101 protein-coding genes, 1 tRNA gene and 2 pseudogenes (1 of these 104 running past the window's edge) are annotated in these 113,468 nt (G+C 63.0%); 54 read left to right on the top strand and 50 right to left on the bottom strand.

Translation table 11 applies throughout. From position 1 onward, the window contains the following. The 7 genes from NKI85_RS14435 to bglA form a co-directional block, all read left to right on the top strand. On the top strand, nt 1-531 hold the end of the coding sequence (locus NKI85_RS14435; protein ID WP_352776848.1) for a glycogen/starch/alpha-glucan phosphorylase. Its footprint begins 1,938 nt before the window's first position; 531 of the gene's 2,469 nt are visible here — the last part of the coding sequence; its start codon lies off the left edge, out of view; its stop codon occupies nt 529-531. Between the two features lie 146 nt (nt 532-677). Continuing rightward, nucleotides 678-2,894, top strand: coding sequence for a 1,4-alpha-glucan branching protein GlgB (gene glgB, locus NKI85_RS14430; protein WP_352776847.1), 2,217 nt, complete (start codon nt 678-680; stop codon nt 2,892-2,894). A gap of 36 nt (nt 2,895-2,930) precedes the next feature. After that, nucleotides 2,931-4,196, top strand: coding sequence for a glucose-1-phosphate adenylyltransferase (glgC, locus tag NKI85_RS14425; RefSeq protein ID WP_352525595.1), 1,266 nt, complete (start codon nt 2,931-2,933; stop codon nt 4,194-4,196). A gap of 3 nt (nt 4,197-4,199) precedes the next feature. Next, nucleotides 4,200-5,645, top strand: coding sequence for a glycogen synthase GlgA (glgA, locus tag NKI85_RS14420; RefSeq protein WP_352776846.1), 1,446 nt, complete (start codon nt 4,200-4,202; stop codon nt 5,643-5,645). 3 nt (nt 5,646-5,648) lie between these two features. Next, nucleotides 5,649-7,277, top strand: a complete 1,629-nt coding sequence (locus tag NKI85_RS14415) for an alpha-D-glucose phosphate-specific phosphoglucomutase (RefSeq protein WP_352776845.1) — start codon at nt 5,649-5,651, stop codon at nt 7,275-7,277. A 234-nt stretch (nt 7,278-7,511) separates the two neighbouring features. After that, nucleotides 7,512-9,518 (top strand): glycogen debranching protein GlgX, encoded by a 2,007-nt coding sequence (gene glgX, locus NKI85_RS14410; RefSeq protein ID WP_352776844.1) that lies wholly within the window; start codon nt 7,512-7,514, stop codon nt 9,516-9,518. Further along, nucleotides 9,508-11,136, top strand: a complete 1,629-nt coding sequence (bglA, locus tag NKI85_RS14405; RefSeq protein WP_352776843.1) for a beta-galactosidase BglA — start codon at nt 9,508-9,510, stop codon at nt 11,134-11,136. Before glgX ends, bglA begins: the two co-directional genes overlap by 11 nt. A gap of 12 nt (nt 11,137-11,148) precedes the next feature. Here bglA and NKI85_RS14400 read toward each other — a convergent pair whose 3' ends face one another. Then, nucleotides 11,149-12,933 carry a pilus assembly protein TadG-related protein gene (locus NKI85_RS14400; protein ID WP_352776842.1) on the bottom strand — a complete coding sequence of 595 codons (1,785 nt, stop codon included), beginning with the start codon at nt 12,931-12,933 and terminating at the stop codon, nt 11,149-11,151. 1 nt (nt 12,934) lies between these two features. After that, nucleotides 12,935-13,414 (bottom strand): TadE/TadG family type IV pilus assembly protein, encoded by a 480-nt coding sequence (locus tag NKI85_RS14395; protein ID WP_352776841.1) that lies wholly within the window; start codon nt 13,412-13,414, stop codon nt 12,935-12,937. Nucleotides 13,415-13,798: 384 nt separating this feature from the next. Here NKI85_RS14395 and NKI85_RS14390 point away from each other — a divergent pair, with 384 nt between their 5' ends. The 4 genes from NKI85_RS14390 (at nt 13,799) to NKI85_RS14375 (ending at nt 19,212) form a co-directional block, all read left to right on the top strand. After that, complete coding sequence (locus tag NKI85_RS14390; protein WP_352525603.1) at nt 13,799-15,391, top strand: peptide ABC transporter substrate-binding protein; 1,593 nt, start codon at nt 13,799-13,801, stop codon at nt 15,389-15,391. A 165-nt stretch (nt 15,392-15,556) separates the two neighbouring features. Next, nucleotides 15,557-16,480 carry an ABC transporter permease subunit gene (locus NKI85_RS14385; RefSeq protein WP_352525605.1) on the top strand — a complete coding sequence of 308 codons (924 nt, stop codon included), beginning with the start codon at nt 15,557-15,559 and terminating at the stop codon, nt 16,478-16,480. Then, nucleotides 16,473-17,591: an ABC transporter permease gene (locus NKI85_RS14380; RefSeq protein WP_352525606.1), complete on the top strand. Its 1,119-nt coding sequence runs from the start codon at nt 16,473-16,475 to the stop codon at nt 17,589-17,591. The genes NKI85_RS14385 and NKI85_RS14380 overlap by 8 nt, the downstream gene beginning before the upstream one ends. A gap of 1 nt (nt 17,592) precedes the next feature. Next, on the top strand, nt 17,593-19,212 hold the full coding sequence (locus NKI85_RS14375; RefSeq protein WP_352525607.1) for an ABC transporter ATP-binding protein: 1,620 nt from the start codon (nt 17,593-17,595) through the stop codon (nt 19,210-19,212). Between the two features lie 314 nt (nt 19,213-19,526). Here the strand turns inward: NKI85_RS14375 and NKI85_RS14370 are convergent, their stop codons facing one another. From NKI85_RS14370 to NKI85_RS14360, 3 genes are all read right to left on the bottom strand, one after another. Continuing rightward, nucleotides 19,527-20,513 (bottom strand): site-specific integrase, encoded by a 987-nt coding sequence (locus tag NKI85_RS14370; RefSeq protein ID WP_352525608.1) that lies wholly within the window; start codon nt 20,511-20,513, stop codon nt 19,527-19,529. A 198-nt stretch (nt 20,514-20,711) separates the two neighbouring features. Then, nucleotides 20,712-20,873, bottom strand: coding sequence for a hypothetical protein (locus NKI85_RS14365; RefSeq protein WP_352525609.1), 162 nt, complete (start codon nt 20,871-20,873; stop codon nt 20,712-20,714). A 164-nt stretch (nt 20,874-21,037) separates the two neighbouring features. Then, nucleotides 21,038-21,114 (bottom strand) — tRNA-Pro (locus NKI85_RS14360). A gap of 207 nt (nt 21,115-21,321) precedes the next feature. On the opposite strand from NKI85_RS14360, the gene NKI85_RS14355 reads away from it, so the two are divergent. Beyond that, on the top strand, nt 21,322-22,836 hold the full coding sequence (locus tag NKI85_RS14355) for a phosphomannomutase/phosphoglucomutase (RefSeq protein ID WP_502900667.1): 1,515 nt from the start codon (nt 21,322-21,324) through the stop codon (nt 22,834-22,836). 17 nt (nt 22,837-22,853) lie between these two features. Continuing rightward, nucleotides 22,854-25,124: an AGE family epimerase/isomerase gene (locus NKI85_RS14350; protein WP_352525612.1), complete on the top strand. Its 2,271-nt coding sequence runs from the start codon at nt 22,854-22,856 to the stop codon at nt 25,122-25,124. Here NKI85_RS14350 and betB read toward each other — a convergent pair. From betB to NKI85_RS14320, 6 genes are read right to left on the bottom strand one after another with little or no spacing between them, the layout of a single operon-like run. After that, nucleotides 25,088-26,551, bottom strand: a complete 1,464-nt coding sequence (gene betB, locus NKI85_RS14345; protein WP_352525613.1) for a betaine-aldehyde dehydrogenase — start codon at nt 26,549-26,551, stop codon at nt 25,088-25,090. The genes NKI85_RS14350 and betB overlap by 37 nt on opposite strands. A gap of 59 nt (nt 26,552-26,610) precedes the next feature. Then, complete coding sequence (betA, locus tag NKI85_RS14340) at nt 26,611-28,263, bottom strand: choline dehydrogenase (protein ID WP_352525614.1); 1,653 nt, start codon at nt 28,261-28,263, stop codon at nt 26,611-26,613. After that, nucleotides 28,256-29,257 (bottom strand): threonine/serine dehydratase family protein, encoded by a 1,002-nt coding sequence (locus tag NKI85_RS14335; protein ID WP_502896002.1) that lies wholly within the window; start codon nt 29,255-29,257, stop codon nt 28,256-28,258. Before NKI85_RS14335 ends, betA begins: the two co-directional genes overlap by 8 nt. Then, nucleotides 29,257-30,786 carry a choline-sulfatase gene (gene betC / locus NKI85_RS14330; RefSeq protein ID WP_352525616.1) on the bottom strand — a complete coding sequence of 510 codons (1,530 nt, stop codon included), beginning with the start codon at nt 30,784-30,786 and terminating at the stop codon, nt 29,257-29,259. Before betC ends, NKI85_RS14335 begins: the two co-directional genes overlap by 1 nt. Continuing rightward, nucleotides 30,783-31,373 carry a choline-binding transcriptional repressor BetI gene (gene betI, locus NKI85_RS14325; protein WP_352525617.1) on the bottom strand — a complete coding sequence of 197 codons (591 nt, stop codon included), beginning with the start codon at nt 31,371-31,373 and terminating at the stop codon, nt 30,783-30,785. The genes betC and betI overlap by 4 nt, the downstream gene beginning before the upstream one ends. 44 nt (nt 31,374-31,417) lie before the next feature. Continuing rightward, nucleotides 31,418-31,597, bottom strand: coding sequence for a hypothetical protein (locus NKI85_RS14320; protein ID WP_352525618.1), 180 nt, complete (start codon nt 31,595-31,597; stop codon nt 31,418-31,420). Between NKI85_RS14320 and NKI85_RS14315 the strand changes: the two genes are divergently transcribed. Together NKI85_RS14315 and NKI85_RS14310 are read left to right on the top strand one after the other, a co-directional pair. Beyond that, nucleotides 31,596-32,762, top strand: a complete 1,167-nt coding sequence (locus NKI85_RS14315; protein ID WP_352525619.1) for an acetyl-CoA acetyltransferase — start codon at nt 31,596-31,598, stop codon at nt 32,760-32,762. The genes NKI85_RS14320 and NKI85_RS14315 overlap by 2 nt on opposite strands. Nucleotides 32,763-32,790: 28 nt before the next feature. Continuing rightward, nucleotides 32,791-33,795, top strand: a complete 1,005-nt coding sequence (locus tag NKI85_RS14310; protein WP_352525620.1) for an asparaginase — start codon at nt 32,791-32,793, stop codon at nt 33,793-33,795. Here the strand turns inward: NKI85_RS14310 and NKI85_RS14305 are convergent. After that, nucleotides 33,788-35,164, bottom strand: a complete 1,377-nt coding sequence (locus NKI85_RS14305) for a TIGR03808 family TAT-translocated repetitive protein (protein WP_352525621.1) — start codon at nt 35,162-35,164, stop codon at nt 33,788-33,790. The two genes, NKI85_RS14310 and NKI85_RS14305, sit on opposite strands and share 8 nt — an antisense overlap. 152 nt (nt 35,165-35,316) lie before the next feature. Continuing rightward, the gene (locus NKI85_RS14300; protein ID WP_352525622.1) at nt 35,317-35,907 is read right to left on the bottom strand and encodes a TetR/AcrR family transcriptional regulator; all 591 of its coding nucleotides are present in this window, start codon (nt 35,905-35,907) and stop codon (nt 35,317-35,319) included. 156 nt (nt 35,908-36,063) lie between these two features. On the opposite strand from NKI85_RS14300, the gene NKI85_RS14295 reads away from it, so the two are divergent. Together NKI85_RS14295 and NKI85_RS14290 are read left to right on the top strand one after the other, a co-directional pair. Then, nucleotides 36,064-36,942, top strand: a complete 879-nt coding sequence (locus NKI85_RS14295; RefSeq protein ID WP_352525624.1) for a class I SAM-dependent methyltransferase — start codon at nt 36,064-36,066, stop codon at nt 36,940-36,942. A 144-nt stretch (nt 36,943-37,086) separates the two neighbouring features. Beyond that, entirely contained in the window at nt 37,087-37,560 is a 474-nt protein-coding gene (locus NKI85_RS14290; protein WP_352525626.1) for a GreA/GreB family elongation factor, read from the top strand. Here NKI85_RS14290 and NKI85_RS14285 read toward each other — a convergent pair. The 4 genes from NKI85_RS14285 to NKI85_RS14270 all read right to left on the bottom strand — a co-directional run bounded on the left by NKI85_RS14285 (nt 37,557) and on the right by NKI85_RS14270 (nt 41,799). After that, a complete protein-coding gene (locus tag NKI85_RS14285; protein ID WP_352525627.1) occupies nt 37,557-37,946 on the bottom strand; it encodes a type II toxin-antitoxin system death-on-curing family toxin in 390 nt (129 codons plus the stop codon). The genes NKI85_RS14290 and NKI85_RS14285 overlap by 4 nt on opposite strands. Continuing rightward, the gene (locus tag NKI85_RS14280; protein WP_352525628.1) at nt 37,943-38,164 is read right to left on the bottom strand and encodes an AbrB/MazE/SpoVT family DNA-binding domain-containing protein; all 222 of its coding nucleotides are present in this window, start codon (nt 38,162-38,164) and stop codon (nt 37,943-37,945) included. Before NKI85_RS14280 ends, NKI85_RS14285 begins: the two co-directional genes overlap by 4 nt. Nucleotides 38,165-38,236: 72 nt before the next feature. Further along, nucleotides 38,237-40,360, bottom strand: a complete 2,124-nt coding sequence (gene scpA / locus NKI85_RS14275; RefSeq protein WP_352776840.1) for a methylmalonyl-CoA mutase — start codon at nt 40,358-40,360, stop codon at nt 38,237-38,239. Then, on the bottom strand, nt 40,357-41,799 hold the full coding sequence (locus NKI85_RS14270) for a methylmalonyl-CoA mutase subunit beta (RefSeq protein ID WP_352776839.1): 1,443 nt from the start codon (nt 41,797-41,799) through the stop codon (nt 40,357-40,359). Before NKI85_RS14270 ends, scpA begins: the two co-directional genes overlap by 4 nt. A 275-nt stretch (nt 41,800-42,074) precedes the next feature. Here NKI85_RS14270 and NKI85_RS14265 point away from each other — a divergent pair, with 275 nt between their 5' ends. Then, nucleotides 42,075-43,607 carry a helicase HerA-like C-terminal domain-containing protein gene (locus NKI85_RS14265; protein WP_352776838.1) on the top strand — a complete coding sequence of 511 codons (1,533 nt, stop codon included), beginning with the start codon at nt 42,075-42,077 and terminating at the stop codon, nt 43,605-43,607. A gap of 299 nt (nt 43,608-43,906) precedes the next feature. On the opposite strand, the gene NKI85_RS14260 is transcribed toward NKI85_RS14265, so the two are convergent. The 5 genes from NKI85_RS14260 to NKI85_RS14240 form a co-directional block, all read right to left on the bottom strand. Next, a complete protein-coding gene (locus NKI85_RS14260; RefSeq protein WP_352776837.1) occupies nt 43,907-45,034 on the bottom strand; it encodes a substrate-binding protein in 1,128 nt (375 codons plus the stop codon). Between the two features lie 68 nt (nt 45,035-45,102). Beyond that, nucleotides 45,103-45,375: a hypothetical protein gene (locus NKI85_RS14255; RefSeq protein ID WP_120018142.1), complete on the bottom strand. Its 273-nt coding sequence runs from the start codon at nt 45,373-45,375 to the stop codon at nt 45,103-45,105. A 91-nt stretch (nt 45,376-45,466) separates the two neighbouring features. Continuing rightward, on the bottom strand, nt 45,467-47,044 hold the full coding sequence (locus NKI85_RS14250; RefSeq protein ID WP_352525634.1) for an HD domain-containing phosphohydrolase: 1,578 nt from the start codon (nt 47,042-47,044) through the stop codon (nt 45,467-45,469). A gap of 259 nt (nt 47,045-47,303) precedes the next feature. Next, complete coding sequence (locus tag NKI85_RS14245) at nt 47,304-48,128, bottom strand: L,D-transpeptidase (protein WP_352525636.1); 825 nt, start codon at nt 48,126-48,128, stop codon at nt 47,304-47,306. Between the two features lie 173 nt (nt 48,129-48,301). After that, the gene (locus tag NKI85_RS14240; RefSeq protein ID WP_352776836.1) at nt 48,302-48,964 is read right to left on the bottom strand and encodes a haloacid dehalogenase type II; all 663 of its coding nucleotides are present in this window, start codon (nt 48,962-48,964) and stop codon (nt 48,302-48,304) included. Between the two features lie 150 nt (nt 48,965-49,114). On the opposite strand from NKI85_RS14240, the gene NKI85_RS14235 reads away from it, so the two are divergent. The 4 genes from NKI85_RS14235 (at nt 49,115) to NKI85_RS14220 (ending at nt 52,272) form a co-directional block, all read left to right on the top strand. Then, nucleotides 49,115-49,993 carry a branched-chain amino acid aminotransferase gene (locus NKI85_RS14235; RefSeq protein ID WP_352525639.1) on the top strand — a complete coding sequence of 293 codons (879 nt, stop codon included), beginning with the start codon at nt 49,115-49,117 and terminating at the stop codon, nt 49,991-49,993. Nucleotides 49,994-50,101: 108 nt separating this feature from the next. Then, the gene (locus NKI85_RS14230; protein ID WP_352525640.1) at nt 50,102-50,698 is read left to right on the top strand and encodes a superoxide dismutase; all 597 of its coding nucleotides are present in this window, start codon (nt 50,102-50,104) and stop codon (nt 50,696-50,698) included. Between the two features lie 170 nt (nt 50,699-50,868). Continuing rightward, nucleotides 50,869-51,312: a c-type cytochrome gene (locus NKI85_RS14225; RefSeq protein ID WP_352525642.1), complete on the top strand. Its 444-nt coding sequence runs from the start codon at nt 50,869-50,871 to the stop codon at nt 51,310-51,312. 9 nt (nt 51,313-51,321) lie between these two features. Then, nucleotides 51,322-52,272, top strand: coding sequence for a cytochrome c (locus NKI85_RS14220; RefSeq protein ID WP_352776835.1), 951 nt, complete (start codon nt 51,322-51,324; stop codon nt 52,270-52,272). 11 nt (nt 52,273-52,283) lie between these two features. On the opposite strand, the gene NKI85_RS14215 is transcribed toward NKI85_RS14220, so the two are convergent. From NKI85_RS14215 to NKI85_RS14205, 3 genes are all read right to left on the bottom strand, one after another. Further along, nucleotides 52,284-52,667, bottom strand: a complete 384-nt coding sequence (locus NKI85_RS14215; RefSeq protein ID WP_352525645.1) for an SET domain-containing protein — start codon at nt 52,665-52,667, stop codon at nt 52,284-52,286. Between the two features lie 146 nt (nt 52,668-52,813). After that, nucleotides 52,814-53,440, bottom strand: coding sequence for a LysE family translocator (locus NKI85_RS14210; RefSeq protein ID WP_352525646.1), 627 nt, complete (start codon nt 53,438-53,440; stop codon nt 52,814-52,816). 80 nt (nt 53,441-53,520) lie between these two features. Beyond that, nucleotides 53,521-55,632, bottom strand: coding sequence for a S9 family peptidase (locus tag NKI85_RS14205; RefSeq protein WP_352525648.1), 2,112 nt, complete (start codon nt 55,630-55,632; stop codon nt 53,521-53,523). Between the two features lie 159 nt (nt 55,633-55,791). On the opposite strand from NKI85_RS14205, the gene NKI85_RS14200 reads away from it, so the two are divergent. Then, nucleotides 55,792-56,121, top strand: coding sequence for an SH3 domain-containing protein (locus tag NKI85_RS14200; RefSeq protein WP_352776903.1), 330 nt, complete (start codon nt 55,792-55,794; stop codon nt 56,119-56,121). A 415-nt stretch (nt 56,122-56,536) separates the two neighbouring features. After that, complete coding sequence (locus NKI85_RS14195; RefSeq protein WP_352525650.1) at nt 56,537-56,962, top strand: Ros/MucR family transcriptional regulator; 426 nt, start codon at nt 56,537-56,539, stop codon at nt 56,960-56,962. A 136-nt stretch (nt 56,963-57,098) separates the two neighbouring features. On the opposite strand, the gene NKI85_RS14190 is transcribed toward NKI85_RS14195, so the two are convergent. Together NKI85_RS14190 and NKI85_RS14185 are read right to left on the bottom strand one after the other, a co-directional pair. Continuing rightward, nucleotides 57,099-57,527 carry a SufE family protein gene (locus NKI85_RS14190; protein ID WP_352776902.1) on the bottom strand — a complete coding sequence of 143 codons (429 nt, stop codon included), beginning with the start codon at nt 57,525-57,527 and terminating at the stop codon, nt 57,099-57,101. Nucleotides 57,528-57,640: 113 nt separating this feature from the next. Beyond that, nucleotides 57,641-58,009 carry a DUF5330 domain-containing protein gene (locus NKI85_RS14185; protein WP_352525690.1) on the bottom strand — a complete coding sequence of 123 codons (369 nt, stop codon included), beginning with the start codon at nt 58,007-58,009 and terminating at the stop codon, nt 57,641-57,643. Between the two features lie 519 nt (nt 58,010-58,528). Here NKI85_RS14185 and NKI85_RS14180 point away from each other — a divergent pair. The 3 genes from NKI85_RS14180 (at nt 58,529) to NKI85_RS14170 (ending at nt 61,464) form a co-directional block, all read left to right on the top strand. Beyond that, complete coding sequence (locus tag NKI85_RS14180) at nt 58,529-60,274, top strand: ATP-binding protein (RefSeq protein ID WP_352525691.1); 1,746 nt, start codon at nt 58,529-58,531, stop codon at nt 60,272-60,274. After that, nucleotides 60,249-61,022, top strand: coding sequence for a peptidoglycan-binding domain-containing protein (locus NKI85_RS14175; RefSeq protein ID WP_352525651.1), 774 nt, complete (start codon nt 60,249-60,251; stop codon nt 61,020-61,022). Before NKI85_RS14180 ends, NKI85_RS14175 begins: the two co-directional genes overlap by 26 nt. A gap of 94 nt (nt 61,023-61,116) precedes the next feature. Then, on the top strand, nt 61,117-61,464 hold the full coding sequence (locus NKI85_RS14170) for a DUF1491 family protein (protein WP_352525652.1): 348 nt from the start codon (nt 61,117-61,119) through the stop codon (nt 61,462-61,464). A 10-nt stretch (nt 61,465-61,474) separates the two neighbouring features. Here NKI85_RS14170 and NKI85_RS14165 read toward each other — a convergent pair whose 3' ends face one another. Further along, nucleotides 61,475-62,485, bottom strand: a complete 1,011-nt coding sequence (locus NKI85_RS14165; protein ID WP_352525654.1) for a DUF2336 domain-containing protein — start codon at nt 62,483-62,485, stop codon at nt 61,475-61,477. Between the two features lie 187 nt (nt 62,486-62,672). Here NKI85_RS14165 and NKI85_RS14160 point away from each other — a divergent pair, with 187 nt between their 5' ends. Further along, on the top strand, nt 62,673-62,864 hold the full coding sequence (locus NKI85_RS14160) for a hypothetical protein (RefSeq protein WP_352525655.1): 192 nt from the start codon (nt 62,673-62,675) through the stop codon (nt 62,862-62,864). 119 nt (nt 62,865-62,983) lie between these two features. On the opposite strand, the gene NKI85_RS14155 is transcribed toward NKI85_RS14160, so the two are convergent. The 5 genes from NKI85_RS14155 to NKI85_RS14135 form a co-directional block, all read right to left on the bottom strand. Next, nucleotides 62,984-63,445 carry a RidA family protein gene (locus tag NKI85_RS14155; protein ID WP_352525657.1) on the bottom strand — a complete coding sequence of 154 codons (462 nt, stop codon included), beginning with the start codon at nt 63,443-63,445 and terminating at the stop codon, nt 62,984-62,986. A gap of 17 nt (nt 63,446-63,462) precedes the next feature. After that, nucleotides 63,463-64,011, bottom strand: a complete 549-nt coding sequence (locus tag NKI85_RS14150; protein WP_352776834.1) for a DUF1254 domain-containing protein — start codon at nt 64,009-64,011, stop codon at nt 63,463-63,465. Continuing rightward, nucleotides 64,004-64,588, bottom strand: a complete 585-nt coding sequence (locus NKI85_RS14145) for a DUF1214 domain-containing protein (RefSeq protein WP_352525660.1) — start codon at nt 64,586-64,588, stop codon at nt 64,004-64,006. The genes NKI85_RS14150 and NKI85_RS14145 overlap by 8 nt, the downstream gene beginning before the upstream one ends. Nucleotides 64,589-64,683: 95 nt before the next feature. Further along, nucleotides 64,684-66,840, bottom strand: coding sequence for a transglycosylase domain-containing protein (locus tag NKI85_RS14140; protein WP_352525661.1), 2,157 nt, complete (start codon nt 66,838-66,840; stop codon nt 64,684-64,686). A 152-nt stretch (nt 66,841-66,992) separates the two neighbouring features. Next, nucleotides 66,993-67,631, bottom strand: a complete 639-nt coding sequence (locus tag NKI85_RS14135; protein WP_352525663.1) for a TetR/AcrR family transcriptional regulator — start codon at nt 67,629-67,631, stop codon at nt 66,993-66,995. A 122-nt stretch (nt 67,632-67,753) separates the two neighbouring features. Here NKI85_RS14135 and NKI85_RS14130 point away from each other — a divergent pair, with 122 nt between their 5' ends. From NKI85_RS14130 to NKI85_RS14115, 4 genes and pseudogenes are all read left to right on the top strand, one after another. Continuing rightward, nucleotides 67,754-70,168 (top strand): GcvT family protein, encoded by a 2,415-nt coding sequence (locus NKI85_RS14130; RefSeq protein ID WP_352525692.1) that lies wholly within the window; start codon nt 67,754-67,756, stop codon nt 70,166-70,168. Between the two features lie 12 nt (nt 70,169-70,180). Further along, nucleotides 70,181-71,734, top strand: coding sequence for a trimethylamine methyltransferase family protein (locus NKI85_RS14125; protein WP_352525664.1), 1,554 nt, complete (start codon nt 70,181-70,183; stop codon nt 71,732-71,734). Nucleotides 71,735-71,912: 178 nt separating this feature from the next. Beyond that, nucleotides 71,913-72,208 (top strand): annotated as a pseudogene (locus NKI85_RS14120) (type II toxin-antitoxin system HigB family toxin). After that, nucleotides 72,208-72,629 (top strand): annotated as a pseudogene (locus NKI85_RS14115) (helix-turn-helix domain-containing protein). Before NKI85_RS14120 ends, NKI85_RS14115 begins: the two co-directional pseudogenes overlap by 1 nt. A gap of 108 nt (nt 72,630-72,737) precedes the next feature. On the opposite strand, the gene NKI85_RS14110 reads toward NKI85_RS14115, so the two are convergent. Beyond that, nucleotides 72,738-73,370 carry an NAD(P)-dependent oxidoreductase gene (locus NKI85_RS14110; RefSeq protein WP_352525665.1) on the bottom strand — a complete coding sequence of 211 codons (633 nt, stop codon included), beginning with the start codon at nt 73,368-73,370 and terminating at the stop codon, nt 72,738-72,740. Between the two features lie 21 nt (nt 73,371-73,391). Beyond that, entirely contained in the window at nt 73,392-74,285 is an 894-nt protein-coding gene (locus NKI85_RS14105; protein WP_352525666.1) for a class I SAM-dependent methyltransferase, read from the bottom strand. Nucleotides 74,286-74,414: 129 nt separating this feature from the next. On the opposite strand from NKI85_RS14105, the gene NKI85_RS14100 reads away from it, so the two are divergent. Further along, on the top strand, nt 74,415-75,311 hold the full coding sequence (locus NKI85_RS14100) for a LysR family transcriptional regulator (protein ID WP_352525668.1): 897 nt from the start codon (nt 74,415-74,417) through the stop codon (nt 75,309-75,311). Nucleotides 75,312-75,338: 27 nt separating this feature from the next. Here NKI85_RS14100 and NKI85_RS14095 read toward each other — a convergent pair whose 3' ends face one another. The 3 genes from NKI85_RS14095 to NKI85_RS14085 all read right to left on the bottom strand — a co-directional run bounded on the left by NKI85_RS14095 (nt 75,339) and on the right by NKI85_RS14085 (nt 77,643). Next, nucleotides 75,339-75,500 (bottom strand): hypothetical protein, encoded by a 162-nt coding sequence (locus NKI85_RS14095; protein WP_352525670.1) that lies wholly within the window; start codon nt 75,498-75,500, stop codon nt 75,339-75,341. Nucleotides 75,501-75,582: 82 nt separating this feature from the next. Further along, nucleotides 75,583-77,202: a chaperonin GroEL gene (gene groL / locus NKI85_RS14090; RefSeq protein ID WP_352776833.1), complete on the bottom strand. Its 1,620-nt coding sequence runs from the start codon at nt 77,200-77,202 to the stop codon at nt 75,583-75,585. A gap of 102 nt (nt 77,203-77,304) precedes the next feature. Then, entirely contained in the window at nt 77,305-77,643 is a 339-nt protein-coding gene (locus NKI85_RS14085) for a co-chaperone GroES (protein ID WP_352588754.1), read from the bottom strand. 242 nt (nt 77,644-77,885) lie between these two features. Here NKI85_RS14085 and NKI85_RS14080 point away from each other — a divergent pair, with 242 nt between their 5' ends. Both NKI85_RS14080 and NKI85_RS14075 read left to right on the top strand, forming a co-directional pair. Next, nucleotides 77,886-78,158, top strand: coding sequence for a hypothetical protein (locus NKI85_RS14080; RefSeq protein WP_352776832.1), 273 nt, complete (start codon nt 77,886-77,888; stop codon nt 78,156-78,158). After that, nucleotides 78,155-78,421 (top strand): DUF1488 family protein, encoded by a 267-nt coding sequence (locus tag NKI85_RS14075; RefSeq protein WP_352776831.1) that lies wholly within the window; start codon nt 78,155-78,157, stop codon nt 78,419-78,421. The genes NKI85_RS14080 and NKI85_RS14075 overlap by 4 nt, the downstream gene beginning before the upstream one ends. Before the next feature lie 30 nt (nt 78,422-78,451). Here the strand turns inward: NKI85_RS14075 and NKI85_RS14070 are convergent, their stop codons facing one another. Together NKI85_RS14070 and NKI85_RS14065 are read right to left on the bottom strand one after the other, a co-directional pair. Next, nucleotides 78,452-78,643, bottom strand: coding sequence for a hypothetical protein (locus tag NKI85_RS14070; RefSeq protein WP_352530525.1), 192 nt, complete (start codon nt 78,641-78,643; stop codon nt 78,452-78,454). A gap of 44 nt (nt 78,644-78,687) precedes the next feature. Then, on the bottom strand, nt 78,688-78,903 hold the full coding sequence (locus NKI85_RS14065; RefSeq protein ID WP_352776830.1) for a hypothetical protein: 216 nt from the start codon (nt 78,901-78,903) through the stop codon (nt 78,688-78,690). 275 nt (nt 78,904-79,178) lie between these two features. On the opposite strand from NKI85_RS14065, the gene NKI85_RS14060 reads away from it, so the two are divergent. The 14 genes from NKI85_RS14060 (at nt 79,179) to NKI85_RS13995 (ending at nt 94,855) form a co-directional block, all read left to right on the top strand. Further along, entirely contained in the window at nt 79,179-79,589 is a 411-nt protein-coding gene (locus NKI85_RS14060) for a DUF3168 domain-containing protein (protein WP_352530523.1), read from the top strand. Between the two features lie 392 nt (nt 79,590-79,981). Beyond that, the gene (locus NKI85_RS14055) at nt 79,982-80,281 is read left to right on the top strand and encodes a hypothetical protein (protein WP_352530521.1); all 300 of its coding nucleotides are present in this window, start codon (nt 79,982-79,984) and stop codon (nt 80,279-80,281) included. Between the two features lie 65 nt (nt 80,282-80,346). Further along, nucleotides 80,347-81,012 (top strand): response regulator transcription factor, encoded by a 666-nt coding sequence (locus NKI85_RS14050; RefSeq protein WP_352530519.1) that lies wholly within the window; start codon nt 80,347-80,349, stop codon nt 81,010-81,012. After that, the gene (locus NKI85_RS14045; protein ID WP_352530517.1) at nt 80,996-82,435 is read left to right on the top strand and encodes an ATP-binding protein; all 1,440 of its coding nucleotides are present in this window, start codon (nt 80,996-80,998) and stop codon (nt 82,433-82,435) included. The genes NKI85_RS14050 and NKI85_RS14045 overlap by 17 nt, the downstream gene beginning before the upstream one ends. A gap of 109 nt (nt 82,436-82,544) precedes the next feature. Next, nucleotides 82,545-82,979, top strand: a complete 435-nt coding sequence (locus NKI85_RS14040; RefSeq protein ID WP_352776829.1) for an RT0821/Lpp0805 family surface protein — start codon at nt 82,545-82,547, stop codon at nt 82,977-82,979. Nucleotides 82,980-83,096: 117 nt separating this feature from the next. Further along, nucleotides 83,097-84,227: a c-type cytochrome biogenesis protein CcmI gene (ccmI, locus tag NKI85_RS14035; protein WP_352530513.1), complete on the top strand. Its 1,131-nt coding sequence runs from the start codon at nt 83,097-83,099 to the stop codon at nt 84,225-84,227. 3 nt (nt 84,228-84,230) lie between these two features. Next, entirely contained in the window at nt 84,231-84,674 is a 444-nt protein-coding gene (ccmE, locus tag NKI85_RS14030; protein WP_352530511.1) for a cytochrome c maturation protein CcmE, read from the top strand. A gap of 14 nt (nt 84,675-84,688) precedes the next feature. Beyond that, complete coding sequence (locus NKI85_RS14025) at nt 84,689-86,677, top strand: heme lyase CcmF/NrfE family subunit (protein ID WP_352530509.1); 1,989 nt, start codon at nt 84,689-84,691, stop codon at nt 86,675-86,677. Then, complete coding sequence (locus NKI85_RS14020) at nt 86,674-87,141, top strand: cytochrome c-type biogenesis protein (protein ID WP_352530507.1); 468 nt, start codon at nt 86,674-86,676, stop codon at nt 87,139-87,141. Before NKI85_RS14025 ends, NKI85_RS14020 begins: the two co-directional genes overlap by 4 nt. Before the next feature lie 116 nt (nt 87,142-87,257). After that, nucleotides 87,258-88,817, top strand: coding sequence for a Do family serine endopeptidase (locus NKI85_RS14015; protein WP_352530505.1), 1,560 nt, complete (start codon nt 87,258-87,260; stop codon nt 88,815-88,817). A gap of 378 nt (nt 88,818-89,195) precedes the next feature. Further along, entirely contained in the window at nt 89,196-89,870 is a 675-nt protein-coding gene (locus NKI85_RS14010) for a response regulator transcription factor (protein ID WP_254819962.1), read from the top strand. A 6-nt stretch (nt 89,871-89,876) separates the two neighbouring features. Then, the gene (locus NKI85_RS14005; RefSeq protein WP_352530503.1) at nt 89,877-91,346 is read left to right on the top strand and encodes a sensor histidine kinase; all 1,470 of its coding nucleotides are present in this window, start codon (nt 89,877-89,879) and stop codon (nt 91,344-91,346) included. Further along, nucleotides 91,346-94,312, top strand: coding sequence for a bifunctional [glutamine synthetase] adenylyltransferase/[glutamine synthetase]-adenylyl-L-tyrosine phosphorylase (locus NKI85_RS14000; protein WP_352530501.1), 2,967 nt, complete (start codon nt 91,346-91,348; stop codon nt 94,310-94,312). The genes NKI85_RS14005 and NKI85_RS14000 overlap by 1 nt, the downstream gene beginning before the upstream one ends. 63 nt (nt 94,313-94,375) lie before the next feature. Beyond that, complete coding sequence (locus NKI85_RS13995; protein ID WP_352530499.1) at nt 94,376-94,855, top strand: EF-hand domain-containing protein; 480 nt, start codon at nt 94,376-94,378, stop codon at nt 94,853-94,855. 50 nt (nt 94,856-94,905) lie between these two features. Here the strand turns inward: NKI85_RS13995 and NKI85_RS13990 are convergent, their stop codons facing one another. Further along, on the bottom strand, nt 94,906-97,230 hold the full coding sequence (locus NKI85_RS13990; RefSeq protein WP_352530497.1) for a PAS domain-containing sensor histidine kinase: 2,325 nt from the start codon (nt 97,228-97,230) through the stop codon (nt 94,906-94,908). Between the two features lie 181 nt (nt 97,231-97,411). Then, a complete protein-coding gene (gene pepN / locus NKI85_RS13985; protein ID WP_352530495.1) occupies nt 97,412-100,057 on the bottom strand; it encodes an aminopeptidase N in 2,646 nt (881 codons plus the stop codon). A gap of 154 nt (nt 100,058-100,211) precedes the next feature. Here pepN and NKI85_RS13980 point away from each other — a divergent pair, with 154 nt between their 5' ends. Together NKI85_RS13980 and NKI85_RS13975 are read left to right on the top strand one after the other, a co-directional pair. Next, complete coding sequence (locus NKI85_RS13980; RefSeq protein ID WP_352530493.1) at nt 100,212-102,518, top strand: xanthine dehydrogenase family protein molybdopterin-binding subunit; 2,307 nt, start codon at nt 100,212-100,214, stop codon at nt 102,516-102,518. Then, complete coding sequence (locus tag NKI85_RS13975) at nt 102,515-103,492, top strand: DMT family transporter (RefSeq protein ID WP_502896001.1); 978 nt, start codon at nt 102,515-102,517, stop codon at nt 103,490-103,492. Before NKI85_RS13980 ends, NKI85_RS13975 begins: the two co-directional genes overlap by 4 nt. On the opposite strand, the gene NKI85_RS13970 is transcribed toward NKI85_RS13975, so the two are convergent. The 3 genes from NKI85_RS13970 to NKI85_RS13960 all read right to left on the bottom strand — a co-directional run bounded on the left by NKI85_RS13970 (nt 103,493) and on the right by NKI85_RS13960 (nt 105,979). Further along, entirely contained in the window at nt 103,493-104,311 is an 819-nt protein-coding gene (locus NKI85_RS13970) for a helix-turn-helix domain-containing protein (protein WP_352530491.1), read from the bottom strand. It lies immediately after the preceding gene. A 104-nt stretch (nt 104,312-104,415) separates the two neighbouring features. Then, nucleotides 104,416-105,297: a uracil-DNA glycosylase gene (locus NKI85_RS13965; protein WP_352530489.1), complete on the bottom strand. Its 882-nt coding sequence runs from the start codon at nt 105,295-105,297 to the stop codon at nt 104,416-104,418. A gap of 37 nt (nt 105,298-105,334) precedes the next feature. After that, a complete protein-coding gene (locus NKI85_RS13960) occupies nt 105,335-105,979 on the bottom strand; it encodes a hypothetical protein (RefSeq protein WP_352530487.1) in 645 nt (214 codons plus the stop codon). A 238-nt stretch (nt 105,980-106,217) separates the two neighbouring features. Between NKI85_RS13960 and NKI85_RS13955 the strand changes: the two genes are divergently transcribed. After that, on the top strand, nt 106,218-107,897 hold the full coding sequence (locus tag NKI85_RS13955; protein WP_352530485.1) for an electron transfer flavoprotein-ubiquinone oxidoreductase: 1,680 nt from the start codon (nt 106,218-106,220) through the stop codon (nt 107,895-107,897). Between the two features lie 109 nt (nt 107,898-108,006). Beyond that, the gene (locus NKI85_RS13950) at nt 108,007-108,603 is read left to right on the top strand and encodes a DUF922 domain-containing protein (RefSeq protein WP_352530483.1); all 597 of its coding nucleotides are present in this window, start codon (nt 108,007-108,009) and stop codon (nt 108,601-108,603) included. Between the two features lie 30 nt (nt 108,604-108,633). Here the strand turns inward: NKI85_RS13950 and NKI85_RS13945 are convergent, their stop codons facing one another. The 5 genes from NKI85_RS13945 to NKI85_RS13925 all read right to left on the bottom strand — a co-directional run bounded on the left by NKI85_RS13945 (nt 108,634) and on the right by NKI85_RS13925 (nt 112,272). Beyond that, the gene (locus NKI85_RS13945; protein WP_352530481.1) at nt 108,634-109,671 is read right to left on the bottom strand and encodes an endonuclease/exonuclease/phosphatase family protein; all 1,038 of its coding nucleotides are present in this window, start codon (nt 109,669-109,671) and stop codon (nt 108,634-108,636) included. Nucleotides 109,672-109,749: 78 nt separating this feature from the next. Continuing rightward, the gene (locus NKI85_RS13940) at nt 109,750-111,252 is read right to left on the bottom strand and encodes an AMP nucleosidase (RefSeq protein ID WP_352530479.1); all 1,503 of its coding nucleotides are present in this window, start codon (nt 111,250-111,252) and stop codon (nt 109,750-109,752) included. Between the two features lie 84 nt (nt 111,253-111,336). Beyond that, nucleotides 111,337-111,531, bottom strand: coding sequence for a hypothetical protein (locus NKI85_RS13935; protein WP_352530477.1), 195 nt, complete (start codon nt 111,529-111,531; stop codon nt 111,337-111,339). A gap of 31 nt (nt 111,532-111,562) precedes the next feature. Continuing rightward, a complete protein-coding gene (locus NKI85_RS13930; RefSeq protein WP_352530475.1) occupies nt 111,563-111,715 on the bottom strand; it encodes a hypothetical protein in 153 nt (50 codons plus the stop codon). A 212-nt stretch (nt 111,716-111,927) separates the two neighbouring features. Next, the gene (locus NKI85_RS13925; RefSeq protein ID WP_352530473.1) at nt 111,928-112,272 is read right to left on the bottom strand and encodes a DUF2147 domain-containing protein; all 345 of its coding nucleotides are present in this window, start codon (nt 112,270-112,272) and stop codon (nt 111,928-111,930) included. Nucleotides 112,273-112,731: 459 nt separating this feature from the next. On the opposite strand from NKI85_RS13925, the gene NKI85_RS13920 reads away from it, so the two are divergent. Beyond that, entirely contained in the window at nt 112,732-112,998 is a 267-nt protein-coding gene (locus tag NKI85_RS13920) for an SEL1-like repeat protein (RefSeq protein WP_202355137.1), read from the top strand. Nucleotides 112,999-113,468: the final 470 nt, after the last annotated feature.

The following is a 113,468-nucleotide window of genomic DNA, read 5'->3' as shown; positions in this document are numbered from 1 at the left end:
GAGATCATGATGCCGGCCGCCGATCTTTCGGAGCAGATATCGACCGCCGGCATGGAAGCGTCCGGCACCGGCAACATGAAGTTCGCGCTGAACGGCGCGCTGACCATCGGCACGCTCGACGGCGCCAATGTCGAGATCAAGGAATGCGTCGGCGACGACAACATCTTCATCTTCGGCCTGACTACCGATGAGGTCGCCGAGCGGCGCAACAATGGCTACGATCCGCGCGCCGTGATCGAGGGATCGCCTGAATTGGCGCAGGCGCTTGCCGCGGTTTCGTCCGGGGTCTTCTCGCCTGACGATCCGGACCGTTATCGGGACCTGATCAACGGCCTCTACCAGAGCGACTGGTTCATGGTCGCTGCGGATTTCGATGCCTACGCCGCCACCCAGCGCGATGTCGATGCCGTCTGGCGCAACAGCCCGGACTGGTACGCCAGAGCCATCCGCAATGTCGCCCGCGTCGGCTGGTTCTCGTCCGATCGAACGATCCGCCAATATGCGAAAGACATCTGGCACGTGCCCGCCTGATATGATTGCATGAGGCCACGAACAATGTAGCCCTAGTGGAGTGAATTTGACCTTCGCATCCGATGGAGGGTCATGCGGCATGCGAATGTCGAATTAAAAACTCCACTAGAAACATACACTTGGTGCCCGGGGAGGGTCACTGCCTGATGAGCAAGCCGCGCGCGACCGTTGCGACAAGCGGGCCGGATGGACTGGCGCCAGCCGGCGATGTCGCGGCGATTGTCGCCGGCACGCATGGCGACCCGTTTGCCGTGCTCGGGGTGCATGAGGCGGAGAAGGGCTTTGTCGCCCGCTGCTTCGTCCCTCATGCAGAGTCCGTCACCGCCTATACGCTGACCGGCAAGAAGGCTGGCGAGCTGTCGAGGCGCGACGATCGCGGTTTCTTCGAAGGCAGACTGTCGCTGCGCAAACGCCAGCCGCTGCGCTATCACGCCAGGAATGCCGGCGCTGACTGGTGGCTGACCGATCCCTATTCTTTCGGTCCCGTACTCGGCCCGCTGGACGACTATTACATCGCCGAAGGGTCGCATCTCAGGCTGTTCGACAAGCTCGGCGCCCATCTCATCGATCATGAGGGTGCGTCCGGCGTGCATTTCGCCGTGTGGGCGCCCAATGCAAGGCGCGTCTCGGTGGTCGGCGACTTCAACGAGTGGGACGGCCGCCGGCACACCATGCGCGACCGTCGCGATACCGGCATTTGGGAGCTGTTCATTCCCGACATCGGCGCTGGCCGCCCTTATAAATACGAGATCATCGGGCCGGATGGCGTGAGATTGCCGCTCAAGGCCGATCCGTTCGCCTTCAAGTCCGAACTGCGCCCGGCCACCGCTTCAGTGACGGCGCTGCCGCCGGCGCATGAATGGGGTGACGAGGCGCACCGGAACTACTGGCGCAATGCCGACCTTAGGCGCGAAGCCGTATCGATCTACGAGGTCCACGCCGGCTCATGGCGGCTTCACGACGATGGCAGCTTCCTGTCATGGGACGAACTCGCTGACCGGCTGATCCCCTATGTCGTCGAGACGGGTTTTACCCACATCGAATTCATGCCGATCTCCGAACACCCTTATGACCCGTCCTGGGGCTACCAAACGACGGGTCTTTATGCGCCGAGCGCCCGCTTTGGCGATCCGGACGGTTTTGCCCGCTTCGTCGACGGCGCCCATCGTGCCGGCATCGGCGTTATCCTCGACTGGGTGCCTGCGCATTTCCCGGTTGACGAACACGGGCTGGCAAAGTTCGACGGCACCGCGCTCTATGAGCATGCCGATCCGCGCAAAGGCTTCCATCCCGACTGGAACACCGCGATCTACAATTTCGGCCGTCGCGAAGTGGTTTCGTTCCTTGTCAACAATGCGCTGTTCTGGGCCGAAAAATACCACATCGATGGTCTGCGCGTCGACGCGGTCGCCTCGATGCTTTATCTCGATTATTCGCGCAAGGCGGGCGAATGGATACCCAACGAGAAGGGCGGGCGCGAGAATCTCGAGGCGGTCAGTTTCCTCCAGCGTATGAACAAGGAGGTCTACGGCCACCATCCCGGCGTGATGACGATCGCCGAGGAATCGACCTCGTGGCCGAAAGTCTCGCAGCCGGTGCATGAAGGCGGACTGGGCTTCGGCTTCAAGTGGAACATGGGCTTCATGCACGACACTTTGGAGTATTTCTCCAAGGAGCCGATCTTCCGCAAGCATCACCACAACGACATCACCTTCGGCCTGGTCTACGCCTTCAGCGAGAATTTCGTGCTGCCGCTGTCCCATGACGAGGTCGTGCACGGCAAGGGCACGCTGCTTAACAAGATGGCCGGCGACGACTGGCAGAAATTCGCGACGCTGCGCGCCTATTACGCCTTCATGTGGGGCTATCCCGGCAAGAAGCTGTTGTTCATGGGCCAGGAGTTCGCGCAGCGCCGCGAGTGGAGCGAGGCGCGCGCGCTCGACTGGAACCTGCTCGATTTCCGGCTCCACCGTGGCGTCTGGCAGACGGTGCGCGACCTCAACTATCTCTACCGCTCGCGCCCGGCGCTGCATGCCCGCGACTGCGAGCCGGAGGGCTTTTCCTGGCTGATCGTCGATGACAGCGCGAATTCGGTGTTTGCCTGGCTGCGCAGCGCGCCGGGCGGCAATCCGGTCGCCGTCATTTCCAACTTCACGCCGGTGCCGCGCGACAATTACCGCGTGCCGTTGCCGCAGCCCGGAAAATGGCGCGAGATCATCAACACCGATGCCACGGACTATGGCGGTTCCGGCAAGGGCAACAGCGGCGCCGTCGAGGCCCAGGCGGAAGCGGGAGGAGGCATTTCGGCGACGATGCTTTTGCCGCCGCTGTCGACGATCATGCTCGAATTCGTCCCGGACTGAGCTATGTCCTTGAACGAATAATGTGGGAGGATAAGAATGGCTGAAATAAAACGAACCCAGCCGCTGGCACGCGACGCCATGGCTTATGTGCTGGCCGGCGGCCGCGGCAGCCGGCTCAAGGAACTGACCGACCGCCGCGCCAAGCCGGCGGTCTATTTCGGCGGCAAGACGCGCATCATCGATTTCGCGCTGTCCAACGCGCTCAATTCCGGTATCCGCCGCCTCGGCGTCGCCACCCAGTACAAGGCGCATTCGCTGATCCGCCATTTGCAGCGCGGCTGGAACTTCCTGCGGCCCGAGCGCAACGAGAGCTTCGACATCCTGCCGGCCAGCCAACGCGTCTCGGAAACGCAATGGTATGAGGGCACCGCCGATGCCGTCTACCAGAACATCGACATCATCGAGGCCTACGGGCCGGAATACATGGTCATCCTTGCCGGCGACCACATCTACAAGATGGACTACGAGCTGATGCTTCGCCAGCATGTCGAGGCTGGCGCCGATGTCACCGTCGGCTGCCTCGAAGTGCCGCGCATGGAAGCCACCGGCTTCGGCGTCATGCATGTCGACACCAAGGACACCATCATCTCCTTCATCGAAAAGCCCGCCGATCCGCCCGGCATTCCCGACAAACCGGATTTTGCGCTGGCCTCGATGGGCATCTATGTGTTCAAGACCAAGTTCCTGATGGAGCAATTGCGTCGCGATGCGGCGGAGCCCGGCTCGAGCCGCGACTTCGGCAAGGATATCATCCCCTACATCGTCGAGCACGGAAAGGCGATCGCCCATCGTTTCGCCAAATCCTGCGTGCGCTCGACCGCCGAGAACGAGGCCTATTGGCGCGACGTCGGCACGGTCGACGCCTATTGGGAAGCCAATATCGACCTGACCGACATCACGCCGGAACTCGACCTCTACGACCGCGACTGGCCGATCTGGACGTATGCCGAATTGAAGCCGCCGGCAAAGTTCGTCCATGACGAGGATGGCCGCCGCGGGTCGGCCGTCTCGTCCCTCGTCTCGGGCGATTGCATCGTCTCGGGCGCTTCGCTGAAGCGAAGCCTGATCTTCACCGGCGCGCGCATCAATTCCTATTCGACGCTGGAGGAGGTCGTCATGCTGCCCGACGTTCATGTCGGCCGCAACGCCAGGCTGAAGCGCGTGGTCATCGATCACGGCGTCAGGATTCCGGAGGGGCTGGTGGTCGGCGAGGATCCCGTCCTCGACGCCAAGCGTTTCCGCGTTTCGGAAAAAGGCATCTGCCTGGTCACGCAGGACATGGTCAACAGGCTGGGATCGTAGTGCATGCAGGTTCTGTCGGTGACGCCCGAGATCTTTCCGCTGGTCAAGACCGGCGGGCTCGCCGACGTAACCGGCGCCTTGCCCGTGGCACTGGCCGGCAACGGCGTCGCCATGCGCACGCTCGTCCCCGGCTATCCCCAGGTGATGGACGCCTTCAGGAAAAAGAAGGCGGTTCAACAATATCCGCTGCTGCACGGCGGCAAGGCTTCGGTGCATGCCGTCCAGATCGCCGGGCTCGACCTGTTCGTGCTCGACGCGCCGCATCTTTTCGACCGTCCCGGCGGCCCATACGGCAATGCGACCGGCGCCGACTGGCCGGACAATTGGCGGCGGTTCGCGGCGTTGAGCCGGGTCGGCGGCGACATCGCCGGCGGCGCTATCTCGGGCTACCTGCCCGATATCGTCCATGCCCATGACTGGCAGTCGGCGATGACGCTCGCCTACATGCGCTACGGCAAGGCGATCGGCACGCCGTCGATGATCACCGTGCACAACCTCGCCTTCCAGGGCCAGTTCGGCGCCGGCATCTTTGGCGAGCTTGGCCTGCCGGCGGCGGCGATGGCGCTCGACGGCGTCGAATATTATGGCGGCGTCGGCTTCCTCAAGGCCGGCCTGCAGGCCGCCTGGGCGATCACCACGGTCAGCCCGACCTATGCGCAGGAAATCCGCTTGCCCGAATTCGGCATGGGCCTCGACGGGCTGATCAACATGCGCTCCGTCGATCTCCATGGCATCGTCAACGGCATCGATACCGAGATCTGGAACCCGGAAACTGACAAGCATCTGGTTTCCAACTACACAGCAAAGACGCTCAAGGCGCGGATGCCCAACAAGGCCGCGGTCGAGGATCGCTTCAACCTCGATCGCGACGACAGCCCGATCGTTTGCGTCGTCAGCCGGCTGACCTGGCAAAAGGGCATGGACATATTGGCGGCGGCCGTCGACGGTATCGTCGCGGCAGGTGCGCGGCTGGCAATCCTCGGGTCCGGCGATGCCGGTCTCGAAGGCGCATTGCTTGCAGCCGCAGCCCGCCATCGCGGCCGCATCGGCGTCGTCGTCGGCTATGACGAGGGGCTCTCACACACCATGCAGGGCGGCTGCGACGCCATTATCATCCCGTCGCGCTTCGAACCCTGCGGGCTGACGCAGCTTTACGGGCTGCGCTATGGCTGCGTGCCGGTCGTCGCGCGCACCGGCGGCCTTGCCGACACGGTCATCGATGCCAACGAAGCCGCCATCTCGGCCGGCGTGGCGACCGGCTTCCAGTTTGCGCCGGCCAAGGCCGGCGCCCTGCTGCATGCCATCCGCCGCCTTGTCGAGGCGCATGCCAACCCCACGGTCTGGACGTCGATGCAGCGGCAAGGCATGAAGGCCGATGTGTCGTGGGACAAAAGCGCCGAAAAATATGTCGAACTTTATCGCTTGCTGCTTTCGAAAAGGGCTGCCTGACGCATGATCCGCACTGTCGCTACCAAACCCTATACCGACCAGAAGCCCGGCACCTCCGGGTTGCGCAAGAAAGTCCCGGTGTTCCAGCAGGAGCACTATGCCGAGAACTTCATCCAGTCGATCTTCGACGCGCTGGAAGGGTTCGAGGGCAAAACCCTGGTGATCGGCGGCGACGGCCGCTTCTATAACCGCGAGGTCATCCAGAAGGCCATCGCCATGGCCGCGGCAAACGGCTTCGGCAAGGTGATGGTCGGGCAGGGCGGTATATTGTCGACGCCTGCCGCTTCGCACGTCATCCGCAAATACAAGACCTTCGGCGGCATCATCCTGTCGGCCAGCCACAATCCGGGCGGCCCGCATGAGGATTTCGGCATCAAATACAATGCCGGCAATGGCGGCCCGGCGCCGGAAAAGCTGACCGACACGATCTTCGAAAAAACCAAGGTGATTTCCAGCTTCAAGATCGCCGATATAAACACGGTCGATATCGATACGATCGGCACGGTGAAGGCGGGTGACATGACCGTCGAGATCATCGATCCGGTCGCCGACTATGCCGAACTGATGGAAAGCCTGTTCGATTTCGACGCCTTGCGGCTTCTGTTCAAATCAGGCTTCCGCATGCGCTTCGATGCCATGCATGCGGTGACCGGTCCCTATGCCAAGGAGATCCTCGAAAACCGGCTCGGTGCGCCCAACGGCACCGCCCGTAATTTCATCCCGCTGCCGGATTTCGGCGGCCACCATCCCGATCCCAATCTGGTCCACGCAAAACACCTCTATGACGAGATGATGGGACCGGACGCGCCCGATTTCGGCGCCGCCTCCGACGGCGACGGCGACCGCAACCTGATCATCGGCAAGGGCATTTTCATCACCCCATCGGATTCAGTGGCCATGCTCGCCGCCAATGCCCATCTGGCGCCGGGCTACAAGGCGGGGCTGAAAGGCATCGCCCGCTCGATGCCGACCAGCGGTGCCGCCGACCGGGTCGCCGAAAAACTCGGCATCGGCATCTATGAAACGCCGACCGGCTGGAAGTTCTTCGGCAATTTGCTCGATGCCGGCATGGCGACGATCTGCGGCGAGGAAAGTGCAGGCACCGGCTCCAACCATGTCCGCGAAAAGGACGGCCTGTGGGCCTTGCTTTTGTGGCTCAACATCCTTGCCGTGCGCGGCGAAAGCGCTAAGCAGATCGTCACCCAGCATTGGGCGGCCTACGGCCGCAATTACTATTCAAGACACGACTACGAGGAAGTCGAGACCGATCGCGCCAATGCGCTGGTCGACGAACTGGGCGCCAAGCTGGGCTCGCTGCCTGGCACCAGCGTGCGCGGCATGACGATCGCCAGCGCCGACGATTTCGCTTATCACGATCCGGTCGACGGCTCGGTCAGCAAGAACCAGGGCATCAGAGTATTGTTCGAAGGCGGCTCGCGCGTCGTCTTCCGCCTGTCCGGCACCGGCACCTCGGGCGCGACGCTGCGCCTTTATGTCGAGCGCTACGAGCCGGACAAGAGCCGTCACGATCTCGACACCCAGGAGGCGCTTGCCGATCTGATTGCGGCGGCGGACGACATTGCCGGGATTCGCAGCCATACCGGCCGCGCCAAGCCGAGCGTGATTACGTGAGCCTATCCGCGTTGCCGATCGGAGGGCTGGTTTCCTGGCGCAGAAGCTTGACAGGTCGGATGTGCTTGCGCTGACGGATCGCACGCCTTGGAAATCGGCCAAAACGCCCATCGCTTCGTCATCCTGGGGTCTGCGCGACGGAGCTTCGCTCCTGCTTCGCCCAGGGATGACGAAGTTGGGAAGGCCTCGGCCAATCCCGAACCTTTGCGATGCTCCACAACAAGGTTGGCGCGCGTGAGCCAGCTCGGCGCAACCATCACCAAAGAAGGCATTCGCTTCGCCGCATGGTCCTCGTCGGCTCGGCGCATCTGGGTCTCGATTTTCGACGAGCGAGGCAACCGCGAGATCGACCGGCTTGAGCTCCAGCCCGAAGGCGAGGGCGTGCATACGCTCTTTGTTGCCGGTCTCGCCGCCGGCACCCGATACGGGTTCCGTGCCGACGGCGACTACGCGCCGGAACAGGGTTTCTGGTTCGATCCCGACAAGCTGCTGGCCGATCCCTATGCCGTCGAGATCGACAGCCCCTACAGATATGACAGCCGGCTGGCCGCGCGCCGGAGCGAGGGGGCCGACACCGCGCCGCTGATGCCGAAGGCGATTGCCGGCGCCTTGCCGGAACCCTTGGCCGCCTTGCCGCCTCTGTTTCGGCCCGGCGGCCTCATCTACGAGGTGCCGGTGCGCGCCTTCACAAAACTGCATCCGGACATTCCCGAGAAGCAACGCGGCACCATTGCAGCCCTCGCTCATCCCCTTGTTATCGAGCATCTGCAAAAACTCGGTGTCGCAGCCGTCGAGTTGATGCCGGTGACTGCATCGATCGACGAACGGCATTTGCCGCCGCTCGGGCTGCGCAATGCCTGGGGTTATAATCCCGTGACCTTCATGGCGCTCGATCCACGACTGGCGCCCGGCGGTCTGGCCGAGTTGCGCGGAACGGTCGTCGCGCTGCGCGACGCCGGCATCGGCACCATCCTCGACCTGGTGTTCAACCACACTGGCGAAAGCGACCGGTTTGGGCCGACGCTGTCGCTGCGCGGGCTCGACAACCGCGCCTACTACCGGCACGCGCTGGACGGCACGCTGGTCAATGAAACCGGAACCGGCAATACGGTCGCCTGCAGCCATCCGGTCGTCCGGGAAATGGTCCTCGACACGCTTCGCCATTTTGTCCAGCACGCCGGCGTCGACGGATTCCGCTTTGATCTGGCGACGATCCTTGGCCGTGTCGACGGCGTTTTTGACCCCGATGCGCCGCTGCTGAACGCCATTCGGAACGACCCTGTTCATGGCGACCGGGTGCTGATCGCCGAGCCTTGGGACATCGGACCGGATGGCTATCAGCTTGGCAATTTTCCATGGCCCTTCCTCGAATGGAACGATAAATACCGTGACGATATCCGCCGCTTCTGGCGCGGCGACAGCGGCATGATCGGTGCGCTGGCGACCCGGCTGGCGGGGTCGTCCGAGGTCTTTGCCAGGGCAGGCCAGGCGACCAGCCGCAGCGTCAACTTCATCGCCGCGCATGACGGCATGACGCTGGCCGATATAGTTGCCTATGAGCACAAGCACAACGCGGCCAATGGCGAACAGAACCGCGATGGCCACGACAACAACCTGTCCTGGAACAATGGCGTCGAGGGCGAGACCAACGACCGGGAGATCGATACGGCCCGTTTCGATGACCGGTGCGCGGTGCTGGCGACGCTTTTTGCCTCGCGCGGCACGATCATGCTGACGGCGGGCGACGAATTCGGCCGCACCCAGCGCGGCAACAACAACGCCTACGCGCAGGACAATGACATCACCTGGCTCGACTGGGCCGGGCGCGATCAGGCGCTCGAGCAGTACACGGTTCTGCTTGCCGCTATGCGTCGTGCCGCGCCGGCGCTTTTGGACACAAGCTTCCTGACCGGAGAGCCGCCTGCGGGCTCGGAAATGCCAGACGTCGCCTGGCTGGCGGAAACCGGCGTGCCGCTCGACGAGGCAGCCTGGCATGACGCTAGGCGGCATCGGCTGGTCATGGTTCTCGGTGGCGATGAGGACAGTCGCCTTGCGGTGATCATCAATGGCGACCGCCGGGCCTGCATGTTCACGCTGCCGGAACGGGCGGGTTTTCATTGGCGCCCAGCCATCGAAACGGATAGTGGCGATATCTCACGGCCGGTGTCGGGGCGAACGGTCATATTCATGATCGAACGCAGCGCCGCGCAGGCGGGCGCAGGGGAGAGCCATGATGGCTGACAATGCCGAATGGTGGCGCGGCTGCGTCATCTACCAGATCTATCCGCGCTCCTTCCAGGACACGACAGGCCACGGCAGCGGCGATCTCAGCGGCATCACCTCGAGGCTGGCCCATGTCGCATCGCTCGGTGTCGACGCAGTTTGGCTGTCGCCTTTCTTCAAGTCGCCCATGGCCGACATGGGCTACGACGTTTCGGATTACTGCGCCGTCGATCCGATGTTCGGCGCATCAGAGGATTTCGACGCGCTGGTTGCCGAGGCGCACCGGCTCGGCCTGAAGGTGATCATCGACCAGGTCTTGTCGCATTCGTCGGATCGGCACGAATGGTTCGTCGAGAGCCGCGCCAGCCGCGACAACCCCAAGGCCGACTGGTACGTCTGGGCCGATGCGAAGCCCGACGGTAGCGCGCCCAACAACTGGCTGTCGCTTTTCGGCGGTCCTGCCTGGGAATGGGATGCGAGCCGCAGGCAGTATTACATGCACAATTTCCTTGCCTCGCAGCCGGACCTGAATTTCCACAATCCGGAGGTGCAGGACGCCTTGCTGGAAACGGTACGGTTCTGGCTCGAACGCGGCGTCGACGGGTTTCGGCTGGATACGGTCAACTACTATGTCCATGACCGCTGGCTGCGCAGCAACCCGCCTTTGGCGGAAAGCGTCGCCGGCACCAATACGGCAACCAGCACCTATCTCTATCAGGAGCATCTGTTCGACAAGAGCCAGCCGGAAAACCTGGCTTTCCTCAGGCGATTCCGGGCGTTGCTTGACGAATATGAAGGCCGCGCCGCCGTCGGCGAGATTGGTGACGAAAGCCGTTCGTTACAGACGCTCGCTGCCTACACCGGCGGTGGCGACAAGCTCCAAATGTCCTACACGTTCGACCTGCTTGGCCCGCAATTCTCCGCGGCGCATGTGCGCGGCTGTGTCGAGGCCTTCGAGAGTACGGTGTTCGACGGCTGGGTTTGCTGGGCGTTCTCCAACCACGATGTCGTGCGCCATGTGAGCCGCTGGACAAGGCCGGGCAGCGATCCGGACAGGGTGGCGAAATTCTCGATTGTGCTGCTTTCTTGCCTGCGCGGATCGATCTGCCTCTACCAGGGCGAGGAACTCGGGCTGGACGAGGTCGAACTGGCGTTTGAGGATTTGCGGGATCCTTTCGGCATCCGCTTCTGGCCGGGGATCAAGGGGCGGGATGGATGCCGCACGCCGATGGTCTGGGAGGCTGGCGCCGACAATGCCGGCTTTTCAACCGGCAAGCCGTGGCTCCCAATCGCGGCAAGCCATCGCGCCCGCGCGGTCGACGTCCAGGCCGGCGTGCAAACCTCCGTCCTGGCGAGCTACCGGGCGATGCTGGCCTTGCGCAAGCAGCATCCGGCGCTGGTTCGAGGCTCGATCCGGTTTTTCGATGCCGAGGGCGACGTCCTTGCCTTCATTCGAGAAGGCGGTGACGAAAAGCTGCTCTGCGTCTTCAATTTTGCCGACGAGCCGGCCAGCTGGCCATTGCCGCAGGATCTGGATGCGATAGAGCCGATAGATCTTGGCGGTACTGCCGGCGTCTTGCAGGAAAGAACTCTGTCGCTGCCGCCGCTCGGCTGCTTCCTCGGTCGGATCGGCTGACCTCTATTGATCTTATTGAACGAGTGCGGAGCGCCCGCAAGTCGCACCGACAACCCGCACATCGGCCTCGCCGACATGCACGCCAAGCGCCGCAAGCACGTTATAGACCAGTGCGTCGACTGGCGCCGTCACGCCGTTCAGAAGCGTTACCACCGCCGGCTTAACTGTTCCGAGCAGCGCGGTCACGTCCAGCCCGAGGCCCAGCGCATTGACCGAGAGCGACAACCCGCTGACCAGTGACGTGGTAAGCGATTGCGTCAGGTTCTTTGTGGCAACAGTTTTTATCGTCTTGTTGGCGATATCGGTGCTGTCGAAGGTCAATGTGGTCGGGTCGTTGTTGGTAATAGCAAGTGATGAAGAACCCTTCACATCGAGCAGATTGAGGGTGAGCAGCAGAAGCTTCACGCTTACCTGTGCAATCGTGGCATCGGAGAACGATTGCGGGTTGCTGAAATCGGCGAAGGCGGATGAGCTGTTGTCGGCGTCGCTGGCGGCAAGGTGCAGCGAGGCCACGCCGGGCTGCGCGGCAATGGAAACCTTCAGGCTTTCTGGCCGGCCCGTCGGGCAGCTGATGTCGGTCAGCTTGGCTTCCGCATAGGCCACTTCGGCATGCAGCGGCAGGTTGACCGACAGCAGACTGACGCCGCCGCCGAGATTGGAACTGCCGATACCGACGGTGGCGACCAGCTTGATTCGTGTCTGGGCGGTGCGCACCACGGTGCCCTTTTCACCGACCGCCAGCCAGGGCGAGTATTGCATGGGTTCGCCGATGGCGATGGCAAGCGTGGTGGAGGTAAGCCCCGGAATGGTGGCACCGAGATTGACCTGGACCTGGTTTGAGCCATTGGCCAGCGCAGCGGCGGCGCCGAGCATGCCCATCGCGCTTGCGTCGACGGAAAAGCCGGCCGGCTTTTGCCCAAGCCCGAGGCTGCCAATCGAACCAAGATCGACAAGATGATTGAGCGGTATCTTGACCGTGTTGGTGGCCCTCGACGCGATCGTCTGCAGCACAAGTTTGCTCGAACTGCCTGACCCAGAAGCGTTGGCCATCGCGGTCGCGATCTGGCCTGCCGTTGCTTTCGAGGCTAGCACGTCGGAATAGGTGACGCCGGTCAGTTGCAACTGCACCGCAAGGGCATCGATGAACGAAAGCACGTTGACGTCGGCCGAAATCAGCGCGTTGTAATCCATAACGGAGAGCGAGATGTTGCCGCCTAGCAGCCCACTGAGAAGCGCGTTGAGAATGCCGCCATTGACGCTGAGAAGCCTGGACCCAACCGAGAACATGGCTTGCGGGGTGATACTGGCGGTGGCTTCGGTGCCGACGACCGGTGTGGGGATGAGCGAGCTGGCGAAGTACCGGGCGGGGATTTTGCGCAGAGTGACGCGAACGGCGTTGTAAGGCGTTTTGCCGGCTTCGAAGCGCTTATCGACGCCAACCGAGGACGCCGCTGAATATCGGCCGCCGGTGACCGATATGACGGTTTTTCCAAGCGTAGGAACGATTGTCTGATCCGGCTTTTGAACAATGATGCCGGGCATCCGGTTGTCACTGAGCGTGGTTACCGCCGCGGCTTCCATATTGTTGATGTTCGACGCCGCGGTGATCGCCGCCAGATCGGTCATCGCCTGGGCTTCCCTGCGCTCCGTGTAGATCGAACCTTCGTCGACAGCGAAGGCCGCCAGCCCCAGCGCGAACGGTGCTATCAGCGCCGTCATGACGGCAAAGTTCGCCTTCACGTCGCCAAGCATCGAGCGCCCGATCCGGCCGATGCTGCTCAGCAAGAAGTGCGACATTTCAAATGCCTCCAATCCTGATGGTCGACCTGCGTGAGATCGTGGTTTGCGGCATGGCAAGGCTTGGCAACAGGCTCCAGATCGGCAGGTTGCTGGCATCGTACTGGATCGACACGACGAACTGATTTCCATCGGCCGTGCTGTCCGTGGCCTGATAGGTCAGCTTGCCGGCATCGACGAAGGGGTATCCACTGGCGTTGTTTTTGACGAAACCCGCCACCAGCGCTTGGCGCTCGGTCTGGTTCAATCCGGCAATTGCAGTGCGGGCGGCATCGGCGGCGATTTGCTGCAAGGAGTTGCTTGCACCAAAATAGATACCATATGCAACCATTCCGAGTACCAGCAGGATGAAGATCGGCGAAAGCAGGGCGAATTCGACCGCGGAAGTTCCGGATTCGTCTCTGATTTCGCGTAGATTTGCCCTTATTTGAGGTGCTATCTTACGCTTCAACGCGACAGTTTTACTGTCTATCTTGTTCATTGCCCTTGCCCACTGGAACATAAGGTCGACGTGCAGAACCCATCGAAATTTGTAACCCTTGGTTGCCTAAGAACGGATTAAGACATTCCGGCAAACTGAAGTGATCGGCCAGATTATTTTCCCCGAGGTGAGCGGTTCCGGTGAGGAAACCCAGCCAAGCTCATGGTTTCGATTAATGATTGGCCGGTTGCAAAGCGACTGTCCCGGCGCCTTACTTTGGGTTACCCCGAGAGTCTGTTGAAATAAAAAATCTCCACGTTACTGTTTGGCCACCAGCTACCGGAAAGGGAACCGGCTGCGCGCTCGAAAGGAACCAACCAATCGGTTTCGGGGCGTCAACACTTAGAGACGTGGCTGAAGGGCGACGTCATTAGGGAGAACTCCATGCTGAAACATATGCTGAAGGCGACGGTATTCGCCACGACCATGGTCTTGGCCGCCGGTGCGTTCTACACGCCGGCTTTCGCCGAAGTCGTCTATAACAGAGGCACCGCCGCCGAATCGGAGTCGGTCGACCCGCACAAGACCTCGACGGTCTATGAAGCCAACGTCTTGCGTGACCTGTTCCAGGGGCTGACCATGCAAGATCAGAAGGCCAACCTCATTCCGGGCGCAGCCGAGAGCTGGACGGTATCGGACGACGGCACCGTCTACACCTTCAAGCTGCGCAAGGATGGGCTCTGGTCGGACGGCAGCCCGGTGACCGCCAATGACTTCGTCTATGCTTTCCAGCGGCTTGAAGACCCAGCCACCGGCGCCGAATACGCTTCGATGCTCTATCCGGTGAAGAATGCCGAAGAGGTCAACACCAAGAAGGCCAAGCCGGAGGAGATGGGCGTCAAGGCGATCGACGCAAATACGCTGGAAGTGACGCTGAAGGCGCCGACGCCGTATTTCCTGGAGATGCTGACCCACCAGGCGACCTATCCGGTCAACAAGGCTTCCATCGAAAAGCTCGGCGCCGACTGGATCAAGCCTGGCAATTTGGTTTCCAACGGCGCTTACACGCTGGCCGAGTGGGTTCCCAACGATCACATGAAATTGGTCAAGAATTCAAAATTCTGGGACGCTGCAAACGTCAAGATCGATGTCGTCAACTACATCCCGACCGAAGATCGCTCGTCGGCGATGAAGCGCTTCGAGGCCGGTGAACTCGACAGCTATGACGATCTCCCGACTGAACAGCTCGCCGACCTCAAGACCAAATTTGGCGATCAGATCCACGTCGGGCCATACCTCGGCACCTACTACTATGCGATCAAGACCGACAAGGCGCCGTGGGATAATGTCGAGCTACGCACCGCCATCTCGATGGCGATAGATCGCGATTTCATCGCCGAAAAGGTCTGGCAGAATTCGATGCTGCCCGGCTATTCGATGGTGCCTCCGGGGATCGAGGGCTACACGCCGGCAATGGCTAAATACGCCGACATGTCGCAGATCGACCGCGAGGACGCTGCCAAGAAGATCCTCGAGAAACTCGGCTATACGCCTGAGCATCCGCTGAAAATGCAGATCCGCTACAACACTTCGGAGAACCACAAGAACACAGCGGTCGCCATTCAGGAACAGCTGAAGCCGCTTGGCGTCGAGATCACACTCCTCAATACCGACACCAAGACCCACTACTCCTTCCTCGAGCAGAAGGGCGACTATGACGTGGCGCGCGCTGCCTGGATCGCCGACTACAAGGATCCCGAAACCTTCCTCGGCATCTCCCGCAAGGCCAGCGGCAACAACTATTCGGTCTACAACAGCCCGCAATACGAAGCGGCGATGGACAAGGCGGCCGCCGCCGGCGGCAAGCCGGAAGAGCGGATGAAGGAACTCGCTGAAGCCGAGCGCATCCTCATCGACGAGGTCGGCAATATTCCGATCCTCTACTATAGCTATCACGACATTGTTTCGTCGAAGCTTCACGGCTTCGTCGACAATGTGATGGACGTGCATCCGTCCCGCTTCATCTCCAAGGATTGATCCTTGGCCAAACCGCCGCCTCGTTCGGGGCAGCGGTTCTGGTTGCCGGCGTATGACCACGAAAGTCAGAATCGAGTTTCGCTGGCGATCATGCGCAAATCAAAGTGCTGTGGCGTCTTTGCCTGTCCAAAAGGACGCGCGGCACGATAGGCAAGCGGGGCACCGATGCTGCGTTACGTATTCCGGCGGCTTCTGACCGCCATTCCGACGCTGTTCGTCATCGTGACCATGGCGTTCTTCCTGATACGCGTCGCGCCGGGCGGCCCGTTCAACCAGGAGCGGGGCCTGAGCCCCGAGATCAGGGCCAATCTCGAAGCTCAGTTCGGCCTCAACGATCCGCTCTGGTTGCAGTACGTCCACTATCTCGGCAATCTTCTGCGCGGCAATTTCGGCCCCAGCTACAACATGCCGGATTTCACCGTCGGCGAGTTGTTCAAGGAGGGCCTGCCGATCTCAATCCAGCTCGGCGCTTCGGCGCTCATTCTGGCGCTGCTCCTCGGCAGCGTGCTCGGCACTGTTGCCGCGCTCAACCAGAACAAGCTTGCCGACTATTCGGTGATCGCGCTGGCGACCGCCGGCAGCACCATTCCGACCTTCGTCATCGCCCCGGTAATCCAGCTTGTATTCGGATTGACCTGGAAGCTCCTGCCGATCGGTGGCTGGGGCGATGGAGCCCTTATCAACAAGATCGGCCCGGTACTGACGCTCGCTCTGCCGCAGATCGCCATCGTTGCCCGCCTGATGCGCGGCTCGATGATCGAATCGCTGCAATCGCATCACATCCGCACCGCGCGCGCTCTCGGCCTGTCCGGCTGGTCAGTCGTCGTCAAGCATGCGCTGCGCGGCGCCATCCTCCCGATCGTCTCCTTCACCGGTCCGGCAGCTGCAGCCCTTCTCACAGGCTCGATCATCGTCGAGACCATCTTCTCTATCCCGGGCATCGGCCGCCATTTTGTCGTTGCCGCGCTCAACCGCGACTACACACTGGTGATGGGGACGGTGGTGGTCATCGCGCTCTTCACCATTGTCTTCAACCTGATCGTCGACGTCCTCTATGGGGTCGTCGATCCGAGGGTGCGCTATGACTGATATCGCAGTTGCCGCACCGGTCGTCGGCCGATCTCTGTGGGGTGACGCCTGGGCGCGCCTCAAGGCCAATCGCGCGGCCATGTTCAGTCTCTATTATCTTGCTTTCATTGCCCTCATCAGCGTGTTCGGTCCCTGGTTCGTGCCGCATCAATACACAACCATCTATGCCGACTATGTCCGCACGCCGCCGAGCTTCTCCGCCTATCCGAAGATCGACATGATCGAAGGCGCTCTCGATGAGGCGATCAGGCGCATGCGCGTCGACATCAAGGATTGGCGGCAGGAAGGCGATCGTATCTTCGTCACCGTCAGGTCGTCCAAGCCGATCGACGACCGCAACATCCGCTACCTTGATCGTTCCGATACCTTCGACGGCACAAAGATCGAGAGCAAATCGCCGGATGGTCTCGAAATGGTGATGAGTGCATCGATCAAGCAGCAATATTTCCTGTTTGGCACCGACAACACCGGCCGAGATCTGTTGTCGCGAACGCTGATGGCCGGGCGCATATCGCTGGCCATCGGCCTGCTTGCCGGCGTTGTGGCCGTGGTCATCGGCGTGCTCTACGGCGCCACTGCCGGCCTTGCCGGCGGCAGGGTCGACGAGGTGATGATGCGTATCGTCGACGTGCTCTATTCTTTGCCGTTCATCTTCTTCGTCATCATGCTGGTGGTGTTTTTCGGCAGGAACTTCGTGCTGATGTTCCTGGCCGTCGGCGCGGTGCTGTGGCTCGACATGGCGCGCATCGTGCGCGGACAGGCGCTGTCGATCCGCAGGCAGGAATATGTCCAGGCGGCGGAGGCGATGGGCGTCGGCCAGCGCGGCATTCTGCTGCGCCACGTCATCCCCAATTTGCTCGGGCCGGTGGTGATCTACATGACGCTGCTGGTGCCGCAAGTCATCATCCTAGAGAGTTTTTTGTCGTTCCTCGGGCTTGGCGTCCAGGAGCCGATGACCAGCTGGGGCGTGCTGATCTCGGTCGGCGCCCAGAACATCGGCTCGGCCAACTGGTTGCTTTTGTTTCCGGCCTTCTTTCTCGTCTCGACGTTGTTCGCGTTGAATTTCGTCGGCGACGGGCTGCGCGACGCGCTCGACCCCAGGGATCGTTGAGATGGCTGCTTCCGAAACGATCCTCAGCGTCAAGGACCTTCGCGTCCGCTTCCGCACCCTCGACGGCGCGGTGGAGGCGGTGAAGGGCATCAACATCCACGTCAAATCAGGCGAGAGCGTTGCCGTCGTCGGCGAATCCGGCTCAGGCAAGAGCCAGACCATGATGGCGGCGATGAGCCTGCTGGCCTCGAACGGCGAGGCCACCGGGACCGTCGACTACCGCGGCCGCAACCTTTTGACGCTGAGCAAGCCCGAGCTCAACAAGATCCGCGGCCGCAAGATCAGCATGATCTTCCAGGAGCCAATGACTTCGCTCGACCCGCTCTATTCGATAGGCAACCAGCTGATCGAGCCGATCCGCAAGCATCGTGGACTTGGCGCCACCGAGGCACGCGAAGAGGCACTCAAACTTTTGCGGCTGGTCCATATTCCCGATCCGGAGCGGCGGATGAAATCCTACCCGCACGAGATGTCGGGCGGTCAGCGCCAGCGCGTCATGATCGCCATGGCGCTGGCCAACGACCCCGACATATTGATTGCCGACGAGCCGACGACGGCGCTCGACGTGACCATCCAGGCGCAGATCCTCATGCTGCTCGCCGAATTGCAACGCAAGCTCGGCATGGCGATCGTCTTCATCACCCACGATCTCGGCATTGTCAGGCGCTTTGCTGACCGGGTCTATGTGATGCGTTACGGCGAGGTGGTCGAGGAGGGCGAGGCGGAAGCGATCTTCGCCAACCCGCAGCACGCCTACACCAAGATGCTGCTCGCCGCCGAGCCGACCGGCACCAAGGCGCCGCCGCCTCCGAATGCCCCCATCCTGCTCGAAGGCAGGAACGTCGAAGTGACCTTCAAGATCGGCGGCGGCTTTCTTGGCGGAGAACCGCTGATATTGCGCGCCGTCGATCGCGTTTCGATCCGGCTGAAGCGCAACCAGACCATCGGCATCGTCGGCGAATCCGGTTCGGGAAAGTCGACGCTCGGCCGCGCCTTGCTGCGGCTCCTGCCCAGCGACGGCATCATCCGGCTTGGCGACCGCGACATCTCCCACGCCGACCGCCAGGCGATGCGGCCGCTGCGGCGCGAATTGCAGCTGGTCTTCCAGGACCCGTTCGGCTCGCTGTCGCCGCGCATGACCGTCGGCCAGATCATCACCGAAGGGCTACTGGTCCACGAGCCCAATTTGTCGGGCAGGCAGCGTGATCTCCGCGCGGTAGAGGCCTTGCTCGAAGTCGGGCTCGACCCCAACACGCGCAACCGCTATCCGCACGAATTCTCCGGTGGTCAGCGGCAGCGCATCGCCATTGCGCGTGCCATGATCCTGAAGCCGAAAGTGGTGGTGCTGGACGAGCCGACCTCGGCGCTGGACCGCTCCGTGCAGAAGCAGATCGTCGAATTGCTGCGCAAGCTGCAGGCCGACCACGAGCTGTCCTATCTGTTCATCAGCCATGACCTCGCCGTCGTGCGCGCCATGGCCGACTACATCATTGTCATGAAGCAGGGCAAGATCGTTGAAGAGGGGCCGGCCGAGGCGATCTTCAGCAATCCGCAAGCCACCTACACCCAGACGCTGATGGCCGCGGCTATCGACGTGACGCGGTTTCGCCTGAGCGCATAGCGCGATTGGTCAGAACTACAGCGGATGGGGGTTGTTTCGGGAACAAAAACAGCTAAGCCGCTGTTTTTTCTGGTCGGAGTGGCAGGATTTCAGCCTGCGTTCCCAGCGGCCAAACGAGTGTTGCTCACCGGCCGTTCAATAGTATCAGTCACTTACACGCGTCGTCTCACCCTTTTTTCCGGTTCACACTGAGCGAAAAACAGTGTTTTCGGGCGCTTTCTGGGCGAAAGGTTCGGCGCTACGCTTTGGAAATCGGGATGGCGACCATAGGTCTTTTCCAACTGCTTGACGGTCGTGCCAACATTGTCGGCGACCTACCAGATGTCGACGCCGCGCTGCATCAGCCAGGCGATGTAGGTGTAGCGAAGTACATCCGGGACGACATCGTCGCCCAGCCCGGCTGCCACGCGGCAGGTGCGGAACGCCTTCTCAATTCGCTTGATAGGTTCGCCGAGGCTGCCATGGACGACCGGCCCGTGATCCCGATCAATATGCTTCCATCGGCGCATATGGGCAATCAGCCGTGGCGGCAGCTGCTCCAGCAGCCGCCGTTTCTTGCTCTCTCTTGCGCGATGGAATTTGCGATGGAGCACGCCGCGCTGAAGGTCTGGCCAGCTTCCGCTGATCTCGGCATTCCAATTGAGCTGCAGGATCGAACGATGCCGGCCGCCGGTATAGAGGCCGATGATGACAAAGCGGCAGAGATGAGCGTACTGCCCATGCTTCCGGCGCAGCCGCAAGGCCGCGCGCAGCAGTCCCGCCGCTTCCTGGCGCGTCAGCCAGCGTTCGCGCTCTGCTGGTTTGTCTGGCAAGGTGACGGACGGCTTCGGATCGAGACCGTATTCCCTGGCATAGAAGTTGATCGCCGAGCGGAGATCCTCAAGATCGCGACGTGGGCCTGACGTAAAGTCCTTGTCCTGCCACGGCGGCAGTCTCGCACTGCGGGTCGCCATTGCGGCGGCGTTGAGTTTGACGACGCGCTCGCGCTCTACCCGGTTGCGCTCGCGCGAACGGTGCTCGACATAAGCGCGGCAGCGGTCGCTATTGATGCTGGCGACCGGTTCGGTGCCGAAGAATTCGTTCAGAAAACGGATCCTGGCGAGAAATTCCTTGCGACCGGCAATCTTGGCCTGGCGCGCATCGACATAGGCGGCGAGGATGTCACAGACTGTCAGGCTACGGGCGTCGGTCCGGCAGACCGGCGGCTGGTATTTGCCGGCGATGGCAGGCCCGAGTGGGGTGCGCAGCATACCTGCACCGCTGGACACCGCTCCCTTGCTGGCGTGATGACGGGTCGTCACGATGGCCCCTTTTTCTCGCTGTGAACTGGTTCGTCTTGCGGCCGGGGATGAATAAAAGAGGCAGGAACACCGGTTTTGCAACAAGCAAACTGGGCGATGGTGCGGCGACGTGCAGAGACTTGCGAGATGCGGTGCAGGAGTCGCACCGGCTTGGCTATCCCTCCGGCAAAGAGTTTGGCGAGTTCGGGGAGGGGTGACTCACTGCCGCACCGATATGATGGCCACGGGCCATCCCATGTTGCGCTTGCAGCTGAGGTGTTGATCCCCATGCCGGCCTTCGCGGGGCGATTTGGCATTCCGAAGCGGATTGAGGATTCCGATGCCTTGGAAATCCCTCCCGTTGTCGGTGACGACGAGCATCCGCTCGCCTCGGCAATGGCCGCGATCCGAGCCACTGCGGGCAACCCCTTGGCCTCTCCTCGGCCAAACCTTCCTTCTGGTCGAATGCAAGGCGGCGACTTGCAAAGAGAGCCTGTAGGCTCTCCGGGCCGTGAACCATGTCTCCGGGTCGGACATGTTTTTTCTGGTCGGAGTGGCAGGATTTGAACCTGCGACCCCATCGTCCCGAACGATGTGCGCTACCAGGCTGCGCTACACTCCGTGACCAGACCGCGGGCTTATAGCCGCCGCGTTTGGTTCCTGCAAGCGCCAATGGCAGCGCTTCCGTCGCATTTCTTTCGCTTTCGCCGCAACGTCATACAGGTTTCAGTTTCCTGTCGCACAAACACAGCTTAAAGGCTTCCTGGCAGGTAACCGTCCACTTGCCTCGAAACATTGATTCAGCCGCTTGGAGTTCGCAGTCTTGTCGATGAAGATCGTTAGCCATGCCAGACCAAACACATTCGAGTTCGAAACCTCGGCGTTGATCAAGCCGTCCGGGTTTCGCGAATATGATGCACGCTGGTGGTTCGGCCATCCGGGCTCGAACGAGCCGCCGGAACTCAATCTGATCGGCGTCCAGGCGCTCGGCATGGGGCTCGGCACGCTGATCCGGCGCCTGGGTGCCGGACCCGACATCGTCACCGGCCATGATTTCCGCGCCTATTCGCTTGCCATCAAGCTGGCGCTGGTTTCCGGGCTGATGGCCGCCGGCGCGCGGGTCAAGGATGTCGGGCTGGCCTTGTCGCCGATGGCCTATTTCGCCCAGTTCGCGCTCGACACGCCGTCCGTCGCCATGGTCACCGCCTCGCATAACGAGAATGGCTGGACCGGCGTCAAGATGGGCGCGGCGCGTCCGCTGACCTTCGGTCCCGAGGAGATGAGCGCGCTGAAGGCGATCGTGCTGTCAGGCGATTTCGACCTTGTCGGTGGCGGCTCCTACGCCTTTGTTCCCGATTTCCGCAAAACCTACCTTGACGATCTGACCAACGGAAAACGCATATCGAGAAAGCTCAAGGTGGTGGCTGCCTGCGGCAACGGAACCGCCGGCGCTTTCGCCCCCGAAGCGCTGGCGCGGATCGGCTGCGAGGTGATCCCGCTCGACGTCGAGCTCGATCATACGTTTCCCAATTACAATCCCAACCCCGAAGACATGCAGATGCTGCACGCCATTCGCGACAAGGTGCTGGAAACGGGCGCCGATGTCGGGCTCGGTTTCGACGGCGATGGCGACCGTTGCGGCGTGGTCGACAATGAAGGCAACGAGATCTTCGCCGACAAGGTCGGCGTCATGCTCGCGCGCGACATCTCGCACCTCTATCCCGGCTCGACTTTCGTCGTCGACGTCAAGTCGACCGGATTGTTCATGACCGATAAGGTGCTGCGGGAAAATGGCGCGGTCACCGACTATTGGAAGACCGGACACTCCTATATCAAGCGGCGCGTCGCCGAACTCGGCGCCGCCGCCGGTTTTGAGAAATCGGGCCACTTCTTTTTCAATCCTCCGATCGGCCGCGGCTATGACGATGGCCTGGTCACGGCCATCGCCATTTGCCAGATGCTGGACCGCAGCCCGCAAAGCAGCATGGCCGACCTCTACCGCGATCTGCCGCTGACCTTCGGCACGCCGACCATGTCGCCACATTGCGCCGACGAGCTCAAATACGGTGTCGTCGAGCGGGTCGCTGGCGATTTTCGCGAGATGAAGGACGAGGGCGCGGTCTTCGCCGGCCAAAAGATCGCCGAGCTGATCACCGTCAACGGCGTCAGGGTCGTGGCGGAGGATGGTACCTGGGGGCTGGTGCGGGCATCATCGAACAAGCCGGAGCTTGTGGTGGTGGTGGAGAGCCCGGTATCGTCCGAGCGGCGCCGGCAGATGTTCGAAGCCGTCGATGCGGTGCTGCGCCGCAGCCCCGAAGTCGGCGCCTACAATCAGACCTTTTGAATGCGGGGCTTGTTTTCATGACCGAACGGATCGTCAGTTTTGTGATGAGCGGCGGCGTCGGCTCGCGACTATGGCCGCTGTCGCGCGAGGACAATCCCAAGCAGTTCCATGATTTCTCGGGCGATGGTTCGATGCTGGCCAAGACGCTGCGCCGGCTGACCGCGCGGCCGGAAGGCGAAACGCCGGTTTTTCTGATTGCCTCGGAAAGGCACGCCGACCGCGTTCATGCCGATATTGCCGGCCACGAGCTTTCCGGCGGCGGCCCGTTGTTCGAGCCGACCGGACGCAACACTGCCGCGGCCGTTGCCTTGGCAAGCCTGCGCACGCTGTCGGAATTCGGCGACAGCCTGGTGCTGGTGGTGCCGTCCGACCATGAGATTGCGACCGCGCAGCAATTCTGGCGGAGCGTCGAGGCCGGCACTGCGGCGGCGCGCGAGGGCAGGCTGGTGGTGTTCGGCATCAAGCCCGCGCAACCCGAGACCGGCTATGGCTACATCGAGGTGGCCGGCGAGCGGGATGGCATCTACGACGTCTCGCGTTTCGTCGAAAAACCCGATCTCGCGACCGCGCAGAGCTATCTCGAGGCCGGCAATTTCTACTGGAACACCGGCATTTTCCTGTTTCGCGCCAGCGCCATGCGCGATGCATTCATGGCTTTCCAGCCCGATATCTGGAGCGCCACCGAGGCTGCCTACCAGGCGGCGACATCAGATCTTTCCGGCCTCTATATGCCTCTGGAGCTCTATGCCGCCATCCCGTCGACATCGATCGACTACGCGATCATGGAGCGCGCCAGCGGCATTGCCATGGTGCCGGCCGGCTTTCGCTGGAACGATCTCGGTTCCTGGCAGTCGCTGCTCGACGTCGGGCCCTCCGACACGCAGGGCAACGTCATCGTCGGCGACGTCGTCGCCATCGACTGCGAGAACTCCTATATCCGCAGCGACGGCCGCCTGCTGTCGGCCATCGGGATGAAGGACGTCGCCATCGTGTCGACCGCCGACGCCACTTTCGTGGCTCCGGTCAGCCACAGCCAGAACGTCAAGAAGATCGTCGAACAGCTCGAAAAGAGCGGCCGCCTGGAAACCAGGTTCACGCCCGCCGACGATCGCGTCATCGAAAGCGGCGCCTGGCAGCGCCGCGTGCACCACTGGCTGTTCGAGGAGACGGTGCCGCTGTGGTCGACTGTCGGCGTTGACGAACGCCATGGCGGGTTCCACGAAGCGCTCGGCTTCGACGCCACCCCGCTGATGAAACCCAAGCGCATGCGCACGCAGGCCAGGCAGATCTACGCCTTCGCCGTCGCCAAGGCGCGTGGCTGGAACGGCCCGGCCGATCGGTTGATCAGCCACGGCATCGAATTCATGGCGAGGAACGGCCGCACCGACAATGGCGGCTGGGTGCGCACGCTCAACATCGACGGCACCGTCGCCGACGCTGCGGAGGATGCCTACGACCATTCCTGCGTGCTTCTGGCGCTGGCGCATGCCCATATGTGCGGCAATCCGGACGCATTGCGGCTTGGCGAGGAAACCTTTGCGTTCCTCGACGCGCATCTCGAGGACCAACGCCTGACCGGTTTTCTCGAGACCTCGAGCGGCGAGGGCGAGCGCCGCTCCAACCCGCACATGCATCTGCTCGAGGCGTTCCTGGCCTGGCATCAGGCGACGGGCGAGCGCGCCCATCTCCGCCGCGCCGCGCGCATCGTCGATCTGTTCCGCAGCCATTTCTTCGATCCTGAGAGCTGGACGCTTGGCGAGTATTTCGACCATGAATGGCGGCCGGCTCCCGGCGAGAAAGGCACCTGGACGGAACCAGGCCATCATTTCGAATGGGCCTCGCTGCTGGTCGACTTCGCCGGCCGCAGCGGCCAGAGCGGCTTGACCGGCCTCGCCAGGAAACTCTACGCGTCGGCGATCGCCAATGGCCTCAACCGCGCCACCGGCCTCGCCTACGGCGCCGTCTCGCGGCAAGGCCTGCCGCTCGACCGCGTCTCGCGCAGCTGGCCGCAGGCCGAAGCCATCAAGGCGGCAATCGCGCTGGACGGTTCGGGCGGTCCCGACCTGAAGCCGGAGATCGAGGCTCGGGTCGGCCGGTTGTTCCGCTGGCACATCAATCCGGCACCGCTCGGCCTGTGGATCGACCGCATCGACGAGCGTGGCCGTTCGCTGGCAAACGAGGTGCCGGCCAGCATCTTCTACCATCTGGTCTGCGCGCTGACGCAATATCTGGACGGCACGGCCCGCAAGGATCAGTACGGGCTGGCGACGTCCCCGGTCTCGACATAGACCGACTTCAGCTGTGAATAGAGTGCCAGTGCCGCCAGCGAATTCTCGCGGCCGATGCCGGACTGCTTGAAGCCGCCAAAGGGGATCTCGACCGGCGTCAGATTGTAGGCATTGATCCAGCAGGTGCCGGCCTGCAGCTCGGCGATGACGCGGTGGGCGCGCTGCAGGTCGCGCGTGAACACGCCGGCAGCGAGGCCGAATTCGGTGTCGTTGGCGCGCTCGACCACCTCGTCCTCGCCGTCGAATTTCAGCACGCTCATCACCGGCCCGAAAATCTCCTCGCGGGCGATGCGCATCGTGTCGGTGACACCTGTGAACACAGTCGGCTCGACGAAGAAACCGCCCTGGAAGCCCTGCAGCGAAGGCACGTTGCCGCCGCAGGCGAGCACGGCACCATCCTGCCTGCCGGCCTCGATGTAGGAGACGACCTTGTCGTGCTGCGCCTTCGAGACCAGCGGCCCCATCTGCGTTTCCTGGTCGAGCGGATCGCCGATACGGATCTTCTTGGTCCGCTCGGTCAGCCTTTCGACGAAACGGTCATGGATGCTGCTCTGCACGAAGACCCGCGTGCCGTTGGAGCAGATCTGGCCGGTCGAATAGAAATTGCCGAGCATGGCGCCGCCGATGGCATTTTCGAGATCGGCATCGTCGAAGACGATCAGCGGCGACTTGCCGCCAAGCTCCATCGTCGCGTTCTTCATCTTCGAGCCGGCGAGCGACAGCACCTTGCGGCCGGTCGGCACCGAGCCAGTCACCGAGACCTTGGCGACGACATCGTGGCCGACAAGGCCGGCGCCGACATCGCCAAAACCTTGCACGACGTTGAACAGCCCATCGGGCAGGCCGGCCTCGGTGTAGATTTCAGCGAGCGCCAGTGCTGAAAGTGGCGTGTTCTCCGACGGCTTGAACACCATGGCATTGCCCATCGCGAGGGCCGGTGCGGATTTCCAGCCGGCGATCTGGATCGGGTAGTTCCAGGCGCCGATGCCGACGCAGACGCCGAGCGCCTCGCGCCTGGTATAGGCAAAGGGACCGCCGAGATCGACGGCCTCGCCATTAAAGGCGGCGACCGCACCGCCGAAATATTCGAGGCAATCGGCGGCCGACGGGGCGTCTGCGACCAGTGTTTCCTGGATCGGCTTACCGGTGTCGAGGGTCTCGATGCGCGCCAAATCGGCATTGCGGGCGCGCAAAATGTCGGCGGCGCGGCGCAGGATACGGCCGCGTTCGACCGGCTTCAGCCGCGCCCAGGCGGGTTGTGCCGCACGCGCGGCCTCGATAGCGAGCTCCAGCACGTTCGGTGTCGCCGAGCGCAGCATGGCGATGGTCTCGCCGGTCGCCGGATAGATGACCGGCAGCGGCGCGCCGCGCTCGTCCTCGATATAGCGGCCGTTGACATAGTGCGATGCCGTTGGCTGGGCGCGCATGGCTGTTCTCCAAATCGTCTATCGCGGCATGCGGGAATATGCGTCCGCCGGATCATGGCCTATCTGTCCGACGCCTGCCAGCGCGGATTGATCCATGGTTCCTGGTTGGAGGGCGCCAGCGGCGAGCGTCCGAGAATGTGGTCGGCGGCCTTCTCGCCGGTCATGATCGACGGCGCGTTGAGATTGCCATTGGTGACGCGCGGGAAGATCGAGGAATCGGCGACCCGCAGCCCGTCGACGCCGATGACGCGGCATTCCGGGTCGACGACGCTCATCGCATCGTCGGCACGGCCCATCTTGCAGGTGCCGCAAGGGTGATACGCGCTTTCGGCGTGGTCGCGGATGAAGGCGTCGAGCTCGTCATCCGATTGCAAATGTGAACCCGGCGACAGCTCCTTGCCGCGGTAAGGATCGAAGGCCGCTTGCCCGAAGATCTCACGGGTCAGCCGGATGCAGTGGCGGAACTCCGTCCAGTCGTCCGGATGCGACATGTAGTTGAAGCGGATCACCGGCTTCGATTTGGGATCGGGCGAGCGCAGCGTGACCGAACCGCGCGACTTCGACCGCATCGGCCCGACATGCGCCTGGAAGCCATGCGCCTTCGCCGCCGCCTTGCCATCATAGCGGACCGCCGCCGGGATGAAGTGATACTGGATGTCGGGATAGTCGACGCCGGCGCGCGAGCGCACGAAGGCGGCCGCCTCGAAATGATTGGTAGCGCCGAGGCCGGACTTGAAGAACAGCCACTGCGCCCCGATCAATGCCTTCGAGAACGGGTTCAGCACCGAGTTCAGGGTGATCGGCTTTGTCGATTCCTGCTGAATGTAGAGCTCCATATGGTCCTGCAAATTGCGGCCGACGCCGGGCCGGTCGGCGATCACCGGAATGCCGTTCTCTCTGAGGTGCTGGCCGGGGCCGATGCCGGACAGCATCAGGATTTTGGGCGAATTGATCGAGGACGCGGCAACGATCACCTCACGCCGGGCTCTGACCACCTGAACCTGTTTGCGCGTTTCGATCTCGACGCCGATTGCGCGTTGATTCTCGATGATCACCCGTCGGGCGAAGCCCTTGACCAGGCTGACATTTTTCCGCCTGAGTGCCGGCCTGAGATAGGCGCTCGCCGCCGACCAGCGACGCCCGCCGCGAATGGTCTGCTCCATCGGCCCAAAGCCTTCCTGCTTCGCGCCGTTGTAATCATCGGTCAGCTCGAAACCGGCCTGACGGCCTGCCTCGACAAAGACGCCGTAGAGCGGATTGGTCCGCGAGCCGCGCTGTACGGTCAGCGGGCCGCCGTGGCCGCGCCAGCCATTCTCGCCGCCATTGCTGTCCTCCATGCGCTTGAAATAGGGGAGCACGTCGGCAAAGCCCCAGCCGGCCGCGCCCTGTTCGGCCCAATGGTCAAAATCGCGGGCGTGGCCGCGCACATAGACCATGCCGTTGATTGAGGATGAGCCGCCGATGACCTTGCCGCGCGGCGTCGCCAGCACGCGGCCGCCGAGATGCGGCTCCGGTTCGCTGGCAAAGCCCCAGTCGTAGAGGCTCATATTGAGCGGTATCGATAGCGCCGATGGCATCTGGATCAGCGGCCCGATATCGCTGCCGCCATATTCGATGACGATCACCGAATGCTTGCCGTCCTCCGACAGCCGGTAGGCCATGGCCGAACCGGCCGAGCCGGAGCCGATGATGACGAAATCCGCTTCAAACATGGGTCATGTGCGCCATGAAATCGGCGAGCGAGACGTTGCCGCCAGTTGCGATCACGAGAACGGTCTTGCCGATTACGTCGACCTTGCCGCTGAGCAACGCCGCCAGCGAGGCAGCGCCGGATGGCTCAAGCACCAGCTTCATCCGCTCGAAGGCGATGCGCATCGCCCGCCGCACCGACACATCGTCGACAGTTATGCCGCGAACGCCGGCGGCCTTCACCGCTGCGAACGGCGCGTCGCCGGGCCGCCGCGACATCAGCCCGTCGCAGATCGATTTCGGCCCGGCCGGCATCGTCTCGATGGCGCCATGCGCCAGCGACGCGCCCATGCCGTTGAAACCTTCCGGCTCGACGCCGATGATCTCGGTCGCCGGCGATAGATAGTGGAAGGCCAGCGAAACCCCACCGATCAGCCCGCCGCCGCCGACCGAGCAGAACAACAGATCGGACTCCGCTCCCATTGCGGCGAGCTGGTCGAGCGCTTCCAGTCCGGCGCCGGCCTGGCCGGCGACGATCTCCGGATCGTCGAACGGGTGCAGCAGCGCCAGGTTCTCGCTCTCGGCGATCTCGCGCGCCTTGGCAGCGGCGACCTCCTCACGCGCGCGCTCGCCATGGTCGGTCAGCACGACGCGCGCGCCATAGCCTGATGTGGCGTCGCGCTTGGCGGCAGGTACGTCGATCGGCATGACGATGGTGACGGGAATGCCGAGCGCTTGGCCGGCGGCCGCCAGCCCTTGCGCGAAATTGCCGGAGGAATAGGCGACGACGCCCTTTTTGGCTTCATCGGGCGACAGTCGCTTCAGCCGCCAATAGGCGCCGCGCACCTTGAACGAGCCGGCCCATTGCAGCGATTCCGGCTTGACGAAGACCCGGGCAGCGCCGGTCTCGCCGGCGAGTGCCGCCGATTCCAGCAGCGGCGTGATCTGCGTCGCCTTGGAGGTGACGGCATAGGCCTGCCTGAGATGGTCGAGCGACGGGACGAGACTGTCGGCCATCATTCGCCTCGCGGAAAGCGCTTCTGCTCTTCGAGCAGGTCGAGGTTCATGTGGTTGCGCATGTAGCGTTCCGACGCCTTCTGCAGCGGCTGGAATTCCCAGGGATAATGGGTGCCGTTGCGCAGCGCCGGGTAGACCACCCAGCGGCGGGCTTGGCTTGCACGCACCGCGGCATCGAACGCCGCCATGTCCCAGCGCGCCCGCACCTTGTCGGTGAAAGCGCTCACCAAAGCCGCATTGGCCGGATCGACGGCGAGATTGGTCAATTCCCGCGGATCCGATTCCAGATCAAACAGTTGCGGCGGATCGATCTCGCAATGGATGAATTTGTAGCGACCCTCGCGCATCGCCGCCATCGGCGCGTTGGAGCCTTCGGCGGCATATTCCATCAGCACCGGCGCGGAGCGTTTCTTTCCGTTCAGCAGCGGCAGCAACGACTGGCCGTCGGTCCACGGCGCAATCGCACTGATGTCGATGCCGGCGAGGCCGCAAAGCGTCGGCGTCACGTCGAGGTTGGAGACCGGCGTGTCGATCAGGCCGGCGGCGATGCCGTTGCCGGCGATCATCAGCGGCACCCGCGCCGAACCTTCGAAGAAGCACATCTTGAACCACAGACCGCGCTCGCCGAGCATGTCGCCGTGATCCGAGCAGAACAGGATGATCGTATCGTCGAGCATGTGCGTGTGGTCGAGCACCGACAGCAATTCGCCGAGCTTGTCGTCGAGATAGGAGATGTTGGCGAAGTAGCCGCGCCGCGCGCGGCGGACCTGCTCCGCCGTGATCTCAAAGCTGTCATAGTCGCTGGCGCGGTAGAGCCGCTGCGAATGCGGATCCTGCCTGTCGTAGGGAATAAAGCCGATCTCGGGCTCGAGCGCCGGGCAATCCTCGTAGAGATCCCAGTAGCGCCGCCGCGCGACGTACGGGTCGTGCGGGTGGGTGAAGGAAACCGTCAGGCACCAGGGCCGGCGCGCCACATCGTCGGAGACGCGGGCGAAATCGTAGAGCTTTTGCACCGCGTGGAAGGCGACCTCGTCGTCATATTCCAGCTGGTTGGTGATCTCGGCGACGCCGGCGCCGCTCACTGAACCCAGATTGTGATACCACCAGTCGATTCGCTCGCCGGGCTTGCGATAGTCCGGCGTCCAGCCGAAATCGGCCGGATAGATGTCGGTGGTCAGCCGTTCCTCGAAGCCGTGCAACTGGTCCGGACCGACGAAATGCATCTTGCCGGAGAGGCAGGTGTGATAACCGGCGGCGCGCAGATGATGCGCAAAGGTCGGGATCGAGGACGCGAATTCGGCGGCGTTGTCATAGACCCCGGTGCGTGACGGCAATTGGCCGCTCATGAATGCGGCCCGGCCCGGCGCGCAGAGCGGCGATGCGGTGTAATTGTTGCAAAAACGCGCCGAACGCGCGGCGAGCGCCTTCAGATGCGGTGCGTGCAGGAAGTCCGCCGGCCCGTCTGGAAACAGCGTTCCGTTGAGCTGATCGACCATGACGATCAGGATGTTGGGTCGCTTGGATGTCACTGCTGCTGCCGTCCGCTGAGTTTAGTTTCGAGATAGTCCTCGACCAGTGCGATCGCGGTCGCGGCATCGGGAACGCCGTCCTTCAGCGCGCGCCTGATAAAGAGCCCGTCGATCAGCGCCGCCGTCGCTTCGGCAACCCGGTCGGCCTCGCTTCTCGGCAGGATGCCGCTCAGCCCACTGAGCAGATTGGAATGCAGCCGCCGCGCATAGACCTTGAGCAGCCGGCGAAGTGCTGCCGACTTCTGCGCCTCGACATAGAAGGCGAGCCAGGCGGCGATCGTTTCCGGCCGGAACTGGATATCAGAGAAATTGACCGCGACCACTGCCGAGACGCGCTGGCGCGCCGTGCCGGCCGCGCGAAGCGCGCGGCGCGTATCGGCGGTGAGCTCGCTCAGGATGTGCCGCATCGTCGCCAATAGCAATTCGTCCTTGGCGCCGAAATAATGGTGGGCAAGCGCCGAGGACACGCCGGCGCGCCCGGCGATTTCCGACATCGTCACATCAAGCGAACCACGCTCGCCGATCGCCGAGATCGTTGCGTCAATGAGCGCCCTGCGGCGCAACGGCTCCATTCCGAGTTTCGGCATACTTGCTCCGGCCTGTTGTGACGAGATTATTTTTTATTGACGCATCAATCAACAAAAAATTCAGCCTGATTTGCTGGCAAAAGCCAGACATTATGACCAGATATCAAGATCAAGCGATTGTGCGGTTCTGGCCCCTTCACGAAGTCGGAGGAACGGTTCATGGTTGAACAATGCCGAGCCGCTGCGACATCGCGTAGCCGGGCCTGCAGGATGGAGATCGCCATGACAGCATGCATCGTCGGTTGGGCGCATTCGCGCTTCGGCAAACTCGAAGGCGAGACGCTGGAGGGCCTGATCACCAAGGTGGCAGTCGAGGCGCTTGATCATGCCGGCATCGGTCCAGATGAGGTCGACGAGATCGTGCTCGGCCACTTCAACGCTGGGTTTTCCGCCCAGGATTTCACCGCGAGCCTGGTTCTCCAGGCCGACGACCGGCTGCGCTTCAAACCGGCGACCCGCGTCGAGAACGCCTGCGCCACCGGCTCGGCGGCAGTCAGGCAAGGCATCCGCGCCATCGACGCCAATGCCGCCCGTATCGTGCTGGTGGTCGGCGCCGAGCAGATGACGACGACGCCTGGTCCGGAGATCGGCAAGAACCTGCTCAAGGCCTCGTATCTGCCGGAGGACGGCGAAACGCCGGCAGGCTTCGCCGGCGTCTTCGGCAAGATCGCCCAAGCCTATTTCCAGCGCTACGGCGACCAGTCGGACGCGCTGGCGATGATCGCCGCCAAGAACCACAAGAACGGCGTCGACAACCCCTATGCGCAAATGCGCAAGGATTTCGGCTACGAGTTCTGCCGCCAGGAAAGCGAAAAAAACCCCTTCGTCGCCGGCCCGCTGAAGCGCACCGACTGCTCGCTGGTGTCGGACGGCGCCGCCGCCCTTGTCCTCGCCGACACGGCGACGGCGCTGAAAATGCGCCGCGCCGTCGCGTTCCGCGCCAACGAGCATGTGCAGGATTTCCTGCCGATGTCGAAGCGCGACATCCTCGCCTTCGAAGGCTGCGAGCAGGCCTGGAACCAGGCGCTGAAGAAAGCGGGCGTGACGCTCGGCGACCTGTCCTTCGTCGAGACGCACGACTGTTTCACCATCGCCGAACTGATCGAGTATGAGGCGATGGGCCTGGCCAAGCCGGGCGAGGGCGCCAAGCTGGCCTTGGATGGCGAGACGGCGAAGGACGGAAGGCTGCCGGTCAATCCGTCCGGCGGGCTGAAGGCCAAGGGCCATCCGATCGGCGCCACCGGCGTATCGATGCATGTGCTGAGCGCCATGCAACTTGTCGGCGAGGCCGGCGGCATCCAGGTGCCGGGAGCAAAGCTCGGCGGCGTCTTCAACATGGGCGGCGCGGCGGTCGCCAACTACGTTTCCATTCTCGACCGGATCAGATAAAAGCGGCCCCGCATTTCACGGGGAATTCATGACAAATCCGGTTCTGGTCGAAGTTTTGCGCGGCGCGATCATCGAGAGCGCCCATCGTGGCGCTGTTGCCGTCTTCGACGCCGACGGCAAGCCCGTCTGGGAGATCGGCGACACGGCACACCCGGTGTTCCCGCGTTCGGCGGTCAAGGCGATTCAGGCGTTGCCGCTGGTCGAGAGCGGTGCCGCCGATTCCTACGGCTTCGGCGACCGGGAACTGGCGCTGGCCTGCGCCTCGCATTCCGGCGAGCCGGCGCATGTCGAGCTGGCGCGCGCCATGTTGGCGAAAGCCGGCCTCGACGACACCGCGCTCGAATGCGGCGCGCATTGGCCGTCGAACCACGGGGCGACGCTGGCGCTCGCGCGCGCCGGCCGTGCGCCGAACGCCTTGCACAATAATTGTTCCGGCAAGCACTCGGGCTTTCTCTGCACCTGCGTTCACAGCGGCATCGCTCATCGCGGCTACGTTAAGGCGGGCCATGCCTCGCAGGAGATGGTGCGCGACGCGATGCAGGCAGTGACCGGCGCCGCCCATGACGCCGATCACCGTGGCACCGACGGCTGCTCGATCCCGACCTATGCCGTGCCTCTCCGCAGTTTCGCGCTTGGCTTTGCCCGCATGGCGACGGGCGCCGGCTTCGAGCCGGTGCGCGCCCGGGCGGCCAAGCGGCTGCTTTCCGCCTGCATGGCCGAGCCGTTTTTCGTCGCCGGTACGGGCAGGGCGGATGTCGCGCTGATGGCGGCCGCCTCCGGCCGGATTTTCGCCAAGGGAGGGGCCGAGGGCGTCCATTGTGCCGCCCTTCCGGAGCTTGGCCTTGGCATCGCGCTGAAATGCGATGATGGCGCTGGCCGTGCCGCCGAAGTGGTGGTCGCGGCCGTGCTGGCAAAGCTTTTGCACGCGGACCAGGCGCTGGCGGCAAAGCTGATCGAACAAGCAAATCCGCCCATCGAAAGCCGGATCGGCGCCAAAGTAGGCGCGCTCCGGCCCACCGCCGCACTCAACTGACGTGGTTGCGCTCGACGGTCAGATGCGCATAGCCGGCATTGCCTGAGGCGGCGAGGTCGCCGGTCACCGGCTCGGCCCAGCGCTGGCCGATGATCGCGCCCTTATGGACCCCGTCGATGACATTGTCCGAAATGATTGCCGTCCCGGCACCTTCGACCACGGTGACGACGATGCCGGTTCCGGCTTTGCGGATGATATTTCCCGTCGCGATCACGTTGCGCATGAATGGTCCCCAGCCGATCTGCATGCCGTAGAGCGGCGCATTCTCGACGACATTGGCGGAAACGGTGGTGTCCGCCTCGACGCTGATGCCGACGCCGAAACCGGGCGCGTCGGCAGGGTAGGGACCGCTGGTCGCCAGGTTGCGGACGATGTTGCCGGAGCACACGCCCATGCGGCCGCCTTCGTTGAAATTGACGATCGAAATACCATTGGCGGCGCCATCGACGATGTTGTTGCTGATGACGGCGCCTTCAAACGAGAATTCGGAATACACGGCCGTCTCGCCCGAACGCGAGCAGGTGTTGCCGGTGATCTGCAAATTGCTGGAACTGTTGGCGCGGATCGCCGAGAACGCGCAATCCGAGACAATATTACCGGAGATGATGACATTGCCGGCGCGGAACGCATTGATGCCGTTGCCGTTCTGGCCGGTTCCGCCACTGCGCGCCTGGATGCGCTCGATCCGGTTGCCGCTGACGATGGTGCCGTCTTCGTCCGCCTGCCAGCGGTGCACGAGAATGCCACCATTGGCGCAGTCGGAGACGCTATTGCCTGATATTTCCAGGCCATTGGCCTCGACCGAATAGATGCCGGCGTCGGCTGCGCGGGAAATCTCCGAGCGCTCGATGCGGCCCGAGGCGTGCTCGAGCGCCAGGCCGTTCTTGCCGCTGCCGGTAAGCTGGCAATTGTCGACGACCAGATGGGCGATGCGGCGCAGATCGAGCAGGCCTTGCGTGTAGTCGCCCATCCAGCGGTTGCTGCCGTCGAACACCAGCCCGCTGAGTTCGATGTGCTCCGCCTGTTCCGCCATGATGAGATGGCCATTGCCGCCGTAGACGATCCGCGATGCGCCCGGCACGCCGGACAGGCGCACGCGGCCGGGCAGCGACAGGTTGGAAACGATATAGGTCCCCGGCGGCAGGAACACCGGCATGTCGCGGTCGTGCGCATCGCGCAGCAGCTTGGCGAAAGTCTTGCTCTGGTCGTCAAGCGCGCCGGGCCGGACGCCGAGCTCGGTTGCGTTGATCGCCCCGCGCATCGCGGCTTTCTCGATGCCGGGCAGGTTTTTCGCCGCTGCTTTCCCGAGCGAAAGCCCCATGACCGCAAAGCCGGCGGTCTGCGCAAGCAGCGTTCTTCTGTTCAACATCGGCACAGATCCATTGCGTTCAACGGTCACGCGGCAGGATTCGTGCCAGACTAGCCCGGTCGAACTCGTGGTGAAAATCTGAAGCTTGCTCGCCAAGACGGAATATCGCTTGCGCCCTTCTGTGGGCGATCAAACGAAGCCCCTTTTGGCCTCTATTCGATCCTCGTCGGTTCAGCGAACACCGCATTTATCCCGTTGAAGGCAAGTTGCCGGAATGTCTGGTCGATCTCCGTGGGGGACAGCTTCGTATCCCTCTCAAGCCACCAGTGCATCACTTCAAAGAACGCGCCAACGATGAAGCGTGTGGCGATCTCAAGTCTGGCTCCGCCGTCATCACCTTGGATATTCGCCAATTCGTGGCGAACCTGCTTGCTTATCCAGCCACGGATCTCTTCTGGCATTTCGCGCTTTTTCCCGCCCATCAGCGCACGGTGCATCTCCCGCGTGGCATGAGCATGCTCGAACACCGGACCGCTGAAGGAAAAACCCTTGGCATTTCTCTGCGAATGGCGTTCGGCACCGCGTGCCTGCAAGCCCTTCATATGCTCGTCGATCGTTGCTTTCCTCAAGCAGTCCTTGTCGGGATAGTGCGTATAGAAAGTCGAGCGGCCGACATCGGCGTCCCTGCAGATGTCCTCGACCGTGATCGCCGTATACCCCTTCTCGGCGGTCAGTCTGAAAAGCGCCTGCTGCAGTCGGCTGCGGGTCCTGGCGATCCGACGGTCGATCGATCCGGCTGGCATCGGCAACATCCTTTTTCCGGTCATAGGACACCAAACCGTCCAGTATTGGGCGGACCGGTGCGATCTGGCCAGTGAAACCGATACTGGACACACTGTCCAGTATCATATGCTGTTGCGAAAGTCCCAGCGCGGGGCCGGCTGGCAGGAGATAAAGCAATGCACCAACGGCTTTTTGGAACAATAGTTGGCGGGCATGCGCTAGTCGCGCTCGTCAAAGTGGCCGTGGTGCTTGCGGCATTTTTCTCGTTGGGACAGGCAAATGCGGTCTTTTCCTTGGGAATTCCCGTCCTTCTGCTTCATGCTGGTGTACTCGTCGTGATCGCAAGCCTATTGATTTGGCAAAGCGCTCACGGGCGGCTGTCCGCCAAGGTCCGCAGACCGGCCGCCGCAGACGAGAAGGCGCCGCATGTCGGCATCACGCTTCATTCCGCCGCCCTATACGACACGCTCGCGTGGCTTCTGACTTTCGGCCGCGAACGTACTTTTCGCGAAAGGATACTAAGCTTTGCCAAGCTGAAACCGGGAGAAGTGGTCCTGGATGTCGGGTGCGGCACCGGCACCACCGCGCTCCTCGCCAGACAGAAGGTGGGGCCGGAGGGGCGTGTGAACGGCGTCGACGCCTCCGTCGAAATGGTTGCGCGCGCAGCGGCAAAGGCCCGGCGAGCCGGGTTACAAGTCGGGTTCTCGACCGCCACCGCTCAGGAACTGCCTTTCAAGGATGGGGAATTCGATGTCGTCCTCAGCACGCTGATGTTCCACCATCTTCCAAAGAAAGGCCGCGAGGAATTCGGCAGAGAAGCCTTCCGCGTCCTGAAGCCGGGCGGTCGTGTGCTTATCGTCGATTTTGCAAAACCGCCACGCCAGAGGAGCACCTTTCGGCTCCACCGGCATGGTTACGTCGATTTGGACAAAGTTGCAGCGGATCTCGGCCGGCACGGCTTCAATACCGTTGAGCGAGGCGACGTCGGAACCAAGGGGCTCCGTTATCTAATAGCGCAACCGGACCTTAGCCTTGCGGCCCTCGGCGCGCGATAGGTATGTCAAGTTGGGGCATTCGCATGGTCCGCTTTCCACCCCCAAGCAACTGTCTAATCTCGGGTGTTGAGCTCAGATCTTCACCACTAGGCTCTTCTTCAGCAATGGCTTGTGGAGTTGCCATTCCGAGCCTAAGTTCATCGGATGAGCAGGGCTTTCACCCGCGAGGAAGACAGCGAAAACGCCATCGCCGGCATCGGCGAGCGGCCGATCAGTCAGCACCGCAATCTTGTGACGGAACGCGGCCTGACGCTGATCGACGCCGAACTGGCTGCCCTGCGCGATGAACTGGGCAGAGCGGAGAAGAGGGCCGACCGCGAGCGCATCGCGCTCATCTCGCGCGACCTGCGCTATTGGACCGCGCGACGCGAAAGCGCCGAGCTTTCCGTGCCGGAGCCGGGTAGCGACCTTATTCGCTTCGGCATGGGCGTCACGCTGGAAAGCGATGACGGCAAAAAGGTACATTGGAAGATCGTCGGCGAGGATGAGGCCGATCCGGCCAAGGGCACAATTTCCCATGTTTCGCCGATGGCCTTGGCCTTGTACGGCAAGAGGGTCGGCGAAATTGCCGTGGTCAACGGCAAGGAGTGGGAAATCGTCAAGCTGACTGCCAGTTAGGCCTCGATCTTGACGACATGGTCGCGGAAGAACGCCGCGGCACCAGCCTCGTCGATCTCGCCGGCGGCAACGCCCATGACGAATTCGTAGATCGTGCCGTTGTCAGCCGTCAGGGCATTACCGTTAACGATCAGAAATGCGCCAGCCGCGACAATGGCGGTGCGCTTGTTGCCGTCGACAAAGGCGTGGTTCCGGGCGATGCCGAAGACGTAGGCAGCAGCGAGATCTTCAATCGACGGATCTCCGTAGTTGGCCTTGTTCTCGGCGCGGGCGAGCGCCGATTCGAGGGCATTTTCATCCCTCAAGCCTTGTGCTCCGCCGTGTCGGCGCAACTGCTCGGCGTGCATCGCTTCGACTGCACGCCGCGTCAGAAACTCACAGCTCATTCGGCGAGCTTCTGAAGCGCGATCTTGTATTTGTCCATGACCTCGCGGGCAGCTTTCATTTGCCGCTCGAAGCTATCGTCCACCGGCTTCAGCGCAAGACCGTCACCTGTTTCAATGATTTGAAGCTGGTCGCCGGCCTTCAGGTTCAGACGATCGAGAAGCTCCCTCGGCAGGATGACGCCTTCGGAATTGCCGATCTTGCGAATGGTCGTGTTCATGGTGAGACATCCTGTTGCAACGCTAATTATAACTCAGCGCGACGGCCGTTGCAACAGACATTATAACCCGCGTCAGCCGGCCTGCAGCAGCCGGTCCATCAGCCGGTCCGCCGCTTCCGGGATGACCGTGCCGGGCGGGAAGATTTCGGTGGCGCCTGCCTGCCGGACTGCATCATAATCCTGTGGTGGGATGACGCCGCCGGCGACGATCAGCATATCGTCGCGGCCGAGCTTCTTCAGCGCATGCTTGAGTTCGGGAATGAGCGTCAAATGGCCGGCCGCCAGCGACGAGGCGCCGACGATGTGCACGTCATGCTCGACCGCGAGCTTGGCGATCTCGTCCGGCGTCTGGAACATCGGCCCGACGGTAACGTCGAAGCCGAGGTCGGCAAAGGCGGTGGCGATCACTTTCTGGCCGCGATCATGGCCGTCCTGGCCCATCTTGGCGACCAGAATGCGCGGCTTGCCGCCGGACTTTTCCTCGAACGCTACGATCTTGTCCTGCAGCCGGTCGACCACCGGATTGTCACCGAGTGCCTTGCGATAGACGCCGGAGATCGTCTGCACCGAGGCGACATGGCGGCCGAAGACCTTTTCCAGCGCCAGCGAAATCTCGCCGACCGTGGCATTGGCGCGTGCGGCCCGGATTGCGAATTCCAGCAGGTTTTTGTTACTCCCAGCAGCACGGGTCAGCGCATCGAGCGCGCTCTCGACGGCGGCGACGTCACGCGTGCCTTTCAGCCGTTGCAGCTTCGACAATTGCCGCGCTCTGACTTCGGCATTGTCGATCTTCAGCACGTCGACATCGATGTCCGTCCCAGGCTGGTGGGCGTTGACGCCGACCACGATCTGTTCGCCGGAATCGATCCGCGCCTGGGTGCGGGCGGCAGCCTCTTCGATGCGCAGCTTCGGTATGCCTTTTTCGATCGCCGCGGCCATGCCGCCGAGGCTCTCCACCTCCTCGATATGGGCAAGCGCGCGCGCCGCCAGATCATGCGTCAGCCGTTCGAGATAGGCAGAGCCGCCCCACGGGTCGATAATCCGCGTCGTGCCGGATTCCTTCTGCAGGATGAGCTGCGTGTTGCGGGCGATGCGGGCCGAATGGTCGGTGGGCAGCGCCATTGCCTCGTCGAAGGAATTGGTGTGCAGCGACTGCGTGTGGCCCTGCGTCGCCGCCATCGCCTCGAGCATGGTGCGCATGATGTTGTTGTAGGGGTCCTGCGCCGTCAGCGACCAGCCCGAAGTCTGGCAATGGGTGCGCAGCGACAGCGAGCGCTCGTCCTTCGGCGAAAAATTCTTCAGCATCAGGCTCGACCACAAAAGGCGCGCTGCTCTCAGCTTGGCGACTTCCATGAAGAAGTTCATGCCGATCGCCCAGAAGAACGAAAGGCGCGGCGCGAAACGGTCGATGTCGAGGCCGGCCGCGATGCCGGCGCGGGCATATTCGATACCATCGGCGATCGTGTAGGCGAGTTCGAGATCCGCCGTCGCACCTGCCTCCTGCATGTGGTAGCCGGAGATCGAGATCGAATTGAACTTCGGCATATGCTTCGACGTGTAGGAAAAAATGTCCGACACGATCCGCATCGAAGGTTTTGGCGGATAGATGTACGTATTGCGCACCATGAACTCTTTCAGAATGTCGTTCTGAATGGTCCCGGTGAGATCCTTCTGCGCGACGCCCTGTTCCTCCGCCGCCACGATATAGAGCGCCATGATCGGCAGCACCGCGCCGTTCATCGTCATGGATACCGTCATCTCATCCAGCGGGATGCCGTCGAACAGCTGGCGCATGTCGAGAATGGAATCGATGGCGACGCCGGCCATGCCGACATCGCCGGCGACGCGTGGATGATCGCTGTCATAACCACGATGCGTGGCGAGATCGAAGGCGACCGACAGACCCTTCTGGCCGGCGGCAAGGTTGCGCCGGTAGAAGGCGTTGGATTCCTCGGCCGTCGAGAAGCCGGCATATTGCCGGATTGTCCAGGCTTGCTGGACATACATCGTCGGGTAGGGTCCACGCACGAAGGGCGGCAGGCCGGGATACGTGTCGAGATGCGGCAATCCCTTGAGATCGCCCTGGTTGTATAGATGCTTGACGGCGATGCCTTCCGGCGTCATCCGCTGGCCTTTGATCTCGACCGGCGCCAGACGTGGGGGCGACCAGCCGATCTGGCTGAAATCCGGGATCATGGTGCGGCTCCGATCGCCTGATCGATGCGGATCGGAAACAGCGGCTCGCACACCGCAACGCCTCCGGTGAACGCTGGCCGCCGCTCCGCCGCCAGCGTCTCGACCGGACGCTCGGTTTTCGACGGGTGCAGCGTCGTGCCGACGATCGCCCGCTCGCCCGCCTGGTAGGCAGTGTTGCGGCGGGCGGAAGCTGCCTGGACGCGTTTCTGGATATGGCCCTGCTCGAGGCTGGACAGCACGCCGCCTTCCGCCTCGATCTGCTGGAACTCTTGCCAGGCCGCCGCGCAGAGCTCCGAAGTCAGCGCCTCGACGGCGCCCGAACCGCAAGCCGGATCGGCGACGTGGCCGATGTGGCTTTCATTGGCCATGATCAGTTGTGCGTTGCGGGCAACGCGGCGGGCAAAACCCGCCGGCAGACCGTGCGCGATGGTGTGCGGCAGGATGGCGATCGAATCCGCCCCGCCGGCTGCCGCGGCAAAAGCGGCGATGGTGGTACGCAGAATGTTGGTTTCCGGTTCGGCCGCCGTCATCATCCGGAAGGAGGTTTCGGCATGGATGCTGGCGGTGGAGGGCGGTATCGAACAGGCCTCCTGGACACGCGCCCACAGTCCGCGCAACGCCCTGACCTTGGCCATCGACACGAACTGGTCCTGATCGACGCTCAGCGCAAAACCGATATGCGGCGCCGCATAGACGAGCGGCTGGCGCGCCTTCTCGAACAGCCTCAAATAGGAGACCGCCGAGGCGAGCATGGTGCCAAGCTCCTGCGCCTCGGTTGCGCCGGCATTGTGGAACACCCGCCCGTCGGCTTCCAGCAGGACGCCGGGCACGCCCATCGAAAAGAAATGCGCGAGCGACTGCGGCATCGAAGCCTGCAAAGCCTCGATCGACATGCGCAGCCTGCCGGTCCCGGCAAATATCGCCGCCGGATCGATGCCGAAGGAGAGGTTGAGCTTTGCCGGGTCGGAACGGCGCTTGGTCAAAAACGCCACCAGCCAATCGGCCACGGCGCGGCTCCAGGGATGGGCGTCGATGCGAATCTGGATGCGGTTGAGCGGCACGCCGTCGAGCACGGTCTCCAGCGCCTCCGCCGTTCTCGGCAAGCCATAGCCGAACGCGTTGGGCGCACCTTCGAAGACGAGCGACAGTCCGGTAGCACCCTGCGCGACGTCTTCCTGCGCCTGCGCCCTGGCGCGGTCTATGTCCGGATCGTCGACACGCTGGCTGACGATCCACGGTGATCTCGGGTTGGCGCGCACCACGGGCTCCGCCGTGACCGAAGGCTCGTAGAGCGGCTCGATGCGGATGGCGTCGTCCGTATGCGAGACGAGCTTTTCCTCGAAGGAGCCGCCGGCCAGCGCCTTCTCCGCCAGCGCCAGCCATCGTTGCCGGTCGGCGTTCGGAATTTCGGCATCGTGGGTCAAGGCACCGGCGCCCATCCGTTCTCCTCGTTCTAGCGGCCGCATCAGCCTATGATGTCAGTCTACGGTCCCCGGTCCCATATCACAATGCAGCACACTTCCCGTGCAACACGCCTTCCGTGACGGTGACCGTCAACCGATTGCCAAATATGGGCAGCTTCCGCAAGCTCCAAAAGCCATTTTCGACGATGCCCATTGTCGCTCCGCAACGGCCTCACTATACCTGCGGCAGGGTTCCCTTTTCTTCAAGGGATCAGGGCTTTCAACCCTATAGGTTTGCGGAGACCGGACACATGGCTGACGACACCAGTATCTTCATAGGAGCCAGCCGCAAGCCGGACGACAGCTATCAGCGGCCCGAACAGCTTTTGCTGCAATATGGAAATCGTCACGGCCTGATCACCGGCGCGACCGGCACCGGCAAGACGGTGACCCTGCAGATATTGGCCGAGGGTTTTTCCAACGCCGGCGTGCCGGTGTTCTGCGCCGACATCAAGGGCGACCTGTCGGGCATCGCCATGATGGGCACGGCGCAGGATTTTCTGGTCAAGCGGGCCGAGCAGGTCAAGCTCGATCCTTACGAATTCCAGGAATTCCCGGTCATCTTCTGGGATCTCTTCGGCGAGCAGGGCCACCCGATCCGCGCCACCATCTCGGAGATGGGGCCGCTGCTTCTGTCGCGGCTGATGAACCTCTCCGAGGCGCAGGAAGGCATCATGAACATCGCCTTCCGCATCGCCGACGATGAAGGCCTTTTGCTTCTCGACATGAAGGACCTGCAGTCACTGCTCGCCAACATCGCCGATCGCGCCGAAGAGATCGGCGCTCGCTACGGCAATGTGACGAAGCCTTCGGTCGGTGCGATCCAGCGCACGCTGCTGGTTCTGGAGCAACAGGGAGCGACCAATTTCTTCGGCGAGCCGGCGTTGCGGATCGCCGACATCATGCGCACCACGCGCGACGGACGCGGCGCCATCAGCGTGCTCGCCGCCGACAAGTTGATGATGAATCCCCGGCTTTATGCGACGTTCCTTCTGTGGCTGATGTCGGAGCTGTTCGAGGAACTGCCCGAGGTCGGCGACCCGGACAAGCCGAAGCTTGTCTTTTTCTTCGACGAGGCGCACCTTTTGTTCGACGACGCGCCGAAGGTGCTGATCGACCGCGTCGAGCAGGTGGTCCGGCTGATCCGTTCGAAGGGCGTCGGCGTCTATTTCGTCACGCAAAATCCGCTGGATATCCCTGAAACGGTTCTGGCCCAACTCGGCAACCGGGTGCAGCACGCACTTCGCGCCTATACGCCGCGCGAACAGAAGGCAGTAAGGACAGCCGCCGAGACCTTCAGGCCCAATCCCGACTTCGACTGCGCAACCGTGATCACCCAGCTCGGCACCGGCGAGGCGCTGGTCTCGACGCTGGAAGCCAAGGGCGTGCCGTCCATGGTGCAGCGGACGCTGATCCGCCCGCCATCGTCGCGGCTTGGCCCGATCACGCCCGACGAGCGCCGCAAGCTGATCGCCGAAAGCCCGGTTGCCGGACAGTACGACCAGACCATAGACCGCGAATCGGCTTTCGAGATCCTGCAGAAAAAGGCCAAGGACGCCCAGGAGGCGCAGGCGCAGCAACAGGACAGCGGCCGCTCGCGCTGGACCATTCCCGGCTTCGGCAATGACGATTCCCAGCCAGCCGGCGGCCGCCGCGCGCCGCGGCAGTCCAACCGCCAGACGGTGGCGGAGGCGGCAATCAAATCCGTCGTGCGCTCGGTCGGCTCGTCGGTCGGACGAGCGATCGTCCGCGGGATTCTGGGGAGCTTGTCCAGAGGGCGGTAAACAGCGTCGGACCCAAGGGCCGGCGTCGGCGTTGGCAAATTCTGTCTTAGGCATCAAGCGCCGGCAGCCAAATTTGGAGGGCAACGGACGGCGGCAATGCTGCCCAAGAGCGGACATTGAACAGGCTCGAGATATTTGCCCGTCGGCGACTTCGAGTCCGGCGCCGCAGATAGCGCCTCCTGGTCTTGCCAGTCCCCTTGTGTGTGACTGGAACAGCGCTATCGCCTCGGTTTTGCTTGGCGGGGGCAAGCATCTGCTCGCCCCGGCCACTTGCAAGAACATCGATCGACGCCGCCGGCTCAGTCCGCGCCGCTGAGTTCGTCGGTAAGCACGCGTTCGTTGGGATCGATCGGACCCAAGTTCTTCACGACCCTGAATCGACCGCCCTGTGCCTGCGCGATGTACATGCTCATGCGAACATGGTGCTGGCCGGGGACCATTTCGGCTGGGCCACCCGGTCCCTCGCTGATCCGGGCGTGATCGAGCGCCCGGATGACCGCGTCGCGCTCGACCGTGCCGGCTTCGTTCACCGCCGCTTCCCACATTTTGATCGCCCGGTAGTGGCCGGTGCACCCGCTGCCCGCGGTCAACATCGCGCTGCCGGGAAATCGGTCCTGGTAGCGGCGCAAGAGCGCGCGGCCAAACGGGTCGTCGAGTTCCTGATAATAGTCGAGGCAGCTGTAGAGGCCCTCGATCTGCTCGGACGGCACGAGATTGAAGAAGTTCTCATCGAAGTAGGTGCAGATGATCTTGCCGCCCCGCTTGCCGAAGCCGGCCTTGTGCAACTCGTCGAGGAACGGCGTCAAGCCCGGCGGAACGAGGGTGTTGAATACCACCTCGGCGCCGCTCGCCATGATCTGCTCAACCGTCCGCCGGAAGTCGATGGTATCGAGCGGAAAATACTCCTCACCGACGATCTTGCCGCCGTTGGCGCGCACCACCCGGCTCGCCGCCTTGTTCAGCAAATGAGGCCAGATGTAGTCGGCAGAAGGCAGGTAGAACTTCTTCGCCCCGGTGCTCTTCATGAACCAAGGGATCAGCGGCTCGACCTGCTGCGCGGGCACTGGACCCGTGCAGAAGATCAGGGGATCGTTTTCCTGTCCCTCGTACTGCTCGGTGTAGATGTAGAGCCTCCTGCCGCGTGCGACCGCCTCGCTCTTGATGGCTTGGCGGGTCGAGCTGTAGATGCCGCCGACGACCAGATCGACTTTGTCGACGTCTATCAGTTTCGCAGTCTTCGCCTTGGCGACGCTGTCGGTGGTCTCGCCGTCCTCGATGACGACCTTCACCGGTCGGCCCAGGAGGCCGCCCTCGGTGTTGATGTCGTCGACGAGCATGGTCGTGAGGTTTGCGTTGGCGATGCCCATGAAGGACAACGGGCCGGTGAGTTCGGCGACAAGGCCGATCTTGATGGGTTTCTTGTCCATCTCATTTCTCCGATCTTGGGGTTTCGTGGGGCGCGCCGCCGCCGGTGGCAGGCGGCGCGAAGTGCACGTCAGGCCTCATAGTGGCCGAGCAGCATCGCCGCCTGCGGCTTGCCGACGTGGCCGGCTTCCTGCAGGATCGCCGGCACTTCGGGGTCCGACACGAAGTTCTTCCAGCCCTCGGCGTCCCAGTCGAAGATCGCCCACACGCGGTCGGGCTCGCTGGGGTCGCGGAACACGGTTGCGCCGTTCGAACCGTGCAGCCGGCGCTTGTCGGCGCCCTTGGTCGAAAAGATACGGATGAAGCGGTCGACATCCGCCACCTTGGTCGTTGCGAGAAGCATCTGATTTTCCTCCTGTCGGTCGCGGCCACCATTGGTCCGTCGACAGGATCACGATGCGCGCCTCGGAGCAGGCGCACATGGGGAGGATTCCCTATGCCTGTGTCTCGCCCGGCCGGACAAGGCCATGCTCGACCGCATAGAGTGCCGCGGCGGCGCGGGTGGTCACACCAATCTTGGAATAGACGCTCTGGATATGATGGTCCGCGGTCTTGGGCGAGATATCCAGCTTCCGCGCCGCTTCCTTCGCCGTAAGGCCGGCGGCGATCAGGCGCAACACCTCGATCTCACGCGGCGTCATTCCGGCCAGCGGCCGGTGCGGCGCGCGGCGCGACGGCTGCCCGGCGAACGACAGCACGGCCTCGGCGGCGTCGGGGCAGATACAGCCCTCACGAACGGCGGCGCGCAACTGGGTTGCCGCCGCCTCGCTGGACAGTGCCCTGCGGTGAGGACGTTCCTCTCGGGACGTCTGGAATGCTTCGGCAGCGGCCAGGATCCTCGCCGCCGGGGACAGATCGGAGCCGCCGACCTTGCGATGATAGCCAGAGCCGTCCAGGCGTTCGTGATGGCGCAGGACGAGCGCGGCCATCGCCTCGCCCTCGCGGCCGAACGAGACCAGGGCCCGCTCGCCGTAATAGGCGTGCAGCTGGGCTGCGTCGCGCTCACGGACCGACAGCGGACCATTGCGCATCCAGGTCGCCACCGGCACCACGAGCTCGCCAATGTCGTGGATGCAACCCGACCAGCGCAGCGCACGGAGGTCGGCGGCGGGCAGCTTCATCTGTCCACCCGCTCCCTCAGCCAGTTCCGCCACCATCCGTGAATGGCCGTAGGTAAGTGGCATGCGCATGTCGATCATATCGGCGATGGCGAGGAACGCCTCGTCGCAGGCTGCCTCGTCCAGCGTCACCGGCGGATCGGGCTCGAGCGCGAGGATCGTCTCGCGGTCGACCGTCGCGCCGATGCCTTCCATCAGCGCCGACGCGTTGGCCGAAACGAGCCGTGCCAGATCCGCTTCGTATGGGCCGTCGGCGCGGCTGGCGATGATTTCGGCCATTCCTTCGATACCGACGGCATCGCTGAGCGCAATGGCGTCCTGCGCCAACGTGATCAGGCGCACGGCCGGCAGGACATCTGCGCCGCTCAGCCCACGCGGCAGACCCTTGCCGTCCCAGCGTTCGTATATCTGTCCAAGATTGCGCCGCATCTCCTCGGACAGGCCCAGCCGCTCGCCGATCCGCTGCGCGACCTCGCAATGCGCGGTCAGGACAGGGCGGCTCACCGCGACCGCCTGCGATAGCCCGGCCTCGATCGCCTTTGCCTGCGCGGCGGGCTCGAGATCGTAGTAGAACCGCTTGAAAGCCTGTACGAAGACTCTGCCCAGTTCCGCACGGTTGCCCATGTCGAGACCGACGAGATCCTGGCGGAGCGCGATTTCGTCGCCGAAGGCGGCCGCCATGAGATCCGTGTCGGCGTTGCAGCCGACATAGCGGAGCATCGACTGGTGGTAGGCGTTGCGCCGATCCTGCTCGGAAACTCCCGCAAGATCGGCGATCCGCATCGCAAGCACGCAGGATTTCAGCGCGAAGTCGCGAGAATGGCCTGTGGCAAGGTCCGACGCATAGGCGAGGACCATCATGAAGTCCGCCCGGCGGATCGAGACGTTTGTCATCGCCCACCTCCCGGTGAGCATGTTAATCCCGCGTGCCGTTAATACCTAAGGGAAAGATTTTACGCCCGATGCGCTGTCCCGCGAGAAAACTTCCGCTTCGGTGACATGAGCTGTCACTGGTGGCGTCTGCACACAGCGCGGCAAAATCCGCTGCTCGGCGTAAGCATCGGACCTGAAGGCGGGCACCGGTACGGGCACGCCGACGCGCAGCAAAACCAGCGGGAGCGAGGAAGATCCCGCCCCAGTGCTTTCGACCAGCTCAGAAGATCGAGTTCGTTACCGCTTTTATCGGGCCGAGCAGGATCGATCCTTCCGGCACGCCAGCGTCGATCGGAATGGCTTTGCGGTTTGCTGTCGCCACCATCGGCTGGCCGATATCGGCCGTCACCACGACCGGGGTCTTGTTCGGCACACGATCGTAGAGATCGATAATGTCTTGGTTCATCAGGCGCACGCAGCCCGACGACACCGACTTGCCGATCGACCGCCATTCCGGCGAACCGTGCAAGCGGTAGAGCGTGTCCTGGTTGCCCTGGAAGAGATAGAGCGCCCGCGCGCCGAGCGGGTTCTTGAGTCCGCCGGGCATGCCGCCATTATCGGCGCTGTACGGTTTTAGTTCGGGCTGCCGGGTGACCATTTCGTCCGGCGGCGTCCATTTCGGCCATTTCTGCTTCCATTGGACCACGGCATCGCCCGACCATTCGAAGCCGGCGCGGCCGAGGCCGACACCATAGCGGATCGCCTGGCCGCCCGGGCGCACCAGGTAGAGGAAGTGATTGGTGGTGTCGACGACGACGGTGCCCGGCTGCTGCCCGGTCGGATCGTCCACGATCTGGCGCAGGAACTGCGGGTCGATCTTGTCGACCGGTATGGCCGGCAGCTCGAAGCCGCCATCGGACATCGGCCCATACATCGTCACATACTCGCTGAGCGGCGGCTCGACATAGGTCGGCGGCGGTGGCTCGACCGGCTGTTGCGACAGCGTGGTGCAACTGGAGACCGCGACCGAGGCGGCGCCAAGCGCTGCTGCGTTGAGGAAACCGCGACGGCTAAGGCGCAGAGAGGACGATGGGGGTGTGAACATGATTGCCTTTTTTAAGTCTCAAATCGCAACAAAGCATGAATGCGCCCGGTTGCGCGGTTACCCGAGCAATGCCCGGCGCGATAGGCGGTTGCAATTCTGGCCGCAGGGTGGACAAACAAAGGCAAAGCTGTGGCTGGATCGTCACTGTTGCGCCGAGGCAACATGTCCGGCCGTCAAACCCCGGAGATCAGACCATCGAGGGACGGCAAGATCAGGGCCGGTGGAAAATCCCGGTATTCCTCAGGCTGGTTCGTGCGGTTGATCCACACCGTCCTGAAGCCGAATTGGGTGGCGCCGGCGACATCCCAGCGGTTGGAGGACTGGAAGGAGACCGCCCCCGGATAGAGACGCCAGCCCGTGGTGACCATGTCGTAGACCGACGGGTCGGTCTTGAAGCGCCTGACGCTGTCGACGGAATAGACGTCGTCCAGGACCTGGTCGAGCGCCGCGGACTTGACGGCCGCTTCCAGCATTTCAGGCGAACCATTGGACAGGATCGCCAGCCTTGCTCCCGATGCCTTGAGCGCCTTGAGCACGGCCGGTACCTCCGGATAGCAGTCCAGCCGCCAATAGGCCTCGAGCAGCTTCGCCTTCAGCCCGGCATCCGCGGATGGAACCTTGCGCAGGGCGAAATCGAGAGCCTGCTCGGTGAGCTGCCAGAAATCGGCATAGGCCCCCATGAGCGTGCGCACCCAGGAATATTCCAACTGCTTGGCGCGCCAGATCTCGGACAGCAGCTGGCCGTCCGGTCCGATCTGGTCGGCGTGACGGCGCACGGCAGCATGCACGTCGAACAGCGTGCCGTAGGCGTCGAAAACGTAAGCCGCATGGTGCATGCAACAGTTTTGCGGCTGCGCAAGGCAAGGCGCAAGCGCTGATTGCAATTCGCCATCCCGCTGGCCTCAACAAATCTCGGCCATGCCGGTTGACGGCAGCCGCCAAGCATCTTCCAATGCGCCGTAAGAAGCATCGAACGGAACCTGGCAATGACACTGGCGACTGCGGCGCAATCCGCGACATGGACCTTCGTCGACGGCGACTGGTATGAGGGCAACGTCGCCATCCTCGGGCCGCGCAGCCACGCCATGTGGCTCGGCACCAGCGTGTTCGACGGCGCCCGCTGGTTCGAGGGCGTCGCCCCCGATCTCGACCGCCATGTAGCAAGGGTGAACGCCTCGGCGATCGCGCTTGGTCTGAAGCCGACGATGAGCACCGACAAGATCGTCGGCCTGACCTGGGACGGGCTGAAGAAGTTCGACGGCAAGACGGCGGTCTACATAAGGCCGATGTATTGGGCCGAGCATGGTGGCTATATGGGCGTGCCGGCCGACCCGGCCTCGACGCGTTTCTGCCTGTGCCTCTACGAATCGCCGATGATCTCGCCGGCGGGTTTTTCGGTGACGGTGTCGCCGTTCCGGCGCCCGACCATCGAAACCATGCCGACCAACGCCAAGGCCGGCTGCCTTTATCCCAACAACGGCCGTGCCATCCTTGAAGCCAAGATGCGCGGCTTCGACAATGCGCTCGTGCTCGACATGCTGGGCAATGTCGCCGAGACCGGAACCTCGAATATTTTCCTGGTCAAGGACGGCCATGTCCTGACGCCCGCGCCGAACGGTACCTTCCTGTCCGGCATCACCCGCGCGCGCACCATGGCCCTGCTTGGCGAATACGGGTTCACGACGACGGAAAAGACGCTGTCGATCCGCGATTTCCTGGAGGCGGACGAAATCTTCTCGACCGGAAACCATTCGAAAGTCGTGCCGGTCACCCGCATCGAGGGCCGCAATCTGCAGCCCGGACCGGTGGCCAAGAAGGCGCGCGAACTCTATTGGGAATGGGCGCATTCGACTTCGGCCAAGTGACCCGCTAAAAAGCGCACCGGCGCTTCGTTTCCGGAGTTGTTCCAGACCAATCCAGTCCTATGTTAGTCCGGTATCGACACCGGATTTTTCCACGAGGGAGTACGACCGATGGCTTTTGAATTGCCCGCCTTGCCCTATGACTACGAGGCCTTGCAGCCTTATATGTCCAAGGAAACGCTGGAGTATCATCACGACAAGCACCACAAGGCCTATGTCGACAACGGCAACAAGCTGGCTGCCGAAGCGGGCATGGGCGATTTGTCGGTCGAAGACGCCGTCAAACAGTCCTTCGGCAAGAATGCGGGGCTCTTCAACAATGCCGCCCAGCACTACAATCACATCCATTTCTGGAAATGGATGAAGAAGGGCGGCGGCGGCAACAAGCTGCCCGGCGCCTTGCAAAAGGCGGTCGACAGCGATCTTGGCGGCTACGACAAGTTCAAGGCCGACTTCATCGCCGCCGGAACCACCCAGTTCGGTTCGGGCTGGGCCTGGGTCTCGGTCAAGGACGGCAAGCTGGCGATCTCGAAGACGCCGAATGGCGAAAACCCGCTCGTCCATGGCGCGTCGCCGATCCTCGGCGTCGATGTCTGGGAACACTCCTATTACATCGACTATCGCAACGCCCGGCCGAAATATCTCGAAGCCTTTGTCGACAGTCTCATCAACTGGGACTACGTGCTCGAACTCTACGAAAAGGCCTGATCCGTTCCAGAAAAGCCCCGGCAGAACCGGGGCTTTTCTTTTTCAGCACAGAACGACAGTTGCAAAAATTCACGCAAGCGTGAGGCGAAGCGTCGGAATTTTTAAGCCATCCTTGCCGTTATCATCGGGGTGGGACCGTCCAGAATTGCCTTCAATATGGAGCCAAGTGAATGAGAAAGCTTATCCTCGCCATCTCGATGCTCGCCTTCGCCGGTTCGGCGGCGTTTGCCGAACCGGTCGCTGACCGGCAGGCCCTGATGAAGGAACGTGGCAAGATCGCCGCCGGATTGTCGAAAGTGGTCAAGGGCGAGACGCCTTACGACGCCGCTTCCGTGCTGACGGCGTTGCAGGCGCTGCAGGCCAATGCCGAGAAATTCCATGCCGGCGTCGACACGCTTTTCCCGGCGGGCAGCGACACCGGCGACACCGCGGCTTCCCCCAAAATATGGGAAGACATGGCCGGCTTCAAGACGGCCGAGGGCAAGTACCTCTCCGACGTCAAGGCAGCGGTCGCTGCGGCGCCTGCGGATGCCGATGCGTTGAAGGCACAATTCAACACAATTGGCGGCGACTGCGGCACCTGCCACAAGGGCTACAGGGTGAAAAAAGGCTGATCGCGGGCGATGCCCTTGCTGAAGAAACTCGTCGGCGCCGCCCTCGTTCTGGGCGGCGTCGTCGCGATTGCGGGCTGGTTCCTGTTGGCTCCGGCCAGGCTCGATGCTGCCACGCTGGCGCAGCTTGGCCCCGGCGACGCCGCCAAGGGCAAGCGCATCTTCTACGCCGGCGGCTGCACATCCTGTCATGCCAAGCCCGGCTCGCAAGGCGACGCCCGCCTTCAGCTGGTCGGCGGCCTCGAGCTCAAGACGCCGTTCGGCACCTTCGTGCCGCCGAACATCTCGCAGGACGCCAAGGACGGCATCGGCGCCTGGTCGGTCGACGACCTTGCCAACGCCATGCTGAAGGGCGTGTCGCCGTCGGGCGAGCATCTCTATCCGGCATTTCCCTATACTTCCTACGCGCGCATGAAGCCGGCCGACATTGCCGATCTCTATGCGTTCCTGAAGACATTGCCTGCGGTCGCCGGCAAGGCGCCCGCCAATTCGCTGGGGTTTCCGTTCAATGTCCGACGTGGCCTCGGTCTGTGGAAATTGCTCTATTTGAGCGAGCAGCCGGTCGTTTCCTTTCCCGACGGTACGCCCGATCCGGTGCTGGCAGGCCGCTATCTGGTCGAAGGCCCCGGTCATTGCGGCGAATGCCACACGCCGAGAGACTTTACCGGCGGCACCAAGAAGAGCCAGTGGCTGGCAGGCGCCGCCGCCGCCGAAGGCAGCGGCATCGTGCCGAACATCACGTCGGGCGAGGGCGGCATCGCGGACTGGTCGGAGGCCGACATCGCCAATTATCTCGAAACCGGCTTCACGCCGGATTTCGATTCCGTCGGCGGCGCGATGGTCGACGTGCAAAGGAACATGGCCGCGCTGACGCCAGAGGACCGAGCGGCGATCGCCGCCTATTTGAAGGCCGTGCCGCCGCATCCCAACGGCTATCCGGCGCGCAAGAAGCCGGCGAGCTGACGGCTGTTGGGTCAGCGGTCGCCGAGAAAGTCGAAGCCGGTTTCGAAGAAGTGATTGTAGTCGCAGGTCATTTCCTCGCCTGGCGCAATGTCGCGCAAGGCATAGGTCTCCTCAGGCTGCGAGACGTCGCAATTCGGATCGTCGGCATGGTTCATGTAGCGCGCATCGTCGGCTTCGAAGACGATGTAGTTCGGGTCGCGCCGGTCCGGGTAGGCGTAGCGGTCGAGATAGGTTCTGACCGGCCCGGTTTCCTGCTCGTAGTTCTCCACTTCGATGCGCCGGTCGTATTTGGGATCGAGCTTCCAGACCAGCGTGCCGCGGGCAATGTGGTTCTTGGCAAAGACGCCGATGCCCTGGATGGGCGATTTGTCGAGATAGACATCGACGAGCAACATGGCAAATCCCTTGGTGATTGGGGGTTGGCGGCGGCTGTGAAAAGGCCGCGCACTGGGTAGCGCGCGGCCTTTGCAATTGCGAGCGGAAAATCAGCTGTGCCTGCCCATGATTCGAAGCCTCGTACGGCTCGTCGCCTGTCGAGACCCTAGCGCTGTTGCAGCGCCAGCCGGATGCCTAAGGCGCAATAGATACCGCCGACAGCCTTGCCTTGCCATCTCAGCACCGTCGGGTTTCGGCGCAGGAATGCACCGAGGCCGCCCGCACCCACGGCGAAAACCACCGTGCTGAAGAGGCCCAGTAGAACAAAGATGATGCCCAATATCGCCAGTTGAAGCATCACCGATCCGTTTTCAGGCCGCACGAACTGCGGAAGAAATGCGAGGAAGAAAAGCGCGGTCTTGGGGTTGAGCACCTCGGTCAAAATAGCCTGCCGAAATGCCTTGGCAGCGGGGATGGCAAGTGCGCCGGCGGCCGGATAGGCCGGCGTTTTCTCGATGATCGCGTGAATGCCGAGATAAACGAGGTAGGCCGCGCCGATGTACTTCACGATGCTGAAAAGCGCCGCCGACGTGGCAATGATCGCCGAAATGCCGACGATCGCCATGAAGGTGTGAACCACGTCGCCGGCCGCGATCCCGGCGCCGGTCGCAATGCCCACCCTGGTTCCGGAACTGGTTGCCCGCGCCACCGTCAGAAGAGTGGCGGGACCCGGGATGAAGACAAAGCCAAGCACAACCGCGACATAAGCTATCAACGTGGCGAGATCGATCATTGGTGGGCGTCTCCGCAACTCTCACCGCCAATGAAGCCACGTCGCGGAACGGAAGGCAATGACCGCTCATCCGCCGGTGTTCACGCCGCAAGCTCGGCCTTGCCCGTCACCTTGAGCGCGAAGGCGTAGGTGAAGGCGATTTCCTCCAGTCTTGAAAACCGGCCGGAGGCGCCGGCATGGCCTGAATCCAGGTTGATCTTGAACAGCACCGGATTCTCACCTGTCTTGCGGTCGCGCAGCCGCGCCACCCATTTGGCCGGCTCCCAATAGGTGACGCGCGGGTCGGTCAGGCCGGCCAGTGCCAGGATCGGTGGATAGTCGAGTGCGGCGACATTGTCGTAGGGCGAGTAGGCGGCGATGGTCCGGTAATCCTCCGCCGAAGCGATCGGATTGCCCCATTCCGGCCATTCCGGCGGCGTCAGCGGCAAGCTGGCGTCGAGCATGGTGGTGAGCACGTCGACGAAGGGAACCTCGGCGACGATGCCGCCGAAGCATTGCGGCGCCATGTTGGCGACCGCGCCCATCAGCATGCCGCCGGCCGAACCGCCTTGCGCAACGATGCGGTCATGCTGCGTATAGCGTTCGGCGACGAGGTGGTGGGCGGCAGCGACAAAATCGGTGAACGTGTTCATCTTGTTCGCCCGCTTGCCGTCGTCGTACCAGCCACAGCCCTTGTCCTTGCCGCCGCGGACATGGGCAATCGCATAGACAAGGCCGCGGTCGACCAGCGAAAACAGATTGGTGTTGAACGCCGCCGGCACGGCTATGCCGTAAGATCCGTAGCCGTAAAGCAGGCAAGGCGCCGATCCGTCGAGCGGCGTGTCGCGGTGGTGGAGGAGCGAGATCGGCACCAGTTCGCCGTCGGCGGCAGGCGCCATCAGCCGGCGCGTGACGTAGTGCTCCGGGTCGTGGCCGGAGGGCACTTCCTGCGTCTTGAGCAGCACCCGCTCGCGGGTGCGCATGTTGTAATCGAAGACCTGCGCCGGGGTCGTCATCGACGAATAGGAAAAGCGCATGATCTCGGTGTCGTATTCGTAGGATCCCGACAGGCCGAGCGAGAAGGCTTCCTCGTCGAAGGAGATCAGGTGCTCCTCGCCGCTCTTGCGGTCGCGCACGACGATGCGCGGCAGGCCTTCCTTGCGCTCGAGCCTGACCATGTGGTCCTTGAAGCCGATTACCGAAAGGATCAGCCGGCCCGCTTCCTGCGGCACCAGCTCCTGCCAGTTGGCGCGCACCGGATCGTGGGACGGCGCCGTCATGATCTTGAAGTCCTTGGCGCCATCGGCATTGGTGAGGATGAAAAAGATGTCGCCGCCTTCCTCGATGTCGTACTGCAAGCCGGTCTCGCGCGCCGCAACCAGCTTCGGCTCTGCGAACGGATCGGTGGCGCTCATGATGCGGTATTCCGAGGTCTCATGGTCGTTGATGCCGATCATGATCCACTCGTTGGAGCGCGTGCCGCCGACATCCATGAAGAAGCCGGGATCGGTTTCCTCGTAGATCAGCCGGTCGTTTTCAGGACTGTCGCCAAGCGCATGGAACAGCACTTTGGAAGGACGGTGGTTGGGATCGAGGCGGGAATAGAAAAAACCGTCATTGCCGGCATCCCACACCCCGCCGCCACCGGTGTCCGGGATCCTGTCCGCCAGATCGTTGCCGCCGGCGAGATCGCGGATGCGAAGCGTGTAGAACTCGGAACCCTTGTCGTCGAAGGCCCAGAGAAGCTTGCGGTGGTCGCCCGAATGATCAACGCCGCCCAGCCGGAAATAGGCCTTGCCCTCGGCCTCGGCATCGCCGTCGAGCAAGATCTGCTTATCGCCACCATCGCGCGAGGTACGGAAATAACGCGGCTGCTGGCCGCCAAGCTTGAAGGAGGAGCCGTAGGCATGGGGCCCGTCCTTCATCGGCACGGAAGAATCGTCTTCCTTGATACGTCCCTTCATCTCAGTGAAAAGCTGCTTCTGCAACTGGACCGTATCGGCCATCAGCATCGCCTGATAGGCGTTTTCGGCTTCGAGATGGGCGCGGATTTGGCCGTCCAGCAGGGACGAATCGCGGAACATCTCCTGCCAATTCGCGGCCCTCAGCCAGGCATAGTCGTCCGTCCGCGTCATGCCGTGATGCGTGTCGAAGATCGGCCGCTTCTCCGGCTGCGGTGGGGTGGCGGTCGGAAACACTGGGGGTCTGGTCATTGCGTCTCGCTGTGGAAGTTACTTGAATGGCGAATGAACACGCCGATCAGCGCGGGTTCAAGGGCTACGATCTATTGTCATTGTGGCTCGAGAAGATGGGCCGGAGGAAAGGACAATGAATATTTTTTTTCGGACTGCCGCGCCCTCGCCGTCGCTTCGATGACCCTGGCCCATGCCGGTCAATCTCATGCAACTGCCTTCGCTGCTTGGCAAGTGGCCAATGTGCCGTTCGGCGACGCGCTCAATGTGCGCAAATATCCTTCAGGAACTTCGCAGAAGCAGGCCGCCTATCCCAACGGGACGGTTCTGCAGATGACCGGCAAATCCACCGGCGGGATAAACCTGCTCGACATTGCCAATCAGCCGCACTGGAACGAGAAACAGAAGATCCGCAATCGCTGGTGCGAACTCTGGCACGATCCCGCACAGAACGGCCATTTCGTCACCGGTTGGGTCTATGGAAAATACATCGTCCCGTTTCAGGGATAGGAACGCGCCGCTCCGGCTTCCGGTTCACGAGCAATAGCAGCGCTTCGCAACCTGCGATTTTGCTGAATCCGCCAATCACCCACCCTGTAATGCCGTCAGCATAGCAAGCATCGAGCTCTATTTGCCCGATGCCGCTTGTGTAATGGCGGCCTGACGCCGCGTCAGTCGATGCTGGTCTGACCAGGAAAGAACGGCGAAGTTACGCTCTGCACGAAAGAGTGAAGCTGAATGAGGAATATTTGACTTGTATCGCTGAATAGAGCCCAAGAAGCGAATTGACTTACTTGGCGCGTCGGCTCATTAAGATGCCGCGACGCGAATCGCGGAGGCTTTTTCCTGCACAAGTTCGCGCGCGATGCCCCGCCTGCCAAAATAGGGCGTAGACAGAAACAATTCTCGTTGGGACCTGAACACCATGGATATTATCGAAACACCTTCCAGAAACAGCGATGCGCTGATCGAGCTGACCGCCGATGTGGTGGCTGCGTATGTCAGCAATAATCCCGTGCCGGTCGGCGAACTGCCGAACCTCATTGCCGATGTCCACGCTGCTCTCGGGCGCGTGGGCGGGGCCACCGAGCAGCCGCCTGCCGACAAGCAGAAGCCGGCGGTAAATCCGAAGCGTTCGGTGCATGACGACTACATCATCTGTCTTGAAGACGGCAAGAAGTTCAAGTCGCTCAAGCGTCACTTGATGACCCACTATGATCTGACGCCCGATCAGTATCGTGAAAAGTGGAACCTGGATCCGAGCTATCCGATGGTTGCGCCCAACTATGCGGCCGCCCGTTCGCAGCTGGCCAAGAAGATGGGTCTCGGCCGCAAGCGCAAGGGACGCTGACAAGCGGCTCTTTTCCGGTTTGACGATCCAAGCGGCGCCTGCGGGCGCCGTTTTGCATTGTAGGTCGATAGTTTGCATTATAGGTCGATGGTCGGCTGATATACGAACCCGCCATACTGCCGGCAATGCCGTCCGGTCAGGCGGTCTGCTTCAGGGCTACCTCGGCATCACGCTTGATACGCTTGACCATCGAGCGAAGACCATTGGCGCGCTGCGGCGACAGGTGCTCGTCAAGTCCGAGCGCCTTCAATGTGGCTTCTGCGTCGGTCGTCTGGATTTCGCTGGCGGGCCGTCCCGAAAACAGCGCCAGCATGATGGCGACCAGGCCGCGCACGATATGGGCGTCGGAATCGCCCTTGAAGGTGATAACGGGGTTGGCACCCTCGCCTTGCTCGGTGGTCAACCAGACCTGGCTGACGCAGCCGGGCACCTTATTGGCTTGTATGCGTTGCTCGTCGGGAAACGGCGGCAGCGCTTCACCCAGTTCAATCACATAGCGATAGCGGTCTTCCCACTCGTCGAGCAGAGCAAAGTCGTCGCGGATGGTCTGGATCGTCGTGGTCATTCCCCCGGATATAGTCATCCGGCGCTGCCGCGTCACGGAAAAAGAGGAGAGACGCCGCAGGCGCCGAGAGCGGGGAGCCTTGCGGTTTAGCGATGAATTCGGCCGAAACAGTCTCAGTTTGTTGCCGGCAAGTGGACTTTCGCCGGCAAGTCGACTTTCGCCGGCAAGACGATTTCCTCGGGCACGCTGCCGGTGGTTGTCGCCGTATCGGGTTCAGCGGCCTTGTCGTCCAGCATGGCGGCCGCGATCTTGGCGGTCTCCTTTGCCCGGGCGGTGATGGTGTGCATTGCCGATTTGCCGGTCTCGCAGACGTCCGGCTTGCGCTCGCAGATGCCGGCGATGTCGCCGACGGCTTCGCGCGCTGCAAACAGCGCCTGGAGCGGGCCGACGCTTTCGCGGCCCGCATCATCGGAGCCGACACCCAGCGGCAGCGCCAGAAGCACCAGCGAAAACCAGAAAGCCGCTCTTATCAGAAAGCCCATCTGTCTGTCCTTTATGACGGTCATGCATCCGAACCGCACAACACTTGTAACGCGATATTGGCACAGACGCGCAAAGGACGGCTTGTCCAGAAAGCAACAGTTTTCCTCAAATTTTAGGCAGATTCGAAACGAAGCGTTTTGAAATTCATTTGCCTCGAACGGCTCAGATTTTATTCAGTAAATGGTAACCATCCAACCCTTTGTTTTTCCTGCTCATTTTTTGAATCGGCGACATTTTGATGCCCTCGGCCGCAAGTCCAGGCGCGGGCGGTCCGGATAACGCTCCGTTTACTATGGCGGCAATTGCCCCGGTTTTTCCCCGCCGGTATCCCGATATTTGCAGCCGGCCGGGGGACGATCGACCCAGCCTTATCCATTCCTTAAACGCTGGATGCGAGTTTCGGATCGACAAAAGCCGCCTGCAAAGCAGGGCCGTTCACGACCGGGTGCGTTGAGTTGAGTGCGATCAAGGCCAGATACGCCGAGTTGCCGGGCGCGATAGCCGCCGGTTGCGAACGGATGGTTCATCCGTTCGTCCTCGGCCAGAGCGATCGCCGCCGCCACAGCCGGTTCATTGGCGTCATGCTGGCGGCTCCTTTCTTCAGCGCAGGTGCAGCTGTGACGCTGGTCACGTCGGGTATGGGCGCGGCCGTGACTGTGGCTGCGATCTTTGCGGCGTTTGGCCTTTGCTGGTTCGCCGCTCTGCTGGTGGCTGCATCGGGCAAGATGAGCCTGGCCGGCCAACTCGCTTTGGTCGTGGGCGGTGTTGCCCTAGGTGCCCTTATCGCTGCCGCCGGCGGCCTGGCCTCGCCGGTTGCCTTGCTTGCGGTGGCGCTGCCGTTTGAAGCCTGGTGGATCGGCCAGTCGCGCCGTGCCGTGATCTGGGGCGCCATATCGGCCCTTGTCGCTGTCCTGCTGCAATCTTTCGCCGTTTCCGTCTTGCCGCTCGGCCAGACCGAAATCGCCGCATGGCATTGGCTGGTTCCCCTGGCCTGGGCGCTCACGCTTGTTCCGCGTGTCGCTCCACTTCGTGGCGCCGCCAACGCACAGCTCGATCCGGCCGGTAGCGACCGGCTCGAAGACCTGATCGACGCCGTCGTGCTGCAAATCGCGGCGCATGGCGAGGTTCTGGACGCCTCGGCGAAGGCGCGCACGATCCTCGGGCTGGCGCCGGAACTGCTTTTCGGCACCGGGCTTTTCGATCGCATCCATCTGTCCGACCGCGTCCCCTACCTCAGTGCGCTGGCCGATATGCGCGATGGCGCCCTGTCGCGCCGGCTCGACCTTCGCGTCCGGCTGCCGCAAAACAGCGGCGTGACGGCCGACAATTACCGGCCGTTTTCACTCGAGATGATGCGCGCGCTGGGGCAGGAGACTGTCTTCACGCTCGTTCTGCGCGAGAACGATGAGCTGGCCGGACTGCGCCAGGAGCTTGCCGCCGCCAACGAGGCGGCTGCCTCGGCCGAGGTGGCGAAAGGACGCTTCCTTGCCGTCGTCAGCCACGAGCTGCGCACCCCGCTCAATGCCATCATCGGTTTTTCCGACATGCTGCTGCACGAGATGTTCGGCACCTTCAAGGATCCACGCCAGAAGGAATATGTCGGGCTTGTCAGGGATTCGGGCCAGCACCTGCTTGCCGTCGTCACCTCGATACTCGACGTATCGCGGATCGAATCGGGTGCCTATGCCACTGAGCCGGAACCGTTCCGCTTCCGCGAAGCGGTCGAGATGTGCCAGTCGATGATGCGCCTGCAAGCCGAGGCAAAGACCATCGATCTGCAGGCCCAGATCGCGCCGGACGCAGGCGAAATAAACGCCGATCGCCGTGCCGTGCAGCAGATCCTGATCAATCTCGTCTCCAACGCGATCAAGTTCACGCCCAAAGGCGGCAATGTCGTCATCGGCGCCAAGCGGATCGGCTCGCGGCTGCATTTCTGGGTCCGGGACACCGGCATCGGCATCGCCGAGGAAGATTTCGCCAATCTCGGCAAGCCGTTCATGCAGATCCACAACGACTATACCCGCCGCTTCGAAGGTACCGGGCTTGGGCTTTCGCTGGTGAAAGGGCTGGTGGCACTGCATGACGGCACCATGTCGATCGAAAGCATGCCGGGCGAGGGCACCACGGTGACGATCAGCCTTCCCGTGAACGGCCCGACGGGCCACTCGGCGGAGAAGACCGGCGTGGTGCCGATGTCAGTCGCCAAAGCCAGAGCGGACGGTGGCAAAGGGGAGAGCAATGGGTCGCTCCGCAAAACAGCCTAACGCGGCCAAGCGCCGCGGCAATGCCTTCGAGCACGGAGCGATGGCTCTGGGCAGCCTGATCTCGCGCAATCCTGTTGTGATCGGAAGCTCCACCGCATTCCTGGTGACGCTGTTCTACGTTTCGGCGAACGCCCTTTGGTACCAGCCCTTTCCGCATGCCGGCGCGTTTTTCGCCACCAGGAGCATCGAGGGTTTTCCTCGGGCGGACAGCGACGAGCCCGAAACCACCATCAATATCGTGCGTCCGGCCGCTGCGCCGATCAAGAGCGACCCGGTCGTCGAGCAGGTCCAGGGCATATTGAAGGATCTCGATTTCTATTCCGGCACGGTCGACGGCATTCCCGGACCGAACACGCGCAAGGCCATCCAAGCCTATCAGCAGAAGGTTGGATTGAATGCCTCTGGCGAGATCGACAGCGTTTTGCTGGATCAATTGGGCGCCACGCCGACGACCGCAGCCGTGGTGCCGCACCCCGTGCCGCGGCCGGTTGAAACGACCGCTGTTCCAGCCGCCATTCCGGCGTCCGCACCGGCAAATGCGGCAGCGCAAGCGCCTGACCCCCGCATCGTCAAGATCCAGGCCGGACTGAAGGCGTTCGGCAATGACGATATGCAATTGGATGGCGTGGTCGGGGCGCGCACCAGGGCGGCGATCAAGGAATTCCAGGCGCTGTTCGGCCTGCCTGAGACCGGCGAGCCCGACGAGGTCGTCTACGTCAAGATGCGTCAGATCGGCCTCACCAACTGAGGGCTGTGACGACCACTCGGCGGTCACTCGGCAAAGACCGGTTACGGTCTTCCGGCCAATGCTGTAAGGACCGCCGCATGTCCAGGACTTCTCCATGCGGGTAACCACCGATCTGTGGGTATCGGCGCTGTTGCGCCGGGTTTTCAGCGCTGGCGGTTTTGCCGCCGTGGTTAAGCGCGGCGCGACGGAAGCCGGCGCGGTTTTCGTGCTGGCGCGGGGCAGGCGGGGGGAGATGGCGCTGTTCGGGCCGGCGCCGCAGACGAGCTACGATTCGGCCAGGCCGGACGACCGTTTCTTCAGCCTTCTCGGCGAGGGCGACAATGCTGCCATCTTCGACGCGCGGCTGGAGCGCGAGAAGAAATTCGATCCGGATATCTGGGTGGTCGAGATCGAGGCGGGCGCCATTCCCGTTGAGGAGCTTATCTCGGTCAAGACGCCGTAACGGCAAGCCTTCAGACGCGACGCGCCCTCGAGCTGGCGGCAGCATCGGCGCTGTTCGGCTTGCGCAGGTCGGCGTTTGCGGCGACGCGGCCGGGCTTGCGAACGACTTTCGACACGGTGTCGGCCTTCCAGCCGCGGAGCCTGTCCAACGCCGCGTCGCGGTGCAGCAGGCGGTAGCGGTCGAGGAAGATGCGGATCGCTTGCGGGTGCGGAAACTCGGTCGGATAGATGGCGGCTGTGATCAGGAACGCCTTGTCTTCGCTAAGGTCGAGCGCGCGCAAGGCGGCCAGCAGCGGTGTGTAATTGTGGCTCGCGGTAAGCGTCCGCGCCGTCGAAAAATCGACTTCGAGCGCATCGGCGAGCGCTGTCTGGAAAAATGCCGCATTGCCGGTCAGCGCGGTCTCGCGCAGCTTGACGTAGGTTTGCGTGTCGACGAACGGACCGATGGTGGTGCCGCTCTCGGCGCGCATCATGGATCGCAACCGGCGGCGTACAGTTTCGGCGGCGGCATCGGCCGCCTCTTGCCTGTTGGCATCGATCGCAACCATTTCGGCGTTTTCGGGCACGGCGTTGGCAGTTGCTTCGGGCTGCTGCGACCGCACCAGCGTCGGCCTTTCAAGCACCCTGATCAGATCGGCGATCGTTTGATTGAGATCCTTGCGGCGGGCAATGGCACGGGCATGCGGCAGGCCGTGGCGGCCGATCAGCGCAATGAGGTCGACGTCGCTGAGGGCGCGCGAGCGGATGAGCAGCGGGGCGGCGATGTCGACCCGCTCCTGGCAAAGCCGCCGCACCAGCGCGGCGGGCGCATATTCGCATTCGGAAAGGGCTGCCGCGACGTAGCGGCGCGATTCGACCGAAACGTTGTCGAAAAGCGGCAGCGTCAGGTCTTCGAGTTGCGCGATCTCCCGGCGCGAAGGGCGGGTGAGCGAACAGAACGCCGATACCGCGGCGCGGAACAGCCTTTCGGCCTTTCCCGGTTCAGCTCCTGCTGCGATTTGCCTGAAATCCGAAGCTGACACGAAGGATACGCCCGACACTCGACACGATCTGGACTGCGCTCTGCCGGGCTGTACCGGTTTCGCGTTTCCCAAGAACAAAGATCAATTTAGCGGCGATCCGTTAGCGCTCCGTTAACCTACTACCGCCTTAATCGACTATGGAGGCGTTGCGTTGTGCTCCGGGGCAACCGAGAGGAATACGCGAACCATGGGCATGGTACTGTCTTTCGTGCCGCGAACGGCGGCAACCAATCGAGCACAGCAAGCCACCGGAACAGCGGCGGCGGTGATCATTTTTCCCGGCGTCCGCTACGAGCAGCGGCCGCTGACCGGCGAGACGCGGCCGACCGGTCCTGACAAGCCGGGGCCTTCGGGGACTTTGCCGGTACCGCATCACTGAGTCCCGGTCGAAGGTCGCTAAAGTGCGTCGCCCTTGAACGGCCTCTCGCCACGCGATTTAAGTTGTTGCTTTTGCATGTCGTTATCCCAAAACCGCTGCGCACTTTCGGGCGCCATGCATCAGGCTTCGGCGATCATTGCGATCGAGACCTTCAGCCTGGGCATGCGGACAGGGAGCTTGGCTCCTTGCCGTGCCGGCGGATCGGTCGGAAACCACTTCACCCATTCTTCGTTCATGCCCGGAAAGTCATCCTCGTCGGCGAGAATGACGGTGGCACTGACGGCCTTGTCGAGCGTCGTTCCGGCGGCTTTCAGAATTGCTGTGATGTTACGCAGGGCTTGCGCTGTCTGCTCTTGTATCGTCTCGCCCACAATCATGCCTGTCGCATCGTAGGCGGCTGTCCCTGAGACAAATACCAATCCTGCACACTTTACCGCGTGACTGAAAACGGGTGGGGCCTTGGGCAGGTCATCGCCGGATATAATGGTCCGTGACATATCGATGCTCCTCCCTCTGACGACTGGCTCCTTGCACCTGATCGCAACGACAATCAAGACTATCGGAACGGGATGTTCCACCATCGACTTTCAGAACAGGTCTAAAAATCCTGCAGTTCGCAGGAACTCTGTTCGAGAAACCGCGAGACGATCGGCTTCCAGCTGTCGTCGGGCACGAACGAGCGGATGACGAACATGCCTTCCTCAATCGGCGCCTCGACGAAGATGGCCCCTTGCAGCTCTTCGGGAAGATCCTTGCGGACCTCGATCATCTGTGCCGGCGTCAGCACGACGGTGTCCAGCACGCCTGCGGTCGCGCTGTGGTCGTTGAACGAGTAGATGTTGTGGCCGCTCCGATCATAGACCGATATCGACCAGAACGGTACCTTTCCCGGCGCCTTGACTCGCACCATCCCCTCGGCAAGGTCGAAGCGGCAAGCCGCCGCATAAAACAGCGGATCGACTGATTTCACCACCGGCGCGCCGCCGGCTTCCGCGTCGAGCCTGGTCATCTTGTAGAGATCCGAGGCCATGGCCAGGCGCGACCACGCGTCGCGTTCGGAAAACTCCGGGACGAGCAGCAGCACCACGATGTGCACGATGCCGGCGCCAAGCAGGCCGAGCAGCACGACATGCAGCAGGCTACGCATTGCAGCCGACCTTCTTGATCTGCGGCAACGCGACGTCCGAGAGACCGGTGCTGCTGGCGATCGGCGTATCGTAAAACGTGAGCACGAAATACATCTTGCCGGCGCCGCTGGTCAGCAACCAATTGCTGGGCGCCGGGCGGTTGCCGACGGAAATGACCACCGAATTGTCGGCTTGGCGCAGCACCTGGTAGGACTGCAGCGCAGCCAATCTCGGCTTGCCGGTCTCGATTACGCCGAGCGACTGGTCGGCGGCATACAGGGTCCAGAACCGGGCGGTGGGAAAGCCGCCCTCGATATTGTAGGCACATTGCCGCCTGAGCTGCTCGCCGCCGGAATCGTGGTCGGCGATGAAGGACAGTCCTTCCGCCTGTCCGAGCGCCAGCACGCCTTCGCGCGCCACGCGGGCCTTCGAATAGGGATCCGCCGTCGGCGTGCCGATATCGGGAAAGGCGGTCCATTGGCCGATCCTGATGGCGCCGGCGCCGTCCTGCAGCTTCAGCGCGTACCAGACGCTGCCGCCACCGCCGACGATGGCGATAGCAAGCGAAAGCAGTGTCAGGAAGGCGTTCTTGAGCATGAGGAGCCGGGAACCGAAGGCGGGGGACAGAAAATTGCTGCTCGGGGATATCGCGGCGCAGGGGCTTGTGGCAAGCGGCGCGCGGAATTGGCCGCTCAAAGCGCCGACAGGGTCTCCGGTGCAGCGGGCGAGAGCACGGGTGCGGTCTGGAACAGCTTCGTGAGTTCCTTCAGGGTCTGGGTGGTCCGGCTGGACAGCACCGGCGGACGCTCGGCTGCGGCATCGGCTGCTGCCTGTTCGGCGTTCTTCTTTTCCGCTTCCTCGGCCTTGGCAGCGATTTCGGCATCGACGAAGGGGTGATCGAGACCGGGGATCGGTTTGAGGTCGATATTCTGGTGCGCATAGAGCATCAGCCGCTGCCACACCATTGCCGGCAGCGTGCCGCCGGTCATCTTGTTGGTCGCGGTGAAGTCGTCATTGCCGAGCCAGACGGCGGCCGTGTAGTTGCCGGTAAAGCCGACAAACCAGGCATCGCGATAGGACTGGGTCGTGCCGGTCTTGCCGGCGATAACGATGTTTGGAAGGGCCGCGCGCCGGGCCGTGCCGATCACCGGAACCGCCGCCAGCATGGTGTTCATGTATTTGAGCGCCTGCTCCGACAGCACCCGGTGCGGCGGCGGCGCGTCCTTGGCGAAGTCGTAGACCATGTCGCCGGTACGGGTGAAGAGTTGGCTGACGCCATGCCGGGTTCCGGCAAAGCCGTTCTGGGCGAACACGCTGTAGCCCGTCGCCTGGTCCATCACGGTCATGCCCGATGTGCCGAGCACCATGGTCTTGTGCGATTCCAGCGGCGATTCGACGCCCATCGCCTCGGCAATCGCCTTGATCGGCTTGATGCCGAGATAATCCTTGGCCAGCCGCACCGGCACGGTGTTGATCGATTTGGCCATCGCCGTGATCAACGTGACTTTGCCGGCCGACCCGCCATTGTAATTGTGGGGCGACCAGCTGCCCCAGGAGATCGGCCCGCCGGAAACCACCGAATCCGGCGTGAAGCCATGCTCCATCGCCGTTGCATAGACATAGGGCTTGAACGAGGAGCCGGTCTGGCGAAGCGCCTTGGTGGCGCGGTTGAACTGGCTGGCGCCGTAGTCGCGGCCGCCGACGATCGCCCTGACCGCGCCATTGGTCTCGATGACGACGATGGCGCCCTCGGTGACGTTGTATTCCTTGCCGAACTGGCGGAGGTGGAACTCCATCGATTCTTCGGCCGCCTTCTGGATGTTGCCGTCGAAGGTGGTGTGGGCGACGAGCGAATGCTGGCCGCTTTTGGCGGCGATCTTCTTGACCTCATCGAAGGCCCAGTCGAGGTAGTAATCGGGGCTCTTCTGCTCGCCGCGATCAACGATTTCGGCCGGGTGTAATCTTGCCTGTAGCACCTGGCCTTCGGTCATGAAGCCGGAATCGACCAGATTGGACAGCACCACATTGGCCCGCGCCCGGGCAGCGGGCAGGTTTATGTGCGGCGCGTATTTGGTCGGCGCCTTGAACAGGCCGGCCAGCATCGCCGCCTCGGCCAGGTTCAGGTCCTTGACGCTCTTGCCGAAATAGAAATCGGCCGCCGCCTCGATGCCGAAGGTGCCGCCGCCCATATAGGCGCGGTCGAGGTAAAGCTGCAGGATTTCCTTCTTCGACAGATTGGCTTCGAGCCACAGCGACAGGAAGGCTTCCTTGATCTTGCGCTCGAACGTCCGCTCATTGGTCAGGAACAGGTTCTTGGCCAGCTGTTGGGTGATACTCGAGCCGCCCTGGACGACGGAATTGGCTCGTACGTTCTCGAATATAGCGCGCGACAGGCCAAGCACGTCGATGCCGTAATGGTCGAAGAAACGCCGGTCCTCGGTGGCCAGCACCGCCTTGATGACGTGGTCGGGCATCTCGTCGACCGGCACCGAATCGCGTTGGATGATGCCGCGCTGGCCGATCTCGTTGCCGTAGCGGTCAAGGAAGGTGACAGCGAAGTCGCCCTGCGTGCGCCAGTCGCCGGCGGTAATCTGGAAGGCCGGCAAGGCCAGCGCCAAAAGGACGACGATACCGCCGGCGCCGAGCGTGAACCCTTCACTCAACAGTTCGATCATGCCGCGGCGCCAGCCGCCGACGCGGAAGCGCCGCGAGAAGATGGTGGCCGCTTCCCAGAACTGGCGCGCCTTGAAACCGATCTCGTAGACCGAGGAATCGATCCAGGCATCCACCGCCAGCAGCCTTGCGGCGATCGGACCTCTTCTCTTGCGTGGTTCCAAAGGACTGGTCATTCCAGGATCCGGCTGCAGCGATGCCGCCAACTGAGAAACGCATGCCGGCAATTTCAGGGCGGCGCGCCGTTCAAGACTATTCGTCCATTTTGGTGCTGCCTACAAGGGCTACGCGGGAGGTTTGAGGCGAGAACCGCGCCCGCAAGCTGCCATCACCGCGCGGCGATGAAGCGCATGAAATGCGCGACGTCGGCCTCGCTCGGTTCCTGCCCGGTGAAACTGCGCAAATAGGCGGCGAGATGGCTGACCCTTGCCTCGACCGGCTCCTTGATGTCGAGCACGTAATAGCCGATCTGCATGTAGTAGAGTACACGGGCACGGATGAAGGCGTCCTCGTCATCGTAGCCATGCCGGCGGTACATGTCGCGGATTGCGCTCAGGCGGTCGTTGTCGGCCTGGTCGATGGCGCGGCGCACGTCGTCGGAACGGCGCGCCCATTCGCGGATGGCAAAGTCGAGCCTGGGATCGAACAGGCGCTCGTCAGCCCAGCATTCGAACACGTTCATGACGCCCATGATGATCGAAGCGGCCGGGCGCTCCGCACGTTCGACGATCGCCTTGGTATTGGTGTCCCGCCAATGGGCAAGCAGCTGGTCGAGCAGGTCCTGACGGCTCTGGAAATACCAGTAGAAGCTCGAGCGCGAGACGCCGAGCTTCTGGCCGAGCGGCAAAACGCGCACGCTTTCGACGCCGTCCGAAATGAGCGTCTGGAGGGCAAGATTGATCCAGTCCCAGCGCGTCACCTTGATGTTGCCGGGCGCTGGCTCGTCGTGCGGAGCAATCATGATCATGGGCGCACAATAGGCATGCGCGTCAGCTCCGTGCAAGGCGTGTGGACAGCTATGTCTACACTCTAGACACACATGTACAGTACGTATATGGTGACCGTCTCCAACAAGCTCAGGGGATGGCCGTGAAGTCGCATTGCCGCGCAGTCGTCATCGGGGGAGGCGTGGTTGGGGCGTCGGTGCTCTATCATCTGGCGCGCTTCGGCTGGACCGACATTGCACTGATCGAACGTGCCGAACTGACCGCCGGTTCGACCTGGCACGCAGCGGCCGGCTTCCATGCGCTCAACGCCGATCCCAATGTCGCGGCGCTGCAGGACTACACCATCAAGCTCTATCGCGAGATAGAGGCTGAATCTGGCCAGGATGTCGGCCTGCACATGACCGGCGGCGTCAACATCGCCAGTGATCCTTCCCGTTGGGAATGGCTGAAATCGGCCTGGGCGGTGTTCCAGTCGGTCGGCATCGAAACGGCGCGGCTGGTGACGCCGGAAGAAATCAAGGCGATCTGTCCGATCGTCGACGTGAGCGGTGTCCTTGGCGGCCTCTACGATTCCAACGAAGGCCATCTCGACCCTTACGGAACGACGCATGCCTATGCCGGTGCTGCGAAGAAACGCGGCGCCGATGTCATTCTGCGCAACCGCGTTCTCGACCTGAAGCCGCGTGCCGACGGCAGCTGGGACGTCCTCACCGAGCAGGGGACGATCGTTGCCGAGCATGTCGTCAATGCCGGTGGTCTCTGGGCAAAGCAGCTCGGTCGCATGGCCGGCGTCGACCTGCCGGTAACGCCGATGGAGCACCATTACTTCGTCACCGAGGACATCCCCGAGGTCGCGGCGCTCGACAGAGAGATCGGCATTGTCGTTGACCTCGAAGGCTTTTCCTATCTGCGACAAGAACGCAATGGGGTCCTGCTCGGCATCTACGAACAGGATCCGAAGCACTGGAACATGGACGGCGCGCCGTGGGACTACGGCATCGAGCTGATCCCGGAAAACATCGACCGTATCAGCCCCGAACTCTCCAAGGCCTATGAGCGCTTTCCCTGCCTGGCCACGGCCGGCATTCGCAAATGGGTCAATGGCGCCTTCACCTTCACCCCGGACGGCAACCCGATCGTCGGCCCGGTGCGCGGCCTCAAGAACTACTGGGTCGCCTGCGGCGTCATGGCCGGCTTCAGCCAGGGTGGCGGCGTCGGCAAATCGCTGGCCGAGTGGATGATCCATGGCGAACCGCAAGCCGACATCTTCGGCATGGACATCGCCCGCTATGGAGCGTTTGCGGCAAACCGCGAATATCTCAGGCAGACGACGCACCAGTTTTATGCGCGCCGCTTCGTCATGACCTTTCCCAACGAGCGCCTTCCTGCCGGAAGGCCGCTGAAACGCCCCGGCGCCTATGACGGCATGACGGCGGCGGGAGCCGAATGGACATCTTCCTGGGGGCTGGAAATCCCCGCCTATTTCGCACCGATGGGCTTTCGCGAAAACACCACGCTGAAACGCTCCAACGCCTTCGATATTGTCGGCGACGAGGCGTTACAGGTCAGGCGTGCTGCCGGTCTCGTCGATACCTCGGCCTTTTCGCGTTATGCCGTATCCGGTCCGGGCGCGGAAGCCTGGCTCGACCGGCTGCTGGCCTCAAAACTGCCGAAACCCGGGCAGGCGAAGCTCGCGCCGATGCTGGGCGATGACGGCCGTCTGAAGGGCGATCTCACCGTCTTCAACTGGGGCGACGGCAAGTTCTGGCTCATGGGCTCCTACTATCTGCGCGAATTCCATATGCGCTGGTTCGAGGCTCATACGGCGGACGGTGTTCTCGTCACCGACCTCTCCGATGCGATGGCCGGGTTCCTCGTCACCGGGCCGAATGCCAGGACCATCGTGGCGCGCACGACGCATCAGGACGTCTCGGCAAGCGCGCTGCCGTTCATGGCTTGCGGCGAGTTCGACATCGGCATGGTGCGGGCGCAGGTGGCGCGGCTGTCGATCGCCGGCGAGCTCGGCTTCGAGATCAATTGCCCCTTTGCCATGCATGCCGGCCTGCGCGAAACGCTGCTTGCCGCCGGCGAGGATCTCGGCCTTGCCGAAATCGGCTTCTACGCGCTGAATACGCTCAGGCTGGAAAAGAGCTTTGGCATCTGGTCGCGCGAATTCACACAAGGCTATACGCCGGGCCAGACCGGCCTCGATCGCTTCGTCGCCGTCGCCAAAGGCGACTTCATCGGCCGCGAGGCGGTGCTGAAGGAGCGCAATGGCGCCCGCCGAGAACGATGCCTCGTGACACTTGAAGTCGACGCCGTCGATGCCGACGCCAGCGGCTTCGAGCCGGTCTGGCATAATGGCCGGCGCATTGGCTTCGTCACCTCCGGCGGCTATGGCTACACGGTTGGCAAGAGCCTGGCGCTGGCGCTTGTCGAGCGCGATTTTGCCCGTGAAGGCACGGCCTTGTCGGTGCACATCGTCGGCGCCGAGCGGCCGGCGCGGATCATCCCCGCTTCACCCTACGATCCCCTGGGCAAGGCGATGCGGCAATGAGGAGGATTGGCCATGGTCGATGACGCCGCACGTGAAATCAGGCGCGAACGCCGGCGCGGACGAGCCGGCGAGGCCGGCAGCGAGAGCAGCCGGCGGCCGGATTATCGCTCGCTGAAGAACCCGTTCCTGCCGCAGCCGGTCTTTTCGGCCGACCAGGTCGCCGCGATCCACGACACGGCACTGCGCGTGCTGGAAGACCTCGGCATCAAGGTGCTGCTGCCCGAGGCACGCACCATTCTTGCCCGCGCCGGCGCCTTGGTCGACGAGGACAGCCAGATGGTGCGTATCGGCCGCGACATCGTCGCGGCGGCACTCGCCTCGGCGCCGAAATCGATCCGGGCGCATGGCGGCGACCGTGTCCGCGACCTGACGCTGGAGCTCGGCTCGCTCACCTTCCTGGCTGGCTCGGGTGCGCCCAACGTCACCGATCTCGAACGCGGCCGGCGGCCGGGAACGCTTGCCGCGTTCGAGGATCTCATCCGGCTGGTGCAGCATTTCGACGTGCTGCACATGCTAGGGCCGTGTATCGAACCGCAGGACATCGACAATCGCTTCCGCCACTATGCGGTCAATCGCGCGCAGCTGACGCTGTCCGACAAGTTCCCGTTCATCTTCGCGCGCGGCACGCCGCAGGTCGAGGACGGCTTCGAGATGCTGCGGCTGGCGCGCGGCCTGTCCGAGGATGAGTTCCGTTCGGGCGCTTATTGCTACACCGTCATCAACACCAATTCGCCGCGCCAGCTCGACATTCCGATGGCGCAAGGCATCATCGACTTTGCCAGGGCCGGCCAGGTGCTGATCATCACGCCGTTTTGCCTGGCCGGCGCCATGGCGCCGATCACCGTCGCCGGCGCGCTGACGCTGCAGCATGCCGAGGCACTGGCCGGGCTGGCGCTGGCGCAGATCGTGCGGCCGGGTGCGCCGGTCGTCTACGGCTCGTTCTCATCCAATGTCGACATGAAATCCGGGGCGCCGGCCTTCGGCACGCCCGAGCACGTCAAGGCGACGCTCGGCGCCGGCCAGCTTGCGCGCTTCATCGGCCTGCCATGGCGGTCCGGCGGCGGCAGCGCCGCCAACGTTTCCGATGCGCAGGCAGCGCACGAGACGCAGTTTGCGCTGTGGGGCACAGTGCTTGCGGGCGCTACGGTGTGCATCCATGCCGCGGGCTGGCTCGAAGGCGGGTTGAGCGTGTCCTTCGAGAAGCTGATCACCGATGTCGAGGCGCTGCAGACTGTCGCGGAACTCTGCGCGGCAACCCCGGGCGACGAGGATGCGATCGGCTTCGACGCCATTGCGGAGGTGCAGCCGGGCGGTCATTTCTTCTCGGCCGGACACACCATGGCGCGCTACCGCACCGCTTTCTACGAGCCGCTGGTGGCCGACTGGTCGAATTTCGGCAATTGGACACAGGCCGGCTCAAAGACCGCGACCGAGCGTGCCACCGGCATCTGGAAACGGCTGCTGGCCGACTTCCGGCCGCCGGCTTCCGCCACCGCCACGTCAGGCATCCTCGACGAAATCATCGCCCGCCGTACCGAGCAGGGCGGGGCAGCACCGGTGTCGTGAGGCAACTCGACCGGGCCGAACAATCCGGATGGAGGGGCGGGGCGTGGTGCCGAGCGTTGCTCGGCGATCCTTCGTCCGACGTTGCGTCCTCAAGGCGCTCAAGTTGATAGCGGCATAGAGCTTCCCTTTTTGGGAAATTGCCTCTTGTTCCCATTTTGGGAATTTGCTGTGTACGGCCGTGCAGATCGTCAGCAAGAAGACCCTTGTCGACTTCTGGTCCAGGCACCCGCAGTTGAAGGGTCGCTGACGGCTTGGTATCAGGTGGTCGCCAAGGTCGAGTGGAAGACACCCGCCGACGTCAAGACCCAGTTTGGTGCGAACGTGGACTTCGTCAGCGACAATCGCGCGATTTTCGACATCGCCGGCAACAAATACCGGGTCATCGTTCACGTCAGCTATACCTACAAGCGGGTGCTGATCAAATTCGTCGGCACCCATGCCGAATACGACAGGATCGATGCGGAGACAGTGTGATGGAAAATATTCGTCCTCTTAGAACCGAAGATGACTACGACTGGGCCATCGCCGAGATCACCAGATACTTCGAGAGCGAGCCCGAGGTCGGCTCGCCCGACGGCGATCGTTTTGACGTGCTGACCGATCTCATCGAGGCCTACGAGGCCAGGCACTATCCGATCGAGGCGCCGGACCCTGTCGCGGCCATTCGCGATCATATGGAAATGGCGGGTCTCAAACAGGCGGCCCTGCCGAGGTTGTTGGCTCCGCTTCCAGAGCCTCGGAAATCCTGAACCGGAAGCGCTTGTTGACAATGGACATGGTGCACCTGATCAACAAGAATTGGCACATTCCGGCAGAGGTGCTTATCCGGCCTTACCATCTGGCAGCTGATGAAAAGGCCCAGGGTCGGCGGCGGGCACGCGCGGCCGCAGGATAAGCACGTCTACGTCATTGCGCTGGCTTGGGCCGCCGCCACCGCCGGCATCCTCGATGAATTCATAGCGCGGCGCACCGAGCAGGGCGGGCAGCACCGGTGTTGTGAGCGTCAGCGAAGGATGCTGACTGCCCTGCGCGAGTAGGTGGTGTCGTTGAGCTGGCCGAGCATGAAGGCCGCGACGTCGGCACGCGCCAGCGTCGGCAGCAGCGACGCCGACCGGATGCTATTGCCGTGGCGGAATTCACCGGTTGCCGCTCCATTGCTCAGCTTGGGTGGCCGCACGATGGTCCAGTCGAGACTGGATTGGACGATGAGCCTTTCCTTCGCCTCATGGTCCGCCACCTCATGGCGCAGAACCAACGGTACGATGACGCCGCCAAGTAGCGGCCCCAGTTGCCGCCGGCTGTCGCGAACCCCAAGGAATGAAAGATAGATGAGCCGTTCAGGGCCGGCCTGCGGCATGGCCGCGACGATGAAGCCGATGCCGGCGACCACGGCCGGGTCGCGTTTCAGCGGCACGCCGACCCCGAGACAGCTGAAAACCGCATCATGCCCTGCAACTGCACGTTCGACCGCCTGTCGATCGGCGACATTTCCGACGATCACCTTCAGATTTTCGTGGCTGATGGCAAGCTTGCCCGGCGTGCGGACGAAGGCGGTCACAGCATGGCCCTTCGCCAGGGCCGCCGAGACAAGCACACGACCGGTCGCACCCGAGGCGCCGAAGATCAGCAGTTTCATCGTCCGCCTCCCTGGAAACCGTTAGCCCGGCTTGCGCCCGGCGACGAAGGCGACAGGCGCCCCGGTCGGGCCGGGCAGCAACCGGCTATCGGCATAGCCGCACTGGTCGACCAGATCCTGGGCCGCGCCTTGTTCGAACACCGTCCCACCCCACATTGTGGTGCGAAAGCGGGCGAGGGCCTCTCCCAGTGCATCCGGTCCGGGATTGACCATTGCCAGCAGCAGCCACCCGCCGGGCCGCAACGCGGCATGGCTGCGCTTGACGATGACCCTGACATCTGGCTCGGGGATGAAGGCGCTTGGCACGAAGACCAGGTCGAACGCGTTCTTGTCCGCGATATCCTGCCCCAGGCCGGTGCGCAGTTCGATGCGATGTTCGAGCCCGGCCGCCCTGACGTTGGCGGCGGCCTGCGCGATGGCTTCAGGCAGGGGATCGACACCGACCGCCTTCAGGCCGGGCCATTGCCGAAGCATCGACACCGACAGCGCGCCGACGCCGACGCCAATATCCAGGAAGGCTGCGCCCGATGCGGCGAGCCTCTCCGGCAAACCGGCAAGTTGTGGCGCGATCAGCCGCTTCATCAGCGCCGGGAAGCCAGATGAAACGTCGCCGAGGGCCTGCCGTAAACCAGCTTCCAGAGCCTCGGCGCTTTCGGAGGATTCCGACAGCAGCTTGCCGCCGGACAGCAGGTCGACCCGGATGCTGGCCAGCACCGGCGCAAGTTCGATGACGCTCGCACTTGCCACGACGTCGGAGGCGCCGAGTTCGCCGAGCACGGCTTCTGTGCGCTGGGCGGCACTGCCATCGAGTGGCGTGCGGGAAATACGCGCCTCCATCGCCAACCCGAGCGCCACAAGCGCATTGGCCGACGTCGCGTGCCGCGCCACCATCGTTCGCAAACCTTCGATGTCCATCGATCGCTTCCCTGAATTGGATCAGGCCTATTCTCGCGCGGACGACACGTTCAGGCGATTTGCAATTTCCGAGCACGCTTGTGCAAAACTGCACAGGCGTGCGGCGGGGAATTGATCTAGAATAGGTTCGTGATCAAGACAGGCGAACCGGACTGGAACGATTTGCGCTACTTTCTCGCTGCCGCCCGCGCGGGAACGTTGTCGGGAGCAGCGCGTGCATTGGGCGTGCGTCACACGACGATCAGCCGGCGCCTGGCTGCTCTTGAAGAGGCGCTCGGGGTGTCGCTTGTCGTGCGAAGGCGGCATGGCATTGAGGTCACGCCGCTTGGCCAGACATTGCTGCCGCTCGGCGATGACCTTGAACGTACCATGCAAGCACTGACGGTCCTTGTGCGTTCGGGCAAGAATAGCGTTCGGCTCGCACTGCCGTCGGGTCTCAGCCCTCTTTTTGCCGAGCGTATGGCGGCGTTCCATAAGGCCCATCCAGACATCAACCTGGAACTGACGAGCGGCAGCAGGCCGGTGGACTTGCAGCACGGTGAGGCCGACCTTGCGGTCAGGATCGGCACCGTTGCCGACGACGATTTGATCGCGCAGAAGCTTTGCGTTGCGGGCTGGTCAATTTATGCGTCCCAGCGCTACCTCGACCGTCACCCAATGCCCATCGATCCTCGCCAGCTGGCCGGACACGAGATCATTGGATTTCACGCAAGCCTTGCCGGCGTCCCCGGCGCCAAGTGGGTGGAGGCGCACGGCGCCGGCGCGACAATTGTCTTTCGTGTTGCCGAAATGACGGAAATGCTGGCGGCGGCCCTGAGCGGCGCCGGTCTGGCAGTAATGCCCTGCATGTTGGCCGAAGCCGAACCGCGGATGGTGCGCCTCGCCCCCGACATTCTCGGCAGTCATCCGGTGTCGCTCGTCTATCGCCGGGAAATCGGGGCGGAGGCGCCGGTGCGCGCCGTCATCCGCTTCGTTGCTACCGTCATCAAGGACCATGCCGCGCTGATCAGCGGCGAGACGCGATAAGGGCCTGGTGCCGCGCTTGCGCAGTCGTCACATGGGACGCTTGTCCGCGATCTTTTTCGGGTCGCGGCCTATCGTGCCGGCGTCGGCTTTCCTGTGCTTGTCGGCAAGCCTGCGAATGCGATCGAAGCGGCTTTCCTCGGCCACTTTGGTCTTCGCCGCTGCATTTGGCTTCGGGACGAATGCGATCATGGATCGATCTCCTTGCCGATGGTGCGCGCCGGGGAAGATACCCCGGCGGCTGTCTTTCAGGCCTGTTTCCGGCAGCGGCTGGTCAATAGCCCATGCCGCCGGTCGAAGCAGCGGCTTCCTTGGCCGGAATGTCGGTGATCATGGCTTCCGCAGTGATCAGGAGCGCCGCAATGGAGCCCGCGTCCTGCAGCGCCGTCCGCACCACCTTCGCCGGGTCGACGATGCCGGCCTTGATCATGTCGACATAGACCTCGTTCTGGGCATCAAAGCCCTGATTGTGGTCCTTGCTGTCGGCGAGCTTGCCGACGACGATCGAACCTTCGACGCCGGAATTCTCGGCGATCTGCCGGATCGGCGCTTCGAGCGCTCTCGACACGATCGAAATGCCCGCCGTCACATCGGCATTGGCTCCGGTCAGCCCGTTCAGCACAGCCTTGGCGCGCAGCAACGCGACGCCGCCGCCCGGAACGATGCCTTCTTCGACGGCCGCGCGCGTGGCGTTCAGCGCATCGTCGATGCGGTCCTTCTTTTCCTTAACCTCGGATTCGGTGGCGCCGCCTACGCGGATGACGGCAACGCCGCCCGCCAGCTTGGCGAGACGTTCCTGCAGCTTCTCCTTGTCATAGTCGGAAGTGGTTTCCTCGATCTGCCCCTTGATCTGCTGGACGCGCGCCTGGATGGTGGTCTTCTCGCCGGCGCCGTCGATGATCGTGGTGGTGTCCTTCTCGATCAGCACGCGCTTGGCGCGGCCGAGCATGTCTATGGTGATGTTCTCCAGCTTGATGCCGAGATCCTCGGAAATCATCTGTCCAGCGGTGAGCACGGCGATGTCTTCCAGCATCGCCTTGCGGCGGTCACCGAAGCCAGGCGCCTTGACGGCCGCGACCTTGAGGCCGCCGCGCAGCTTGTTGACGACCAGCGTCGCCAGCGCTTCGCCCTCGACGTCCTCGGAGATGATCAACAGCGGCCTGCCGCTTTGCACCACGGCTTCGAGGATGGGCAGCAGCGCCTGCAGATTGCCGAGCTTCTTTTCGTGGATGAGGACGTAGGGGTCTTCCAGCTCGGCGCGCATCTTTTCGGCATTGGTGACGAAATAGGGCGAGAGATAGCCGCGGTCGAATTGCATGCCTTCGACGACGTCGAGTTCGGTTTCGGCGGTCTTGGCTTCCTCGACGGTGATGACGCCGTCATTGCCGACCTTGTCCATCGCCTTGGCGATCATGGCGCCGACGCTGGTGTCGCCATTGGCGGCAATGGTGCCGACCTGCGCGATTTCACCTGAGGACTTGACCTTCTTGGCGCGCGCCTGGATTTCCTTGACGACGGCGGTCACGGCAAGGTCGATGCCGCGCTTGAGGTCCATCGGGTTCATGCCGGCGGCAACGAATTTGGCGCCTTCGCGCAGGATGGAAGCGGCAAGCACCGTGGCGGTGGTGGTGCCGTCGCCGGCAAGGTCGTTGGTCTTCGAGGCCACTTCGCGCACCATCTGCGCGCCCATGTTCTCGAATTTGTCGGAAAGTTCGATTTCCTTGGCCACCGTCACCCCGTCCTTGGTGATGCGCGGCGCGCCATAGGCCTTGTCGATGATGACGTTGCGGCCCTTGGGGCCGAGCGTCACCTTGACGGCGTTGTTGAGGATTTCGACGCCGCGCAGCATGCGGTCACGCGCGTCGGTGGAGAATTTGATTTCCTTGGCAGACATGATTTTTTCCAGTTCGGTTGGTCGTGGCAAGACGCTTGCAGCGCGCCTCAATCAAAGCTTGGAGCGTCCTTTGCGCGCCCGAGAGGGCGCGCGGCATTCCAGTCAGGCGGCCTTCTTGGCAGCCACGGTTTTGTCGATGATGCCCATCTCGCTCTTCTCGATGATGCCCATGATGTCGGCCTCCTTCATGATCAGAAGGTCCTCGCCGTCTATCTTGACCTCGGTGCCGGACCATTTGCCGAACAGGATGAGGTCGCCGGCCTTGACGTCGAGCGCCATCAGCGCGCCGCTTTCGTCCCGCGCGCCCGGCCCGACGGCGATCACTTCGCCTTCCTGCGGTTTTTCCTTGGCATTGTCGGGGATGATGATGCCGCCCTTGGATTTGGTGTCGCTTTCGGCGCGCCGAATGACGACGCGATCGTGGAGTGGCCGGAATTTCATGGGGACTCTTTCTGGGGCCGGCTTAGGCGGCCGCCCCTCTCTATAGGCGCCTTGGCACTCGATTGATAGGAGTGCCAAAAAATATTCATAGGGGATGTAAAATATTGAATGTATTATTTTGCCTGGCCATCCCCCGGTGTTCGGGCCTTGCCGAATATTAATGAAATTGAATTTCTGTCTTTGAACACCTATTTTATGGTGAATTCACATTCACGACTTTCGCTGCAAGGGAGATTTTACCGATGGCCGAAGGCAATCAGAACATCATGGAAAAAGCTCAGGCTCGCTTCATGGAAAATCAAAAGAAAACGGCGGAGCGGAACAAAGCAACTGCCGAATATCTCTCGGAGGCCAAGGCCAGGAGCATCAAAACGGCAAGACTGAGGGAATTGCGACTGGCCAAGGAAGAGGCGGACCGCGCGGCGGAAGCTCTGAATCCGGTCGCACCAAAGAAGAAGCGGGCGTCGCGGACAGTCAAGCAGGCCATATCTGCATCGACGGAGGCCAAATCATGAGCCTGACATTTCCCAATCCCAGCCGCAGCTACGACGAGGCAAGCAAACGCATTCGCTTCGTCGGCCATGACGGCATGTTCCAGATTTCCTTCTCTGTCGCAACCGATGCCATCTCCAAGATGCAGCCGGGAACGGCGGCCTCCGAAGCTACCTATCTGGCGGCCTTCGACATGGCTTCCAGCTCAATTCATGACGTCGCCAAGAATGCCTATGCCCGTACCCGCAGGAGCATGTACGTGCTGACTGCAGCCGATTTTCGCTAGATCCTTCGCGATCGCTCACACGACGGTTGCTCAGGACTTGCGGTCCGCCTTGGCTCGCCGCTTGACGTCGCGACTGTTCAGCCGATCGACCATCGCGTCCGCATCGCGCGTGTTCATGCCGACCATGAGCTGATGCTTGAGCTCGACCGGCTGGCCGGTGAAGACATCGAAGACGGTCCAGCTGTGAGGATGCTCCATGCGCAGTGCGTAGCGATTTGCCATCTTGGCGTCCTTTAGTTTCCGCCCGATCGATGAAAGTCGATCGGTCAGGCCTGGGCGATGAAGAATACTGCCGCCAGGACAAGCACAGTCCACAAAACGACGGACAGCTTCAGGGCCAGGCTACCGTGCGCCGAGAGCACCTCCCGAGTGCGGCTCACCAAGCTCTTGATGATCGTCGACATAGTCGGCGCCGCAATCGCGACCGGCGGCGCCTTGACCCCAAGCTTTCCGAAAACAGGCAGCAGCGATGGCTCGCGCACGAAAACGACCTCGAATGTCTGGAAAACCAGACATCTTCATAGCACCGTTTTTTCAAACTCCATGCATGCCAAATGAATTCGCGGGTTGGCATCACCCTCAAGGGCGTCTGTGACGCGAAAGGTCGCGGGTTCCAGGAGTAGGACTTATTCCCGAGGTCATGAAGGTACATAATCCGCACGAGACGCGCTGATTCGCGCTTTGCCGGGATGCCGTCATGCAAAGCAGTTATGCTGCAGGGAGGCGCGCGCTGACGCGACGGGCGAGGGGGAAGACAATGACCGCGCCGGCCGTCGAATTGCAGAAGGCCGTATTCGAGGCAGTGAACGGCGATCCCGATTTGTCGGCGGCACTGGGCGACGCAAGATTATTCGACCATGCGCCAGCCAATGTTGCGTTTCCCTACATGACCTTCGGCCGCACCAGCGTCTACGACTGGACAACGGGGACGGAGAACGACGCCGAACAGCTGCTGACGCTGCATGTCTGGTCGAAATCCGAGGCCAGCAAGGAAACCCTCGACATAATGGACCTGGTCAGCACCCGCCTGCGAGATGCGGCGCTCTCGCTTGGCGAGCATCGCCGCGCCCATCTCAAGCTCGAATTCGCCGAAGCCCGCTACGACGAGGACCTTTCGGCCCATCACGGTCTGCTGCGCTTTCGCGCCATGATCGAGGACGACGGCTGACCACCGGGCGCTTCTCGTCGGGTTCATTCGCAAATCGGGCAATTTTGTTCTTGCTTTGTGCCGGCAGCTATGCTATAAATTTGAATATGGTGCTGATTGGCGCCAACGACCTGCCGCCGAGTCGGGTTTTTTGTTTCAGGTTCGGTTCCCTGAATCTGCCATCGGCTGCCCTTGGGCCGGGTGCTTCGTCCTCCCAAATGATCCTGCCCGCCAAATGATACTGTCCCGTTGTCGGCGAAAGATTGGAGGGCTAGGTTAAACTTCGGCTATTTCCCGGGATGGGCGGCGAAATGGCAAATCCGGTAATCTCGCGCTTCAGGGGTGTGGCGGGCATGCATTCGAGCGTTCACCGTTCATATCACGTTCAGCACCGGCGCGTTAGAACGCTGACCATGAAAACCCTTCGCTCCCACGTCCGGACCGCGACACTGGCGCTCTCAGCCGCCGGTCTGCTTGCGTCGCAAGCGATGGCGATCCCCGTTGTCGTGCCCGAGCAGCCGCAGCCGGTCGTCCTCGCCGCGTCCGACTGCTACGCGATCGGCCAGCAGGTGGCCGAGCAGAATGGCGGCACTTTGGCCAAGGCCTCGCAGTCGACACGCGGCGGCCAGCCGGTCTGCATCATCGTCGTGCTCGTTCCGGGCAAGGAAGGGCAGCGTCCGCGTCGCTCGGAGATCGTCGTTCCACTGAACTGAACCGTGCCGTTTCCCAGTCTGCCGGAATCGGCCTATATCTGACCAGCTTCAACAGGCCCTCCTGCATGCGCGTACTCGTCGTCGAAGATGACAAGGATCTCAACCGGCAGATCGGCGACGCGCTGCTCGATGCCGGCTACGTCGTCGACCGCGCTTTCGACGGCGAGGAAGGGCATTTTCTTGGCGACACCGAGCCCTACGATGCGGTCGTACTGGACATCGGCCTGCCGCAGATGGACGGCATCAGCGTGGTCGAGCGCTGGCGCCGCGGCGGCCGCAAGATGCCGGTGCTGATCCTGACGGCACGCGATCGCTGGAGCGATAAGGTCGCCGGCATCGACGCCGGCGCCGACGACTATGTCACCAAGCCTTTCCACATCGAGGAAATCCTGGCCAGGGTGCGGGCCTTGATTCGGCGTGCCGCCGGGCACGCCTCGTCCGAGCTGACCTGCGGGCCGCTGCGCCTCGACACCAAGGCCTCCAAGGCCGATATCGACGGCGTGCCGCTGAAGCTGACCTCGCACGAGTTCCGCCTGCTTGCCTATCTCATGCACCATATGGGCGAGGTCGTATCCCGGACCGAATTGGTCGAGCATCTTTACGATCAGGATTTCAACCGCGATTCCAACACAATCGAGGTCTTTGTCGGACGGCTTCGTAAGAAGATGGGCATCGACATGATCGAAACCGTTCGCGGCATGGGCTACCGCATGCGTGAGCCGGAGGCGTAACGCGGAACCGCTTCCTACAAAACCCGCCGTCTCAAACACGCTGTCGCTGCGGTCATGGCCGCGTTCGCTGGCGTTTCGCGTCATCGCCTTTTCCACGGTCTGGGCGATCCTCACTTTGGTCGTCATCTTCACCTTGATCACCACGCTCTATCGCCAGGCCAGCGAGCGCGGTTTCGACAGCCTGCTTTCGGCGCACCTGTTCAACCTGATCGGCTCGGTCGGCGTTTCCGAAGGCGGCCAGTTGACCGGCGCCCCCGACCTTGGCGATTTGAGGTTCTCGGAGCCGAATTCCGGCTGGTACTGGTCGGTCGAGCCTGCCTCGGAAGGCGTGCACGGCGATCTCCATTCGTCGTCGATGACCAAGGGGATTCCGTCGCCAAGTGTTGCCGAGGTGCCCTTCAATGCCAGCTTCCAGCGCAGTTATTCGGCGGACGGCATCGAAGGCGAGCAACTGGAGGTGTTCGAGAGCGAGTTCGTCCTCGATGCGAAAAACCGCGCCGCGCGCTTCCGTGTCATGGGCAACCAGACCGAGCTCGAGCAGGAAATCGCCACCTTCCAGCGGCGCCTTTTGACCTATCTGTCGCTGTTCGGCGTCGGCATGATCGCCATCAATGCAATCGCCATCCTGCTCGGCCTGCAGCCGCTGCGCCGGGTCAGGAATGCCCTTGCTATGGTGCGCGAAGGAACTGCGCAACGGCTCGACGGCCGCTTCCCGGCCGAGATCGAGCCGCTCGCCAACGAGACCAATGCGCTGATCGAGAACAACAGGCGTATCGTCGAGCGGTCGCGCACGCAGGTCGGCAACCTCGCGCACTCGCTGAAGACGCCGCTCGCCGTGCTGCTCAACGAGGGGCGGGCGCTGGGTGGCGCCAAGGGCCAGCTCATCGCCGAGCAGGCCGCTTCCATGCAGAAGCAGGTCGACCACTATCTGCAACGTGCCCGCGTCGCCGCGCAGCGCGACAGCGTCGTTTTCCGCACGCCGGTCGCGCCGCTGGTCCAGCGCATGGTGCGCGTGCTGCAGAAGCTCAACCCGCGGACCGCGCTCTCGCTCTCGCTGCCGGCCACCGACATCGTCTTTGCCGGCGAACGCGAGGACCTTGAGGAGCTGCTCGGCAATCTGCTCGACAATGCGATGAAATGGGCAAGGAGCGCAGTCGCCGTTTCCGTCAAGCCCATCGCCGGCAGGGAAGGGGCGGCCAATCTGTTCGAGATAGCCATCGAGGATGACGGCCCCGGCATTCCCGAAGACAAGGCGCGCGAGGCATTGCAGCGCGGACGGCGTCTCGACGAGACAAAACCCGGCAGCGGGCTCGGACTTGCCATTGTCGCCGACCTTATCAACGAGTATGGAGGCGTTCTGGCGCTGGAACGATCCGTCATGGGTGGATTGAAGGCGATGGTTCGATTGCGGAGCCTTCAGTAATGCTTTTCCGGGCGGCTGGCTGCGGCCAAATTTCCGATAAACATCGACATTATGGCCGCGCCAGCCTGCTGACAGCGCGGCGGTCCAGCTCAAGAAAGCCGGTATTGGCATGAAGATTCGCGTCGCGCTCGTTTCCGCCCTGCTCGCCGTCTCCGGCTGTACGACGCTCGGCACGGGCTCAGCCGTTACCGTGACACCGGCCGCCACGCCTCCCAGTGACGCCAAGGTCGCGACGACGATCATCGCCGCCATGGGCGGCGGCCTCGTCGGTGGCTCGATCGGCACCGGCTTGAGCAAGACCGAGAAGCGCAGCGCGCTCGAGGCGGAATACAAGGCGCTTGAATATACGGCGAGCGGCCAGAAGGTGGCGTGGAAGAGCGACAGTTCGGCCCATCGCGGCGAAGTTGTCGCCGCCCAGCCCTATCGCGTCGGCTCGCAGGACTGCCGGCAATACACCCATACGGTGTTTGCCGGCGCTGCCGGCGCCACCGCGCGCGGAACCGCCTGTCGCAATGCCGACGGCAGCTGGACCCCGCTGACGTAGCTCGCCGGCCGTTGATACACCGATCCCGGTCCGGCACTATCGATCGGAGCGGTCCCGCCAAAGCGTCGCAGCACGCTTGTGTTGGCAGGGCAAGGGTCTCGTTCTATTGGAAGAGCCATGCTGTTCTGGGTCATAGCCGCAATCCTGACGCTGGGCGCAAGCCTGGCGGTGCTGCTGCCGTTGGCGGGCGAAACAAAGAACACGTCCGCTGCCGGCGATCACGACCTTGAAGTCTATCGCGACCAATTGGCCGAGCTTGACCGCGACGTGGCGCGTGGCCTGATCCGGCCAATGGAGGCCGAAGAGGCGCGCGCCGAGATCGCCCGCCGCATCCTTCGCCTGAGCAATGCCGGCCCGGCCGGCACGACGGCGACACAGCGGTCGACAAGGCTGGTGGCGACCGCTGCCGTGCTGGTGGTTCCGCTGGTTAGCTGGGGCCTTTACGGCCAGCTCGGCTCACCCGACCTGCCGTCGCAGCCGCTCAGCGAACGCCTGGCCAAGAACCCCGCCGACAGCTCGGTGGACGAGCTGGTGGCACGCGCCGAAGCGCACCTTGCGGCCAACCCGTCCGATGGCCGCGGCTGGGACGTGCTGGCGCCGGTCTATCTGCGCATGCAGCGATACGCCGATGCGGTAACCGCGTACCGTAATGCCATTCGCCTTGACGGCGACAGCGCCGCCCGTCAAGCCGGCCTCGGCGAGGCGATCGCCAATGCGGCGGGCGGCATCGTTTCAGCCGACGCCCAGGCTGCTTTCGAGGCGGCGCTGAAGCTCGATCCGGCAAACCCGAAGGCCTCGTTCTATCTCGCCATGGGCTTGGCGCAGGAAGGCCGTACAGCTGAAGCGACGGCGGCTTGGCAAAAGATGCTTGCCGCCTTGCCGCAGGGCTCGCCGTGGCGCGGTGCCGTCGAGCAGGCGCTTGCCGAATCCGCCACACGCAACGTCGCTTCGGGAGCGCCGGCGAAAGGCCCGGGCGCCGAGGATATCGATGCCGCCTCCTCGATGTCGCCGCAGGACCGGCAAGCCATGATCAATACCATGGTCGCCGGCCTCGACGAAAAGCTTCGGCAAAATCCGCGCGACGAGCAAGGATGGATGCAGCTCGTTCGTTCCTATGTCGTGCTGGGCAAGACCGATCAGGCACGCGACGCGCTCAATCGCGGTATTGCCGTCTTTGGCGCCGATAGTGACCAAGCCAAGAAATTCACCGCCTTTGCCGCCTCGCTTGGCGTGACGGCGACGGAGTAGAGAATGACGCGCAAGCAGAAACGGCTGTCGGTGATCGCCGCAGGGCTGGCCTTCCTCGGTGCTGCCACCGGGCTGACCTTCTATGCGCTCGGCCAGAAGGCCTCCTATTTCTACATGCCGGCCGATCTGGCCACCGCCAGCCTTCAGCCCGGCCAGCGCATCAGGCTCGGCGGCCTCGTCGAAAAAGGCACCGTGGAGCGTAGCCAAGGCGCCACCGTCGCCTTTTCGGTCACCGATAACCAGAAGGACGTCAAGGTTACCTATACCGGCATTCTTCCCGACCTTTTCCGGGAAGGGCAGGGTGTGATCACCGAAGGCTCGTTTGGCCCCGACGGCGTCTTTGTCGCCGACAGCGTGCTCGCCAAGCATGACGAGACTTATATGCCCAAGGCGGTAGCCGACGGCCTCAAAGCCAAGGGCGTCTGGCAGGAGAGCAAGAGTGATTAGCGGGTGCGGCGACAATGGTTGAAACCGGACATTTCGCGCTGGTCCTGGCGTTTGCGCTGGCCTTGGTGCAGACGGTGGTGCCGTTGTTCGGTGCGCGCACCGGCAACCAGAAGATGATGGCCGTTGGCGCACCCGCCGCGCTGACCGGCTTTGCCTTGACGGCGCTGTCCTTCGTGGCGCTGGCGACCGCCTATGCAGGCTCCGACTTTTCGGTGGAGAGCGTCTGGGAGAACTCGCATTCGCTGCAGCCGCTGATCTACAAGATCACCGGCACCTGGGGCAATCACGAAGGCTCGATGCTGCTCTGGGTGCTGATCCTGACCTTCTTCGGCGGGCTCGTCGCCGTCTTCGGCGGTAATCTTCCGGCAACGCTTCGGGCCAATGTTCTTGGCGTGCAGGGCGCGATCGGCGCCACCTTCTTGCTGTTCATCCTGACGACGTCGAACCCGTTCGTCAGGCTCAATCCGGCGCCCATCGAGGGCCGCGACCTCAACCCGATCCTGCAGGATCTCGGCCTCGCCATCCACCCGCCGCTGCTCTATCTCGGTTATGTCGGCTTCTCGATCTGCTTTTCCTTCTCGGTCGCCGCCCTCATTGAGGGCCGCATTGACGCATCCTGGGCGCGCTGGGTGCGGCCATGGACGCTGGTCGCCTGGATGTTCCTCACCGGCGGCATCGCCATGGGCTCCTACTGGGCCTATTACGAGCTCGGCTGGGGCGGCTTCTGGTTCTGGGATCCGGTCGAGAACGCGTCCTTCATGCCGTGGCTGGCGGGCACGGCGCTGCTGCATTCGGCAATCGTCATGGAAAAGCGCTCGGCGCTGAAGATCTGGACGCTGCTTCTGGCGATCCTGACATTCTCGCTGTCGCTGCTCGGCACCTTCCTGGTGCGTTCCGGCGTGCTGACCTCGGTCCACGCCTTTGCCACCGACCCAACGCGCGGCGTTTTCATCCTCTGCATCCTGACGCTGTTCATCGGCGGCTCGCTGGCGCTGTTTGCCTTGCGGGCGTCTCGGCTCACAGCCGGCGGGCTGTTTCACCCGATCTCGCGCGAAGGCGCGCTGGTCCTCAACAATCTGTTCCTGACCACCGCCGCCGCCACCGTGCTGATCGGCACACTTTATCCGCTCGCCGTCGAGGCGCTTTCGGCCGACAAGATTTCGGTCGGCGCGCCGTTCTTCAACCTGACATTCGGCCCGCTGATGGTGCCGCTGTTGGTCGTCGTGCCGTTCGGGCCGCTGCTTGCCTGGAAGCGCGGCGACATTTTCGCGGTCGCCCAGCGCCTGATGGCGGCTTTCGCCGCGGCGCTGCTCGCCGTACTGGTGACGGCCTTGTTCATCGATGGCGCATCGGGATTCGCAGCGCTCGGTGTCGGCCTTGCCTTCTGGCTGATCTGCGGTGCGCTCACCGATCTCGCCGTCAAATCCGGCTTCGGCACCGTCGCGCCCGCCACCATGCTCAGGCGCTTCGCCGGCCTGCCGCGCTCGGTCTTCGGCACCGCGCTTGCGCATCTCGGCCTCGGACTGACGACACTCGGCATTGTCGGCACGCTTTGCTTCGGCACCGAAAAAATCCTGTCGATGCATGCCGGCGAGACCGTCGAACTGTCCGGCCACACGCTGCGCTTCGAGGGACTCTACCCGGCCCAGGGGCCGAACTACAGCGAGGTTCGCGGCCGCTTCGCTCTGCTTGACGCCGACGGCAGCGTCACCGGCGAGATCACCTCGGCCAAGCGCTCATACCCGGTGCGCCAGATGACGACGACCGAATCCGGCATCAGGACGATCGGCTTCAGCCAGCTCTATCTTTCGCTTGGCGACGAGGGCAGCGACGGCTCCGTCGTCGTTCGTCTGTGGTGGAAGCCGTTGGTGACACTGATCTGGGGCGGCGGCCTGGTGATGATGGCGGGTGCGGCGATATCGCTGCTCGACCGGCGCCTGCGCGTTGGCGCGCCGTCGCGCCGCAAGCCGGCGGGCGCCGTGCCATCGGCGAGCTCGTCATGAGCCAAAGGGTCACACTGGCCTCGCTGGTCCTGCTGCTAGCGCTGTTGTTCGCCGGCGTCGCGCAGGCGGTCAAACTCGACGAGGTGCTCGCCGACCCGGCGCTCGAGGCAAGGGCGCGCGCTTTGTCGGAAGGCTTGCGCTGCATGGTCTGCCAGAACCAGTCGATCGACGAGTCCGATGCCGATCTCGCCCGCGACCTGCGCATCCTTGTGCGCCAGCGCCTGGTAGCCGGCGACACCGACCGGCAGGTGATGGACTATGTCGTTTCACGCTACGGCGAATTCGTGCTGCTGAAGCCACGCTTCAGCCTGCGCAATGCCTTGCTCTGGGGCACGCCGGTTCTTCTGCTGCTCATTGGCGGGACCTTTATCCTGCTGGCCGCCCGCTCGCGCCGTTCGACGGCTACCAATGCGCTGACCGCCGACGAGCAGGCGGCGTTGGACGCGGTACTCCGTCGCGATTGATCGTAACATTACGAAAGTTTCATGTACCGGAAATGGCGCCGTAATGTGCGGCTCTCTATTTCCTTTGTCGAGGATGCCAATCAAGGGGCGTCCCTTGAAAAGAGGATACGAGAACCATGAATGTTGCCCCCAATTCATATCTTCGCACCCGCAAACGCCTGATGGCCGCAGCCGCATCCCTGGCCATTGCCGGCGCGATCGGCTTTGGCGCCGTTGCCACCGGGACAGCCCCGGTTCTGGCCGACGCCGTTCGTGTCGAGGCACCGCAGGTCCCGAGCTTCGCCGATGTGGTCGAGCGCGTTTCGCCCGCGGTCGTCAGCGTGCGCGTCAAGGCCAAGATCCAGCCGACGGCCGATGACGGTTCCGGCCAGATGGACGACGAGGACGGTTTAGGCAATCTTCCCGACAACCCGCAGCTGCGGCGTTTCTTCCGCGAATTCCGCGGCTTTGGCGACCAAGGCGGCGATCAAGGCGGCCCGAACGGAATGCGCCGTTTCGGACACCGTGACCGCAACAACGACCAGCCGCGGCCGGTGGCGCAAGGGTCCGGCTTCTTCATCTCCGATGACGGCTATCTCGTCACCAACAACCACGTCGTCGAGGAAGGCACCGCCTTCACCGTGGTGACCAATGACGGCAAGGAGCTTGACGCCAAGCTGATCGGCACCGATCCGCGCACCGATCTCGCCGTGCTCAAGGTCGATGACGGCAGCAAGTTCACTTATGTCGACTTCGCCGATGATTCCAAGGTTCGCGTCGGCGACTGGGTGGTGGCTGTCGGCAATCCGTTCGGCCTCGGCGGCACGGTTACCGCCGGCATCGTCTCGGCCCGCGGCCGCGATATCGGCGCCGGCCCCTATGACGACTTCATCCAGATCGACGCCTCGGTGAACCGCGGCAATTCGGGCGGCCCGACCTTCAACCTCAACGGCCAGGTCGTCGGCATCAACACCGCGATCTTCTCGCCGTCGGGCGGCAGTGTCGGCATTGCTTTCGACATTCCCGCTTCGACCGCCAAGCAGGTCGTGCAGGATCTGATGAAGAACGGCACCGTCCAGCGCGGCTGGCTCGGCGTCGAAATCCAGCCGGTCACCCCCGAAATCGCCGAGTCGCTTGGCCTTGGGTCCGGCAAGGGCGCGCTCGTTGCCAGCGCGCAGGACAACGGTCCCGGCAAGAAGGCCGGCATCACCGCCGGTGACGTGATCACCCAGGTGGACGGCAAGGACGTTGCTTCGCCGAAGGAACTCGCCCGTCTGATCGGCGCTTACCCGCCCGGCAAATCGGTCGACGTCACGGTGTGGCGCAACGGCAAGAGCGAGGCGGTCAAAGTCGACCTTGGCAAGCTGCCGTCGAGCGACAAGCAGGCCTCGGCCGACCAGCAGCCTGCCCCTCGGCCGAAAACCGACACGCTGGCCGATCTCGGCCTGACCGTCACCGAGTCCGACAATGGCAAGGGCCTTGTGGTGACCGACGTCGACCCCGACAGCGATGCCGCCGATCGCGGCATCCAGCCCGGCGATGTCATCACCTCCGTCAATTCGATGGAAGTGACCGGCACCGGCGACGTCGACAAGGCGATGGCCGATGCGGTGAAGTCAGGCCGCAAGGCGGTGCTGATGCAGATCACCCGCGACGACAGCAACCGCTTCATCGCGCTGCCTGTCGCCAAGGGCTAATAACCGGTTCGACTTTTCCGGTGCGGCGGTTTTCAACACCCCCGAGCCGCCGCACGGGAAAGCACGGGGCCTGAATGCGTTAGTCAGTCATCGTGTTCCGCCCCAGCGGCAGCGGGCTTCCCATCGTCCGCTGCCGCTCGAACAAACATGTCGCTCAAAAGCGTGAAGCGGTTTTGGGACAACGACATGCTCAAGCAAGAAGCACGTCGCTTTCCTCGGGCTTGACCGAGGATGCGAAGCGGCTTTGGGGCAACGGCATTCTAAAACAAAGACTTACCGCGTATCCTTGAATCACTTTGTTCGCGATACGCCATGGTGAAGGCCACGATGCATATGCCGGCCACTCAATCTTCCAGCGAAATCGCGTATAACGGCTCTATGAAGATTCTCGTCATAGAAGACGATCGCGAGGCGGCCGACTACCTGCAGAAGGCGTTCGCCGAGGCCGGGCATACGGCCCATGTCGCCGGAGACGGCGAAACCGGCTTCGCGCTCGCTGATTCCGGCGACTATGACGTCATGGTCGTCGACCGCATGATGCCGCGTCGCGACGGCCTGTCGGTCATTGCCGGGCTGAGATCCCGGGGCAATACGACGCCCGTGCTGATCCTGTCGGCCCTCGGCGAAGTCGACGACCGAGTCACCGGTCTGCGCGCCGGCGGCGACGACTATCTGACCAAGCCCTATGCCTTTTCCGAACTGCTCGCCCGCGTCGAGGTGCTGAACCGCCGCGCCAGCGCCAGGGAGGCCGAAACCGTCTACCGGGTCGGCGATCTCGAACTCGACCGGCTGTCGCATTCGGTGCGGCGCGCCGGGCGCGAGATAACGCTTCAGCCGCGCGAGTTCCGCCTGCTCGAATATTTGATGCGCCATGCCGGCCAGGTGGTGACGCGCACCATGCTGCTCGAAAACGTCTGGGACTACCATTTCGATCCGCAGACCAACGTGATCGACGTTCATATCTCGCGGCTGCGGGGCAAGATCGAGAAGGGCTTCGACAAGCCGATCCTGCACACGGTTCGCGGCGCCGGCTACATGCTGAAAAGCGGCTAGAACCCCATGGCTCTTTCCGTGCCGGCCATCATGAAGACGACGGCAGCGCGGCTTTCGGCGCTCTATCTTCTGCTTTTTGCGCTTTGCGCGGTGTTGCTCGTCTTGTACATGACCTCGCTGTCGGCGCGCATGCTGACCGCCCAGACGCAGGAGACGATCAACGACGAGGTGCTCGGCCTTGCCCGTGCCTATCAGCGCGGCGGCCTGCCGGTGCTGGTCCGCGTCGTCGAGCAGCGCTCCCGCCAGCCCGGCGCCAATCTCTATCTGATCGCCGATGCCAACGGCCAGATCCTGACGGGCAACGTGCAGAGCCTGGAGCCGGGCGTGATCGAGGCCGAGGGCTGGACCACCGAACCGTTCTCCTACCGTCGCTTCGGCGAGGGCGAGCTCGAGCGGCAGCGCAACCCGGTCTCCGACCCGAACGAGCCCGCCCAGAGCGAAGTGCAGGCCGAAGGCGAGAAGGGCCACAACGCCATTGCCCTGGTGCTGCGCCTGCCCAACCAGATGATCATGCTGGTCGGCCGCGACCTCGGCGAGCCGGAGCGCTTCCGTGCCGTCATTCGCCGCGCTTTGATGCTGGCGCTCGGCATGATGGGCGTCGGCGGGCTGCTGATCTGGTTCTTCGTCGGGCGCGCGGCGCTGAAGCGCATCGACAGCGTCTCGGAGGCGAGCCGCCGAATCATGGGCGGCGACCTTTCCGGCCGGCTGCCGGTCACCGGCGCCGGCGACGAGTTCGACCGGCTGTCGGAAAACCTCAATTCCATGCTGGCCAGGATCGCCACGCTCAACGAGGGCCTGAAGCAGGTCTCCGACAACATCGCCCACGATCTGAAAACGCCGCTGACCAGGCTGCGCAACCGCGCCGAAGCGACGCTTTCCGGCAAATACAACACCAGCGACTATCGGCAGGCTCTGGAAGGAACGATCGCCGAATCCGATCAGCTGATAAAGACCTTCAATGCCATCCTGATGATCTCGCGACTGGAGGCCGGCTATTCCTCCGAAAGCACCACCAGGGTCGACCTGGCCGCTGCCGTGCGCGACGTCGTCGAACTCTACGAGCCGGTGGCGGAGGAGGCGGGCGTGACGCTCGAAACCTCGGTGCAAGGTTCCTTCGCCGTCAACGGCAATCGCGAGCTAATCGGCCAGGCGCTGTCCAACATCGTCGACAACGCGATCAAATATTCGACCGACTCGACCTCCAGGCCTACGGTTCGCGTGACGCTGGAGCGTATCGGTGGCGAGATCAGGCTCGCCGTTTCCGACAACGGCCAGGGCATTCCCGACGATGTCGACCGCGCCAGGGTGACCGAGCGTTTCGTGCGGCTGGAAAAGAGCCGCTCGCAGCCGGGCTCCGGCCTAGGCTTGAGCCTCGCCAAGGCGATCATGACGTTCCACAATGGACGGCTTGAGCTTCTGCCCGGCAATCCTGGATTGTCCGTCGTCATGAGTTTTCCTGGGCGGGAGGATCACTGATGGTGGCGCGGGTGGTAGCGCGACGCCTCGAAACGGATTGGCTTTTAAAGCCGGCGGTAAAGCTCGCTCCGCTGGATGAAAGCCGCGCCAGGCAGGAATTGTCGGTGATCGCCGACGCCGCGCGGCAAGAACAACTGCCACGGCTGGCGAAATTTCTGGCAGGCAAGGGGGTCGTCCAGGATTTTCTTGCCGCCGTGTTCGACCTATCGCCGTTCCTGCGCGACACCGCACGCCGCCGGCCGCGAATCCTCGACGCGCTTTTTGACGAGACGGTCGAGACGCGGCTGTCGTCGATCGGCGCCGCGGTCGACAAGGCCGCACGGGCGGAAGCCGTCTCCGAAAGCAGCCTGATGATGGAGCTGCGCCAATGCAAGGCGGAGGCGCATTTCCTGATCGCTTTGGCCGATCTCGCCGGCGAGGCCGAGACCTCGCTGACGGTGCGGCGACTGAGCGACCTTGCCGACGCCTGCACGCGTGCGGCTGTCGATTTCCTGCTCCGCGACGCGCATGAGCAAGGCAAGCTCAGTTTGCCGGATCCCAAAAATCCGGCGCGACGCTCGGGCTGGATCCTGCTCGGCATGGGCAAGCTCGGCGCGCATGAGCTGAACTTCTCATCCGACATCGACCTCATCGCCTTCTTCGACCCCGATGCGCCTGCCGTCGTCGATCCGCTCGATGCAACCGAGCTGTTTTCGCGCCTGACCCGCCGGCTGGTTCGCATTCTCCAGGACCGCACCGAGCACGGTTACGTCTTCCGCACCGATCTCCGGCTTCGTCCCGATCCCGGCTCGACGCCGCTGGCGATCCCGGTCGAGGCGGCACTGCGCTACTATGAGGCGCGCGGCCAGAACTGGGAGCGCGCCGCCATGATCAAGGCGCGCCCGGTGGCCGGCGATCTTGCCGCCGGCGCCGCGTTCCTGAAGGAGCTCCAGCCCTATATCTGGCGCAAATACATGGACTATGCGGCGATCGCCGACGTCCACTCGATCAAGCGCCAGATCCACGCCCACAAGGGCCATGGCGAGGTCGCGGTCAAAGGCCACAACGTCAAGCTCGGCCGCGGCGGCATCCGCGAGATCGAGTTCTTCGTCCAGACCCAGCAGCTCATCGCCGGCGGCCGCTTTCCCGAATTGCGCGGCCGCGAGACCGTACCGATGCTCGGCGAACTTTCCGCGCGCGCCTGGATCACCGCCGATGCGCGCGATGCGCTCACCAGGCAGTACTGGTTCCTGCGCCGCGTCGAGCATGCCATCCAGATGGTTGCCGACGAGCAGACGCACATCCTGCCGGAAGACGAAGAGGGGCTGGAGCGCGTCGCCCGCATGCTGGGCTTTGCCGATGCGGCAGGCTTTGCGGAGGCATTCCGTGCGGCGCTGCACCAGGTCGAGCGCCACTATGCAGCGCTGTTCGAAACCGCGCCGGAGCTTTCGGCCGGCATCGGCAATCTGGTCTTTACCGGCGACGTCGACGATCCCGACACCTTGCGGACCCTGCAGCGCCTCGGCTTCCAGCGGCCGAGCGACATCTGCCGGGTCATCCGCGGCTGGCACTTCGGCCGCTACCGCGTCACCCGGTCGGCGGAGGCGCGCGAGCGGCTGACGGAACTGACGCCGGCACTGCTGCAGGGCTTCGGCCAGACGCGGCGGGCCGACGAGGCGGTGATCCGCTTCGACGAATTCCTTGCCGGCCTGCCTGCCGGCATCCAGCTGTTTTCGCTGCTGCAGTCGAACCCGGCTTTGCTGAAGCTGATGGCGACGATCATGGGCGCGGCACCGCGGCTGGCCGCCATCATCACGCGCCGGCCCCATGTCTTCGACGGCCTGCTCGATCCGGCACTGCTGAGCGAACTGCCCAACCGCGCCTATCTGTCGGCGCGCCTTGCCGCCTTCCTCGAAGGCGACAGGGCCTATGAAGACGTGCTCGACCGACTGCGCATCTTTGCTTCGGAGCAGAAGTTCCTGATCGGCGTCAGGCTGCTTGCCGGGTCAATCGATCCGCCCCGCGCCGGTCGCGCTTTTTCCGATCTCGCCGATCTGACCATCGAAGCGGCATTGCAGGCGGTGACGGCCGAATTCGCGCTGCGTCATGGCCGTATTGCCGGCGGCAGGGTCGCACTGCTCGGCATGGGCAAACTCGGCAGCCGCGAATTGACGGCGGGTTCCGACGTCGACCTCATCCTGCTCTACGATCACGACGCCGATGCCGATGAGTCCGACGGCGACAAGCCGCTCGCCCCGTCGCATTACTACAGTCGGCTGACGCAGCGGCTGATCGCCGCCGTTTCAGCGCCGACGGCCGAGGGCGTGCTCTACGAGCTCGACCTTCGCCTGCGGCCGTCCGGCAACAAGGGGCCGGTGGCCACGCATGTCGATGCCTTCAAGAAGTATCAGCGCCAGGACGCCTGGACATGGGAGCATATGGCGCTGGCGCGAGCCCGCACGATCGGCGGCGATGCCGAGCTCTGCCGCGAGGTCGAGGGGGAAGTAGCGGCAGTGCTCGCTCTGTCGCGCGATCCAGCCAAGGTGATGGCCGAGGCATCGGAGATGCGCGCCATGGTCGACAAGGAGAAGCCGCCGCGTGATCTCTGGGACATCAAGCTGATCCCGGGCGGCCTCATCGATCTCGAATTCATCGCCCAGGTTGCGGTGATCACGGGAAAGATCGAGGCAGGCCGCAGGGCCACCGGCACGGCTGACATCCTGTCGCGCCTGGCGCCGGATTTCGCCGACGCCCAGGTCAGGCAGGAACTGGTGGATGCCTATTCGCTCTATCTGGCGCTGACCCAGATGATACGGCTTTGCCTCACCGGCGCGTTCGAACGCGACGACGTTCCGCCGGGGCTTTCGGATCTGCTTCTGGCGGTCACCGACCTGCCGGATTTCGGTGTGCTGGAAGCACACCTCAAGGAGACGTCGCAGAAGGTCAGAAAGGATTTTGCCCTTTTGCTTCGTGCGAAACGGTCATGACGGCAACTCGCCCTACGATCGTTTCGGACAGCATCGGGGGTGACGATGCAACAGGAGAAGACCATGAGAAAGACAACCAGACTTGCACTCGTTTTCGCGGCCCTGGCCGGCGCCGTCGGGACCGCGGCCTACGCGGACGAGCTTTCCGGCGCCGGGCCGCGCGACGGCATGATGATGCGCCTCGACAAGGTCATGAAGGACAATGACGGCACCATCACCTTCGACCAGTTCTCCGACGCCATGAACGCGCGGCTGAAGAAGATGGTCGCCGACAATGGCGGCAAGCTGACCGTGGCACAGCTCGCCGACGCGCTGGAGAAGGGGCGCTTCGAGCAGATGGCCAAGCGCATCGTCGCCCGCTACGACACCAAGGGCGACGGCACGCTGACGACCGACGACATCACAAGCCGCCAGAAGAAGGTCTTCGCCATGCTCGACCGCAACAATAACGGCAAGATCGAGAAGAACGAACTGCCGAAGGGTCCCGGCCGTCACCGTCAATGGGACGGCGAGGGCAATGATGGCGCTGACGGCATGCAGTGAGAATGACAACCGCTCCGGCGGCGTGAGCCGCCGGAGCCTTATCTTGTCGTTCAGGCGGCCTTGACCGCCTGTGGGGCTTTCTTAATCGGGATCCGCACCGAGACGATCGTGCCGACGCCTTCGGTCGAGCGGATCTTCAAGGCGCCGCCCTGCAGCTCGGCCAGCGAACGCGAGATGGCGAGACCGAGGCCGGAACCGGCATGGCTCTTGGAGAACTGGTTCTGCACCTGTTCGAACGGCCGCCCGAGCTTGCTCAGCGCCTCCTTCGGGATGCCGCAGCCATTGTCCTCGATCGTCAGGATCAGCGCGCTGGAAATGCTGCGGGCTCTGACCGCAATGTGGCCGCCTTGCCCGGTGAACTTCACCGCATTGGACAACAGGTTGATGAGGATCTGCTTGATCGCCCTGCGGTCGGCGAACAGCGTCAGTGAATCGGCGATGCGGGTTTCGACGGTGATCGACTTTTCCGCTGCCTGCAGCGAGACAACGCGAACCGTCTCCCTGATCAGCGGACAGAGATCGATTTCTTCCTGATCCAGCGAGAACTGGCCGGCCTCGATCTTCGACATGTCGAGGATATCGTTGATGACGCCGAGAAGATATTTGCCGCTGCCGTTGATGTCGGTGGCATACTCTTCGTAGCGCGGCGAACCCAGCGGCCCGAACAGCCTCCGTTCCATCAGTTCCGAAAAGCCGATGATCGCATTGAGCGGAGTGCGTAATTCGTGTGACATGTTGGCCAGGAATTCGGATTTGGCCCGGTTCGCCGCTTCGGCCCGCTCGGTTTCCTTCATGTATTTGCGGTTGAGCTCGACGAGTTCGCGGGCCCGTTCCTCTTCCGCCCGACGGGCAAGGCTGAGGTCATGGATCGTTGCCATCAAACGGCGCTCGCTGTCGACCAGCTTCTCCTGGTGCAGCTTGATCTGGGTGATGTCGGAGCCGACGGAGACGGTGCCGCCGTCCCTTGTCCGCAACTCGTTCACCTGCAGCCAGCGGCCGTCGGCAAGCTGGCGCTCGAAGGTCACGCCTCCCTGCGGTCCGTTGGTATTGGCAAGCCGCCGCTCCGATGCGAAGGCCAGCATGCGTTCTTCGAGCACGGCGCGCGGGGCCCCCGGCATCACATCGCGATCCGACAGGCCATTGTCCTGCTGGTATTTGGAATTGCACATGATCAGGCGCTCGGACGAATCCCACAGCACGAAGGATTCGTTGATGTTTTCGATGGCTGTCCGCAGGCGCAGGTCCGCTGCCTCGGAGCGCAGCGCCAGGTGCCGCTGCTCGGTAACATCGACGGCGATGCCGATCAGCTGGATCTCCGGCGCTTCCGGGTCGATAACCTGCGCTCTCGCGCGCATCCAGACCCATTGTCCGTCGGCATGGCGCATCCTGAACACCTGGTCGATGTGGTCGATCTCGCGGCCGACGATCCTGTTGGCGAGTTCGAACAAATCGCCGTCCTCGGGATGGATGATTTCGTCGACTTCGCCGAACGACAGCATCGTGTCGCAGGGTTCGTAACCCAGCATGTCGTACATCGAGCGCGACCAGTACATCTTGCCGCGCACCATGTCCCAGTCCCACAGGCCACAACGGCCGCGCACCAGCGCCATATCGATGCGCTGGTGGGCTTCGAGATAGATGCGGTCGGCGGCCTGGGCGCGCGCCGCCTGGCCGAAATAAGCGTAGAGGATGATGATCAGCACGCCGGCCGTCAGCACGAACAGCGTGACGTTGAGCGAGACCGTCTTGCGCCAGGCGTCAAAAACTGCCTCCTGCGGCACAAAGGCCGCTGCGGAACCTTTTCGGCCATTCGCCAGGCTCACGGCCGCATACCAGTCCTGTCCGCCGATGCTGACCTCCATCACCCCGGCACGATCGCCGAACATAAACAAAGGCTGCCCGCCCTGCACGACGCCATCGAGCGATCGCCCGTCCCAGTGCATCGATTGCGGTGATACGGCAATGATCCTGAAAGCGCTGTCGGTGATCGCCAGCACGTGGCTCCGGCCCATGGCGCCCTGACGGCTGGTGCTCTCCAGCAGGTCCTGGATCGCGCCGGGTGCAGATACCACGGTCGCATCGGCGGCGATCGAGCTGGCCAGTTGGCCCGCTGCCAGCGCAAGGATCGCCTTGGCGTCGCGCTCTATCTCGTCGCGCTCGTTCATCAGCGACAGGAAGCGCAGTACCGCGATGATCAACAGAAAGATGATGATGAGGGCCGGTATCGAACGACGCAGCAGCGGCTCGGCCGCCAGCAGCCGTCGGTAGGCAGGCTCGGCGATGAGCCGCGTATTGCCGGCAAGACCGTCGCTTCGCGCCTCGCGCCGCTCAAAAGCCGTCCCACCGGGCGCGCCCCACGCGTCCGCCTTCGCCATAAATGGCACTCCCCGATTTTCAATCTGCTTGACGATCCGGCAACGCCGCACTTCCGAATCGTCAGTAAAGAATCAAACGTGATTCGCCTTGTCCAGAGGCGCAGCCAAAAAAGATTAAAAATCGACTAAAATAATGGGTTTCTCGGGCGGGACGGCATTGTGGCGGTGAGCCGGCGGGTTATCAGGCGAGAGTGCGCTCGACGATGTCTCGCAAATCGGCCGACAGCTTCTCGGCATTGGCGATCGAAAGCAGCGCCTCCCTTGCCTTGGCTTGCCGCACCGGTTCGAGCGAGCGCCACGACCTGAGCGCCGTCGCCAGCCTGGCGGCCACCTGCGGGTTGCGTTTTTCGACCTGCAGCACCGTTTCGACGAAAAGCCGGTAGCCCTCGCCGTCGGCGCTATGGAAGCCGGTCTGGTTGGCGCTGGAAAACGTGCCGATGAGCGAGCGCACCCGGTTCGGGTTGGCCATCGAGAACGCCGGATGTCCGGTCAAGGCGCGCACCGCGTCGACAGTTTGCGGGCCGGGCACGCTGGCCTGGATCTGGAACCATTTGTCCATGACCAGCGCATCGGTTGCATATTTCGCCTCGAAGTCGACCAGCGCCCTGGTCGCCTCCGGTGAGCCGTGGTGACGGTGCGCAAGCACGGTCAATGCCGCGGCCCGGTCGGTCATGTTGGTCGCCGATTGGAAGTGCCGGGCGGCGAGCTCCGCACCTCCCGGCAGCAAGGAGAGATAATCCAGCAGGACGTTGCGCAGCGCCCGCCGCCCGGCACTGGCCGCGTCCGGGCTGAACGGACCATTGTCGGCAAGCCGATCGTAAAGCTTGGAGAATATCTCGCCGTTGGTCTCGGCCATCGCAACCGCCAACGCCTCGCGCGCCGAGAAAACGGCGTCGGGGTCGATGTTCTTGCCGATGTCGCGAGCGATATCGGCCTCGCCGGGCAGCGCCAGCGCCAGCGCCCGATAGGCGGGTTCGAGTGCTTCGTCGCCGGCTATCTTGCCGGCAAGCTCGGTCAGCCGGGCGCTGAACTCGGGTTGCCTGTGGTCCAGGATCTGACGGAAGGCAGCAATCAGCGCATCGGTCAAAAGCGTATTGAACGCCTGCCAGCGCGAGAAGGCGTCGCTGTCGTGGCCGGCCAGGAAGAACTGGTCGTCGGGCCGCTGTTCGACCGAAAGCGTTACCGGCGCCGAAAAGCCGCGGTTGAGCGACATGGCCGGACGTTTGGCAATTCCCGAAAAGCGCACGACGTGGCGGCGTTTGCGGATATGGATGACGCCGTCCTCGACGTTCGCCCCTTCGACGCCGCTATAGGCTATTGCCTCGCCGCTGGCGCCGACCAGGCCGAAGGCAAGCGGAATGTGCATCAGCCGCTTGCGGCTTTCCGACGGCGTTGGCGGCACCGACTGCTCGATTTCGAGCGTGAATTCCTGCGCTGCCGGATTGTGCGCCGAACTGACGGTCAGGTTCGGCGTGCCCGCCTGATGATACCACAGCGAAAACTGCGACAGGTCGCGACCCGAGACATCCTCGAACACCTTGACGAAATCCTCGATCGTCGCCGCATCGCCGTCGTGACGCTCGAAATAGAGGTCCATGCCGGCGCGGAACGTCTCGGCGCCGAGGATGGTGTGGATCATGCGCACGACTTCTGAGCCCTTTTCGTAGACCGTCGCCGTGTAGAAATTGTTGATCTCGCGATAGCGGCGCGGCCGCACCGGATGCGCCAGCGGCCCCTGGTCCTCGGGAAACTGATGGGCGCGCAGCGTACGCACCTCGGCGATGCGTTTGACGGCGCGCGAGCGCTGATCGGCGGAGAATTCGTGGTCGCGGAAAACGGTCAGGCCTTCCTTCAGGCAAAGCTGGAACCAGTCACGGCAAGTGATTCTGTTACCTGTCCAATTGTGGAAATACTCATGCGCGATGATGGCCTCTATATTGGCGAAATCGGCATCGGTCGCGGTTTCCTGGTCGGCCAGCACATACTTGTCGTTGAAGATGTTGAGACCCTTGTTCTCCATCGCGCCCATATTGAAGTCGGACACGGCGACGATGTTGAAGACATCGAGGTCGTATTCGCGGCCAAACGCCTCCTCGTCCCATTTCATCGACCGCTTCAAGGCGTCCATGGCGTAGCCGGCGAGTCTCTCCTTGCCCGGCTCGACATAGATGCCGAGCTCCACCCTGCGGCCGGACAGGGTGACGAAGCTGTCCGAGATCTTGCCAAGGTCGCCCGCCACCAGCGCAAACAAATAGGACGGCTTGGGGAAAGGGTCGTGCCAGACCGCATAGTGCCAGCCGTCGGCAAGCTCGCCGCTGCCGGCGGGGTTGCCGTTGGACAAAAGCAGCGGCGCTTCATGGCGTTGAGCCTCGATGCGCACCGTATAGACCGACAGGATATCGGGGCGGTCGAGGAAATAGGTGATGCGGCGAAAGCCCTCGGCCTCGCACTGTGTGCAATAGACATTGCTGGAGCGATAGAGGCCCATCAGCGCTTCATTCAGTGCCGGCGCCAGCACAGTTTCGATGACTAGCTGGAAGCGGCTTGCCGCGGACGGCCTGATGATCGTCAGTTGATCGGGCGTGGCGAGAAAATCTGCCGGGCTCGGTTCCTGGCCGTCGATCGTCACGCGGCTGAGCGTCAACCCGTCGCCATCCAGCACCAGCGGCGCCGAGGCCGCAATCCCGTCGCGGCGTTCGACCGTCAGCACGGCGGTGACGTGCGTTGCTTCAGGCGAAAGGCGGAAAGTCAGGCTAATTTCCGGAATGAGATAGTCGCTGGGGCGGTAGTCTTCGAGCTTGAAGACCTGGCCGGTATCGGTGCGCATTCCCTGGTTTTTCCTGTCGATCCGGGAGCGGCGGACGGGTCCGCTGGTCCAAATAATTTGAAGTCTGCGCTCTTTACACGAAACGCTCCCTCGACAAAACTGCAGCGACGTCTATTTCAGGCGATCATTTCCCAAGCATCATCGCGAGGCATCCATGACCGTCGTCACGCCGAAATTCGGGATGGGCGCCTCTGTATTGCGTCGCGAGGATCAGGCCTTCATCAAGGGCCTGGGCCGCTATACGGACGACATCCAGCCCGCCGGCCTGCTGCACGGCTACGTCTTGCGCTCGCCGACGGCCAAGGCAAGGTTCACCATCGGTTCGACCGAGGCGGCGAAGACAGCGCCCGGCGTCCATCTCGTGCTCACTGGCGCCGATCTCAGCCATCTGCGCAATCTTAGGTCCGGTGTCATGGAGAGACAGCCTGACGGCACTAAGGCGCCGACCCGCGACATCCCGGTGCTGTGCCGCGACCGGGTGAATTATGTCGGTGATGCCGTCGCCTTCGTCGTCGCCGACAGCCGGGCGCTGGCACAGGATGCCGCCGAGCTGATCGAGGTCGACTACGAGTCCGAGGAGGCTGCCTCGGGCACTGCGACGGCGCTTGCCGAAGGCACGCCGCTGGTCTGGCCGGAGCTCGGCTCCAACCGCGCCTTCAGTTACCATATGGGTGATAAGGGCAAGACCGAGGCGGCCTTTGCCAAAGCCGCTCATGTCACCCACATCGAGTTCATCAACAACCGGCTGGTCTGCAACTACATGGAGCCGCGCTCGGCGATCGGCGAGTGGAAGGCGGACGAGAACCGCTTCGTGCTGACGACGGGCTCGCAAGGCGTGCATTCGATGCAGTCCATCCTGGCCGGTGTGTTCAAGATCAAGAAAGACCAGCTGCGCGTCATCACGCCGGATGTCGGCGGCGGCTTCGGCCCGAAGAGCTTCGTCTATCGCGAGCATCCGCTGGTGCTCGAGACCGCCAGGCGGCTTGGCCGTCCGGTCAAATGGGCCGGCGACCGCACCGAGCATTTCCTCACCGACGCGCAAGGCCGCGACAATGTCGTGACCGCCGAGATGGCGATGGACAGCAACGGCCGCTTTCTCGGCATGAAAGTCGATCTACTCGCAAACATGGGCGCCTATATCTCGCAATATGGCCCGTATATCCCCTATATCGGCGTCACCATGTCGACCGGCGTCTACGACATAAGGGCGCTCGACGTGTCTGTGACCGGCCTCTACACCAACACCTGCCCGGTCGATGCTTATCGCGGCGCCGGCAGGCCTGAAGCGGCGTTCCTGCTGGAAAAGCTCGTCGACGCCTGCGCCCACGATCTCGGCCTGCCTGTCGACGAGATTCGCCGGCGCAATTTCATCCGCCCTGAGCAGTTTCCCTACCGCACGCAGACCGGCCGGCTTTACGACACCGGCGAGTTCGAAGGCCATATGAACCGCGCCATGGAACAGGCTGGGTGGCAGGCATTCCCTGGGCGACTGGCGCAGTCGAAGGCGGCCGGCAGGATCCGCGGCATCGGCATGGCGACCTATATCGAAGCCTGCGCCTTTCCGGGATCGGAACCGGCCTTTGTCGAACTCAACGGCGACGGCACGGTAACGCTGAAGATCGGCACCCAGACCAACGGGCAGGGGCATGCGACCGCCTACGCCCAGTTTCTCTCGGAGAAGCTTGATCTCGACATCGACAAGATCCGTGTCCGCCAGGGCGATACCGATGAGCTGAAGGACGGTGGCGGCACCGGCGGCTCGCGCTCGATCCCGCTCGGTGGCGTTTCGGCATCGCGTGCCGGCGAAGACCTCGCCAACAAGATCAAGCGCATCGCGGCGGATGAGCTGGAAGCCTCGGCCGGCGACATCGAACTGTCGAACGGCGTTGCCCGCATCGTCGGCACCGACCGCAGCATTGATTTCTCCGGCATTGCAAAGGCTGCCAAGAACCCCGACGATCTCAAGGGCTTTGGTGAATTCATCCAGGACGAGTGCACCTATCCCAACGGCACCCACATCTGCGAGGTCGAGATCGATCCCGACACCGGTGCGACCGAGATTGTCCGCTACACCATCGTCGACGATTTCGGCGTCACCGTGAACCCGGTCCTGCTTGCCGGCCAAGTGCATGGCGGCGTCGTCCAGGGCATCGGCCAGGCACTGACCGAAAACACGGTCTATGATGAAGACGGGCAGTTGCTGACGGCGAGCTTCATGGACTATGCCATGCCGCGCGCCGACGACGTGCCGTTCTTCCATTTCGAGACCCGCAACGTGCCGTCGACCACCAATGCGATGGGCATCAAGGGCGCGGGGGAGGCGGGTACGATCGGGTCGACGCCTGCCGCGCTCAATGCGGTGACAGACGCGCTCTACCGCGCCAACGGCATCAGGCATATCGACATGCCCGCAACGCCGGCGCGCATTTGGGCGGCGATCCAGGAAGCAACGGGAGCGTGACAGCCAGACCGGATTTGCCAGTGCTTGCAGCCGGCAACCACGCCGGCGAACACAGCACGCTGACCGGGATCGTGCTCAAGATCGTATCGGTGGCGGTCTTCGTTGGCATGTCGTCCTGCATCAAGGCGGCAGGAACCGTGCCGGCGGGCCAGATCGTCTTCTTCCGCTCCTTCTTTGCCATCTTTCCGATCATCGCCTTCCTCGCCTTCCAGGGAAAACTCGGCACCGCCTTTTCGACAAAGCGCCCCCTCAATCACATTGCGCGCGGTGTTGTCGGGGTTTGCGCCATGGGGCTTGGCTTCTTTGCGCTGACGCGGCTGCCGCTGCCCGAGGCGATCACGCTGAACTACGCGCAGCCGCTGCTGGTCGTGGTGTTCAGTTCGATCTTCCTTGGTGAAGCCATCCGCGTCTATCGCTGGAGCGCGGTTGCCGTCGGTCTGGTCGGTGTGCTGATCATCTCGTGGCCGGAGCTGACGCTGCTGAGCTCGGGCGCTGCCCTTGGCGATCAGGAGGTGCTCGGTGTCATCGCCGCCCTTATCGCTGCGGCGATCTCGGCCATCGCCATGCTCCTGGTGCGCAACCTCGTCCAGAGCGAGCGGACGGCGACCATCGTGCTGTGGTTTTCGGTGACGGCGAGCGTGATGGCGCTGCTTTCGCTGCCATTCGGCTGGCAGGCGCTGACGCCAGCGCAGGCGGGGCTTCTGATTGCCGCGGGTTTTTGCGGCGGGCTCGGCCAGATCCTGATGACCTCGGCCTATCGCCATGCCGAGGCTTCGGTCGTGGCACCTTTCGAATACACCTCGATGATCCTCGGCGTCGTCGTCGGCTATCTGGTCTTTGGCGACGTCGCCACGATCAACATGCTTGTCGGCGGCCTGATCGTCGTCGCAGCGGGCATTTTCATCATATGGCGTGAGCGCCAGCTCGGTCTCGAACGCACCCGCACCCGCAAGGCGATCGCGCCGCAGGGGTGATCACGGCTTCGCCGCGTCGGCCCGCTCTTTCGCCAGCCGCACCAACACCGCCCGCGTCTGCTCGTCGGAGGGGAAAAAAGATTCGATCGCCAGTTCCGCCAGCGTCACGTCGAGCGGCGTGCCGAACACGGTGATGGTGCTGATGAACGACAGCACCGCGTCGCCATGGGCAAGCTTGAGCGGATGAACAATCGCGTTCGGCTCGACCGGCGCCGGCCGGCTGCCTTTGAGGCCGGACGGATAGGCCCGAAGCTCGCGCTCGAGCTCGACCAGCACCGGATCCGCGGTAGCGTCGTTCTGGTGCTTCAGCCGCTCCAGAAGATGTGCCCGCCATTCCGCAAGATTGACGATGCGCGGCGCGATGCCGCCGGGATGCAGGCTGAGGCGCAACACGTTGACCGGCGGCGTCAGCAGGGAGGCATCGGTGACATTGGCGAGGAACGGGCCGATGGCGGCATTCGCCGACACCAGGTTCCAATGCCGGTCGACGGCAAGCGCCGGGAACGGCTCGTGCGCCTTGAGCACGGTCTCGACCGCCGCCATCGCCGGCGCCATCGAGGCATCATCAAGCGGCCGTTCGCTGAAGCTCGGGGCAAAGCCGGCGGCCAGCAGCAGCTGGTTGCGCTGCCTGAGCGGGATCGAAAGCTGCTCGGCCAGATGCAGCACCATGTCGCGCGAGGGTGCAGCGCGGCCGCTTTCCACGAAACTCAGATGCCGCTGCGAGATCTCGGCCTCCATGGCGAGGTCGAGCTGGCTCATGCGCCGGCGTGTACGCCATTCGCGAATGAGACTGCCGGCGGAAATCTGGGATGTTGTCATGACGAGAGGACTAGGCCGGCAATGGGCGCATTTCAATTACCTCCGAAGTTATGATGCGGCCTTCCTTCCTCACAAGGGGAGAAGGGAAGACGCGCTCCGCAAACTTACCCAAGCGCCCGCAACTTCGCCTTCACTTCGAGGAAATCCCGCCACGCCAGCTTTTTGTGCGCCGGCGTTCTCAACAAATAGGCCGGATGCAGGGTCGGCATGGCGGGAATGGCAGTGCCGGAGGCGGTCGTGTGGACGCGCCAATTGCCGCGCAGCCGCAATATGCCTTCGGAGGTGTTGAGCAAGGTCTTTGCCGACGGGCCGCCGAGATTGACCAGCACCTTGGGATTGACCAGCTCGATCTGCCGCTCGATGAACGGCCGGCAGATCTCGGTCTCGTGCGGCGTCGGCGTGCGGTTGCCCGGCGGCCGCCAAGGGATGACATTGGCGATGTAGACAGACGTCCGATCAAGACCGATCGCGGCCAGCATGCGGTCGAGCAGCCGGCCCGAACGGCCGACGAAGGGCAGACCCTCCATATCCTCGTCGCGGCCCGGCGCTTCGCCGACCAGCATCACCTCGGCAGTCGGATTGCCGTCGGCGAACACCATGTTCTTGGCGGTGAATTTGAGGTTACAGCCGTCGAATGCCGCCATGTGCTGGCGAAGCTCGTCGAGGTTTGCCGCCGACCTCGCCAGTTGCCGCGCCAATGCCGCCTGCGCCTCGTCGGGCACCGTTGCGGTGGCCGGGGGCGTTCGCACTGCCGGTGCCGTATTGGGTCTCTCGCCCATTTCGGCGCGCGACACGCTCGTCGAGCGTTGCGGCGCCGCATTTTCACCCGCCGGCATGGCGGCCGCCGCAGGCACCCGCTCCGGCGGCTTGGCCTCGGCAAACCTGTTCACCGGCTCTTCTTCAAGCGCCTCATCGACGCCGGCGCTGGCGTAGAAGGCCAGCAGCTCGGCGAGATCGGCTCGGTTGTTTTGGGGGGCGGCAGTCATGGTTTCACATTCGGCCGCGGAGCTTAATTTTGCAAGTTCAGCTCGACGGTATGCGCGGGTCCTGCACCAGATAGAACGTCCAGCGCGGCGTGTAGTCGGTGATCAGGAAATAGAAACTCGCGGTCTTCAGCGGGTCGATCTTGCCGTTCTTGAACAGCAGGCGGTCATAGGGTTCGAAATTGCGGTCGAAATCGGCGAAGCTGCTCGACCAGATATTTTCGGGCGTTTTGTTGCGCTGATCGAACGACAGGCCGTCGCCGAACACGCTCGGCTGGTCGAAGATCTCCTGGAGCTCGAACTGGAACTCGACCCAGGCCTGGCCGCTATTGTTGAGCACGTCGATGCGCATATACATCAGGCCATTGGCGAAGTCCCCCGCTTTGCCGAACGGCTGGATCGGCTTTGTCGTGCGGATGGCCAGCGTTACCGGCGTCGCTGAATTCAGCTCTTCGGTGATGACTAGCGGATCCTCCTTCGTGCCGATGCCCGAAGCCCCGGTGATGCGGAAGCCGCCGCGCTCGTCGGAAAAGGAATAGGCGCCGGTCGCCCAGACCAGTTGTGGGTCGGCGCAGGCATCGAAGGCCGCCAGCGGCAGCAGCGCCAAAAGGGCCGCACGGCAAATCCGGCCGGGCGTGGAAAAAAAGCGCGTCAATGAAAAGCCAGCCGGCCCGAATATGCGCATGGCGGGAAGTATGGCCGATAAGCAAGCCGTCGAACAATTAAAAACGTCAGTGCGACATATCTCTGCAAACGGAATAGGATTGAAGATTGACGCTCTCCCGCGCGAATCTGTGCGGCAGGACGCGACTTTTTGACGAAATCGGTATTGTCACGTCCGCGCCGGTTTCCCGTCGCTATTTGATGCGCTATGCAGCGCGTGAGCCAGCAAGATGCCGGAATAGCGAGCCAGTGAGGGGTCGATGAGCGATATCGAACGCGAGAGCATGGAATTCGACGTGGTCATCGTCGGCGCCGGCCCGGCCGGGCTTGCCGCGGCGATCCGTCTCAAGCAGGTCAATCCCGAGCTTTCCGTCGTCGTCCTGGAAAAGGGCGGCGAGGTCGGCGCCCATATCCTGTCCGGCGCCGTCGTCGACCCGATCGGCATCGACCGCCTGCTGCCGGGCTGGCGCGAGGAGGAGGGGCATCCCTTCAAGACGCCGGTGACGGCCGACCATTTCCTGGTGCTCGGCTCCGCCGGGTCGTTCCGCCTGCCTAACATATTGATGCCGCCGCTGATGAACAATCACGGCAACTACATCGTTTCGCTCGGCAATGCCTGCCGCTGGCTGGCGACCAAGGCCGAGGCGCTTGGTGTCGAGATCTATCCGGGCTTTGCCGCGGTCGGCCTGCTCTACAACGAGGCCGGTGCGGTCACCGGCGTCGTCACCGGCGATATGGGCGTCGAGAAGGACGGCACGCACGGCCCGTCCTTTGCGCCGGGCATGGCGCTGATGGGCAAATATGTGCTGATCGGCGAGGGCGCGCGCGGCTCGCTGGCCAAGCAGCTGATCGCCAGATACAAGCTTTCCGACGGCCGCGAGCCCGGCAAATACGGCATCGGCCTCAAGGAACTATGGCAGGTCAAACCGGAAAACCACCGGCCGGGCCTTGTCCAGCATTCCTTCGGCTGGCCGCTCGATATGAAGACCGGCGGCGGCTCCTTCCTCTACCATCTCGAGGACAACCAGGTGGCAGTCGGCTTCGTCGTTCACCTGAACTACAAGAATCCCTGGCTGTCGCCGTTCGACGAGTTCCAGCGCTTCAAGACGCATCCGGCGATCAGAGGCACCTTCGAGGGCGGCAAGCGGCTGGGCTATGGTGCCCGCGCCATTACCGAAGGCGGCTGGCAGTCGGTGCCGAAACTGTCCTTCCCCGGCGGTGCGCTGATGGGCTGCGCGGCCGGCTTCGTCAACGTGCCGCGCATCAAGGGCTCGCACAATGCCGTGCTCTCCGGAATGCTGGCGGCCGAGCATGTCTGTGATGCGATAGCTGCCGGCCGCACCAATGACGAGCTGGCCTCCTACGAGACAGCCTGGCGCACCACCGACATCGGCAAGGACCTGAAGAAGGTGCGCAACGTCAAGCCGCTATGGTCGCGCTTCGGCACCATTGTCGGCGTCGGCATTGGCGGCCTCGACATGTGGCTGAATACGCTGCTCGGCTTCTCGCCCTTCGGCACGATGAAGCACGGCAAGGCCGACTACGCCACACTGGAACCGGCCGCCGCGCACCAGAAGATCGCCTATCCGAAGCCGGACGGGGTGCTGACCTTCGACCGGCTATCGTCGGTGTTCCTGTCCAACACCAACCATGAAGAAAATGAGCCGGTGCATCTGCTCGTCGCCGACATGGACCTGCAGAAGCGCTCCGAGCATGACGTCTATGCCGGGCCTTCGACGCGTTACTGCCCGGCCAGCGTCTACGAATGGGTCGACAAGGACGGCAATGCCGCCGCCGATCCCCAGGCCAAGGATGTGCGCTTCGTCATCAACGCGCAGAACTGCGTGCACTGCAAGACTTGCGACATCAAGGACCCGAACCAGAACATAGATTGGGTGCCACCGCAGGGCGGCGAGGGTCCAGTCTACCAGAATATGTGAGTCGCAAGATGTGCCCGGACCAAACAATATCAGGGGCAGCGCAACCGTAGGACTGTTGAATAAGCCGCCTGCCTGTGTTTCCTTTCTGTGGCGATTGGGAGGAAGGACAATGCGCCTGGCAGTTCTGACGAGCCTTTTGGCGATCGGGGCGTTGTGCGCCCCTGCTACTTTGGCCGGCACTAAGGTGCTGGTTAAGACACGGACTTACAACATTGCCGGAACCACCGGCGCGGCCCTGATCGAGGCCATGAATCGCCAGGGGCCGAAGCATGGCTTCATGACCCACGCCATCGCGCAGACCGGCTACAGCGTCGATGATTGGACCTTCGACGCCCGCCGGGAAAACGGCGTCTGCCGCCTGCGCCAGGCCAACGGGACGCTCAATCTCTTCTATACCTATCCCCAACTAGTCTCAGCCACGTCGCCTGCGCTGCAGAAGCGCTGGAGGCGGTTCTTCGCTGGCGTCCGCGCCCATGAAGAGACCCATGGCCGCATCGCCAGACAGATGATGCGGGCCAGCGAAAAGTCGGTTCGGGGGCTGACAGTCGGTGATGACCCGCACTGTTTCGAGGCACGTCGCGAGGCGAAGCGCCGGATCAATGCCATCTATGCCGAATACGAGGCGAAGCAGAACGCCTTCGATATACGCGAGCATCGCGACGGCGGCCCTGTCGAGCACCTCATCCGCGCTTTTGTAGGCCAGTAATAAGCCAGGTCGAGATTGGACTGCGGATTTTCAGCTTTGCGTCCCGCCAGGCTGCCCGGCAAGCGCGGTCGCCGTCTGGTGCTCGTCGAGCGGCTTTTGTCCACCGGAGCGCAGCGAGAATTCCACCAGCACCGGCAGATGGTCTGAGCCGGTGTCCTCAAGCGTCGACGCCGAACGGATGACAATTGCACCCTTGCTGAAAACCTGGTCGATCGGCAGTCCGGCGAAGCGCAGGAAATCCGGCAGCCTTCTGTGGAGCCAGGTTGGCCCAACCGACGGCATTACGGTGAGCTTGCCGAGCGATGCGACGCGCCGGACGGCGGCGCTCCACGGCGCTGCGTTGCAATCGCCCGCCAGGATCGACGTCTCGCCAAGCGAGGCGATTTCGTCCGACAATCCGCCAATCTGCCGTGATTGGTTGTGGGGCCATGGCCAGGTGAGGTGGATGGCGGCGACATCGACGTCGGTTCCGCCGAAATCGACCGTGGCGATCGCCATCGCGCCGCGGCTGTCGCAGTGCGGCTCCGTGCCTATGGCAAACGGTCGTCTGGACAGCAGCGCAACTCCGAACACGCCGTTGGGATACGGGCAGAGGATCCGGTAGGGATAGGCGCCGGACAGCAGCCCAAGCTTTGCCTTCCACATCTCGGACACTTCATCGAGGGTGATCACATCAGGCTGGGTCCGGCCGATCAGCGACAGCACCTTCTCAGGCGTTGGATTGTTGAACCTGAGGTTCATCTGCAGCAGGCGGTAGACCGCCTCGCCACCGGGCCTGGCTTCGTAGGCCGCCTGCACTTGCCATAGCCGCGAAAGCGGCAAGGCACTCGACGTGGTGGCAAAGGCGGCCACCGCAAACAGCAATGCGGCGGCGGCCTGCAGGCGAAACGAGCTGGCGAGCAGCGGCAGCGCGCAAAGCGCCATCAGCACGGAAAAATGAACGCGGAAATGAGCAAAGGAATCGAAGGCCGGATGCAGCGATCCGAAGAACCCGGCCACCAGCGCGGCCGAGAGCGCAAGCATTGCGATGAATGCCAGCGCAACCGTCATGTCTCGAACACGTGCCATCGCTTTGTGTATCGGCAGAAATGCGTCTCAATCAAGATGACGAAATGTCCTGCCTGGACCGACACATGCGATCGGCACCTACTGGAAGGCAGTTTCCGAAAAGCTCCTGAGCTTGCGCGAATGCAGCCGCTCCATCGGCATTTCGGCCAGCTTCTCCATCGCCCTGATGCCGATGGTCAGATGCTGCGCCACTTGCCGCTTGTAGAACTCGGTCGCCATGCCCGGCAGCTTCAGTTCGCCATGCAGGGGCTTGTCGGAAACGCAAAGCAGGGTGCCATAGGGCACCCGGAAGCGGAAGCCATTGGCCGCGATCGTCGCCGATTCCATGTCGAGCGCGATCGCCCGCGACTGCGACAGTCGCTGCACCGGCCCGCGCTGGTCGCGCAGTTCCCAGTTGCGGTTGTCGATGGTGGCGACGGTGCCGGTGCGCATGATGCGCTTGAGGTCGTAGCCGGAAAGCCCGGTGATCTCGGCGACCGCTTCCTGCAGCGCCACCTGGATTTCAGCCAGCGGCGGGATCGGCACCCAGACCGGAAGATCGTCGTCGAGGACATGGTCTTCCCGTACATAGGCATGCGCCAGCACATAGTCCCCCAGCGCCTGCGTGTTGCGCAGACCGGCGCAATGGCCGAGCATCACCCAGGCATGCGGCCGAAGCACCGCGATATGGTCAGTGATCGTCTTGGCGTTGGAAGGGCCGACGCCGATATTGACCATGGTGATGCCGCCATGGTTCGGCTTCTTCAGATGATAGGCCGGCATCTGCGGCAGGCGAGGCGGCGCAGCACCCTCTCCGGGCGCGCTGTCCCCGACTTTGGTCACGATATTGCCCGGCTCGACGAACTCGACATATCCGTCACCGCCATTGGCCATCAATTCGCGTGCACGGGCGACGAATTCGTCGATGTAGAACTGGTAGTTGGTGAACAGCACGAAGTTCTGGAAATGCTGGGGACTGGTCGCCGTATAGTGCGACATCCGATGCAGCGAATAATCGATGCGTTGTGCAGTGAACGGCGCCAGCGGTCTTGCCTCGCCTAACGCCACTTCGAACGTGCCGTTGGCGATCTGGTCGTCTGTGCCGTCGAGGTCCGGCACGTCGAACAGGTCACGGATCGGCCGTTTGATGCGCTCCGCAGCGGCGCCGTCGACATGCGTGCCTTCGAGAAAGGCGAAATGCAGCGGGATGGGAGTGGTCGATTCCGAAACCGTAACCGGAACGCCGTGGTTGCGCATGATCAGCCGAAGCTGTTCGGTGAGATAGCTTTCGAAAAGGGCAGGCTGGGTGACGGTGGTCGAGAAATGCCCCGGCGTCGGCATGTGGCCATAGGCCTGCCTCGAGTCGATCTGGGTGAACGAACTCGTGGTGACACCGATCTCCGGATAGAAGGCCCGGTAGCGCTTGTTGTTGTCACCGCCCGCGGCGAGCGCGGCAAATGAACCGCGCAGGAACTTGGTATTGCGGTCGTAAAGCGCCTGCAGGGCCGCGACAGCCTTCTTGGCATCGTCGAAGCTCTGTCGGCCAAACGGCTCCGGCGTGACGATCGATTCAATCGCTTGGGGATAGATTCGCTTTTCCATGACCCAATATAGAGAGTTGGGTGCGCCGTTGGGAGGGGTAAGGCGGTCTCAGAACGCACTGTCGGCGTTTTTCTTTCCAGCGGCCTAGCCGCGCCGCAAGCTGACCAGCAGCACAAAGCCGACGCCGGACTTCCTCAGCGCCGGCGCCTCGATCGTCGAACCGGCATCGGCGCGCAGTGTCGGCACGGCCAGGACCGGGGCCGCCAGAAGCATCAGGATGAGCGCCGTCCGCGGCAGAAGCCGTAGGGTCTTGAGGGCATTGGCGGCGAGGCGGGTCATTGCGTTGGCTTTCTAAATGTCGCTGTCGGGTTCAGTGGCGAAGCTGGTTCGGGCAACTGAGCCGGCAGGAAATGGCGACGTCCCAGGCGCGGGGCGGACGGCCGGCTTCGGCGACAAGGACGGCGAACAACATGCCAAACAGGCTCATCAGCAGGCAGACGATGGTGAAGCGGCGGGCAAGCATTGCGCGGTGTCTCCTTCAACACGCGTGACAATGCCTTGCCCCGGCTGAACCGGCTCTGATGGCGGCGTTCATCTGGGGTTCAAAATGGTTGATGATCTGTGAGCGGGCCGCCTTGAGTGCCGCGACTTAAGGCGGCGCCGTGGCCGCGAGACCGGCGATGACATGAAAAACGGGGCCGACTGGCCCCGTTCACCCCGGCAGGAAGGGCACGATCAGAGCTTGTGCCAGGTCTGGCTTTTGCAGATCAGTCCGCCGAGCACGCAGCCGCTCATCTTGAGCGAACTGCCGGAAAGCGAAGCCTTGCCCGCATAGGTCTTGTCGGTTTCCGGGTCGGTTATGGTGCCGGCATATTTGTTATCGTCGGCCACCTTCAGCGAACCGATGTGCTTGCCGGCAAATTTGCCGGATTTGAGCGTAATGGAAAACGCCCCGTCACCGCCCGAGATGGCGGCAGTCGATCCGGCTTGCGTTTTCCAATTGCCTTCGATCGGATCGGCCCATGCCGCGCCGGTCATCATTATTGCGGCCGCGAGGGCCAGGCTCACTTTTCGAAACACGTCTCTCCTCCCTCAGGCAAGTCCAATCGGGCTCCGTCCCGCTGTCTGCCCCTTACGCAAACGTAAGCTAGTCCAGCTCCCGGCAAAACAAAAGCGGTGCCGCGACGGAAGGGTTTGCGGGTTTTTACGCGCTCCCGAACGGCCGTGCCGGCGAAAAGTGAAACGGGCCGCACACTGTCTTTGTTTTCCGTGGTTAGCGGAGTCTTGATCCGCTCCCCGCAAGTTTTCTTCAAATTTTGTGCAAACCGGCGCGATTGCTGGCTTTGTATCCTTAACGAATTTTCGCGTTTACCTCTTGTTTTAGCTTTGTTTTCCTCAAATTAAGCACGCCATTTAACGACGGATTCAACCCTCCGCTGCATTCTCGAAAGCATCGAAAGAGCGGCCGCCCCCGAAGGTAACCAAGGACACCGAGGGACAGACGGAGACAGCTCTCGGGAGCCAGAACAGGGGATTGAAATGGCACGTTTTGAAATGCTTGAAGCCGGCTTCGGCGCCATGGGGACAACTGCCCAGGCCGATATTCTTTTCGAGTTGGGCATGATGTATGCGACCGGCCGCGATTGCGAGACCGATGTCGTCGCCGCCCACAAATGGTTCAACATCGCCGCGATCAAGGGTTCGGCCCGCGCCGCGGAACTGCGCTCTGAATTGTCGGCCGCCATGTCGAAGGTCGAGATCGCCAAGGCGCTGCGCGAAGCCCGCGAATGGATGACGATGCACTGAATTCGCCAGCATCGACTTCAAGGGGGTACTGAGTTCACGACAGGGACGCTTCGGGTCAAGGCCGCGCAGACGGCCGGGCCCGAAAAAATCAAGGCCGCGCAAGACGGCTGGACCAAGTCAAGACCAAGAACGTGGCAGGCTGACCAGGCCGAGCCGTGCAAAAGACAGGGAAGGCGAGCGGGTCCCGGCGCTGATGCGTTGGGAAGCTCGATGGCAAAAGCCGCGACCGGCCGGAACAAGGCTGGCGCGGCTTTGTCTTTGCGTGTTGCAGGCCCAATCGAGTGCCGACGATGCGTCTAGACAGCTCCGGTGAAGGATGAAATTCTCCCGCCACTCTGGAAAGGCGGGGGCCGGCGCGCCCCCCCCGCGTGGGGGGAATTTTTTAAAAAAAAAAAAAAAAAAATTTTTTTAAGGTGGGTTTAAAAAAAAAAAACAAGCCCCCCAAAAGATAAATTTTATATAAGTGGGGG

Source organism: Mesorhizobium sp. M0571 (assembly GCF_040320985.1).
GTDB lineage: Bacteria > Pseudomonadota > Alphaproteobacteria > Rhizobiales > Rhizobiaceae > Mesorhizobium.
This window is presented reverse-complemented; position numbering and strand designations above follow the sequence as displayed.

What these genes read in the sequence shown, in the direction of transcription:
- NKI85_RS14040 (WP_352776829.1), top strand. Translation starts at nt 82,545, where the DNA reads ATGAAGATTCGCGTCGCGCTCGTTTCCGCCCTGCTCGCCGTCTCCGGC.
- NKI85_RS13995 (WP_352530499.1), top strand. Translation starts at nt 94,376, where the DNA reads ATGAGAAAGACAACCAGACTTGCACTCGTTTTCGCGGCCCTGGCCGGC.
- groL (WP_352776833.1), bottom strand. Translation starts at nt 77,202, where the DNA reads ATGTCTGCCAAGGAAATCAAATTCTCCACCGACGCGCGTGACCGCATG.
- NKI85_RS14110 (WP_352525665.1), bottom strand. Translation starts at nt 73,370, where the DNA reads ATGAAACTGCTGATCTTCGGCGCCTCGGGTGCGACCGGTCGTGTGCTT.
- NKI85_RS14050 (WP_352530519.1), top strand. Translation starts at nt 80,347, where the DNA reads ATGCGCGTACTCGTCGTCGAAGATGACAAGGATCTCAACCGGCAGATC.
- glgA (WP_352776846.1), top strand. Translation starts at nt 4,200, where the DNA reads ATGCAGGTTCTGTCGGTGACGCCCGAGATCTTTCCGCTGGTCAAGACC.
- NKI85_RS14125 (WP_352525664.1), top strand. Translation starts at nt 70,181, where the DNA reads ATGGTCGATGACGCCGCACGTGAAATCAGGCGCGAACGCCGGCGCGGA.
- NKI85_RS14075 (WP_352776831.1), top strand. Translation starts at nt 78,155, where the DNA reads ATGAGCCTGACATTTCCCAATCCCAGCCGCAGCTACGACGAGGCAAGC.
- NKI85_RS14400 (WP_352776842.1), bottom strand. Translation starts at nt 12,933, where the DNA reads ATGTCGCACTTCTTGCTGAGCAGCATCGGCCGGATCGGGCGCTCGATG.
- NKI85_RS13960 (WP_352530487.1), bottom strand. Translation starts at nt 105,979, where the DNA reads ATGCGCATATTCGGGCCGGCTGGCTTTTCATTGACGCGCTTTTTTTCC.
- NKI85_RS14385 (WP_352525605.1), top strand. Translation starts at nt 15,557, where the DNA reads ATGCTGCGTTACGTATTCCGGCGGCTTCTGACCGCCATTCCGACGCTG.
- NKI85_RS14135 (WP_352525663.1), bottom strand. Translation starts at nt 67,631, where the DNA reads ATGATCATGATTGCTCCGCACGACGAGCCAGCGCCCGGCAACATCAAG.
- NKI85_RS14210 (WP_352525646.1), bottom strand. Translation starts at nt 53,440, where the DNA reads ATGATCGATCTCGCCACGTTGATAGCTTATGTCGCGGTTGTGCTTGGC.
- NKI85_RS14150 (WP_352776834.1), bottom strand. Translation starts at nt 64,011, where the DNA reads ATGCGTAGCCTGCTGCATGTCGTGCTGCTCGGCCTGCTTGGCGCCGGC.
- NKI85_RS13970 (WP_352530491.1), bottom strand. Translation starts at nt 104,311, where the DNA reads ATGACAACATCCCAGATTTCCGCCGGCAGTCTCATTCGCGAATGGCGT.
- NKI85_RS14205 (WP_352525648.1), bottom strand. Translation starts at nt 55,632, where the DNA reads ATGACCAGACCCCCAGTGTTTCCGACCGCCACCCCACCGCAGCCGGAG.
- NKI85_RS14295 (WP_352525624.1), top strand. Translation starts at nt 36,064, where the DNA reads ATGCACCAACGGCTTTTTGGAACAATAGTTGGCGGGCATGCGCTAGTC.
- NKI85_RS14315 (WP_352525619.1), top strand. Translation starts at nt 31,596, where the DNA reads ATGACAGCATGCATCGTCGGTTGGGCGCATTCGCGCTTCGGCAAACTC.
- NKI85_RS14265 (WP_352776838.1), top strand. Translation starts at nt 42,075, where the DNA reads ATGGCTGACGACACCAGTATCTTCATAGGAGCCAGCCGCAAGCCGGAC.
- betI (WP_352525617.1), bottom strand. Translation starts at nt 31,373, where the DNA reads ATGCCGAAACTCGGAATGGAGCCGTTGCGCCGCAGGGCGCTCATTGAC.
- NKI85_RS14180 (WP_352525691.1), top strand. Translation starts at nt 58,529, where the DNA reads ATGGTTCATCCGTTCGTCCTCGGCCAGAGCGATCGCCGCCGCCACAGC.
- NKI85_RS14025 (WP_352530509.1), top strand. Translation starts at nt 84,689, where the DNA reads ATGGTTGAAACCGGACATTTCGCGCTGGTCCTGGCGTTTGCGCTGGCC.
- NKI85_RS13980 (WP_352530493.1), top strand. Translation starts at nt 100,212, where the DNA reads ATGACCGTCGTCACGCCGAAATTCGGGATGGGCGCCTCTGTATTGCGT.
- NKI85_RS14350 (WP_352525612.1), top strand. Translation starts at nt 22,854, where the DNA reads ATGACCGAACGGATCGTCAGTTTTGTGATGAGCGGCGGCGTCGGCTCG.
- NKI85_RS14155 (WP_352525657.1), bottom strand. Translation starts at nt 63,445, where the DNA reads ATGGTGGAACATCCCGTTCCGATAGTCTTGATTGTCGTTGCGATCAGG.
- NKI85_RS14080 (WP_352776832.1), top strand. Translation starts at nt 77,886, where the DNA reads ATGGCCGAAGGCAATCAGAACATCATGGAAAAAGCTCAGGCTCGCTTC.
- NKI85_RS14190 (WP_352776902.1), bottom strand. Translation starts at nt 57,527, where the DNA reads ATGACCACGACGATCCAGACCATCCGCGACGACTTTGCTCTGCTCGAC.
- NKI85_RS14105 (WP_352525666.1), bottom strand. Translation starts at nt 74,285, where the DNA reads ATGGACATCGAAGGTTTGCGAACGATGGTGGCGCGGCACGCGACGTCG.
- NKI85_RS14270 (WP_352776839.1), bottom strand. Translation starts at nt 41,799, where the DNA reads ATGGGCGCCGGTGCCTTGACCCACGATGCCGAAATTCCGAACGCCGAC.
- glgB (WP_352776847.1), top strand. Translation starts at nt 678, where the DNA reads ATGAGCAAGCCGCGCGCGACCGTTGCGACAAGCGGGCCGGATGGACTG.
- NKI85_RS14220 (WP_352776835.1), top strand. Translation starts at nt 51,322, where the DNA reads ATGCCCTTGCTGAAGAAACTCGTCGGCGCCGCCCTCGTTCTGGGCGGC.
- NKI85_RS14355 (WP_502900667.1), top strand. Translation starts at nt 21,322, where the DNA reads ATGAAGATCGTTAGCCATGCCAGACCAAACACATTCGAGTTCGAAACC.
- NKI85_RS13920 (WP_202355137.1), top strand. Translation starts at nt 112,732, where the DNA reads ATGGCACGTTTTGAAATGCTTGAAGCCGGCTTCGGCGCCATGGGGACA.
- NKI85_RS14320 (WP_352525618.1), bottom strand. Translation starts at nt 31,597, where the DNA reads ATGGCGATCTCCATCCTGCAGGCCCGGCTACGCGATGTCGCAGCGGCT.
- NKI85_RS14380 (WP_352525606.1), top strand. Translation starts at nt 16,473, where the DNA reads ATGACTGATATCGCAGTTGCCGCACCGGTCGTCGGCCGATCTCTGTGG.
- NKI85_RS14280 (WP_352525628.1), bottom strand. Translation starts at nt 38,164, where the DNA reads ATGAACACGACCATTCGCAAGATCGGCAATTCCGAAGGCGTCATCCTG.
- NKI85_RS14070 (WP_352530525.1), bottom strand. Translation starts at nt 78,643, where the DNA reads ATGGCAAATCGCTACGCACTGCGCATGGAGCATCCTCACAGCTGGACC.
- NKI85_RS14300 (WP_352525622.1), bottom strand. Translation starts at nt 35,907, where the DNA reads ATGCCAGCCGGATCGATCGACCGTCGGATCGCCAGGACCCGCAGCCGA.
- NKI85_RS14145 (WP_352525660.1), bottom strand. Translation starts at nt 64,588, where the DNA reads ATGCTCAAGAACGCCTTCCTGACACTGCTTTCGCTTGCTATCGCCATC.
- NKI85_RS14010 (WP_254819962.1), top strand. Translation starts at nt 89,196, where the DNA reads ATGAAGATTCTCGTCATAGAAGACGATCGCGAGGCGGCCGACTACCTG.
- NKI85_RS14390 (WP_352525603.1), top strand. Translation starts at nt 13,799, where the DNA reads ATGCTGAAACATATGCTGAAGGCGACGGTATTCGCCACGACCATGGTC.
- NKI85_RS14170 (WP_352525652.1), top strand. Translation starts at nt 61,117, where the DNA reads ATGCGGGTAACCACCGATCTGTGGGTATCGGCGCTGTTGCGCCGGGTT.
- NKI85_RS14365 (WP_352525609.1), bottom strand. Translation starts at nt 20,873, where the DNA reads ATGCTCGTCGTCACCGACAACGGGAGGGATTTCCAAGGCATCGGAATC.
- NKI85_RS14310 (WP_352525620.1), top strand. Translation starts at nt 32,791, where the DNA reads ATGACAAATCCGGTTCTGGTCGAAGTTTTGCGCGGCGCGATCATCGAG.
- pepN (WP_352530495.1), bottom strand. Translation starts at nt 100,057, where the DNA reads ATGCGCACCGATACCGGCCAGGTCTTCAAGCTCGAAGACTACCGCCCC.
- NKI85_RS14200 (WP_352776903.1), top strand. Translation starts at nt 55,792, where the DNA reads ATGACCCTGGCCCATGCCGGTCAATCTCATGCAACTGCCTTCGCTGCT.
- NKI85_RS14055 (WP_352530521.1), top strand. Translation starts at nt 79,982, where the DNA reads ATGAAAACCCTTCGCTCCCACGTCCGGACCGCGACACTGGCGCTCTCA.
- betB (WP_352525613.1), bottom strand. Translation starts at nt 26,551, where the DNA reads ATGCGCGCCCAGCCAACGGCATCGCACTATGTCAACGGCCGCTATATC.
- NKI85_RS14250 (WP_352525634.1), bottom strand. Translation starts at nt 47,044, where the DNA reads ATGACAAACGTCTCGATCCGCCGGGCGGACTTCATGATGGTCCTCGCC.
- NKI85_RS14305 (WP_352525621.1), bottom strand. Translation starts at nt 35,164, where the DNA reads ATGTTGAACAGAAGAACGCTGCTTGCGCAGACCGCCGGCTTTGCGGTC.
- NKI85_RS13965 (WP_352530489.1), bottom strand. Translation starts at nt 105,297, where the DNA reads ATGACTGCCGCCCCCCAAAACAACCGAGCCGATCTCGCCGAGCTGCTG.
- glgC (WP_352525595.1), top strand. Translation starts at nt 2,931, where the DNA reads ATGGCTGAAATAAAACGAACCCAGCCGCTGGCACGCGACGCCATGGCT.
- ccmI (WP_352530513.1), top strand. Translation starts at nt 83,097, where the DNA reads ATGCTGTTCTGGGTCATAGCCGCAATCCTGACGCTGGGCGCAAGCCTG.
- NKI85_RS14185 (WP_352525690.1), bottom strand. Translation starts at nt 58,009, where the DNA reads ATGGGCTTTCTGATAAGAGCGGCTTTCTGGTTTTCGCTGGTGCTTCTG.
- bglA (WP_352776843.1), top strand. Translation starts at nt 9,508, where the DNA reads ATGATGGCTGACAATGCCGAATGGTGGCGCGGCTGCGTCATCTACCAG.
- NKI85_RS14290 (WP_352525626.1), top strand. Translation starts at nt 37,087, where the DNA reads ATGAGCAGGGCTTTCACCCGCGAGGAAGACAGCGAAAACGCCATCGCC.
- NKI85_RS13950 (WP_352530483.1), top strand. Translation starts at nt 108,007, where the DNA reads ATGCGCCTGGCAGTTCTGACGAGCCTTTTGGCGATCGGGGCGTTGTGC.
- NKI85_RS13990 (WP_352530497.1), bottom strand. Translation starts at nt 97,230, where the DNA reads ATGGCGAAGGCGGACGCGTGGGGCGCGCCCGGTGGGACGGCTTTTGAG.
- NKI85_RS14160 (WP_352525655.1), top strand. Translation starts at nt 62,673, where the DNA reads ATGGGCATGGTACTGTCTTTCGTGCCGCGAACGGCGGCAACCAATCGA.
- NKI85_RS14415 (WP_352776845.1), top strand. Translation starts at nt 5,649, where the DNA reads ATGATCCGCACTGTCGCTACCAAACCCTATACCGACCAGAAGCCCGGC.
- NKI85_RS14215 (WP_352525645.1), bottom strand. Translation starts at nt 52,667, where the DNA reads ATGTTGCTCGTCGATGTCTATCTCGACAAATCGCCCATCCAGGGCATC.
- NKI85_RS14195 (WP_352525650.1), top strand. Translation starts at nt 56,537, where the DNA reads ATGGATATTATCGAAACACCTTCCAGAAACAGCGATGCGCTGATCGAG.
- NKI85_RS14235 (WP_352525639.1), top strand. Translation starts at nt 49,115, where the DNA reads ATGACACTGGCGACTGCGGCGCAATCCGCGACATGGACCTTCGTCGAC.
- NKI85_RS14230 (WP_352525640.1), top strand. Translation starts at nt 50,102, where the DNA reads ATGGCTTTTGAATTGCCCGCCTTGCCCTATGACTACGAGGCCTTGCAG.
- NKI85_RS13945 (WP_352530481.1), bottom strand. Translation starts at nt 109,671, where the DNA reads ATGGCACGTGTTCGAGACATGACGGTTGCGCTGGCATTCATCGCAATG.
- NKI85_RS14335 (WP_502896002.1), bottom strand. Translation starts at nt 29,257, where the DNA reads ATGGCCGACAGTCTCGTCCCGTCGCTCGACCATCTCAGGCAGGCCTAT.
- NKI85_RS13930 (WP_352530475.1), bottom strand. Translation starts at nt 111,715, where the DNA reads ATGCTTGCCCGCCGCTTCACCATCGTCTGCCTGCTGATGAGCCTGTTT.
- NKI85_RS14140 (WP_352525661.1), bottom strand. Translation starts at nt 66,840, where the DNA reads ATGACCAGTCCTTTGGAACCACGCAAGAGAAGAGGTCCGATCGCCGCA.
- NKI85_RS13940 (WP_352530479.1), bottom strand. Translation starts at nt 111,252, where the DNA reads ATGGAAAAGCGAATCTATCCCCAAGCGATTGAATCGATCGTCACGCCG.
- betA (WP_352525614.1), bottom strand. Translation starts at nt 28,263, where the DNA reads ATGTTTGAAGCGGATTTCGTCATCATCGGCTCCGGCTCGGCCGGTTCG.
- NKI85_RS13935 (WP_352530477.1), bottom strand. Translation starts at nt 111,531, where the DNA reads ATGACCCGCCTCGCCGCCAATGCCCTCAAGACCCTACGGCTTCTGCCG.
- NKI85_RS14255 (WP_120018142.1), bottom strand. Translation starts at nt 45,375, where the DNA reads ATGCTTCTCGCAACGACCAAGGTGGCGGATGTCGACCGCTTCATCCGT.
- NKI85_RS14245 (WP_352525636.1), bottom strand. Translation starts at nt 48,128, where the DNA reads ATGTTCACACCCCCATCGTCCTCTCTGCGCCTTAGCCGTCGCGGTTTC.
- NKI85_RS14225 (WP_352525642.1), top strand. Translation starts at nt 50,869, where the DNA reads ATGAGAAAGCTTATCCTCGCCATCTCGATGCTCGCCTTCGCCGGTTCG.
- NKI85_RS14020 (WP_352530507.1), top strand. Translation starts at nt 86,674, where the DNA reads ATGAGCCAAAGGGTCACACTGGCCTCGCTGGTCCTGCTGCTAGCGCTG.
- NKI85_RS14240 (WP_352776836.1), bottom strand. Translation starts at nt 48,964, where the DNA reads ATGCACCATGCGGCTTACGTTTTCGACGCCTACGGCACGCTGTTCGAC.
- scpA (WP_352776840.1), bottom strand. Translation starts at nt 40,360, where the DNA reads ATGATCCCGGATTTCAGCCAGATCGGCTGGTCGCCCCCACGTCTGGCG.
- NKI85_RS14015 (WP_352530505.1), top strand. Translation starts at nt 87,258, where the DNA reads ATGAATGTTGCCCCCAATTCATATCTTCGCACCCGCAAACGCCTGATG.
- NKI85_RS14085 (WP_352588754.1), bottom strand. Translation starts at nt 77,643, where the DNA reads ATGAAATTCCGGCCACTCCACGATCGCGTCGTCATTCGGCGCGCCGAA.
- NKI85_RS14395 (WP_352776841.1), bottom strand. Translation starts at nt 13,414, where the DNA reads ATGAACAAGATAGACAGTAAAACTGTCGCGTTGAAGCGTAAGATAGCA.
- NKI85_RS14285 (WP_352525627.1), bottom strand. Translation starts at nt 37,946, where the DNA reads ATGAGCTGTGAGTTTCTGACGCGGCGTGCAGTCGAAGCGATGCACGCC.
- NKI85_RS14375 (WP_352525607.1), top strand. Translation starts at nt 17,593, where the DNA reads ATGGCTGCTTCCGAAACGATCCTCAGCGTCAAGGACCTTCGCGTCCGC.
- NKI85_RS14000 (WP_352530501.1), top strand. Translation starts at nt 91,346, where the DNA reads ATGGTGGCGCGGGTGGTAGCGCGACGCCTCGAAACGGATTGGCTTTTA.
- NKI85_RS13955 (WP_352530485.1), top strand. Translation starts at nt 106,218, where the DNA reads ATGAGCGATATCGAACGCGAGAGCATGGAATTCGACGTGGTCATCGTC.
- NKI85_RS14060 (WP_352530523.1), top strand. Translation starts at nt 79,179, where the DNA reads ATGACCGCGCCGGCCGTCGAATTGCAGAAGGCCGTATTCGAGGCAGTG.
- NKI85_RS14005 (WP_352530503.1), top strand. Translation starts at nt 89,877, where the DNA reads ATGGCTCTTTCCGTGCCGGCCATCATGAAGACGACGGCAGCGCGGCTT.
- NKI85_RS14260 (WP_352776837.1), bottom strand. Translation starts at nt 45,034, where the DNA reads ATGGACAAGAAACCCATCAAGATCGGCCTTGTCGCCGAACTCACCGGC.
- NKI85_RS14095 (WP_352525670.1), bottom strand. Translation starts at nt 75,500, where the DNA reads ATGATCGCATTCGTCCCGAAGCCAAATGCAGCGGCGAAGACCAAAGTG.
- NKI85_RS14175 (WP_352525651.1), top strand. Translation starts at nt 60,249, where the DNA reads ATGGGTCGCTCCGCAAAACAGCCTAACGCGGCCAAGCGCCGCGGCAAT.
- ccmE (WP_352530511.1), top strand. Translation starts at nt 84,231, where the DNA reads ATGACGCGCAAGCAGAAACGGCTGTCGGTGATCGCCGCAGGGCTGGCC.